Raw genomic sequence first — 113,321 nt, 5'->3', positions numbered from 1 at the left:
CTGCTGGTCCTCACCGACGAACGCGGGCACCTCGACGCCGGCGTCCTGGAAGGCCTCCACCGCTGCGACGGCGGTCGCGCCGGCGTCCATCCACACACCGTTGATCTCACCCTCGCGCTGGATGTAGTCGGCCACGATGCTCTTGGTCTTGGCCGCGTCCCCATCGGTGAACTCCACGCCGACCACGTCGAGCTCGCTGCCGACGAAGATCTCGTTGGCCGCCGCCCACCGCTGCTCAAGCACGTCGACACCGGGCAGGATGCGCAGGGCGAGGACCTTGCCGCCCGGCTTGACCTTCTCGGTCAGGAACTCCGCGCCGTTCGCCCCGAAGGCGAAGCCGCCGATGGGGTGGATGAAGGTGACCGGGCAGCTGGTGTTGACACCACGGTCGAACACGATCACCGGCACGCCGGTCGCGCACGCCTGCTCGACGGCCGGGGTCAGGGTGGCGGTGGTGTTGGGCGAGATGACGATCGCCGAGCAGTTCCGGCCGCTGAGCGACTGGATGTCACTGATCTGCTTGTCGTCCTTGGCCTCCGCGTCCAGCACGACGAAATCGCTGATCTCCGGGTGCAGCTTCACCTCCTGCTGCATGGTCTTGAGGCCCACCTGCCGCCACGGGTTGTCCACCGCGGCGTTGGAGAAGCAGAGGGTGTACTTCCCGCCGGTCTTGGCGAACTTCGTGGTGTCCACCATCTCCGGCTCGAGCATCTGCTCCCACGGCTTGCCCTCCGGGCCCTGCGGGGTGGCGTTGCGGAACGCGAGCTGCCGGTCGTACTCGGCCTGGTCGAAGAACTCCGACTTGCGGGTGTCGGAGCCGGACGACGCGGCGGCGCCGGGGTTGGTGTCCTCGGGCAGGTCACTGGAGCATCCGGCGAGCGCGAGCACGCTCGCCGCGGCCACCAGGGCCCATCTCTTGGTCATTATTCGTGTTCTCCTCACTGGCCAGGGGGACTTCAGGAGGGTGCGGGTTGCGCCGTGTTGCGCTGCTTCGGTCGTGACCGCAGCCGGTGCCGCAGCCCGCCGCCGAGCGAGGCGTAGGCGACCGCGGCGATGATGATCAGGCCTTGCACGGCCGATTCGAGCGCGCCGCTGACACCGAGCAGGTTCAGCAGCGTGAACAGTGCCTCCAGGGACAGCGCGCCGGCGGCGGCCGCGACCACCGAGCCGCGCCCGCCGCCGAGGAGGACGCCGCCCAGCACGACGGCGGTGATCGCCCGGAACTCCAGGCCGTTGCCGACCTGCGCGGATACGCCGGCGAACCCGCCGAGCAGGATCGAGGCGACGGCGGCTAGCAGTCCGGAGAGGACGAACCCGAGCAACCGGAGCCGGTCGACCTGACCTCCGGACAGGCGCACGGCGGCCTCGTTGTCGCCGACCGCGACCAGCGCCCGGCCGGTTCCGCTGCGCATGAACAGCGCCGCGGCCACCAGGATCGCCGACAGGATCAGCACCGACCACGGGACCTCGCCGAGCACCGGTACGTCCAGGGCGCCGCGCCCGAACGTCCGGAACCCGGCCGACAACGCGCCGCGGGGTGCGCCGTCGGTCCACAGGAAGGTCGCGCCGTCGAGCACGAGCAGCATGCCGAGGGTGACGATGAACGACGGCACCAGCAGTTTCGTCGTGATCAGCCCGTTGACCAGGCCGACCAGCAGCCCGAACCCGAGCACGAGCAGGATCACCCAGGTCGTCGCCGCCTCGTCTCCGTCGATGAGCCGGGCGGCGATGACCACCCCGGCGGTGACCAGGGCTCCCACCGACAGGTCGAAGCCGCCGGAGACGATGACGAAGTACTGCCCGATGGCGAGGATCATCAGCGGCGCGGCGCGCTTGAGCAGCGCCAGGTATCCGGACGGTTCGTCGTAGGCGGGGCCGGCGATCGCGAGGCCGACGAGCAGCAGGAGCAGGACGACCAGCACCGGTGCGGTGCCCTCGGCCAGGCGGGGACGCCAGGTCATGCCAACCTCCCCCGGTTGCGGTCGGCCATCATGCGGCGGGCGTAGAGCGCGACCGCGGTCACCAGGACGACGCCGCGTACCACGTCCTTGAAGAACGGGTCGACGGCGAGGTCGTCGAAGATCGTGTCGAGGGTGGCGAGGATGAGCACGCCGCCGATGGTGCCGACGACGCCGCCGCGACCGCCGGCGAGCAGGGTCCCGCCGAGCACGACGGCGGCGATGGACTCCAGGTCGTAGCCGGCGTCCGTGCCGACGTACGGCGCACCGGAGCCGAGCCGGCTCGCCAGGTAGATCCCGGTGAGGCCGGCGGCGACCGAGCACAGTACGTGTGCGGTGACCACGACCCGGCGGGTCGGTACGCCGGAGAGCCGGGCCACCTCGATGTCACCGCCGACGGCGTACATGTGGTAGCCGGGGCGGGTCCGCGACAGGTACCACCAGGCCAGTGCGGCGACGGCGAGCATGAGCAGTGCCGCGACGGGCAGCGGTCCGATCCGGTCGTAGCCGAGGTGCTGGAAGCTGCGTGGTACGTCGCCGGCCGGGCCGGTGTAGTTGTTCTCGAGGTAGCCGCGCAGGATCAGCGCCACGCCGAGGGTGGCGATGAACGCGTTGGCCCTGAGGACGGTGATGACCAGTCCGTTGACCAGTCCGACGGCGGCGGCCACGGCGAGCGCGAGCAGCACGCCGGGTACGACCATGCCGTCCTGCCCGGCCATCGTCTCGGCCGCGAGCAGCGACGTGAGGCCGATCAGGTATGCGACGGACAGATCGAGGGATCCGGTGAGGATCACCATGGTCTGGCCGATCGCGACGAGGCCGAGCGCGGTGGACCGGGTGAGGATGTTGAGGATGCCGGCCTGGTCGAGCAGGACCTCGCCGCGCATCCCGACGAGCACGCTGCCGACGACGAGCAGGGTGACCAGCGCGAGGTAGACGATGACGACCGGGGTGAGCCGCGAGCGCACTCCGGGCCGGATGGCCGTCCGGTCGGCCGGAGCGGCCTTCTCCTGCAGGATGCTCATGCCGCCGCGCCTGTCCGGTGCCCGGTGGCCAGTGCCATCACGTCCCCCTCGCTCGCACCGGCCGGCAGTTCACCGGCGAGCGCGCCGTCGTGCATGACGAGGATCCGGTCGCTCATTCCGATCAGCTCGGGAAGTTCCGAGGAGATCATCAGTACCGCGACGCCGCGCTTCGCGAGGTCGCGCAGCAACTCGTGCACGGCCCGCTTCGCGCCGACGTCGATGCCGCGCGTCGGTTCGTCGACGAGCAGCACCCTCGGTTCGACGGCCAGCCACTTGGCGAGGACGACTTTCTGCTGGTTGCCGCCGGACAGGAAGCGCACCTCCTGGTGCTCGCCGCGGGCCACCACGTTGACCAGGTCGAGCAACGCCGGCACGTCGGAGCGGGCGCGGGCGCGCGGACCGCGCAGCGCGGCGCGGCGTACCAGCAACGTGTTGTCGCGTACGGACTGGCGAAGCGCCAATCCGTCTCCCTTGCGGTCCTCGGTGACCATCGCGATGCCGAGGCGCACGGCGGTGCGGGGTCGGGTCACCCGCTGCGCCACCCCGTCCACCTCCAGCCGGCCCGTGGTGAACGGTTCGACGCCGAAGACCGCGCGGGCGAGTGCCGATCGGCCCGAGCCCTGCAGCCCGGCCAGCCCGACGATCTCCCCGGCGCGTACCTCGAGGTTCAGCTCGCGTACGCGGGCGTTGCCGGCGCCGTGCAGCGCGAGGCGGACGGGCCCGAGGTCGTCGGTGCGGGCCCGGTCCGGGTAGTACTCGCCCAGGTCGCGGCCCACCATGTGCCGGACGAGGTCGTCCGGGGTCAGGTCGCGAGTCGGGGCGCAGGTGACGAACCGGCCGTCCTTGAGCACGGTGATCCGGTCGGAGAGGTCGAACACCTCGCGCATGCGGTGCGAGACGTAGAGGATCGCGATGCCCCGCTCGCGGAGCCGGCGGACCAGGTCGTAGAGCAGCTCGACCTCGTGGTCGGCGAGCGCGGCGGTCGGCTCGTCCATGCCCAGCACCCGCGCGTCGGTCGACAGCGCCTTGACGATCTCCACGACCTGCCGCTGAGCGACCGACAGCGACGACACGACTGCGGTGGGGTCGATGCCGTCCTCGCCGAGCCAGTCCAGCAGCTTGCGGGTGTCGGCCACCATCCGCCGGCGGTCGACCTGCATCCGCCGTACGGGCTCACGACCGAGGTAGACGTTCTCGGCGACGCTGCGGTGCGGCAGCAGGGTGAACTCCTGGTGGATGATCGCGATGCCGGCGCGCTGCGCGTCGGTGGGGCCGGTGAAGGACACCTGGGCGCCGTCGACCTCGATGGTGCCGTTGTCGGGCCGGTGCACCCCGGCCAGCACCTTGAGCAGCGTGGACTTGCCCGCGCCGTTCTCACCCATCACCGCGTGGACCTCGCCGCCGCGCAGGTCCAGGTCCACACCGTGCAACACGGGTACGCCGAGGAAGGACTTGCTGATGCCGGTCAGCCGCACGCGTGGTGTCGCGCCGGGTGTCATGCCGGCACCTGCGTCCACGCGCCGTCCTCGGCCGCCGAGGCCAGCACCGCGTCCGTGATCCGGACGGCGCGCAGGCCGTCGGTGAAGGTGGGCAGTCCGTCCGGAACCTCGCCGCGCACCGCCCGGTAGGTGTCGGCGACGAACGCGTCGAAGCAGTCCTGGTAGCCCTGCGCGTGTCCGGCCGGCAGCCGGACGTAGCGCGCGGCGGAGGGGTGCAGCGTCGCCGGGTCGCGCAGCAGCGTCTGGCCGCCGTCCCGCCGGCCGATCCACAGCCGCTCCGGGTCCTCCTGATCGAAGCCGAAGCTCGCCTCGGTGCCGGAGATCTCGAGCTGCAGCCGGTTCTTGCGCCCGGCGGCCACCTGCGACACCACCAGCGTGCCGACCAGGCCGGCGGTGGTGGTGAAGTGCACGGCGGCCAGGTCCTCGGTGGGCGTCCGATTCCCGGGGGCGCGTTCGTGCACGACCGCGGTGCGGGCGGACAGGCGGCTGATCCGGTCGCCGGTGGCGAACTCGAACAGGTCGCACCAGTGCGAGCCGATGTCGGCGAAGGCACGTGACGGTCCGCCGAGCGCGGAGTCGACCCGCCAGTCGTCGTCGGACGGACGGGACAGCCAGTCCTGGAGGTAGCCACCGGTCACGCTGGAGAGGTGACCGGCCTCGCCGGCGGCCAGCCGGGCCCGAAGCTCGCGCACCATGGGGTGGAAGCGGTAGACGAAGGGGACGGCCGCCACTCGGCCGGCGGCCGCCTCGACGAGCGCCACCGCGTCGGCGCTCCCGGTTGCCAGCGGCTTCTCGCAGATGACGTGCACACCGGCGGCGAGCGCGGCGGCGACGACGGGGGCGTGCGACGTGTTGGGCGTGCACACGTGCAGCACGTCGATCTCGGCCTGGTCGAGCAGCGCGGCCAGGTCCCGGTAGCCCTCGTCCGCGCCGGTCGCGCGTGCGGCGGCGGCGGCGCGTTCGGGCCGGGAGGCCACCACTCCCACGACGCTCGCGCCGGCGCGCCGGGCCGCCTCCGCGTGGACCTGCCCCATGAACCCCGCGCCGACGAGCGCGACGCGTAGCGTCTGCTGCTCGGATTCGAGCCCATCGGAAGTCGTTGCCAGATCGGCCATAGACATGCGTCGACGGTAACGACCACTTATGCCATGGTCAACCAAAAGTCATGTCGATATCGCGGATAGTTAGAAGATCGGCGGCGAAAGTCTCGACGCTCGTCGACGTAACATTCCGTTTCGTTCTGGGATGAGGGAATGATCCACTGCCCCCTGCCGCAACGTCGTTCCGTCCGCGCTGCCTCGGCCGCTCCCGGAGCGACGACCAGGCAACTGACAACGTGTCTGTCCACTCTGTACGTAGCGGTACTCATCGCTCACGTGGACCTGTACCGTTTGGGGTACTCTGCCAGACCGCCCGGCACTCCCCCGGCCCCGGGCGCTTACATCTGACGTGAGGGCACACATGACGTCCGCCGACTTCGGCGTGGACCCGACCACCGCGAGCAGCCCCGAGCGGTACGTCATGCTGCTGCGCCGCGTCCGCGACCAGTCCGGCCTCGCCTACCGCGAGATCGCCCGCCGGGCACAGCGCACCGGGGACGTGTTGCCGGCGAGCACCCTCGCGACGATGCTCGGCCGCTCGACACTGCCCCGGCGTGATCTGGTGTCGGCCCTGTTACGCGCCTGCGGCGTGCCGGACGACCGCGTGACGGCGTGGTTGGCGGTATGGGGCCAACTCGCCGCCGCTCGTACCGCGACAAAACCCCTGGTGGCCACACCCCGGCGTTCACCGCGCCGGTCCGGGCAGACCATCGCCGGCCGGTCCGCCCGCATCGCCGCGGCGAGCGGCTCCGCAGCGCCGGGCGCCGAGGAGGTCGGACCGGCATCGCACACGGAGGGTTCCGCCGCCCTGCGCCTGGTTCCCGCCGGAGGCGACACGCCGCCCGCCGGCCCGCAGCGGAGGCGAGCCGACCGGCCCGGCGCAGCGCGGAACCGAGCCGTACTGCGTGGGTTGCCGCGGCCGACCGCCGACGAGGCACGGCCCATGGACGACGGGCCAGACGTACCCGTCCCGTACCAACTGCCCCCGGCGCCGCCGTTGATGGTCGGCCGCTCGGCGGAGATCGGCCGACTGCTCGCCTCGGCTGAGGCCGACGCGGCGGTGTGCCTGGTCGAAGGGGCCGGCGGGGTCGGCAAGTCCGCGCTCGCCCTGCACGTGGCGCACCGGCTCGCTCGGCGTTACGACGGTGGCTGCCTCTACACCGACCTGCGCGGAGCCGCCGGCGGCATCGCGGCGGCCGAGCCGGCTGACGTGTTGGGCCGGTTCCTGCGGGCGCTGGGCGTGTCCGCCGTCCCCGCCTCGCTCGACGAGGCGTCGGCGTTGCTACGCACCTTGACCGCCGAACGGGGCGTGCTCATGGTGCTCGACAATGCCGCGTCGGCGGCGCAGGTCCGTCCGCTGCTGGCCAGCGGCCCCGAATGCACCACGATCATCACGAGTCGGAGGATGCTCCCCGACCTCGACACGACGGCCCGGATCCATCTCGACCCGTTACCCGACGAGGCGGCGCTCGCCCTGTTCGCCGGGCTCACCGGCATCGAACGGGTGCAGGCCGAGCCGACCGCGGCCGCGACGGTGGTCCGCCGGTGCGGCGGGCTGCCGCTGGCGCTGCGGATCATCGGTGCCCGCGCCGCGGCCCGGCCGGACACCTCGCTCACCGGCCTCGCCGAGCGGGTGGACGACGAGGGCCTACGGCTGGACGTGCTGGAAGTCGGCGACCTGTCCGTGCGGGCCAGCCTGCACCTGGGATACCAGGCTTTCGCGGACGCGCCGCAGAGCGATCGCCGGCAAGCCGCCGGAATCTTCCGGCTCGCCGCGCTGCCGAACTGGACGCACTTCACCCCGTACGGCTGCGCCGCCCTGACCGATCTGCCGGTCACCGCCGTCGAGCGGGCACTGGACGCGTTGGCCGACGCGCACCTGGTCGAGTCGGCCGGCGGCGACCGGTACCGGTTCCATGACATCGTCCGGCTCTACGCCCGCGAGCAGGCGCAAACGGTGGACGACCCGGCCGACCGGGAGGAGGCGCTCCGCAAGCTGACCGGCTGGCTGCTCGCCGTAACCATCCACGCTGCCCGGCTGCTCTACTCGCAGGACACCTTCGGCTTCGGCGAGCCGCCCACCCCGGCGCGTCCCCGCCCGCCGCTCGGCGACACCACTGACGCTTGGGCCTGGTTCGAGCGCGAGCACACCAACCTGCTCCTGATAGCCCGCCAGCAGACGGCCGCCGGACGGACCCTCACCGAGGTCAGCGACCTGGCCCTCGTCGCAGCCAAGTTCCTCGACTACGCCGGACACATCGCCGAACAGCAGCAGTTCGGTCAACTCGCAGTCACCGCGGCGAGCCGAGTCGGCTACCGCTCGGGCGAGGCGTCCGGGCTCAACATCGTCGCCGTATCGCTGTTGCGGCAGGGGCGGCTCGACGAGGCCCTTCCGTTGCTGGAACGGTGCCTGACCGTCCAGCGCCAACTCGGTGATCGCAGCGGGGAAGCCGCCATCCTGAACAACCTCGGAAACGCCCTGCGTGACCGCGGCGACCTGACCGGCGCCCTGTACCACCTGCAGGCCGCGCTGCTCATCCGCCGGGAACTCGGTCAACGGCACCGAGAAGCGTCGGTGCTCGACAACCTGGCTCTGGTCCACCGTGCCCTCGGCGACTACGCGCGGGCCGTCACCTGCCACGAGGCGGGACTCGCCGTCGGCGACGGCGGCACCGATCCGTTACGTGAGGCCCAGGCGCTGGTCAACTTCGCCGAGACACTGCTGGCCTCCGGCGAGCATCAGACCGCGATCGTACGGGCGGGCGAGTCGCTGGAGATCTGCCGACGCTACGAGCACCAGCGCGGCACCGGTTTGGCGCTGCAGGTCCTGGGCGACGCCCACGCCGGCCTCGGGCACCGGGCCGCGGCCCGCCAGCACTGGCGGCAGGCGCTGGCCCGGCTCGACGGGCTGGACCCGCAGGCGTCCGCCCGGCTACGTGAGGCCCTGGCCACGACCGGGACACCGGCCCGTGAGACACCCGATGACGCGTAGCCATCGAGTTTGGTGAGCGCGCGTTGACCGGACCAGGCCGTTCGCGGCCGCTACCGCCAACCGGGGTGGTGAGCGGCCGCGGACCGTCGACGGTCGGTCAGGTCGGTGCGGACCGAAGAGCGTCCGCGACCGGGCGTCGGGTGGCGGCCAGCGCGGGGATGGCGGTGAGTACGGCGACGGCGAGCAGGACCGTGAGCGCCACGGCGAGCAGCCAGGAACCGGGTGGGTACGGGACCTCGTCGATGCTGAGGGACGCGACGAGCCCGATGCCGGTCAGGATCCCGACGGCGACGCCGGGAATGGCGGGAAGCAGTTGCGCTGCCGCCAGGCCCACGCCGGCCTGCGCGGGGGTGGCACCGAGCGTCCGCGCGACGGCCAGCGGCTGCCGGGCGTCGAGTACGGCGGTCCAGGTGCTCACGACGGCGTTGATGAGCGCGAGGATGCACAGCACGACGGTGAGCAGGAGCATGGCCTGCTCGCCCCGCTCCCACCGAGGATCGGCGAGTTGCGTGTAGCCGAGGTCGAAGTGCACTACCCGGCTGTTCTCCATGAGGATGGCGACGAGCGTGGTCGTGGTGATCAGTGTGTTCACCATGACGAGTCGGGCGCGGCGCGGCCGGCGCGCGTTGATGCGCACTCCGATCAGCAGGGCGGTGGGCAGCTGTCGTGACAGCCAGACGCGCCACCGTCGGCGCCGCGGCGGCGTTGCGGCGTCGGCCAGTGCGTGAACGGTGCTGGTGGCGGCAGCGCGCACCACCGGTGCCAGAGCCGCCGCCACAGCGATCGTGAGGGCGAGGGCCGTTACGGCGATCACTATGCGCAGCGCGGGGGGCTGGGAGTTGACGGAGCCGATCAGTCCGGCGCTGGGACGGATCAGCACCGGCGCGCCGAACCAGCCGGCGGCCAGGCCCGCAGCGGCGGCGACGAGCCCGATGACGAGGTATTCGGCGAGGTGGACGGCGGCGATCATGGCCGGTCCGGCGCCGACGGCCTTGAGCAGCCCTACCCGGCGGCGCTGGCCGATGATCCGGCCCGCCACGATGCCGGCGACGCCGGCCAGGGCAAGGCCGGTGAGCAGCCAGCTGCCGACGAGCAGCACCGTCCGCGCGTCGCTGTACAGCCGACCGTTGAGGTAGCTGATCCGCTGCCAGGTGGTGAGTTGTTCGCTGACGGTGTACGTGGTGCTGGCCGCCGGGTCGGCGAGCTTGAGGTTCAGGGTGTAGGACAGCGGCTGTTCGCCGGCGAGCGTGGCGATATCGCTGTGGTCGACCCAGACCAGGCCGCCGCGCTCGACCAGGATGCTGCCGGAGTAGTGCCACCCGGCATACGGGTACGTCGCTCTCGCGGCGGTGACCGCGGTCCCGGTCACGCGCAGTGGATGGCCGTCGATATCGACCGTGTCGCCGGTGCGGATGCCGAGGGCGTCGGCGAAGAAGCGCTCGACGACCACGCCGCCGGGGCGTACCCAGGTGCCGTCGGTCACGGCGGGTCGGTTGACCGATACGGGGGTCGTGTACCGCCCCTCGACGACGGCGTGCGCGGACTTGCCACCGGCCGTCATCGTCAGGTACGCGATCGGGAAGGGACCGCTGTGATCGGCGACACCGGCGGCGGCGGTCATCGGTGCGAGCTCGTCCAGGGCGGCCTGACCGGTGGCCCGGGGTGTCACGATCACGTCCGGGCCGGCGGTCGCGATCCGGGTCCGCTGGTACGGCCGGTCGGCGACTTCGTTGAGGGTGAGGCCGATTGTCAGCGTGCCGGCCGCGGCGCTGATGGCGACCAGCAACAGTACGGTCTCGGTGCGGCGCCGACGCAGGTCCCGCACCAGCAGCCGGCACACCAGCAACAGACGTCCGACCATGTCAGCGCCACCCGCCGTAGACCGTGCCGGTACCAGTGGTGGTGCCGATGAGCCGGCTGTCGTCGGCGAACGCGCCGTCCCGCATGGAGATCACCCGGTCGGCGACCGCGGCGATCCGCGCGTCGTGGGTGACCACCACCAGCGTCTGCCCCGCGAGGCGAAGCTCCTCGAACAGTCGCAGCACGTCCAGGGTAGCCGCGCTGTCCAGGTTGCCGGTGGGCTCGTCGGCCAACACGACCAGCGGCTCGTTGCTCAACGCGCGGGCGATGGCGACCCGCTGCCGCTGCCCGCCGGACAACGCCGACGGCAGGTGTTTGGCGCGGTCGGCGAGCCCGACCCGGTCCAGCAGAGTCATGGCCCGCTGGCGAGCCCGGCGCGGAGACTGTCCGGCCAGCAAGGCAGCCAGCTCGACGTTCTCCACCGCGGTCAGCTCGTCCATGAGGTGGAACGACTGGAAGATGACGCCGACGTGGTGGCGCCGCAGCCGAGCCAGCGCCCGTTCGCTCCTCCCGTCGATCCGGTGCTCGGCCAGCCAGATCTCGCCGTCGGTCGGGCGTTGCAGCCCGCCCAGCAGGTGCAACAGGGTCGACTTCCCGCAACCGCTGGGACCCATGATCGCGAGCGTCTGCCCGGCCGGCACGTCCAGGTCGATCTCGTCGACCGCGCGGACCAGGGCGCTTCCCCGGCCGTACCACCTGGTTACCCCTCGTGCCCGTAGCAGCGCCGACCCGCTCACGCGGCACCACCGCGCACGCCCTCGCTCCGCTCGGTCATGGTTCCACCTTTCGTGAGGTCCGGCCGCGCTCGGTCCACATGCGTTCGCACGCCTCCAGCCACTCCAGGTCGGCCCGCAGCCGCAGCACGACCCCCTCCAACAACAAGCCGACAACCGGATCCACCGACCGCTCCAACGCGGCCCGCTGGGCATCCCGCAGCCGGCGCAGCAGCTCGCGCCGCTGCGCATCGACCAGGGCCAGCGGATCGGCGAGCCGGGCAGCAGCGGCAGCCACCAGCTTGAGATGGAACTCACTGAGGTCCGGCTTCGGCCAGCTCACCTCGGTCAGCCACGCGGCGACCCGCTGCTGTCCGGCCGGAGTCAACGCGTACACCCGCCGGTCCGGCCGGTCCGGCAGCCCCTCCGCCCGCTCCGAGGTCACCAGCCCCGCCTTGGCCAGCCGGGCCAGCGTCACGTAGATCTGCCCGGCGTTCATCGCCTCGCCGAGCGGGCCGAGCGCGCCACGTATCCGGCTACGCAGCTCGTAGCCGTATGCCGGCTCCTTCGCCAGCATCGCCAGCACCACGTCCTGCACTCCGGCACCCCTCCGTCGACCGACAATAGATAACGGTTATCCATCACGCTGTCAATCCGAGGACTGGGGCGCAGCGGACCGAGCCGGTGACCGGCTCGTGACATGCGGCACGGGGATGGAGGTGATCGCACAACCGGAGGTCGGCGCTAGGCTCGCGGACATGCCGGACACCCAGTACGAAGACCTGCTCCGCCACGTCCTTGCCACGGGCGCCCGCAAGGAGGACCGCACCGGCACGGGCACTCGGTCGATCTTCGGCCACCAACTGCGCTACCGGCTCTCCGACGGCTTCCCCCTGATCACGACGAAGAAGGTCCACTTCCGCTCGATCGCGTACGAGCTGCTGTGGTTCCTACGCGGTGACGGAAACGTCACGTGGCTGCGGGACAACGGCGTCACGATCTGGGACGAGTGGGCGGCACCGGACGGTGATCTCGGCCCGATCTACGGCGTGCAGTGGCGCTCGTGGCCGACCCCGGACGGCGGACACATCGACCAGATCAGTGAGGTGCTGCGAACGCTGCGTGAGAACCCGGACTCTCGGCGGATCATCGTGTCCGCGTGGAACGTGGCCGACATCCCACGCATGGCGCTGCCGCCCTGCCACGCGTTCTTCCAGTTCTACGTCGCCGACGGCAAGCTCTCCTGCCAGCTGTACCAGCGCAGCGCCGACCTGTTCCTCGGTGTGCCGTTCAACATCGCGAGCTACGCGCTGCTCACGCACATGATCGCCGAGCAGGTGGGCCTCGAGGTCGGTGACTTCGTCTGGACCGGCGGCGACTGCCACATCTACGACAACCACGAGGAGCAGGTCCGCACGCAGCTCGCACGCGACGCGCGGCCGTTCCCCACGCTGAGCCTGAAGCCGGCCGACAGCCTCTTCGACTACACCTACGAGCACATCACGCTCGACGGCTACGACCCGCACCCCGGCATCAAGGCACCGGTGGCGGTGTGATCGGGGTCGAATGGGCGCAGTCGGCCAACGGTGTCATCGGCCGCGACGGCGCGCTGCCGTGGCACCTGCCGGAGGACATGAAGCACTTCCGCGAGCTGACCTCGGGTGCGACCGTGATCATGGGCCGGCGCACCTGGGAGTCGCTGCCGCCGCGGTTCCGGCCGCTGCCCGGCCGGCGCAACCTCGTGCTGTCACGGACGCCGCAGGAGGGCGTGGAGACGTTCCCCGACCTGCCGCAGGCGCTCGCCGCGGTCTCCGGGGACGTGTGGGTGATGGGTGGCGCGGCGGTGTACCGGGCGGCGCTGCCGCTCGCGGACCGGATCGTGGTCACCGAGATCCGGGAGCTCTTCGACGGGGACACGTACGCACCGAACGTCGGGCGCCCGGCGGACTCCGTCGGAGTCTGGCAGGAGTCGTCGACCGGCCTGCACTACCGGTTCCTGACCTGGGACCGAGGTCAGCGACCGGGCTGAGGAGCCGGGGGGGCGTCCCGGCACCGGAAGGTCGCCGACGCGGCAGCTGACGCGTCCCGGGCGGAGTCGTCGCCGAAGTCGGCACTCTCGCGGGTGCAGGGGCACGTCGTACACCGGCATGTCAGCGCTAGGTCCGGGAGAACCTCGCCGCCGGCGAGGTGGGGGGCATCGACGCCCAATTGCGACTCGTACCGCCCGTCGATGCGTGGATGATGACTGTTGTGAGCCACGTGCACTCCGTACCGGTGCGGGTTCATCCCGAGCCCTGCCAGACGAGCGCGAGTCTCCCCCATCCGCGGCTGCGACCGTATGTCGTGGGTTACGGGGTCTTCCGTTCCGGCTCGGGAGCGGCCGTGCGGCACCGGATCCTGCCGATGAACCTGGTCACGATGATCGTCGACTTCGCCGGGCCGAGCAGGGTGATCACCGGGCCCCGGAGCAGCCCCATCGTCGAACAGACTGCTTGGGGCGACGGTGTCTCGATCGGATTGACGCCGGCCGGAGCGACGGCGCTCCTCGGCGTACCGATGCGGGAAATCGTCGGCGGCACCCTCGGGCTGGCGGATGTCCTCGGCCATCGGGAGGTGGAATTGGCCGAGCGGCTTGGGGAGGCACCGGACCGGCCGACGTGGTTCGCGGTGCTGGACGAGTACCTGACCGCTCGGCTTGCCGCCGCCCAGCAGCCGGACGGGTTGACGATGCATTCCTGGTGGCGACTCCAGCGGTCCGTGAATCGGCCCCGGATCAGCGCGTTGGCCGACGAGCTAGGCGTCAGCAGACGCAACCTCGAGCTCCGGTTCCAGCGAGAGATCGGCCTGTCGCCCGGAACTGTCGCCAGGATCGCGCGCTTTCAAACCGCCGTGCACATGCTCACCAGGTCCGTCGGTCTGTCGCAGACGGCGGTCGACTGCGGATACGCCGACCAGCCGCACTTCAACCGTGAGATCCGCGCCATGTCCGGCCTGACGCCGACCGAGCTGTGCGCATTCTTTCAAGACCGGGAACTCGCCCCTCGGTAGCGTCCCCGGGCATGCAGCTCACCGGTAAGACAGCACTTGTGACCGGCGGTTCGCGCGGGATCGGCCGGGCGATCGTGCGTCGACTCGCCCGTGAAGGCGCAACGGTCGTGTTCACGTACAAGGAGAACAAGACGGCGGCCGACGACCTCGTCAGCCAACTCGCGGGCACGATCGCCGTCCGCGCCGATCAGGAAGAGCTCAGCAGCATCTCGGCGATGTTCCAGCCGGTTCGCGACGGCTTGGACATCCTCGTCAACAACGCCGCAGTCAATCCCCGAATGCTGATCGCCGACATCACCGAGGACGAGTTCGACCGGGTGTTGACGGTCAACACGAAATTCCCCGTGCTGGCCATGCGCGAGGCGACGCCGATGCTGCGCGACAACGGCCGCGTCATCAACATCTCCACCCTCAACACGGTGGTGCCCGCGCCCGGCCACTCCCTCTACTGCGCCAGCAAAGCCGCGCTCGAACAGTTCACCGCAGTCGCCGCACGAGAGTTCGGCGGCCGCGGCATCACTGTCAACACGATCTCGCCCGGCGCGACCGAGACCGACCTGCTGCGCGCCGTCAACCCCCCGGAGGCCCTGGCCCAAACCGCCGCCCTCACCGCGTTGCAACGGCTCGGCCAGCCCGACGACATCGCGGCCGTTGCCGCCTTCCTCGCCAGCCCCGACGCGCAGTGGATCACTGGTCAGAACATCCGCGCGACAGGGGGCCTGATCCTTTGAGAGAAGCCGGAGGTCGCTGCAACCGGCGAGGCGGGGTTGAGCTCGACGGTCCTTGCGTGCGCCTGTTCCGCGGAAGTGATCAATTGCCACCCGACAGTACCGTCGATCACCGATGCCACCTCCCGGCTCGTCACGGCGACGGCCGAGGACGCGCTGATGGCCCGACGCTGGTGCGGACACGGAAGGAACCATGCTCAGCTACGAGATCACCCCCGTAGGTACCGTCCAGAACGAGAGGACGGACATCCAAGACACGGACAACTGGGGAGCCGTCCGCAGCACGATCACCATTGACGAGCGCTTCGGCGATGCCTGCCTACAGGGTTTGGACGGCTTCTCCCACGTGGAGATCCTCTTCGTCTTCGACCAGTTCCCGGACCACGGCGACTACCGCGAGCCCCGTCCCAACCGTGGCCGTCCCGACCTCCCGCCCGTCGGCGTGTTCGCCGGCCGCGGCCCGCGCAGACCAAATCGCATCGGGGTGACGTGCTGCGCCATCGAATCCGTCCACGGCCGCGAACTGACGGTGGTGGGCCTCGACGCGGTCTCCGGCACCCCGGTCATCGACGTGAAGCCCGTGATGGTGGAGTTCCTACCGGCGAACGTCACGCAGCCGGAGTGGGTCAGCCGCCTGATGTCGGAGTACTTCCAGCCGTAAGGCGCTCCTCCCGGCCGAGATCCGCTGGTGGCGACGGGGATTCGAACCCCACCACCTGTCCTGTTCACGCGGCAGGCCGACGCCGGGAACGACGGGCCACGTTCCACCACCCGAACTGCTGCACGGCGAGAGTGAGCAGCCCGGCCAGCACGATCGCGCACACGTTGATGATCAGTTGGACGGCCGAGCCGCCCGCCTCGTCCCAGACGCCGTACGCCCCGGCGACCGCCACGTTCGCGGCCGCCGGGACCGTCGTGACCGAAATCAGCACACCGACGAGGCTGCCGGACTTCTTCGAGGTGAGCGAAAGCATGCCGGCGACTCCGGCCAGCAGACCCACCACCCAGGAGAGCGCATCCGGGCGCCAGATGAAATCGGTCAGCGGACGATCGGCCAGCAACATTCCCCGGTTGACCAGCCCCATGGCGGTCAGCGCCCAGGTGCTCAACACCGTCGCCACCATGGCGGCGAGGAAGCCCACCACAATGGCCTGAAGTGACCGCCACACAGTGTCGAACCGACGACGCAGCAACCCCACGCAGATCGCGGCGAGCGGCCCGAATTCCGGGCCGACCACCATCGCACCGACGATGAGGATCGGCTGGTCGAGCAGCACACCGATCCCAGCGATCATGGTGGCCACGATGATCAGCACCAGGTAGGTGCCGCTCAGTTCGGTCTGCTCACCGGTCTTCGCCGCGATCTCGTCCCAGACCACCGCGTCGGCGCCACTGCCGGGCGCCTCCCGCGCCGCCCGGTCGGCGGCCACCGAGATGGCCAACTCGACGTCGTCGGCCGCGATGCCGCCCTGCGCCTCCACGCCCAGCCGTCGCAGACCCTGCAACACGCTGTCCGCGCTCTCCCGGACCACATCGCAGGTGATGAGATCACCCGCGGGCTGGCGGGCCGCGCCCGGAAGCACCACCAGATGCGTCACGCCACGTTCGGCGGCCAGCAGATCGGTGACCGCCGCCGACTGATCCGGCGTCGCGATCACCCTCAGGTGCAGCACACTCTCCCCCTCGATCGGCCGGACGGTCCTCCCCTGCCCGTCCAGCCGTCGCGACTCTACCGGCCGATGTGCGGCAGGTACGGGCCGCAGGCCGGGGCGCGCGATTCGAACGAGCACGGTCGCGGTCCTGACTCCCGCGGAGACGGACGAAGGATGTTCAAGATCCGTTTATGCCGACAGGTGACCAGGGTCAGCAGCGGATCCTGGGTGCCAGCCGGACGTCGGTGGGACCGTTGCGGTCCAGGTAGGTCGACCCGGCGAAGGCCAGGAAGCGTTCGGCGTCGGCTGCGGTCGAGGCCAGCCCGAAGGACACGCGTACCGCCCCGCCGGTCGGCAGCCGCAGCGTGGCGAGGTGCTGGTCTATCGTTTCGGGACGGCTGCGCATCGAGTGGCGGAGCAGGTCCCGGTCGATGCCGAAAGCGGCCTCGGCTGCTCCGGGGTTGCAGAAGCACCCGGTACGCAGGGCGAAACCGGCCGCCGACGATTCGACTGCGACGAGCCGCTCGTCGACGAGCGAGCCGTCCGGGTGGTGGAAGTTGAACGCCACGGTGCCACCGCGGGCGGTTCCGGTCGTCGGCCCGTAGAGCCGCACCAGTGGTTGGCCGTTGCGGTGCCGCAACGCGGTCAGCTGTTCCAGCAGCCACCTGGTGAGCAGGTCGACCCGGGTGTGAATGAGGTCGACGCCGATCGAGCCGAGCCAGCTCAGCCCGAACTCCACGTCGGGGATGCTGAGGAAGTTGAGGGTGCCGTCCTCGAACCCCGACTCGTCGCCCATCGGCTGGTGCCAGTTGCCCTGGACGCTGACGGCGCGGATGGTGCCGCCGGCGAACCAGGGGCGGCGCAGCCGGGCCAGCGCGTCGCGCCGGGCGAGCAGCGCCCCCACTCCGGTGGGGTAGCCGAAGAGCTTGTACCAGCTGAGGCAGACGAAGTCCGGCCGGACGGCGCTCAGGTCCAGCCGGTTCGTCGGGGCGAACGCGGCGGCGTCGAGCAGCACGTCGTAGCCGTGCCGCTGGGCCAGGTCCACCCAGGTCAGCGGGTGCTGCACGCCCGGTGAAGTTGCTCTGTGCCGGGTACGCGAACAGCCCTGAACTGCCGGGGCCGCGCCGCCGGGGGCGGCCGGTGAGCCTGCCTCGAGCGGTGGTCAGTGCGGCGATCACGTCGGGTTCGGCCACCCGCAGCTCGGGCCCGGTCAGCGGTACGTAGCGCACCGGCGCGTGAGCTGTGCGGGCGTACTCCCGGATGCCGTTGACCGAGTTGTGGTTGTCCCAGGTCAGCACGAGTGGGCGGCCGCGCCCGAAGTCGTACGCCTCGCCGACCAGCCGGCAGGCGCCACTGGCGTTCGGGGTGAAGACGACCGCGTACTCGGCCGGGTCGGCGCGGAAGAAGCCGAGCACCGCGCGCCGGGCCGACTCGACGAGCGAGCCGGCGGCTTCGGAGGTGAGGTTCTCCGAGTGCGGGTTGCTGTACAGGTCGGTGAGCAGCCGGTCGTGGTGGGCGACGATCTGCACGCGTGCGGCCACCCCGGCCCCCGTGTAGTCGAGGTAGACCCGGCCGTCCCGGTCGAGGTGGCGATACTCGGTGGCGCGCAACTCGTCGATGCGGGTGGTGCGCGCGTACGCGGTGGTCGCCGTGATACCCGTGCCGGGAGGTACCGCGGATCCGTGTTCCTCGGTTGTCATGTACACAGCCGATACAGCGACGGCACCATCAGCGTGTGGGCGGGGGTGGGCCCGCGGCCAGCACCTCGTCGACCAGTTCGGCGATGGTCGGTTTGCGGAACAGCACCGCCGCGTCGACCTCGATGCCGAGCTGTTCGTACAGGTCCGTCAGCAGGTCGGCGGCGAGCAGCGAGTCGCCGCCGAGTGCGAAGAAGTTGTCCTCGACGCCGACCGACGTGATGTTCAGCTTCTCGCTCCACAGCCGGGTCAACACCGCCTCAAGTTCGGGTCGCGTGGGCATCGATCTCCTCCCATCGGTCGACGAATCGCCGTACCAACGCGCGCATCTCGGCGTCCCGGTACGAGCGGCGGTAGCGCAGGCAGACGGTGTACGCGCCGGCCGCGCCCGGTTCGAGCCAGAACGCCAGCCCGTTGACGGGCAGCACCGGCCCGCCCAGGCCGAGCCCGGCCGGGATCGTCAACGGTTCGACTCCGCCGCCGTCGGGCACCTGGACGACCTCGAACTGGGCCAGACTCGGTCCGCCGTCGGCGAACAAGGCGTCGGCCTGTGGCACCGCGTCGAGCAGCAGCGGAAACGGGATCTCGTTGGCGTACGCCTCGGCGAACGCGTGGTGCACCGCGCCCACGGTCGACGGGCCGAGCCGTACCGGCAGCACGTTCATGTACAGCCCCACGGTGTCCCAGTCGGATCTGCGTCGGCCGTGAGTCAGCACCGGGACGACGGTCTCGCCCTGGCAGAGCGGGCCGAGGGCCCGTGCGAACGCGGTGAACAGTACGACGAACGGCGTGCTGCGCACGGCCCGGGCGACCGCCCCCGCCCCACCCTGGGTGATGCCGCTCGGCGCCCGGAACTCCGCCGTGCCGAGCTGCCCGCCCGCACCCGGGGTGAGGGCCGGAACGTCGGTGAGCATCCGGTTCCAGAACGGCGTGAATCGGGTGACCCGGTGCGGCGGGTGGGTGGCGGCGCGGTGGTGGTAGTACGAGGGCGCCGGTCCGCTGCCCGGCTTCAGGACCTCGCGGACGAGCAGCCGCATCGACCACGGGTCGGTGACGTTGTGGTGCGCCACCAGCAGCAGTTCGGTACCGGCCAGGTACGCCCAGAGCAGGCATCGGGCGTCCGGCGGGTACCGCCGGGCGGCTGCCGCCGCCCACACGTCGTCGACCGTTCGCAGCGGAACCGGCCCCTCCCCCAGTACCGGGTGCCGGGCGACGACCGCGTCGAGGGTCTGCCGCAACGCGGCGAGGTCGGGCTCTGCCGGCAGCCGGATCCCGCCCAGCGCGACGAACCGGTCGACTTCCGCCGGTCCGCCCGCCCAGGACAGGATGCGCTGTCCGAACGGCTGGTCATGCACGTCGTCCTCCTCCCGTGGCCTTCCCGGCCATGTCGACGGACACCCGCTCGTGCGGTGCCGCATCCTGCTTCGCGGCGGCCTTGTGGCCGGCGTGCGGCGGTGGGCGGCCACCGCCAGGTGACCGCCCACCGTGGTTTCGGTGCTCTCTCCGCTGGCGCAGTCGCCCTTACCTGTCGCCGCACCTCCTCCCGTCAGCGCCGTCGATCTCCTCCGGCGATGAGGGTGGATCCGGAGGCACATCGCGGGATGATGCAGCTCTTCGGGGAGGCCAGCTGACGCCGCGCTTGCCGACGCTGCACACAGCGTTCCTCCCCTCTGACGGAGCGGCCCCGTGCCCGCCCGGTGAACTCAGCGTGGGCCGCCGCCGGCCTCCGCGACAGAGCTGCCAGCGATCGAGGTCGTTCGAACTTGTTCGACCGACGCCACGGTCGTCACCGGCACGGACGCAGCCGCCACAGCGGTACGAGAGCGAGGACTCACCGCACAGTCCGCTGAATCCGATGATCGTGGTGGCCGCCCACCGGTCCGCGGCCATACCCGCGATGACCATCGCCATCCCCTGGAACCCGCTCAGACCGGTGATGGCCACACCGAACGCGCGCCCCCGGTACCGCGCCGGCACGGCCCGGCCGAACAACGCGTTCAGCGGAATGGCGAAGGCGCTCGCCGCGCCGGCGGACACCAACAGCGACAGCACCACCCACAGCGGCGGAACGAGCCAGACCGCCGCCAGCACCCCGGCGGCCAGCACCGCCAGGGGCAGGATCAGTCGCGCCCGAGTCGCCGGTGGGCAGAGCCGGGTGAGGGCGATCCCGCCGACGGCCATCCCCGTCGGCGCCGCCGCCAGCAACAGTCCGACCGTTCCGGCGCCGCCACCGTACTGGCTGGGCAGCGGCGCGATCAAACCCTCCGCGGCGTAGGTGAAAGCACTGGCCGTCCAGAGAACGAGGACGTACGCCCGCAGCCGGGGATCACTCCAGAACACCCGGAGACCGGCAGCTCGACCGGGACGCGCCGGGCTCACCGCCGGGCGGGGCGCGGGGCGGCGACGAACCCCGATCATGATGAGAAGCGCGGAGAGCAGGAACGGGCCGGCGTCCACCAGCAGCGCGCCGCGCAGCGACAGCAACGCCACCAGACTTCCACCGACGGCGTAACCGACCACCTGCACGACCTGGGCGCAATTGTTGTCCACACCGTTGGCCACCGGATACCCGTCACCGCCGAGAACCTCGGGCATCAACGCCGCCCGCGCGGCGACGAACGGCGGCCGCAACAGGTTGACCGCGAAGAGCAACACCACCAGGGCGGACGCCGCGAGGGCCGGAAACCGCCGCTGAACCGGTGCCGGTGTAGACGAGGTACGCCACGGTCACCGCGGTGAGCTGGTCACCTGCCAAAGACAGCAGGTACGCGCCGACAGGTAGCTACTCGCGCACCGCGAAAACCTCTCCGTACTCGCGGCCGCTCGGTCACGCCGGCCGTCCCGCCCCACCACCGGCTGTCATCACGGCGGTCGGTGCAGACCGTATCCGCGCCACCGCCGCACCGGCCGAGTGCGAGCGTTCGGGCTCGTTCGGATCCGTTCGAGACTCCGGCGTCAGGTTGGGCAGCGACAGCCGCCGATCGGGACGAGCATTCGGCTGCGCACGAACTTGCGCCGGCGCTCGCAGGCTGGCCTGGACTCGTCACCCACGTCCTGAGACTGATCTGTCACGAACGTCCTGAGAACCGGCATCGCTGACAGCCGGACGGCCGTCGGCGCGATGCCGTGGAACACGCGTCAGCCGGGACGTACCTAGGCTCGCGGCGCGGCCGCCGGCCGCTCGCTGTGCGCGGCCGCGGCTCGGGCTCCGGCCCTCGCTCTGCCCCAGTCAGCGGGACGGGTGGATGCGAAACCCGGCCGTGCCGGCACTATCGGCGCGCTCCGTCCGGTGCCCCGGCGGCCGTCGCCGTCGCCGGGTCCCGAATCCTCGTGGTAGTCCTGCTCGACGTTGACCGACCAGACGTCGTGTGTGGTGCCGCAGGCGATGTTCTCGGCGGTCAGCATCGCCGTCAGCATCGAATGGTCCTGGTTGTTGTAGCGGTGCATGCCGTTGCGTCCGACGGGGTGCACGTTGGGCACCTCGCGCGCCAGCCAGTCCCGAATCACGGCGACGTTGTGCTGATAGCGCTCGTCGTAGACGGGGTACGCCTTGGGCATCCGCACCACATACCCGGCCTCGACGGCGCCGGGCCGTATAAGCCCGAGCCGTTCCAGTTCGTGAGTTCCGGCCGCGATCAGGTCGGGGTCCGGCGTACGCCAAGTCTGGTCGTCCTCGAAGACGAAGTACTCCAACCCCAGGCAGGTGCGGCCGTCCTTGACCAGGTGCGGCGACCAGGAACCGAAATTCTGGATCCGGCCCACCTTGACCGCTGGGTCGTGCACGTAGATCCAGTTGTCGGGAAACGAGAATTCCGCGGGCACCACGAGCGCGATGGTCAGGAAATCCCGATGACGCAGGCCGGCTGCGGCGGCCAGCACCTCCGGCGGGGCGGCGGGGCGCAGGGCGGCGACCAGTTCCGAGATCGGCATGGACGACACGACGTGCCCAACCGGATATGACCGCTGGCCCGCGCCGTTCACGGTGACGGCGACCGCTCGGCGGCGCGCCGGGTCACGGTGCACAGCGGTCACCCAGGTGCCGGTGTCGATCTGGCCACCCCGCCGCTGCACCTCCTCGGCGCAGCGCTCCCACATCATCCCCGGCCCGAGCTTCGGGTACTGGAACTCCTCGATCAGGCTGGTGACGTCCTTGCGGTTGCTTCGGGGCAGCAGCGCGTTGCGCACCGCCTTGGCCAGCGACAGGTTCTTGATGCGCTGAGCCGCCCAGTCGGCCTGCAACTGGTGGGCCGGCATGCCCCACACCTTCTCCGTGTAGGTCTTGAAGAACATCGAGTAGAGGCGCCAGCCGAACCGGGCCGACACCCATCCCTCGAAGTGCGACTGGTCCTTGGGCGGGCGCAGCCGAGCCCGGGCGTACGACGCCATGCAGAGCGCCGCTTCTCGGACGCCGAGGTTTCTCAGCGCGTTCACCGCACTCAGTGGGTAGTCGAAGAGGGCACCTCGGTAGTAGATCCGGCTCATCCTGGGGCGAAGCAGGAAGTCCTCCTCGGGAAGGATCTCGTGCCAGAACTCCTCGACCCGGGGCACCTTGGTGAAGAACCGGTGCCCGCCGATATCGAACCGCCAGCCGTCGCGCTCGACGGTGCGGCTGATTCCGCCGACGACCTCGTCGGCCTCGAACACCCGGACCGGGACACCCCGTGCGAGCAGCTCGTACGCCGCGGTCAACCCCGCCGGGCCCGCACCGATCACCACCGTACGGTGCTCTTCACCCATGCCCGCTGCTCCCCTGCTCCCGGCCGTTACGGAGCGCCCGCTTACCCGCTCTCCGGGCGATGTCACCCCGATCTCGCCACCCCGCCTGACCGCGACGTGTCAACCGGCGGGAAGCGGGGATGTGGCAGCAGGCCGAGGGGCCGGAGCCAGGTGAGACATGATCGGCAGCGGGCAGGGGGATGTCGCCGGGCGCGGCGCGCCGCCCCGGCGTGCCCGGCTGGCGGGAACCCCGCGCCGCCTGATCGGCGGCGCGGCCCGGATGGTGGACCGTGTGCCGGCCCCGTGGCCGTTCCTGGTCGCGGTCTTCATCGGTGCGAAGGTTGTGCTCACCCTGATCGGGGTGCTCGCACTGAACGTCCTGGACGCAATACCGTGGGCGCCGCCGCCGGACGAGATGCTCATGCGCGAGCAGCAGCGGGACATCTCCGGGCACCGCTGGTTGTCGCTGTGGTTCGCCTGGGACTCGTTCATCTACGACCGCCTTGCCCGGCTGCCGCTCACCGAGCCGTGGAGAGACTTCGGTTTTCCGTTGCTCTACCCGTTCCTGGCCCGGTCGCTGGCCCCGCTGCTGGGCGGGAACACCGCGCTGGCACTGCTCCTGATAGCCAACGTGGCGTTCCTGCTGATGCTCTACTACGCGTACCGATTGGCGGAGCGGCTCATCGGCGACGAGGCGGGCGCCCGCCGGTTCGTCCGCTACCTGGTGCTCCTGCCCGCGGCGTTCCTGTTCCAAGCGGCGCTGACCGAATCGCTCTTCCTCTGCCTCGCGCTGGCCGCCTTTCACTACGCCGAGCGGCGTCACATGCTGGTGGCCGGCGTCGTGGGCTACTTCCTGGCCATGAGCCGCTCGGTCGGGTTCCTCGTCGTGGTCCCGCTCGCACTGGTCCTGCTGCGCCAGCATGGTTACCGGCTGACCCCGCCGGCGCTGCGGGGGTACATACGCGCCGGCTGGCCGCTGCTGTTGGTGCCCGCTGGGTGGCTCACCTTCATGGCGTTCTGCCGCTGGCAGGGCGGGGACTGGTTCGCCTACAAGCGCGCCCAGGAGGAGGGCTGGGGAATCACGGTGCAGAACCCGCTCTGGGTCGTCTGGCACGGCCTGAACTCACCGCCCGACGCGCTGAGGGTGCTCCTGGCGGTAGCGGCGCTGGCCGTGCTGATCGCGGGCGCCCGCTCGATCGGCCTGCCGTACCTCGTCTACGGGCTGATCATCGTGCTGGTGCCGCTGTCGATGGGGCCGCCGGTGTACAAGAGCCTGCTGCGCTACCTCCTTGCCGCGTTCCCGGTCGCTCTGGTCCTGGCCCGCTCGGCCCGGCAGGTCAGCGTCGACGTCTGGCTGAGCGTCGCCCTCGCTCTGCTCCAGGTCGCGCTTTTCGTTACCTGGTTGGCCTACTGGGCCCACTTCATCATCTGATCGTGGACCTGTGCGCTCGGCGCTGCCCGGATCCGACGCCGCGAGCCGTTCTCATCACCGCGCTTCGCGCTGCTCCAGCCAGTAGCCGGCGAGAGCGAGCGCTATCAGGGCGTCCTGCGTGAGCAGCGAGGCCGGCAGCCCAAGCAGCCGAATCGGCGGGCGGCCCTCCTCGTACGGGGACGTTCCGGGCACGGCCAGGGTCAGGTTAAACGCGCCGTAGCGCAGCAGCGGCAGCAGCGCCGCCACACCCGTCGCCAGCCGCCGGTCTCCCCGCGCCCCGCGAACGAGCAACCACAGCATCACGAGACCGGAGCAGCTTGCCCCGATCACCTCCGCCGTGCCGTGCCAGCGAGCATGCGGCCCGTAACCCGGCCCGAAGGTGTGCCGCCGGTTCCAGTCGGCCAGCCACGGCACCACGGTCATCGCTGCGGCACTGGTAGTCAGCAGGTACCGGCCCCACCTTGATCGCATGGCTCTGTCCCATCCTCGCGGCTCCTCCGCCGAGAGCCCACCCCCGCCGACCATCGCGGCGAGCACCACGAAGGTCTGCAGGTCTGCCCGGCGCCGACCATGACAAACCCGGACGGGACGGTTGCGTAGCCGACGAGTCCCAATGAGCGCCGTACCCCGCCGCAGTGCTCGCGGGTTCGGCCAGTCCTGTCGGTGCCGGTCGGGTCGCGATGACCCTGCCTGCCGTGGCTCCATCCGTGTGGCTCGGAGTGTGAGTCATGGACTCTTCCGGGGTCCGCATTTCGGTGACCCATCGCTGAGCTGGGCTGCCACGAGTTCGCGGATCTGCTCGTCGGGGTCGTTCAGGAGATCGGTCAGGGTCCGGGTGATCAGCTCACGCTCGACGCCCGAGGCTTCCTCAATGAGCGCAACCAGGGCGTAGTAGCGGGTGTCGGCCTCGTCATCCCGGCTCAGCAGCTGCAACGCCTTCGCCGCGCGGGGCTCTATCCGTTCCTCATCCACCAGCGACGGCAGCGCCGTAGCGACGTGGAACCGAACCCGCCAGTGCGGGTGGTCGACAAAGCGCAGGACATCCCTCAGCGCTTCCCTGGCGCGGTTGTACCCGAGGGCGGAGATCACCCAGCCCAAGACACGCGGATCAGCCTCGCGGTCTAGCCGTTCGATCAGCAGCGGAATGCCCTCACGGCTGAAGGGCCTACGACCGGCGACGTCGTGGTCGCCGAGCTCACGCAGGATCCGCACCCCGAGTTCCCGCTCCGCCGGATTGTCGCAAGCCACGAGTCGTACGGCGACGTCGAACACCTCTCGTGTCGGCCGCGCATGTAGAGCGACCAGGTGAGGCACCGGCCCGTCAGGATCCACCACCGACACCTCGCGTAGCGCGCCCGCTAGCAGCTCCGCGGTCGACAGCCTCGAAGAGTCGACACGATCTCGCGAAGATCTCACTCCCTCAGTATTGGTCACGGGCATCTGCGACGATCCGGCTTACGAGCCGGCTCGTCCGTCGCTCACCGCTCGGCCGCCATCGCGAGGTGGTTGACCTACCGTTCCCCGCGAGGGCGGCGAGTCCCACCAGCGAGGCAGGTCCACATCCGGTGCTGTCGGGCTGGTGAAGTGGAAGGGCACCCCGAGCTTCTGAGCGATGGCCCGGCCTTGCTCGGTCGCCTGCAGCGCCTCTGGCCAGGGCGGCACCTCGCCGTTGAACAGACGTGAGTCGCCGCCGTGTCGAAGCCGGGTCAATGACACCTCGTCGTACTGGTCGTGGTGCCGCCCCACCCGTTGCACGATTACCACCAGGTCGACGAACCAGCCCTGAGTGTCACCGTCCCAGACCGCTTCCACAGCAGCAGCCGGCGCGGTGATGGCGGCTGCCAGTTCGATCAGTTGGGCGGTCGTGGGCTGCGGCGGTTCCGGCGTGACAAGGCCCTGGCTGTCAAGTTCGCGGCGGCGCTCCATCAGCATGTCCTGCGCCTCGTACAGCCCGGGCGATGGATGCAGTTGTCCCTCTCGACGCAAGAGCACGACAGCTTCGAGCAACCGGCGGGCGCACAACAACTCATCGATATGGTCCTGTAGCTGCGGACTCAAGGCAGACCACCAAGCTGCACGGGAAGGCATGGCGGGCATTGTCGCCGTCCCCCGCGTCGGCCTCAACCTGGTGGCTGCGTGGCTGCGTCGCCGGTCTGCTCCCGCCACTGCCCGGTGTCGGCCCGGACGAGACGTTGCACCATCGACCGGGCCTCGTCCTCGGTGTCGAACTCCCAGCGAAGCACCTTGCCGGTCTCGGAGTCGCCGGCCCTGGCCACGACGTGCCAACGGACCTCGCGGGCGAGCCACACGTCACGCCGGGTGAGTCGTCCCCACACTCCGTTCCACCAGCGCGCCACCAGCTCCTTCGCCACTCGGTCATCGTACATATGTTCGATTGCGGGTCGCCGGCTAGTCCTGGCCCGCCGACTTCCCTGATCTCCGCCGTCGACCGCGACGTAGGGTAACCGTGTGCGCGCCTGACGGACACCTGCCACCAGGCGCGCACACCCCGGTTCAGCAGCAGCGGGATGCGGCCCCGCTGACTGTCGGCTCCTTCTCCGCCTCGGCGTCGCTCGGTTCGCCGCAGCGGCATTCACCCTCGGTCGCCTTGGTGAGGGTGTCGGCGTCCGCCTTGACGGTGTAGACCTCCCAGGGCTCGTTGCCGGGGCCGCGTACCCAGACCTTGTCCTGCAGGGCGTAGCAGCACTCGGTGTCGTTCTCCTCCAGGGTGATCAGGCCGGAGTCGGCGAGGCGCTTGGTGGCGGCGTCGACGTCGTCGGTGCTGAAGACCTCGACGCCCAGGTGGTCCAGGACCGTGGGCCGGTCAGCCTCACCCTCGATGAGTACGAGCTTCAGGGGTGGGTTCTCGACGGCGAAGTTGGCATAGCCGGGCCGGCGCTTCGCCGGCTCGACGCCGAACAACGTCGAGTAGAAGGCGACCGAGCCTTCAAGGTCGGATACACGCAGGGCGAGCTGGACACGGGACATGGGTTCCTCCTGGTGGTGAGCGTCAGCGGACGAAGGCGTTGGTGAGCGCGGTGGTGCGGCCGCGCTCGCGGTGGGCGTCAGCGCGGCAGGCGGCGGTGCACACCTGGCCGCACGACTCGCACAGCGTCAGGCCCCGGACGTGGTCGGCACGACGACGGCGCATGAACTTGATCATCGCTTCACCTTCTGTCTAGATGGTTTTCGAATCAGCCCCCACTGTTGCAGCCTGTTTTGACGTCTGTCAAGCTAGAGAAATGTCGAAACAGAGCCTGCCGGTCGTGGACCTTCAAGCGATGGCCTGCTGCGCCCCGCTGGCGGTCCGCCCGATGGACGCCGAGCAGGCGGCGGGGATCGCACCGATGTTCAAGGCCCTCGGCGACCCGGTCCGGCTGCGACTGATGTCGATGATCGCCTCGGTGCCGGAGATGTGCGTGTGCGATCTGACCCCGGCGTTCGACCTGTCCGGGCCGACCATCTCGCACCACCTCAAGGTGCTGCGTGAAGCCGGCCTCGTCGACTCCGAGCGTCGTGGCACGTGGGTGTGGTACCGCGTCCGGCCGGAAGCGTTTCGCCGACTCGGCGCGCTGCTCGACCTGCCCGCCACGACCGCCCCCGCCGACGCGTGAGCCGCGCCCTCGCCCGCCACGCGTCAGCTGAGTTCGCCGGAACCGCGCTGCTGGTCGCTGCCGTCGTGGGGTCCGGAATCACCGCCGCTCGACTCTCCCCCGACGACGTCGGACTTCAACTACTCGAGAACGCGATCGCCACCGCCCTCGCACTGGGCGCGCTGATTCTGATGTTCGGGCCGGTGTCCGGCGCGCACTTCAACCCGGTCGTGTCCGCCGTCGACTGGTGGCTCGGCCGCCGTACCGGCACCGGGCTGACCGGCTCGGAACTCGGCGCCTACGCCACCGCACAGGTCGCCGGCGCGATCGCCGGATCAATACTGGCGAACCTCATGTTCGACCTGCCGGCCGTCGCATGGTCACAGACCGACCGCGCGGGCGGGAACCTCTGGCTCGCCGAGATCGTCGCCACCGCCGGCCTGGTCGTCCTGGTCTTCGCCCTCGCCCGCAGCGGCCGGACCGCCACAGCGCCTGCCGCGGTGGGCGCCTACATCGGTGCCGCCTACTGGTTCACGTCGTCCACCTCGTTCGCGAATCCCGCCGTCACCATCGGCCGCACCCTCACCGACACGTTCGCCGGCATCGCCCCCACCTCGGTGCCCGGCTTCGTGGTCGCCCAACTCGTCGGCGGCCTGGTCGCCGTCGCCGCGCTCGCCGCCTGGTACCCCCACGCCGGGCGCGCGGCCGACTCCGTTGTCGTACCCCACCTCGCCGAGGAGACCGAAGCGCGATGAGCGACAAGCCCAGCGTCCTGTTCGTCTGCGTCCACAACGCCGGCCGCTCCCAGATGGCCGCCGGCTGGCTACGCCACCTCGCCGGCGACACCATCGAGGTCCGCTCGGCCGGCAGCGAACCCGCTGAACAGATCAACCCGGTGGCCGTCGAGGCCATGCGCGAGGTCGGCATCGACATCACCGACCAGACCCCGGTGCGGCTCACCTGGGACACGGCCGAAGCCAGCGACGTCATCATCACCATGGGCTGCGGCGACGCCTGCCCCGTCTTCCCCGGCAAACGCTACGAGGACTGGAAACTCACCGACCCCGCCGGACAACCCATCGACATCGTCCGCGAGGTCCGCGACGACATCCGGAGTCGAGTCAGCGGCCTGCTCGCCGATCTTCGGCAGCAGCGGTGACCTCCGAGACCTGGTGAGCAGTTCAGCAGCTGGCGGCTGCGGGGCGGTGGCAGCGCAACCCACTGTCCGGCTGCCGGAGCGTGGTGATAGACGACCGGAGCGGAAGCCTTTGGAGTTCCCCGTTCTGCTGCGACTGATCGAGAAACAGTCGACCGCCCTCCGAGCCGCGGTCGCCGCGCCCAGCCTCGACGTGCAGGTGCCGACCTGCCCTGAGTGGACGCTGTTCGACCTGGCCCAGCACTGGGCGAGGTGCGCCGCAGTTGGGCCGCAACCGCTGCCGGGCGAGGTGGCACTCGACAGTGTCGAGAAGTTCCTGTCCACCTGCTGCACATCCGCTGCACCCCGAGGTCGACTGGAACAAGCTGCTCGGTCAGGGAGGTGTGACTCCGACCGACTGGGCAAACCGCTGGCATACTGCCCGCCGTGAAACTGGTCCCTCGTCATGGGCTCGCGGTAGGACTTCTGGTGGTCGCCGCAGACAGTTTCTGTGACGATCCTCGCGAACGCGGACGGGGTCGGAGGGTTCGCCTGGCGTTGCGCGGGTGGCGGAGAGCTGTGCTTCAGCCCCAAGCGCGGGGGCCACATCTACCTGCGGCCATTGGCCCATCCGTTCCTGGGCAGCGCACTCGCCGCCGGGCTCGTCGCGGCGGCTGCTCACCTCGCTGTTCGGCGCCGTGCTCCACGTATCGCCTTACAGACAGTCGCGGCGACCGTAGCGACCGCAGCCACCCTTGTCGGCCTGCTCGGTTCCGTGTTTCCCCTTCCCGAGGAGTCCAACGATGGGGTCGTCGCAAAATCCCCCACCTTCAGGCTCGTATCGTACCGATCTCCCCGCTTCTTCGGCTCCGGACGCGTACTGCTGAAACTGCAAAGCCGGGAGGGTATCGGAAGCCGCGAGGGAAGCAGAAGTTTGGCCTGTTTCATCGAGGAGAGCTCTGGCGCCGGTCCGGGATGGCTCTTCGGCCGCGCCGACTTCGTGGGCAATGACGAGATCGTGCTGTCCGCCAAGGACGGGACCACCTGGCGAGTTCGCTTCGACACGAAGACCCTTACGTCCGTGAGCCCTGTCGACCGATGCACCGACGCCCCAGATCTCACGGCTGACTGAAGGCACCGTTCTCGACCGGCTCCCCACGCGGCGTCGAACACGTCGAGGCGCTCGCCGGGCTGCGTACCCTCGTCGCTCGACCTAGCCAGTGCGGGGTCGGATTTCCGCCAGCGACGCGGCCATACACGAGAAAAGATCAACCTCGTGAAAACAAACCACTTGACGGCCGCCAACTTAGCACCGACCGTATCCCCGAGCGCACCATCCAGACCTTCGAATTCGACGACATCGACGATTTTGGGTGTGTTACTTGCAGGCCAGCTCATGGCGAACATTGATGTGAGTGTTGTCAATGTCGCCACACCGAGCATATCCGCCGAGTTGGGTGCCAGTGGAGCGATGCTCGAAGCGGTGATAGCGGGATACACCCTGGTGTACGCGGTGCTGCTGGTCACCGGCGCGCGGGCCGGCCAGTTGTTCGGCTATCGGCGCGTGTTCCTTAGCGGACTATCGGTGTTCGGACTCGCGTCGTTGTTGTGCGGGCTGGCGCCCTCACCAGCCGTGCTGGTTGGCGCGCGTTTGCTCCAAGGGCTCGGGGCGGCGGCGTTGGTGCCCCAGGTGCTCACCGGCATCCAACACCACTTCACGGGGCCGCGACGGGCCAAGGCCGTCAGTGCCTACGGCGCGGTGCTGGCCGGCAGCGCCGTAGTGGGGCAGATTCTCGGCGGCGTCCTGACCTCGGCCAATCTGTTCGGCACGGGATGGCGTCCGATCTTTTTGATCAACGTACCGATCGGGCTCATCAGCCTCCTCGTCGGTCGGCGGGTCCTGCCTGCCCCCGCGCCGGCCGTCACCCGCCCCGACCTTGATACGCGTGGCACGGTGACGCTGACCGCCGGGCTCACACTTGTTGTCGTGCCGCTGTTATTCGGCCGGGAAAGCGGTTGGCCCGCGTGGACCTGGGCGTCGCTCGTCGCGGGGCTCGCGGCGCTCGCCCTGTTCGGTAGGCTTCAACAGCGCACCACCCGCTCCGGCGGCTCCCCCGTGCTGCGCGTCGAACTGATGCAAAGGCGGTCGGTCGGGGCTGGCCTAGTCGCCCTGGCGGGAGCGTCGGGCACGTACTTCGCGTTGTTGTTCACCTTGGCGCAATACCTACAGGGCGGCCTTGGCCACGGCCCGATCTACTCCGGGCTTGTCCTGCTGCCCTGGGTGACGGCGTTCGGCCTGGCCGGCCGGGCCCTGCCACACCGGGGGCGGATCTCGCTGCCTACGGCTGCCGGTGTCGGTTGCCTGCTCCTCGCCGCCGCGTACGCGGCGCTCGCGGTCACGGTCTACGGCGATCGACCGTCCCTACCCGTGCTTCTGGTCGTGCTGGCCGGCGGCGGGTTCGGGCTGGGATTGAACTTCGCGGCGCTGATGGCAACGATTACCGGTTCCGTGCACAAAGACGAGGCATCGGACGCCAGCGGTCTAATCACCACCGCTTCCCAACTGGGCGGCGTGATCGTCGTGGCTGGCCTCGGCACTCTCTATTACGGCGTCGCGGGCAGCCACCCAGCGGGCCACGCGTACGCCGCCGTGAACGCGGTCAGCGCCGCCGTGGCCATTGTCGCCGCGATCGCGTCCATTTCGACGCGACCCCAACGCCGAACGAGCGACTGACCGACGAAGATCCCCGAAATACCGGGGTGGGGTGCGGGCCCGGCATCTGCCGAATCCCTGCCAAAATTACGCGCCCATCCTTTCGTCACTGAAGGTATCCTGAGGCCCGTTGCCGCCGGGTCTCCACTAGGTGGGTAAGACCGTCCCACGCGGTGCTCCCCGCCTCGGGACGCATTATTGGCAGCGGCGTCGAGTGCGTCACACATGCCAAGTCCACAGTGCGCGAAGTTGCAGCAAGCAGCGGTCAAGGCAGGAGAAACAACTGCGGCCCCAGACGGTGACCGGCGGCGTTGCCGTCTCGTCCGGATACAACACCGGTATCCGGACAACCCGGCGCCTTGCCGGATCACCGCCTGGACTCCGCTCCGACTCGACCGCGACTTTGACACGCGCCCTAGTTCGGTGGATGCCTTCGCTCAAAGAGTCCATCGACCAAATCACCGATGACTGGCCAGCCTTCGCCTTCCACATCATCCAGCCGGGCACCGGTGGCGTCGTGCTGAAGAACGTTCTCGTCTCCGCCGGCACCCCTTCGACCACACCACCAGGAGGAACCGGCCGGCGGCGGGCCGGGAATGCGCGGCCTGCCGCCGGTACCGGCGAACGAAGGGGAAGCGGCTCAGGCGCAGGTGATCACCGGGGTCGCCCAGTCCGCGTGGTCGTAGTTCTGCCCGTCGACCGGGTCCGTACGCAGCTCGACGACATCCACGCCGTCGACCGCGACGTCGAGCGGGACACCGGCGCCCGCCCCGGTGGCCTCGGCGGTGGCGAGGCCGACCCCGTCACCCCAGACCTCGAACCGGACCCGGCCCTGGTCGCCGACCTCGTCGTCGATCCCGACCGTCACGGTGAACCGGCTGCACCGCGAGTCGAGGAAGTATCCGATCCGGCTCGGCGCGTGGCTGCCGAGGCCCTTCTCGTGAACGGTGCCGGCGATCGTCAACGGCCTACCGTCCCCGGCCGCCGTCTCGCCGTTGCTCCGGTCCCGCTCGACCGGACCCCAACCGTTCTCCGCGTACAGCCAGGGCAGGTCGGACAGGTACGACGTACCGGCCGGCGCCGGGGGCGCCACGGTGAACCGGCCCGCCGCGGTGCCGGCGTACACCCGGTCACGCCAGACCCAGCTGGCGCTCGCCGTCAGGTCCACCGGACCGAGGTCGGGACCGTCCGCGGTCAGCCGCCAGGTCGCCGTGCCGGTCCGGCCGGGAGCGATCGAGCCGAGCTGCGTCGGTCCGGTGGCTGTCGCGGTCCAGTCCACCGGAGCGGTGAGCGCCAGCCGCGCCCTCGTCACGGCGGTCGTACCGTCGTTGTGGACCGTCACCGTGACCGTGTTCGCCTCGCTGCCCCCGACGTACGGCTGGGCCGGCGTCACGTCGACGGCGACCATCGGCGCCAGCCCGGCGGTGCCGCCGGCGCTGACCCGGAGCATGACCGCGCCGTGGCCGGGGACCTGGGCGCGCACCCGTCCCCCGGAGGCCGCCGTGGTGTTGGTCCACAAGTCCCGCACCCGGTATCCGGTGGCGGCTCGTGGCAGCCCGAGTTCGGTCGCCGTGGTGCCGATGGTGGCCGGCGCCGACGCCCGGTTGAGCAGGACGACGGCGACCGAACCGTCGGACATCCTCTTGGTCCAGACCTCGCTGTCGCCGTCGTCGCGCAGCTTCGCGCCCTGCCGCCCGCTCCAGTCCTGGTTGACCGCGAGCACGTCCGGATCGGTGAGCTGGTTACGCGCCCACGCCGGCATCGAGCGCACGTCGTTGCCCGCGATGAGCGGCGCGTTCAGCAGTGCCCACAGGCTCATGTGGGCACGGCTCTCGCCCTGCGTCAGACCGGGATTGCCGACCTCGAGCATGTCCGGGTCGTTCCAGGCGCTCGGGCCGGAGTACGCCTCCAGCCCGACCTGCTGGTCGAGGAGCGACATCACGCTTGACCAGGAGTCGGTGATGTCGCCGGTGGTGCGCCACAGGTCGCCGCCGACCGAGTCGCCCCACAGCCACGGGTCGTTCTCGCCCCATTCGCAGATGCTGTAGACGATCGGCCGGCCGGTCTTCGCCAGCGCGTCACCCATCGCCTTGTAGCGCTCCTGCGCGGGGACGCCCTGGTTGTTGCAGTTGTCGTACTTGAGGTAGTCGACACCCCAGTCGGCGAACGTCTGCGCGTCGAGGTCCTCGTGGCCGAGGCTGCCCGGCATGGTCCGCGCGCAGGTCTCGGTGCCGGCACTGGTGTAGATGCCGAGCTTGAGGCCCTTGACGTGCACGTAGTCGGCCAGTGCCTTGATGCCGCTCGGGAAGCGCTCGTGGTGGGGGACGTAGGTGCCGGTGACGGGGTCCCGCTCCTTCTCGGCCCAGCAGTCGTCGATGTTGACGTACTCGTAGCCGGCGGCCGCCATTCCGGAGGCGACGATCGCGTCCGCAGTGTCGCGGATCAGCTTCTCGTTGATGTCACAGCCGAACGTGTTCCAGCTGTTCCAGCCGAGGGGCGGTGTCTGCGCCAGCTCCGACCCGGTCGGTGCGGAGGCCGTCCGCGACGGCGGCACTCCAGGCGGTGGCGCTCCCTGCGACGGCGGCGCGGCGGCCACCGGGACGACGAGGGCGAGGGCGAGGGCGGTGACGACTGTTCGCATGGCGGCTCCATAAGGGCGGCGGGTGCGAGTCAGATCCATCCGCGACCATAGATGCCCCTGAGCGATTGGGTCAAGAAGTGTGCGATCGTGTTGAAAAGGAGGGGCCGTGCTCAACGCTGCCCGGGTCGAGCCGGTCTAAGGAGCACCAGCGTTGGCCGTTGTTTTTGGGCTGCTCATCCTCTCAGCAGCGCCACGCAGCGCTACAAGTCAGGTGTCAGCTACCCGTGCGGCAGACCTGGCCGGGGCCGGTGACCGTGCGTGGACAAGGAGGCTCAAAGGCACGAAGCCAGTCAGAGCAAGGGTCACACGCACGGCCACCAGACCACAGCCCGGCACAATCAGGCGGCGACAGCGATCCTCACAGTCAGCCCAGGATCGCGCGGATGACCGCGCTGTCCCCGTCCAGTTCCAGCAGGTGTACGACGTACCCTCCCGGTTCGGGCTCGGCTCCGGGTTGGTCGCATCCGACTCGCCCGCCGCCGTCGGCGTGTACCGCCACAGTGCACCCGGGCCCTGCCATGAAGCCGCCACCGCCGCCCATGCCATTGGCTTTGGTCAGTCGCACACTGACACCGCCATCCTCCACGTAGGCCGACACCGTCCACCTGGCGAGTGGGAATTCGACCGAACCGGAGAAGGACACTTTGCAGTCGCCGTCGGCACACTCGGTGTACTTGGTGCCGCCTCCGCTCGGCGCCTCCGTCTCCTGTGGCGCTTTAGGCTTCTGTGCGGCTTTGGACTCCTGTGCCGCTTTGGGCTCCTGTGCCGCCTCCACCTCCCGCGACTCGTCCACGGTGGGGGAGGAAGATGCGGAAGGTTCGGCGTCACGGGGACTTGGGGCGGAAGCAGCGCGGGAGGCGGTCGCGGTAGCGGCGGTGTCAGGGCTCGACGGCGTGGCATCGGCGGACGATTCCGCCTTGGAGTCGCAGCCGGCCACGGCCAAGACCAGCAGTAGCGCCCCGATCGCTGTGCGTTTTGTGGACGAAGGTCGGCAATGGTGCATGCGCGGAGTCTAGCGACCCGACTTTGCCGGAGCCCGGTCAGCGGCGGCTGATCCAGTCGGGACGAAACACTCCCCGCCACACAAGAAGCCATGATCTGGGCCGCCGCCACCTGGCAGCTCAGCAACCGCCCGCGGAGCCTCTGGCACGGTGGTGCGCGTCCTGGTCCACCTCGCTGGGGATGCAGGCTTTGATCCCCGCCGACGCAGGTGGACGCGTGGCCCGCGACCACATCGGTCAACGTCACCGTCCGGCCGTTCTCGAAACCGCAGGTTCCCGGGAGCGCCATCGACGTGCCGTCCGGCAGCACCACCGTCTCAGCTTCAGTACGACGGTCGCTGAACGCCGCGACCGCGCCGAAGAGGCCAACGGCGTCGCGTTGGTGCGCGTACACCTGGAAGCTGTAGCCGCGCCCAGGCGGAGCCTCTCCTCACCCTCGGCAGGTCAGGCGTTCTGGTATGCGACTCAGGATGGCTGGCGTGCGGCGTGGGTTCGGACGAGTCCCTCGACGCCGCGCAGGAACGTCTCGGAGATCAGCACAGGGTCGAACAGGCAGCCGGCAGCCATGGCGCCGTCGCGCAGCATGACGAAGTGCCGCGCCGCCGGCTCGGCCTCGCTCTCCTGGATGTCCGCCAGCAGGCTGTTGATCGTCTCGAGGAACCACTGCCGATGAGCGAGGACGGCCTGGTGCACGGGGTTGTCGGGATCGGGATACTCCGCGACGGCGTTCAGGAAGGCGCAGCCGCGAAAGCCCGCGGACTGGATGTCCCGGGCGATCGACTCCGCGATGGCCCGGAGGGCGTCGGACGCGGGCAGGCCGGCGGCGAGGGCCGCTTCCACGTGGTCGCGGATCGCTTGATCGGCCGCCTGCAGGTAAGCGACGACGAGATCCTCTTTGCCCGGGAAGTGACGGTAGAACGTGGCCCGGGTCACTTTCGCCTCGGCGATGATCCGGTCGACGCCGACCGAGTGGATTCCCTCCCCGTAGAAGATCCTGGTCGCCGTGGCGAGGAGTCGCTCTCGCGCCTCGGACGGCCGGGCTCCAGTCTCGCTACGCACCATGCCCCCATCTTAGCGAACAGAACGTTCGGTCACGACCTTCGGAACGCCGGGATCCCCACCCGCCGGCCACGATCACGCCCCGATGCACCAGCCCTTCAGCACCGCGCGGGCACGACGGCAGCGGCAGCGGAGCCGATCACAGGCAGGTGGGTAGAACGTTCGGTCTTGACAGGCCGACCCGCGGTCGCTACGTTCGATTAGACAGAACGTTCGTTCTACAGGGTGGTATTCCGGCCGCAGCCCGTGCTGGTGGCGGTCCCCCTCAGGAACCACACCGAAAGGATGACCATGACCACCGTTGCCGCACCCGGCATCTCGACGACGGCCTCCGCTCTGCGGCGGCTGTACTTCGTCCGCTTCGCGTTCGCCATCGTCTGGGCCGGCGTCACGTTCGCGGTCGCCAAAGACCTCAACCCTCTCGCCGTCACGCTCTTCGTGATCTATCCGCTGTTCGACGTCGCCGCCGCCATCGTCGACGCCCGCGCGTCGCGAGCCACCGGGTCACCGGCCCTGCTGTACGCGAACATCGCCGTCAGCCTGCTCGCCGCGATCGGCCTGGCCGTCGCCGGCATCTCCGGCATTCCGGCGATGCTTCAGGTGTGGGGTGCCTGGGCGATCGTGGCCGGGCTGATTCAGCTGGTCGTGGGTGCCACCCGCCGCAAGATGGGCGGCCAGTGGCCGATGATCATCAGTGGTGGCATCTCCGTGCTCGCCGGTGGGTCGTTCCTCGCGGCCGCCTCCGCGGACAACCCGGCGCTGACCAACGCGATCGGCTACGCCATCCCCGGCGCCATCTTCTTCCTCATCTCGGCCATCCGCCTCGGCCGGGCCGCGAAGGCGAACTGACATGGACAACGCCACCTATGACGTGGTCGTGATCGGTGCGGGGCCGGTCGGGGAGAACGTCGCCGACCGGGTCGTGCAGGGCGGCCTGACCGCCGCCATCATCGAGCGGGAGCTCGTCGGTGGTGAGTGCTCCTACTGGGCCTGCATGCCGACGAAGGCGCTGCTGCGCAGCGCGAGCGCGCTGCGGGCGGCACGCCGGCTGCCCGGCGCGCGAGAGACGATCACGGGTGACCTGGACGCGTCCGCCGTGCTGGGCCGCCGCGACGCCTTCGCCTCGAACTGGTCAGACGACGGGCAGGTGTCCTGGCTCGACTCCGCCGGGATCGCGCTGTACCGCGGCCAGGGACGGATCCGCTCCGACCGGGTCGTCGAGGTGACCGCGGCGGACGGTGCCTCTACCGCGCTCACCGCCCGGCATGCGGTAGTCGTCACGACCGGAAGCAGCGCGCTGATCCCGGACGTCACCGGGCTGCGCGAGGCGGCACCGTGGACCAGCCGGGAGGCGGCCGCCGCGAGCGAGGTTCCCGACCGACTCGCCATCATCGGTGGTGGCGTGGTGGCGACGGAGATGGCGACCGCGTACGCGAATCTCGGATCCATGGTGACGGTGCTGGCCCGGGACGGTGTGCTGCCGCGGGCGGAGCCGTTCGTCGGTGACCGGGTCACGCAGTCGCTGTGGGACGCCGGCGTGTCGGTACGCCTCGGCGCCGAGGCCGTGTCGGTGAGCCGCGCCGCGGACGGCACCATACGCGTCACGCTCGCCGACGGGGAGCAGGTCGAGGCCGACGAAATCCTGGTAGCGGTCGGCCGTACGCCGAACACGCAGGACCTCGGCCTCGACAGGATCGGCTTGAAGCCCGGCGCGTGGCTCACGGTCGACGACACGCTGCGGGTCGTCGACGACGACGGGGCGCTGATCGGCGACGGGTGGCTGTACGCGGCTGGTGACGTCAACCGACGGGTGCTGCTGACCCATCAGGGCAAGTATCAGGCGCGCGCCGTCGGTGACGTGATCGTGGCCCGGGCGAAGGGCGAGAGGGTCGACGACGGCCGGTGGGGCCGGCATGTGGCCGCAGCCGATGAGCGTGCGGTGCCGCAGGTGGTCTTCACCGATCCGGAGGTCGCGTCGGTGGGGCTGACCGCGTCCGCCGCCGAGGCGGCCGGGTTGCGGATCCGGGTGGTGGACTACGACCTGGGCGCCGTCGCGGGAGCCACCCTGCACGCCGACGGCTATCAGGGACATGCCCGGATGGTCGTCGACGAGGACCGGCGCGTGATCGTCGGTTTCACGCTCGTCGGTCCGGACGTCGCGGAACTGCTGCACGCCGCGACGATCGCCATCGTCGGTGAGGTACCGCTGGATCGCCTGTGGCACGCGGTTCCGTCGTATCCGACCGTCAGCGAGGTGTGGCTACGCCTGCTCGAAACGTACGGCCGTTGACCCGAGCCGTGCGGATCAGCGCCCCGGCTTCCCCAGCGGTACGGGCCGGCCTCCCGGTCGCGCCACCACCAACTCCCGTACCACTGTCGTGAAAGGACAGATTTGTCATGCGTCTGCGTTTCTCCCGTCGTGCGGCCGTCGTCGGCGCCGCCACGCTCACTCTGCTCGGTGCGGCGGCCGTCCCGGCGATGGCCATGAACGCCGGCAAGCCGGGCAAGTCGCCGAAGCCGACAGTCGTGCTCATCCACGGTGCCTGGGCCGACTCTTCGAGCTGGGCCCCGGTCATGCAGCGGCTGCGCCATGACGGCTATCCGGTGCGGGCCATCGCCAACCCGTTGCGAGGTCTGACCAGCGACACCGCGTACGTCACGAGTTACCTCGACACGATCGACGGCCCGAAGGTACTGGTCGGCCACTCCTACGGCGCTGCGATCATCACCAACGCCGCCACTGCCGTTCCTGACGTGAAGTCGCTGGTCTACATCGCCGGCTTCATTCCGGCCAAGGGCGAGACCATCGGCGAGCTCGCCGCGAAGTCCACCCCGGCGCTGCCGCTGATCTCGACCCCGGTTCCCGGCGGCACGGAGGTCGTCATCGATCCGGCCAGGTTCCGCGACGCGTTCGCCGGCGACGTGGACAAGACCACCGCCGCCAACCTCGCCACCACTCAGCGTCCGGCCAACACCGATGCTGTCACCGACGCCAGCGCGGTCGAGGGCTTCCGCACCATCCCGTCGTGGGCCCTCGTCACGCGCCAGGACCACGCCATCAACCCGGATCTCCAGCGGTTCATGACCGCCCGTGCCAACGCCCGCACCACTGAGGTGGACGCCTCGCACGCGGTCATGCTCAGCCGCCCCGACGCCGTGACCGAGGTCATCGAGCAGGCCGCACGGTGATCCCCGGCGGTTGGACGGGTCCCCGCAACACCACGTCCTGAGCCGGAGACTCTGGCGGCGGTCCGCTCGGCCTCAGTGAGCGGGCCGCCGCCCTTGCCCGTTGCGGGCGGAGAAGAGAGCACAGATGGCCGCGATCCGCGAGACGGTCGGCCTCGGGCGGGACTGCGCCGAGAAGCGCGGCGTGCTGATGCTCAGGACCGCCGACGACCAGGCGTACGAGGCACCGCAGGTTGGGGTGAGCGACATCCCGGTTGAGGAGTGCGACACGGGAGAGCTGACCTCGCTGGTCGCGTTGGCCACCGAACGGATCCTGCTCGCCGACAAGGTGGCGGCGGCGAAGTTCGGCACGAGCACTCCGATCGAGGATCCGGTCCGGGAGCAGCAGCTGCTGGATCAGGCGGCCGGGCTGGCCGTCGAGGCCGGTGTCGACCCCGAGGACACCGTCGAGTTCTTTCGAGCGCAGATCGAGGTGAGCAAGCTGGTGCAGCGCGGGCTGTACGACCTGTGGACCCGGCACCCGGAACTGGCACCCGCCGAGCGTCCCGACCTGGCCACGGAGGTACGCCCGCAGCTGGACCGCATCACCGCCGCGTTCATCGAGCAGCTGGCCGCCTCGGCGGGACTCCGGGGGCCGACGATGCGCTGTTTCGTCTCCCTGATCGGCGACGCCCTCACCAAGCTGTCGGACCGTGGCGCCTACGCACCCTGCCCCTGGTTCTGCATCAGGCCGCCATCCATGAAGTACGTCGACCCGGTGACATAGTCGGCGTCGTCGCTGGCCAGGAAGACGGCGAGCTTGGCGATCTCCTCCGGCTGTGCGGCCCGCTTCCAGGGAATCGACTGAACCTGTTCCTCCAGGAACTTCGGGTCGTCGATCGCCTGCTGGTTGAACGGGGTGAGCACCATCCCGGGGCCGATGTTGTTGACGTTCATGTGCATCGGGGCGACCTCCAGGGCGATGCTCTTCGCCAGTTCCAGCATGCCGCCCTTGCTCGCGTCGTAGTCGGAGCCGCCGGCCCGGGCCACCTCCTGATGGACGGAGGTGATGTTGATGATCTTCCCGTGTCCGCCCTGGTCGCGACGGTGCTGGATGAACCGCCGGCAACAGAAGAACATCCCGTAGAGGTTGGTGCGGATGGCCCGGTCCCAGGTCGCGGTGTCCAGGTCGGCGACCGGGATGCCGGAGGCGTCCACACCGGCGTCGTTCATCAGGATGTCCAGCCGGTCGAACTCCCCGAGGGCCTCGTCGAACATCGCCTCCACCTGGTGCTCGACGCTGATGTCGCCCTGCACCACGACGGCCCGCCGCCCGGTCTTCTCGATCTCGGCCTTCGTGTGGTTCGCGCCCGCGTGGTCGTGCAGGTAGTGCACCACCACGTCCGCGCCCTCCCGGCCGAACTCGATCGCCGTGGCCTGCCCGATGCCCGAGTCGGAGCCGGTGATCAGGGCGGTCCGGCCCGCCAGTCGTCCGACCATCAGCACGCTCCCCTCCGTGGCTGCCGCATCGCGCCGGGCGTACCCGCTCGCCGCACCTCTAACCGAGCGGGATCGGCCAGGTCTAGCGGGCATTCCGGCGGTGTGGCGACCAGTGTCCCCGCGCCGAGCCGCGCGGCTTGCCCGACCGGGGGCCGGATCACCGCCCAGGTGGCGCGGCAGGTCCGGTCGACGGGTCTGCGCCGGACTCGGACTGGCCGATGGCCCAGGCGGCGTTGATGAGGCCGATGTGGGACAACGCCTGGGGAAAGTTTCCGATCAGGCTGCCGTCGCGACGGTCGACCTCCTCGGACAGCAGGCCGAGGTCGTTTGCGCGGGCGGTGACACTCTCGAAGATCTGCTTGGCCGCGTCGATCTGCCCGGCCATGGCCAGCGCCTGGACCAGCCAGTACGAGCAGATGATGAAGGCGCCCTCCTCCCCCGCCCCCGTCCAGCGCTGCACGAGGTCGCCTCGCCCCAGTTCCCGTCTGATGGTGTCCACGGTGGCGACGATCCGGTCGTCGTCGCCAGGGAGGAACCCGATGATCGGCATGACGAGCACCCCGGCGTCGAGATGGTCGGATCCGAACGCTCCGGTGAACGCCCCGCGCGAGGCGCTCCAGCCGTCGGTGAGGATCGCCTCGCGGCACTGCTTCATGGCCTGCGACCACCGCGGGACCTGCGCCTCGGCGTCCAGGGCCGGCGCGAGCTTGACGGCCCGGTCCAGGGCCACCCAGCAAAGCAACTTCGACGTCAGGTAGTGCCGCTCGCCCTCGCGCCCCTCCCAGGTGCTGGCGTCGGGCTCCCGCCAACTTGCGGCGGCCCGGTCGGCCAGTGAGCGCAGCAGGCCCACGGCGGCGGGCGAGGGGTCCGCGAGTTCGTGCCGCAGGACCCAGGTGCACTCCAGGACCTCGCCGAGGACATCGAGCTGCTTCTGCTGCCAGGCGTTGTTGCCGACCCGCACCGGTCGGCTGCCCTGGTAACCCTCGAGGTGCTCCAGGGTGTGTTCAGTGAGGTCCCGCTCGCCACCCACGCCGAACATGATCGGCACGTGGTCCCCCTCGTCCAACGATCCGATGGAGGCGGCCATCCAGTCGAAGAAGCGGTGCGCCTCGTCGGGGCAGGCGGCGACCCACAGCGCCCTCAGGGTGACGCTGCCGTCGCGCAGCCAACCGAACCGGTAGTCCCAGTTCGCCGCTCCGCCGACCTTCTCCGGCAGCGAGGTGGTGGCCGCCGCGGCCACCGCACCGGTCGGTTGGTAGGTCAACGCCTGAAGGACCAGGGCGCTGCGCCGGACCTGTTCCCGGTAGGGCCCGCGGTAGTCGCGGTGGATGCGGTCCCAGGACTGCCAGGCGGCAACGGTGTCCCGCAGGGCGGCGCGTCCGTCGAGTGGCACGGTCGGCGGGTCGGCGGCCCGGCGGTGGTGCAGGGCGAACACGGCGCTGTCCCCCGCTGCCAGGGTGAACTGCCCGGTCACCAGCGAGCCGTCGACGGCGAGATCGCGATCAGCGGTCAGCATCAAGCGGTCGGCGGCTCCGGATATCTGAATCCCGACCGGCGTTCCGGCGACGATGGGATTCACCAATCCGTACTCCGGCCGGGCCGCGACCTCGACCGCCACGTCCACCGTGCCGTCGACGACCTCGACCTGCCGTAACAGGACGTGTGGAGATGTGTAGCCGATCCGGTGACCACGTTCCCCGACACCGAGGCTGAGGGCGTCCGTCAACCACAGCACGCCGCTGTCGGTGTGGAACTCCGTGCGCAGCACCATCGTCCCGTCGAGATAGTGACGGGAGGTCGTGTACGGTCCGAGCGGTCGTATCGACCAGGATCCGCCGGTAGGGCCGAGCAGGCGCGCGAAGACGCTCGGCGCGTCGAAGCGCGGCGGGCACCACCAGTCCACGGACCCGTCCGAGGAGACCAACGCCGCGCCGTGACTGTCGCCGAGAAGCGCGTAGTCACTGATCACAGCCACACCCGGCTCGTACCCGCAGTGACGCTCGTTAAGCCCCGGGGTTGCCTCGCCGACGGCCGACTCGGGCCCCACCTGCCCCGGCAGGCATTGCCGTTGTCGGCCGGACGCGTACCCGGACTCCAGGGTCGGCCCGCGCCGGCCTGGCGATCATTCCCCGTCCTTCCGGGCCTCCGGGATGCCGCCCCAACCACATGGTTATAGGTTTTTCCCTACCCTGAGTAGGATGGGGGCATGGCACGAGCGAACCTGACCTCAGCGGTCGTCATCGCAGCGGCGGCGGAACTGGCGGACCGAGAAGGGTTCGACGCGATCACCCTGTCGGCGCTGGCCCGCCGCTTCGGGGTGCAGACCGCGAGTCTCTACTCGCATGTCCGCGACCGGTCCTCGCTGCTCGACGGCGTGCACGAGCTGGCACTCGGCGAGCTCGCCGACCGGGTCGCGATAGCCATCGGCGGCCGGTCGGGCCGGGACGCGCTCATCGCTCTCTCCGACGCGCACCGTGACTACGCCCGCCAGTTCCCTGGCCGCTGGGCCGCTCTGCAACGCCCGGCCGCGTCATCGACCGTCAACTCGGAAGCGGCCGGTCACCTTGTCGCGCTGACTCTGGCGATGCTCCGCGGCTACCAGTTGCCCGAGGCCGAGCTCGTGCATGCCACCCGGCTGCTCGGCGCCACCATCAACGGTTTCCTGGCGCTCGAGGCGAGCGGCAGCCTCGGCCACCGCGAGCCCGCGACTGACGTCTCGTGGCGTCGCGCGCTGGATGCGCTCGACACCGTTTTCCGCTCCTGGCCGACCGATGGGCAATCCTGATGCAGATTCTCCCCGAACTCGTCCGCGGCGTCGCCGAGGTCGAGGTCACCCCCCGCGGCATCCGGCCGCACCGGCTACCCGCCTGGGTACGCGAGCAGTTCCCGGACGGTCAGCTGCTCTCGATGGAGGGCCAGCCGTCCGGCGTACGCATCGTGTTCCAGACGACGGCGAGCGCGTTCGAACTGGTGACCCACCCGACCTGGATCGCCTACACGGGCGCCGAGCGGCCACGCGGGCGCATCGACGTGTACGCCGACGGCGAGTTCATCGTCCGGGACGTGCTCGACGGCGGCGATCGGATCGAGATCGACCTCGCCAGCGGCCAGACCACGCCGCACGTCGGCGAGGCGCACACGACCAGGGTCTCCGGCCTGCCCGCGGGCCGTCACCGGATCGAGGTCTGGCTGCCACACAACGAGACCATCGAGCTGATCGAGCTGCGGGCCGATGCCCCGATCGAGCCGGACGACGCCAGGATGCCCCTGTGGGTGCATCACGGCAGCTCGATCAGTCACGGCTCGAACGCGTTGGCCCCCAGCGAGATCTGGCCGGCCGTCGCCGCCCGTCATGCCGGTGTCGAGCTGCGCAACCTCGGCCTGGGCGGCAGCGCGTTGGTCGATCCGTTCCTGGCCCGCGTGATCCGCGACGCTCCGGCCGACTACATCAGCGTCAAGCTCGGCATCAACGTCGTGAACCTCGACGCGATGCGGCTCCGTGCCTTCGTGCCCGCCGTCCACGGCTTCCTCGACACGATCCGCGACGGTCACCCGGAGGTCCCGCTGCTGCTGATCTCGCCCCTGTTCTGCGGTGTCCACGAGGACACTCCCGGCCCGGGCGCGATCGACCCCGGCTCGATCGGCACCGACCAGGTGCGTTTCGTCGCGACCGGCACACCTGGGGACGTCGCCCTGGGACGCCTGACGCTCCAGGTCATCCGGCGCGAGCTGCGTTCGCTGGCAGACCGCCGCGCGTCCGACAGGAACCTGCACTACCTCGACGGCACCTCCCTGTACGGCCCAGCTGATGCGGTCGAACTTCCGTTGCCCGACGGTCTGCACCCGAGCGCCGAGGCGCACCAGCGCATCGGCACCCGGTTCGCCGCGTACGCCTTCACCGGCACCGGCCCCTTCGCCCGCTGATCCCCGCTAACCGCCGGGCCGGCCCTGCCACCCAGAGTCTTGTTCGCAGGGCTCGCCCGAGCGAGCCGAGGCCCAGGCGACGGTCCGGCGAGGCGGAGGTGGGTGATCTCACGGCGCCTACGGTGCGACGCGGCGCAGGCCGTCGAAGAGGATCGCCGTGATCTGCTGCGCCTCCTCCTGCCAGCCGTCCGTGGCCCGCATCTCGCAGATGCCGCCCATCGCGCGCAACAGTGTGCGCCCGGTGACGTCGCCGCGGACGGTGGCCGCCGCCACTCCCGCGGCGAGCAACTGATCGAGTGATCCCGCCATCCGCGTGCGAGCGTCGTCGAAGATCGGGGAGTCCGTCAGCATGATGCTCTCCAACGCCTCGGCCATGCCCTTGCCGATGGCGGCATGGTCGACGAGGAGCAGCAGGAACCGGCGCAGGGCCTCCTCCGGAGCGTGCTGGGCGAGGAGTTCCGCGGGGGCGGCGCACAGCTCGTCGACCTCCTGGCGGTAGACCGCCTCGATGAGGGCCTCGCGTGTGTCGAAGTGACGGTAGAGCGTGCCCACCGAGACTCCGGCCTGCCGCGCGATCTCCTCCACTCCGGTGTCGGGCTCGCCGCTGAGGAACAGCTTCCGCGCCGCGGTCAGCAGCGCCTCCCGATTCCGGCGGGCGTCGGCCCGCAGCGGCCGTGACGTCGACAACAAAACCTCCAGAGCCTCGTAAGGTGAGTCGGACTCCGCTTAAGCTGAGCATTCCGGAGTCCGACTCACTTTAGCGTAGAGGTTGATCGTGACATTCTCAGAAGACGGTCTCAACGGCCTTCGAGTGCTGGTCACCGGCGGCAGCCGCGGCCTGGGCGAGGCAACCGTCCGTCGGTTCGCCGCTGCCGGAGCGACGGTCCTGTCCGCCTCACGCGGCGCACCTCCGGCGGACCTGCCAGCCACACACATCTCGGCGGACCTCGCGACCGAGGAAGGGGTGGCCGAACTCGGCCGGCAGGTCATCGACCGCGTCGGTGGAGTGGACGTACTGGTCAACAACGCGGCGGCCGGAAGCTCCCCCATACCGACCCTGGAACGGTCCGACAAGTCGTGGTACGAGGACCTGGAGATGAACCTGCTCAGCGCCGTCCGACTCGACCGGGCGCTGGTCCCGGGCATGGTCGAACGCGGTTCCGGAGTCGTCGTGCACGTCTCCTCGATCTCCATCCGGCTACCGCTGCACAACGAGGCGTCGTACACGGCGGCGAAGGCGGCGCTCAACGCCTACAGCCGCTCACTCGCCGAAGAGGTGGGCCGAAACGGTGTCCGCGTGGTGTGCGTCCTGCCGGGCTTCACCGCCACCGCTGGCGCCGTCGAGCACCTGACCCGCATCGCCGACAAGCAAGGCATCACCTTCGAAGAGATCAAACAGCAGATCGTGGACCAGCTGAACGTGCCGATGGGCCGGCCCGGCGACCCCGAGGACGTGGCCGAGATGATCGCGTTCCTAGCGTCCCGACGCGCGAAGTGGCTCACCGGCGCACAGTTCCGCGTCGACGGCGGAATCATCCCGGTGGTGTGACCATGACCCTCAGCCTCGCCGCCATCATCATCGACGCAGCCGACCTGGACGCCGAGAGCACCTTCTGGCACCGCCTGCTCGGCGGATCGATCACGAGAACCGAGAACCACCACTTCCTGCGCGCCGACGGGTTCCCCGCGATCGTGATCCAGCGAGCTCCCGGGCACGTCCCGCCGGCCTGGCCACAGGACGGCACCCAGCAGATGCACGTCGACATCACCACCGACGACCTCACATCAGCCGACAGAACCGCACTCGAATCCGGCGCGCGCCGGCTACGACCCGCCGACGACGCCGATCTCGCCCCACACCAGCGCGGCCGCATCTACGCCAGCCCCGCCGGACACCCCTTCTGCCTACGGCTCGCCTGACACCCCTCGCCGCGGCGGGTAGGAGGTTCGCACCGCTTACTCGCCGCGACGAGTAGGCGGTGCGAACCTCGCCGAACTCGGCGATTCCCACCGCGCGCAGGGCGTCGGGCGATCGGTGGTCACGGTAGGTTGCACAATCATGGCCACGACCGCCGACGTCCGTCGCGAACTCGCCAGCCTCGCCGACCCGGAACGCGCGAAGGGGTCGAGCCGGTTTCTGCAGATGGTCCCCGGCGGATACGGCGAGGGCGACACCGCCATCGGTGTGTCCGTGCCCGAGCAACGCAGGGTGGCTGGCCGGTACTGGCGCGAGCTCTCCCTGACCGAGACGGCGGAGTTGCTGACCAACGGGGTGCACGAGGAGAGGCTGACGGCGCTGTTCGTCCTGGTGCGGAAGTTCGCCGGGGGCGACGAGGCGGAGCGGGGCCGGATCTTCAGCATCGTTCTCGCGAACACCTGTCACATCAACAACTGGGACCTGGTGGACTCGTCCGCGCCGTACATCGTCGGTCCCTGGTTGATCGACAAGGACCGGAGCGTCCTGGATCGGTTGGCCGGCTCAGAACTGGTGTGGGACCGGCGCATCGCCATCATGGCCACCTTCGCCTTCATCAAGGCCGGTGACTTCCGTTGGACCTTCCGCCTGAGTGAGAAACTCCTACGCGATCCGCACGACCTCGTCCACAAGGCGGTGGGCTGGATGCTGCGCGAGGTTGGCAACCGGGACAGACCGGCGGAGGAAGACTTCCTGGCGCAACGGTATCGGGCCATGCCCCGGGTCATGCTGCGCTACGCGATCGAGAAGTTCGAGCCGCAGCGGCGGAGGGACTACCTGACCGGTGTCGTGTGACTCATACCGGGCGGTGGCAGCGAGCGCCTCGTTGAGCGCGTTGCTTCTCCGGTACAGGTTCCGGGCGCGGAGCAGGTCGCCGGGCATGCGCGCCACGGCGCCGGTCTTCCCGCGCCGGAAGCCCGCACCACTGAAGTTCGCGGTCGCCACAGGTGTGTCTTGACGCGGTTCAGGCAGGCGCGGTCCGTCACCTGGCTTCGAACATGATCCAGTTCTCGACGAGGCGGAAGCCCATCGACTCGTAGAGCGGCCGACCCATCGCACTGGCCTGCAGGTAGGCCGCGTCGGCGCCGGCTGCGATGCCGTCCAGCAGCACGGTCTCGGTGATCGAGCGGCCCAGGCCACGGCCCCTCGCGGACGGAACGACGGCGATGTTGAACACGCCGACCATACCGTTGGTCACGATTCCCAGACCGGTGCCAGCGGGCCGACCGGACTCCTCGGCCAGGTAGCCGGTGATGGGGTCGGCGTCGAGCACACCGCCGCCCATCAGTTCACCGAAGGTGCCTTCGGGAGCTTCGAAGCCCTGGGTGAGGATTTCGGTGTAGAGCTCGCTCTCGGCCGCGCCCACCCGGTGCACCACCTTCCGGTCCGCCGCGCCGGCCCGGAACACCAGGTCATCTGCGGCGCAGGCCAGCATCGGCAGCTCACTGCGTTCGGTCAGACCGTGCCGAGCCGCGAGCTCGGCGACCTCGTCGCCTGCCCATCGAACAATGATCGACCAGTGCTCTGCCTGCCTGCTGACCTCGATCGCCATCTCGTCGAGCGCGTCAAGGTCAGGTTCACTCGTCGTGTCGTAGGCCACGTTCAGCGTTGGCACACTGGCGCAGGTCACCGCCGCGCGGGCGGTGCCACGTTCGGCGTACCAACCCTTCGGGGTCACCCCGCAGAGAAACTCGATGGCATCGAAATATGTCGCCGCCATCCGATCTGCTGTGGTGTTCATGGCTGTCCCCCTCGTGATTCGTCGCCGGCCGTGACTCTAGGCTGGGCGACGTGACCTACTTCCGCCCTGGTCGTCGCCAGTGATCCACATCCCCTGGCAGCGGATCTCGAAAGTTCGGCAGACGGCTGTTTAAAGATTCAGGAATGCGGGAGTCAGCCCGGGTCCACCCCGGCCTGGGGTGACAGGCGGGTCGAGCTGGATACGGCCGGGAAGGAGACGTCGACGGATGAACACGATGTACGCCGTGAGAGCTCACACCAGGGGCGGACCGGAACAGCTCGTGTACGAACAGGCGCCACGACCCGAGCCGGGGCCCGGTGAGGTGCTGGTGGCCGTGAAGGCGGCTTCCATCACCCCCCACGAGCTCACCTGGGGGGCGACCTGGACGCACAACCCCGACGGGTCAGGACCGGAACGCACCCCGATCATCCCTTCGCACGAGTTCTCCGGAGTCGTCGCGGCGTGCGGTGCCGGGGTGGAGAGCGCCGCCGAAGGGGAGGCTGTCTACGGGTTGATTCCCTTCACCAGTGACGGCGCGGCCGCCGAGTACGTCACCCTGCCCGCGGCCGTCGTGGCGGCCAAACCGACCACCATCGACCACGATCACACCGCGGCGCTCCCGCTGGCCGCGCTGACCGCCTGGCAGGCGCTGGTGGACCACGCCGACCTGCAGGCCGGCCAGCAGGTGCTGGTGCAGGGCGGCGCCGGAGGGGTGGGGAACTTCGTGGTGCAGATCGCGGCCGGTCTCGGTGCTCGGGTGAGCGCCACAGCCTCCGCGGCCGACCTGGAATTCGTCAAGGGTCTGGGCGCCGAGCAGGTCATCGACTATGCGCATGACCGCTTCGAGGATCACGTTCGCGATGTGGACGTGGTCGTCGATCTCGTCGGGGGGTCGACGCTGTCGCGATCCTGGTCGGTCCTGAAGCCGGGCGGCATCCTCGTCGGCATCGCCGCGCCTCCCGACGAGCAGGAAGCCGCCCAGCACGGTGCCCGCGGGGTGTTCTTCGTCGTCGAGCCCGAGCAGAAGGCGTTGCGTTCCATCGCCGAACTCGTCGATGGCGGCAGGTTGCAGCCGGTGGTGGACCGCGTGCTGCCCCTCGCGGAGACCCGGTCAGGTTACGAGGCGCTCGAGACGGCCAAGCGCCGCGGCAAGATCGTCATTCACGTCGCCGACTAGGACGGCGCTCGCGGCCACCGCCGGGAGGGCTTCTGCCAGGTCGGGTATCCGGCCGCCGCCGACAGGAGCAGCTACACCCGGCCAAGCCCGGATTCGCCACCCGCGCAGCTTCGCGGGCCGCTGCCTCGCTCGGGTACGGCGGCCCTGCCGGTCAGCTGGGGCTGAACGGCAGGGCCGAGGGGGTTCGAGGCACTCCCCGAACGAGCGCCGCGCCGGGTTCGTGGTCCTACCCGATGCGGTACCGCTCGCGGGCCCTTTGCACGGTCTCGGTCTTGATCTCGCCGCGCCGGGCCAGGGCGGCGAGAGCCGAGACCACGATCGACTGCGGGTCGACTCCGAAGTGGCGGCGGACGGCCTCGCGGGTGTCGGAGAGGCCGAAGCCGTCCGTGCCGATCGAGTGCCAGTCCTGTGGCACCCACTGGCTGATCTGGTCCGGGACCGCGCGCATCCAGTCGCTGACGGCGAGTACCGGACCCGGAGCGCCGTCCAGCACCCGAGTGACGTACGGGATCCGTTCCTCGCCCTTGAGCTGCGCCGCGTCACAGTCCAGTGCGTCGCGGCGCAGCTCACTCCAGGAGGTGGCGGACCAGACGTCGGCCGCCACGCCCCAGTCGCCGGCGAGAAGCCGTTGGGCCTCCAGAGCCCAGTGAATGGCTGTGCCGGAGGCGAGCAGTTGCAGGCGCGGCGCGTCGGCCGGCAGGTCCTGCGCGTTGGCTTCCCGGAACCGGTAGAGGCCCTTGAGGATGCCCTCCTCGACGCCCGGGCCCGACGGCATGGGCGGCTGGATCTTCGGCTCGTTGTAGACGGTCAGGTAGTAGAAGACGTTCTCCGCGTCCGGCCCGTACATCCGGCGCAGGCCGTCGCGGACGATCACCGCGATCTCGTACGCGAAGGCGGGGTCGTAGGCGATGGCCGCGGGGTTGGTGGAAGCGATCAGGTGGGAATGGCCGTCCGCGTGCTGCAGACCCTCACCGGTCATGGTCGTGCGGCCGGCGGTCGCGCCGATGAGGAACCCGCGGCCGAGTTGGTCGGCGAGCGCCCAGATCTGGTCGGCCGTCCGTTGCCAACCGAACATGGCGTAGAAGATGTAGAAGGGGATCATCGGCTCGCCGTGCGTGGCGTAGGACGTGGCGGCAGCGGTGAAGTCGGCCATCGAACCCGCCTCGGTGATGCCCTCGTGGAGGATCTGGCCGCTGGTGGCTTCCCGGTAGTAGAGGAGCGTGTCGCGGTCGACCGGGTCGTAGGTCTGGCCGTGCGGCGAGTAGATCCCGGCGGTGGGGAAGAGCGACTCCATGCCGAAGGTGCGTGCCTCGTCGGGGACGATGGGCACCCACCGCTTGCCGGTCACCGGATCCCGCATCAGATCCTTGACCAGGCGGACGAGGGCCATCGTTGTCGCGATCTGCTGGCTACCGGATCCCTTGGCCAACGATTCGAAGGGCTTGGCGGGCGGCTCGGGCAACACCACCGGGTGGACCTTGCGGGCCGGTGCGGGCCCGCCCAGCGCGACCCGGCGCTCGTGCAGGTACCGGACCTCCGGCGAGTCGGCCCCGGGGTGGGCGTACGGCATCAGGTCGCCGTCCAGCCTGCTGTCGGGGATGGGAAGTTCGAGGAGGTCACGCAGCGCGCGGAACTCCTCGCCGGTCAGCTTCTTCATCTGGTGGTTGGCGTTGCGCGAGTGGAATCCCGGCCCGAGCGTGTGGCCCTTGATCGTCTGGGCGAGGATCACGGTCGGCGCGCCGCGATGCTCGACCGCGGCCCGGTAGGCGGCGTACACCTTGCGCGGTTCGTGGCCTGCCCGCGAGGTGTGGAAGCACTCGTCGATCTTCCCGTCGGTCAGCGCCTTCGCCATCTCGACGAGGGCGGGGTCGGTGCCGAAGAAGTGGTCGCGGATGTAGCTGACGTCCCGGGCCGCGTAGGTCTGGAACTGCCCGTCGGGGACTTCGCGGAGTCGGCGGACGAGCGCGCCCGTGGTGTCGAGGGAGAACAGGTCGTCCCAGGCCGAACCCCAGAGCGACTTGACGACGTTCCAGCCCGCAGCCCGGAACTGGGCCTCCAACTCCTGAACGATCTTGAGGTTGGAGCGCACCGGTCCGTCGAGCCGCTGGAGGTTGCAGTTGATGACGAAGGTCAGGTTGTCCAGGCCCTCACGGCCGGCGAGGGCGAGCGCGGCGGTCGACTCGGGCTCGTCCATCTCGCCGTCGCCGAGGAACGCCCACACCCGTGAGGCGGAGGTGTCCTTGATGCCACGGTGTTGCAGGTAGCGGTTGAACCGGGCCTGGTAGATCGCCGAGAGGGGGCCCAGGCCCATCGACACGGTCGGGAACTCCCAGAGCCACGGCAGCCGGCGCGGGTGCGGGTACGAGGGAAGACCGTCGCCGCCCGTCTCCTGCCGGAACCGGTCGAGGTGGCCCTCGGTGAGCCGCCCGTCCAGGAACGCTCGGGCGTAGATGCCCGGGGACGCGTGGCCCTGGATGTAGAGCTGGTCACCGGAACCGCCGGCCTCCTTGCCGCGGAAGAAGTGCTGGAAGCCGATTTCGTAGAGCCATGCGGCGGAGGCGAAGGTGGAGATGTGGCCGCCCAGGCCGTAGCGACTGCCGCGACTCACCATCGCGGCGGCGTTCCAGCGGTTCCAGGCGGTGATGCGCCGTTCCATCTCCTCGTCGCCGGGAAACTCCGGCTCGGCGGCGGTCGGGATGGTGTTGATGTGGTCGGTCTCCAGCAACGTCGGCAGCTCGAGGCCGGAGCGCTCGGCGTGTTCGAGGGTCCGGCGCAGGAGGTACGTGGCTCGGTGCGTCCCGGCCGCCGCGGTGACGGCGTCGAGGGAGGCGGCCCACTCGGCGGTCTCCTCGGGGTCGCGGTCCGGGATCTGGTCGAGCGCGCTCGGCTGCGTTCGCCCGATGTCGTCGGTCATGGTGAGCCGCCTTCCACACACCTCGGGGAGCCGCATGGGAGGTTGCGGGATCCCTGCGCCTTCCGGTTCCTCGGCGAACTGCCTCGCCGTGCACCAGGAGGACCAGGTGGCCCGGGGATTTGTGACATCCCCGCGGGCCTCCGGGTTGTCACGAACGGCGCGGCCGCTCGGTCCTTGCTGCAACTGAGCCACGGCCGGAGCAAGGGAGATGCCTCATGGGCCTCATCATCCGGATCTTCCTGCCGGCTCCGTTCGTGGAAGTGTCGCAGCCCTCGACAGCGGCCTTCCATGAGTGAGGAGCGGCGACCGCGGCTGCCGCCCGGACCGCCCGCGGACACCTTGCGTTCGATCGTCTTCGAACGACTGCTCCTGCGCACCGTCGCGCTCCATCTACTCGGCTGCACCGCGGACGCCGAAACCGCGGTACGGCGGACGTACGTCCGCTGGTACACGATGAATGACGAGCAACAGGGTCAGATCGACAACAAGATCGCCTGGCTCGTCCGCACTGTCGCGCGGACCTGCCTCGACGTTCTCGGGGTGCCACCCGACGGGACCGGCACAGCACCCTCCGACAGCAGCGGGACCGACACGAGGGGCCACGTGGAAGACCGCGTCGACCCGGTCGGTCTTGCCCTGCTCGTCGTCTTCGAGTCGATGACGGCCGCCGAGTGGGTGGATCTCGTCGTCCAGTCCCAGCTGACGCAGCCATCGTCTGGCTACCCCTGCGCGAGCGGTCCGGCGACGAAGTGCGGACGCCTCGCTGGCTGTCCCGACCGGCAGGGCCCGCCCGGGACCGCGCGGCCGACGCCATGACGCGCGGCCCGACGTCGTACTCCGGGGCTGGGCATCCTCTACCTCCTGCGTACCGGCGGTGAGCCGGGAACTCGGCGACCGGGGGCGTTTCGCTCCTGTATGACCGGGAATGGGCGGGACGGGCTATCCCGCCGTGGTCGCTCGCCGCGGCCGCCGACGCGTGCCAGGAGGGCGTACGAGATGAGCGAAGACGCCGGTCCGGACGGAGCGACACCGGCCGACGACAGCGCCAGGGCGACCTCCGCCCAGGGCGAGGTCACTGTCGTCCGCCTCGCCGATCTCCGGCGTACCGTCGCCGCCACCGCGGTCGGAAACATGATCGAGTGGTTCGACTTCGGGGTGTACAGCTTCACGGCCGTGACGATCGGGCGGGTGTTCTTTCCCGAGGCCAGCCAATCGGCGCAGCTGCTCTCCTCGTTGGCGACCTTTGCCGCCGCCTTCATCGTCCGGCCCCTGGGCGGCATCTTCTTCGGCCCGCTGAGCGACCGCATCGGGCGCAAGCGAGTGCTCGTGCTGACCGTGCTCACGATGTCGCTCGGTACGTTCGCCGTCGGCCTGCTCCCCGGGTACGCCCAGGTCGGCGTGTGGGCCCCGGTCCTGCTCCTGGCTGCCCGGCTCGTCCAGGGCTTCTCCACCGGCGGTGAGTACGGCTCGGCGATGACGTTCGTCACCGAGCACTCCCCCGACCGCGGGCGCGGCTTCGTGGCCAGCTGGCTCGAGTTCGGCACGCTGACCGGTTTCGTACTCGGCGCATCGCTGGTGACCCTGCTGACCGCGGTGCTGTCCAGCGCCGAGCTCGACTCCTGGGGCTGGCGTATCCCGTTCCTCGTCGCCGGCCCGCTCGGCCTCGTCGGGCTCTATCTGCGCCTGCGGCTGACCGAGACGCCCGCGTTCGAGCACCTGGAGAGCCGGGCGCCGGAGCGCTCCACCGGGCTGCGCAAGGAGGTGGGCGTGCTGGTCCGCACCCAGCGTCGCCCGCTGCTGGTCTGTCTCGGCCTCGTCCTCGTGCTGAACGTGCCCAGCTACATCATCACCGCGTACCTGCCCAGCTACCTGTCGGCACAGCTGGGCTTCTCCCAGAACGAGTCGCTGATCGTGGTGGTGGTCGTCCTGGTGGTCCTCATGGTGCTGCTCAATTTCGTGGGCCGGCTGTCCGACCGCATCGGGCGCCGGCCCGTCATGATGACCGGCTGTGTCCTGCTCGTCGTCCTCTCCGTGCCGGCTTTCCTGATCATCCAGCAGCGCACGCTGGTCGCCGTATTCCTGGGCACGTTGCTCGTCGGCCTCATGTACCTCTGCTTCGACAGCACCGAGCCCGGCACGCTACCGACGCTGTTCCCCACCCGGGTACGGGCTGGAGCCTTGTCCATCACGTACAACATCTCCACCTCGCTGTTCGGCGGCACGACGCCGCTGATCGCCGCGGCGCTGGTCGACACCACGCACAGCCTGATCGCCCCCGCGTTCCTGCTGCTGGCCGCCGGCCTGATCGGCGGCGTCGCGGTGTACTTCGCGCCGGAAACCGCCCGCCGGCCCATGCCGGACACGCCGCCGGTGGCCGCGAGCGAGCAGGAGGCGGCCGCGATCCGGCAGGCCTCGGCCGCGTCCTGACCGGTCCCGTGATACGGCCCGGCCGTATGCCAGCACCTTCGGTCAGCCGGTGGTCGATTCCGCAACCGACTTCGCCGGGAGCAGCCCCCGGAGGACCAGTTCCGTCAGGCAGTCGGTCAACTGCTCCCACTCGGCGGCGGACGGCTGTGGTGCGCGACCGAGACGACGGGCGATCTCGCTCTGAGTCAGCGCCAGCGCGGGACCACTGAGCGCGGTGAACAGGATGTCGAGCGGGACTTCCGGCATCCGCCCCGACTCCATCAGTCGCCTGGCTATCGGCTCGACACGCTCCAGCAGTGAAGCCGTGTACCTGCTGTAGATGTAGTCGACGCGCTCTGAGTTGAGCACACACTCCGCAGCCAGGATCCGGTTCATCTGAGGCACGTTCACGGCGACGGAGTAGAACGTCCTCACGACCATCTCGAGTTTCTCGGCGTCGTCCGCATCGACCTCGAAGGCGACGGCGAGTGGCGCCCGCAGGTCCTCCAAGGCATAGTCGACCACCGCTCGCCAGAAGTTGTGCTTCGAGCCGAAGCGATCGTTGATGAAGTTGTGGTTGACGCCGAGGCGCTTGGCGAACTCGCGCACTGACGCGCCCTCGTATCCCAGTTCCGAAAAGAAGTCCAGCCCGCGCCTGAGAACCTCGGAGTCAGTGAGATCGGCTTGCGGTGCCCTTGTCCGGACAGGTCGCCGCTGCTTTCGGTTCGGTTGACTCTCGATCACCCCGGCCCCGCCATTCTTCGCCGGGCGGGCCTCCCCACCCCCAGCCATCTGCCGACAATCATCTGTCGTGGGTCCAGGTCCCGGAGTTTCCCGCCAACCCAGGGTCGATCAGCATACGGGAGCCGAGACGCGATCGTGACGTGCTCAGCCCGACGTGCCGCGCTGACCCTGTCGGTTCGACAGCCGCCGCCCACCCAGCTCTCGGTGATGATCACCACGCACCCCCAACTCTCCCCTTACGGAAGGGTAGGGTCTGCTGAGGTCGTCGGGGCTGACCAGCCGGTCCCCCTGACGACCCTGCCGTGTCTGGGCGCTGCGGCCCAGGGTCCGGACCTGGATCCGGTGCGGCCGTCGCTGATCGTTCTTCAGTCGTCCACCCCGGCGGTGCCGGGATGGATGGCGTGTGCCCGACCGGGCACACCCGAGTGGAAATGGCTCAATGTCTCCTGCGTTGTCCGCGGTCGCCCGGCCGCGCCTGTCCCGCCCGTCCTGGCTGTCGCCGAAGGTGTTCCGCACCGAGGTCCTCGCCGGGTTGGTCGTCGCTCTCGCCCTGATTCCCGAGGCGATTTCCTTCTCCATCCTCGCCGGGGTCGACCCCCGCGTCGGCCTGTTCGCCTCGTTCACGATGGCGGTCACCATCGCGATCTGCGGCGGCCGACCGGCGATGATCTCCGCGGCCACCGGAGCGGTCGCCCTCGTCGTCGCGCCGCTGGCCAAGGAGCACGGCCTGAACTACCTCATTGCGGCGGTGATCCTCGGGGGCGCGATCCAGATCCTCCTCGCCGTGCTCGGCGTGGCGAAGCTGATGCGGTTCATCCCCCGCAGCGTCATGGTCGGTTTCGTCAACGCCCTCGCGATCCTGATCCTCACCGCGCAGATCCCGCACCTGATCGGCGTGCCATGGCTGGTGTATCCACTCGTCGCGGTCGCGCTGGCGATCATCGTGGGGCTGCCTCGACTCACCCGCGCCGTCCCCGCACCACTGGTCGCGATCATCGTGCTGACCGTCGTCACAGCGGTCGCCGGCGTGGCCGTACCGTCCGTCGGAGACGAGGGTGCCCTGCCGGACAGCCTTCCCACCCTCGCCGCGCCGCACGTGCCCTGGACCCTCGACACCCTCACCCTGATCGCCCCCTACGCCCTCGGGATCGCACTGGTCGGGCTGATGGAGTCGCTGATGACCGCCAAACTCGTCGACGACATCACCGACACGCACTCCAACAAGACCCGTGAGTCCTGGGGACAGGGCGTCGCCAACATCGTCACCGGGTTCTTCGGCGGGATGGGCGGCTGCGCGATGATCGGACAGACGATGATCAACGTGAAGGCCTCCGGCGCCCGTACCCGGCTGTCGACCTTCCTGGCGGGCGTGTTCCTCCTGGTCCTGGTCGTCGCGCTCGGTGACGTGGTGGCGGCCATCCCGATGGCGGCCCTGGTCGCCGTGATGATCATCGTTTCGGTTTCGACCTTCGACTGGCACTCCATCGCGCCCAGGACCTTGAAGAGAATGCCGGTCGGCGAGACCGTCGTCATGCTGGCCACCGTGGCGGTCACGCTGGCCACCCGCAACCTTGCCGCCGGGGTACTCGTCGGCGTGCTCACCGCCATGGTGGTCTTCGCTCGCCGCGTCGCCCGTGTCGTCGAGGTGACCAGCGTCCTCGACCCGGAGGGCACCACCCGGATCTACTCGGTGCATGGTGAGCTCTTCTTCGCCTCCAGCAACGACCTCGTCGGTCAGTTCGACTACGCCAACGACCCCGACAACGTCGTGATCGACATGGCCCACGCCCACGTCTGGGACGCCTCCTCCGTCGCCGCGCTGGACGCGATCACCACGAAGTACGCCACCCGCGGCAAGACCGTCGAGATCACCGGATTGAACAAGCCCAGCGCTCGCATCCACGACACCCTCGCGGGGCAGTTCGGAGTCGGCCACTGATGCCCGCCGGCGACGGGGCCGGGCCGGAGCATGGGGGCGGCCCGGCCCCCGGTCGGCTCGTTCAGATCGGGGAAGCCGCCGAGCGGGTGGGGCTGAGCATCCGGACCATCCGCCACTACGAGGAAGCCGGCCTCATCGTCCCCTCGGCGCGTAGCGAGGGCGGCTTCCGGCTCTACGACGAGGCCGACCTCGACCGTCTCACCGTGGTCAAGCGCATGAAGCCCCTCGGCTTCACCCTCGAAGAGATGCGGGATCTCCTCACCGTCCTCGACGCCCTCGATACGGCCGGCGGCTCCGACCGCGGCGAACTGCTCGGCCGGCTCGGCATGTTCCATGACACCGCAACCACCCGAGTCACCGCCCTGCGGCGCCAACTCGCCATGGCCGAGGAGTTCGCCGGCACGCTCCGCGCCAAACTCGACCATCACGGAGGCTGAGCACCTGGCGCCCTTCGACGCCGTCATCGGATGACCGGGCGCGACCTACGAGTTGCGGGCTTCGGTCACTCCACGCGGTGCAACTGGGGCTCGGGCCACGTGAGTGCGGTCCGTCCGGGGGCGCGCATCCCGTCGAGCAGGATGGTGACGACTCGACGCCACCCGTCGGGTCCCGCGTCGACGCCGAGGCAGTGGTCGGTGTCGAGCGCCGCACGCGAGCAGAGCAGGATGTCCGCCCAGGTCACGTCCTCACGCAGGGCACCGTCCGCGTGCGCCCGGTCGGTCAGCCGGATGACAGCATCCTGCAGTGCGGCGGTCCGCTGCGCGAGTTCGGGCGACGGCGGGCCATCGCATGCCGCGGTGACTTCGGCGAGCCCGCGGCTGTCTCGGTGTGCTCCGGCCAGTTCCATCACGAACTCGGCCAGTCCGTCCCAGGGATCCGGTCGTGTGAGGCACGCCTCTGCGGTATCCAACAACTCGTCATAGAGGCCGAGCACTACGTAGTCGAGTAGTGCCTCCTTGGTGCCGAAGCGCCGGTACAGCGTGCCCACCCCGACGCCCGCCGCTTTCGCGATGTCGAGAGAGGAGACGTCGAGCCCGCGGGCCGCGATGGCCTCGCGCGTCGCGACGATCAACTGGCGTCGGTTACGCTGCGCATCGGCCCGGGTGCCCGGCACGGGGTCCAGGTCAGGCATCCTCGAAGAATACCACAATCGGACGACCTCCGTCCGATTATCGTCCGACCTGGGCACGCCAAGACCGCCCACTCCGGCGGTACGCCCGGTCCGCTTCGGCCTGCGCACCTCGGTCGCCCGCGAGCGTCGGCTCCCGGCTCGCTCGAAAGCCGGGAGCCGACATCGTGCCGGTCGCCGTCCCCCTTAGCGGTGGGCTCGACAGTCGTTCAGCGGACCGACAGCAGGGTGGCGTCGAAGGCATCGTCGCCTTCCTGAGCCGGGGTGTGCTCGGGAGCGCCGGCGTTCACCATCATCGCGGAGACCAACGCCGCCGCCAGCACGAAGGCGGCGGCCAGCCAGTATGCGACCGAGTAGCCGTGCACCAGCGCCTGGTTCTGAGTGTGGGCCTGCGTCGGGCCGGCGTGGGACATCAGGTAGCTGGCGGCCGAACCGGTGGCGACCGTGTTGAGCAACGCGGTGCCGATCGAGCCGCCGACCTGCTGCGACGAGTTGATCATCGCGGAGGCGACACCGGCGTCTCTGGCTTCGATGCCGTGTGTGGCGATGCTCATCGCGGGCATGACGGCCGTGCCGATGCCGAGTCCGACGACGGCCTCGGCGATCGCGATCTCCAGGAAGCCGCTGTCGGCATCGAGTAGGGCAAGCAGCACGAGTCCCACCACGGTCACCAGGTAGCCGCCGACCATGATCGGTCGCGGGGCGATACGGTGCGCCAGCCGGGCGCCGATCTGCGTGGCTCCGATGGCCTGCGGCACCGCCATCGGCATGAACGCCAGGCCGGCCATGACCGGCGACCATCCCTTGACCTGCTGAAAGTAGTAGCTCAGCAGCAGAAACATGCCGAACATGCTGACGATTGCCAGTCCGACCGACAGATAGGCGGCGGCCCGGTTGCGTTCGGTCAGCACCCGCAGCGGCAGTAGCGGGGAGCTGACCCGGGCCTGCACCAGGATGAAGGCGGCCAGCAGCAACGCGCCGACGATGAACGATCCGACGGTCAGACCCGCTGCCCAACCGTGACTCTCGGCAGTGCTGAACCCGTAGACCACGGCGACCAGTCCGAGGCTGGCCAGGAGTACACCGGGGATGTCGAGCCGGGAGCGGTGCCGCTCGGCGGTGTCGTGCACGGTGCGGATCGCGCCCAGGATCCCGATGATCGCGATCGGGACGAGGACGAACATGGCGTAGCGCCAGTTCAGGTACTGGGTGAGCAGGCCGCCGGCAATCAGACCGATGGTGCCGCCGGCGATGGATACGGCGCTGAACACGCCGAATGCCTTTGCGCGCTCCCGTGGTTGGGTGAACGACAGAGAGATCAGGGAGAGCGCGGCCGGTGCGAGCAGGGCCGCGAAGACGCCCTGGGAGGCACGGGCGACGAGGAGCATCACCGCATTGACCGCAAAACCACCGATCGCCGAGGCGATCGCGAACCCGGCCAGGGCGAACAGGAAGACGCGCTTGCGTCCCACCATGTCGCCGATCCGGCCGCCGACGAGAAGGAGGCCGCCGAATGCCAGACCGTAAGCGGTGACCACCCACTGCCGGCCTCCGTCGGAGAAGTGCAGCTCCTGCTGGGCGGAGGGCAGGGCGATGTTCATCACCGCCCCGTCGAGAACGACCATCAGCTGTGCGATGGAGATGAACAGGAGCGCTCTCCACCGCTGTGAATCTGATGCGATATGACGAGTGGACATGAGTGTTGTTCCTTCAGGGAGTGATAACTGTCTTTCCTCGGGTTTGCCGAGAGGCTTCAGGCGGCGGTCGCGAGCCGGCCGCGGACGACGACGGTTTGCGGATCAGCGGCGTGTGCCGGCACCTCAACGACAGGCGGGCTTCAACCTGCGTGCAGACACGCGGCTAGGCGAAGCGGCAGATTTCTGTCGAACTTGCCTGCCCGACCGACGTTGTCGGGCACATCGACCGGCCGCGACAGGGTGACCCGCGACCGCCGTCGGAATGCTCGCTGCTCAGCCGCATCGCGGACGGCTTGCACGGCCGCGGCCGGCCACCTGAACCGAGAGCCGCCATGTGTTCCCACAGCTGGCGACGCAGTCGGGGCCGATCCTGGCTCGAGAGCGATGGTGGGTGTGAGGGCTACCGGGTGTTTCTCGTTGCGTACCAGCGGCACCGGGAGATCGGCACCGTGGCGATTGGGACTCGGTTCAGGCGTCCGGAGCCCAGTTCGCCATCGGGTCCATCCGGAAGCGGGTCAACTGCAGCGTGTCGATCAGCCATTGCCCGTCGATCTTCTTGTAGGTCTCGCGGTACTGCCCATAGCCGCGGTACCCCACCGGAACGTTCTCCCCGGCCTGGAAGGGCACGATGTCCTCCAGGGCCCAGATCCCGGACGCGGTGTCGGGCCCGGTGATCTCGATCTCCGGCATGTGGCCGTGGTGGACCGTCGGCGAGCTGCCGATGTAATCGCGCATCACGCTCGCCATCTCGCGCGGTGACTTCCACGCGGTCCCGTGCATCATGATTTTGGGGTCGGCGCTGAACAGCTTGACGAACTCGTCGTAGTTCTTCTCGTCCACGAAGCGCCAGTAGCGAGCCTTCAACTTCTTGATGCTCTCGACCGCCTCCAGTTCGTCGAGCCTTCTGACGATCTCGTCGACGTCACTCATGATCGAACCTCACTTGCTCTTGGCGCTCATCGGGCGCTCGCAAACGGACGACCGTCGTCCGCCCTGGAACGTACTCCAAGGGGACGACGATCGTCCGCTTTTCCCGGCCGCCGGCCGGGTGACCCTGGTTACCTGGCAATCGGGAACAAAGAGCCACCATGCCGGGAACCTTGATCGCCGAGCGCCAACCCGAAACACCCGCTGGCCGGCGTCAGCCCGCTCGCCGGACCCGGAGACTGCTACCGGACAGCGCTTCGGGGCTCACGGCTGCGCTCGTAGTGCCGTCGAGCCTTCATCCGGTTGCCGCAGATCGCCATCGAGCACCAGCGGGCGCTGTTGGACTTGCTGTGGTCGACGAGGAACCGCCGGCACTCCGGATTGGCGCAGGGGCGCAGCCGACCAGGGCTCGACACCCGTAGCGCATCCCAGGCGAGCACCGCCCGAGCGGCCGCCGACCGGCCGCGAGGCAGGTCGAGGGTCCACGCGATCCCGTCCTGGACGACCGACGGTCGGTAACTCACTCCGTCGACGAACCGTGCGACAGACCGCGGGGCTTCGTCGCCCCGGACGAGGCCCTGCAGCGCCCCGCGCGCGTCGAGCAGCGCGCGCCACTCGCCCTCCGTGGGCGGCTGCCCGTGCGCGGTGAGCCACTCCCGGCCGGCCTCGGCGTCGGCGAGGTCGTCGCGCGGCACCCCGTCCACCACGGGGGTGGTGTTGAGCAGATCGAGCAGCAAGGTCTCGTCTGCGTCGTCAGGCTTCGGCACGAGCATCATCCTAACCTCCAAAGGGCACTTGACAGGTTACAGCAGCCCATGCTTGGGTCTAACCGCCGAAATGCACTTTGGGGGTTAGAGATGATGTCTGTTCACCACCGCTACGCCACCGTCCGGGGCCAGCGGCTGTTCTACCGGGAGGCCGGCCCGGCCGACGGGCCGACCATCGTGCTCCTGCACGGCTTTCCAACCAGCTCCTTCATGTTCCGCAACCTGATCCCCGCACTGGCCGACCGGTACCGCGTGATCGCCCCGGACCACCTGGGGTTCGGGCTCTCCGCCGCACCGCCGGCCGACGAGTTCGACTACACCTTCGACGCCCTGGCCGACCTCACCGCCGGCCTGCTCGACCGACTCGAGGTGCGGCGCTACGCGATGTACGTCCAGGACTACGGCGCCCCGATCGGCTGGCGCCTCGCACTGGCCGACCCGGACGCGATCACCGCGATCATCAGCCAGAACGGCAACGGCTACGACGCCGGGTTCATCCCCGCTTTCTGGCAGACCGTGTGGAGCTACCACCGCGCGCAGACCCCCGAGACCGAGGCCGACGTTCGAGGCGCGTTGACGCTCGAGACGACCAGATGGCAGTACCTCACCGGCGTACCGGACGAGACGCTGATCAGTCCGGACACTTGGCAGCACGATTTCGCGCTGCTGTCCCGGCCCGGCAACGACGCGATCCAACTCGCGCTCTTCCGCGACTACGCGACCAACCCGCCCCTGTACCCGGCGCTGCACGAATACCTGCGCCACAACCGCCCGCCGGTACTCGCGGTGTGGGGCAGGAACGACCCGATCTTCGGCCCCGACGGCGCACGCGCCTTCGCCTCCGACGTGCCGGACGCGGAGATCCACCTGCTCGACGGGGGTCACTTCCTGCTCGAGAGCGCCGGCACCGAGGTCGCCGAACTGATCCGTGACTTCATGGCCCGCGCAACGATCCGGCGCTGAGGCCCCCGGTCCCCCGCTGGGCCAAGCTCGCCGCCCGATGCTCCGGCAGTCGGATCAGGCGCGGCTGGTGATGCCGTCCAGGACGGCGGTCAGGTTGTGGTGGAAGGTCGCCTCGGCGTCGAGGTGGGCACCGTCGATGACGAGCCGGGCGACGGTGGGATAGCGACCTGTCTCGAGCATGCGTGTCAGGTAGGGCCCGAGGGCAGTCTGCCAAGCGGTCACATCGGTGCCGGTTGAACGGGTGGTGCGGCGCTCGGTGATCTCCCTGCGGAGCGCGCCGACGATGAAGGCGTCGAGGGCGCTCACGACCCGCTGGAGATCGTCGACACTGCGCACGCCAGGGGCCTCGCTGAGGGCCGCCGCGGTCGATTCGCCCACGGCGAGCGCGTGCGGTCCCAGGTGTGGCCTTCCGCCGAGCAGGTCGACGAACCACTCGTGCTCAAGAGCGGCATCGCGGGTCCGGTGAACGATGGCCAGCACCGTCGCGCGCCACTCGGAGCGCCGGCCGGCCTCGGCGATCTGGGCGTAGACGGCATCGACCATCAGGTCGAGCAGCTCGGATCTGTTGAGCACGTAGTCGTAGAGCCGCATCGGGCCGACACCGAGCTCTTTGGCGAGCTTGCGTATCGATAGCCCATCGAGGCCGTGCGCGTCGGCGAGCCGGATCGCCGCGGTGGCGATCTTGGCGCGGCTCAGCGGCACCGGTGCCGCTCGTGGTTGAGGCTCGGGCCGTTCCCAGACGGGCAGCGATGCGCTACCGTACGCCGTATCCATAAGATACAGCGTACGGTAACGGAGTTGAGGATGCGAATCGCGATCGCCGGTGGTGGCCTTGGTGGCCTGACGCTGGCCCGAATCCTGCATCGGAACGGCATCGACGTGGTGGTGTACGAACGCGAGGCGAGCCGATCCGCCCGATCACAGGGCGGATCGCTCGACCTGCACCCGGAGTCCGGGCAGAAGGCCCTCGCTGAGGCGGGCCTCGCCGGCCGGTTCCGGTCCGAGGCGCGGCCGGAGGGCGAGGAACATCGCATCCTCGACCCGTCCGGACGCACCCTCGTGCACCACCGGCCACGACCCGGCTCCTTCTCCGGACGCCCCGAGATCGATCGGGGCGCACTGCGTGACCTTCTGCTCGATTCACTCCCCGGCGACGCGGTGGCCTGGCGGCACCGGCTCGTCGCGGCGACCCCACGACCCCACGGGGGCTTCAAGCTGACGTTCGACGACAGCCGCAGCGCCGACTGCGACGTCCTCATCGGGGCGGACGGCGCACGCTCGATCGTCCGGTCGCTGCTGACCGACGCGGCACTGTCGTCCGTGGCCACCTTGGTGGAGCTGAACATCAGCCACGCCGACCGGCACCACCCCGATCTCGCCGAACTGGTCGGCCCCGGGAACCTCTGGTGTGTCGGCGTGAACCAGATCCTGGCGGCGCAACGGCTCGGCGACGGCAGCATCCGCGTCGGGATCTCCCTACCCCCGGACGGCCACCACCTGGACGCCTACCGCAGCAAGCGGGCTCTGCTGGACCTGTTCGACGGCTGGGCCCCCAACGTCACCGCGCTCATCGAAGCCGCCGACAGCCCGCCGGTCCCACGCAGGATCGAGGCGATGCCCACCGGCTCGCGCTGGGCCCACCAGCCGCGCGTCACCCTCATCGGTGACGCCGCGCACCTCATGCCGCCGGTCGGCGAGGGCGCCAACCAGGCCATGCTCGACGCCGCCGAACTCGCCGCCGAACTCGTCACCAACCCCGCCGATCCCGACTCTGCGATACAGAGGTACGAGGAGGCGATGTTCACCAGGACTCATCCGATCGCCGAGATGTCCGCACGAGTCCAGGCGATGATGCTGTCGCCCACCGCAGCCGACGACATCGTCCGCTTCTTCACGCCGCGACCCACCGAGCCCGCATCCGCGGATTGACGACGCACGACCCGTCAGCGATGCCGACGAGCGTTGAGCCGGGCGGCCTGACGCGTCAGGTGGTCGCGCTCCGCGAGGTTGGGGGCCTTCCGAGCCGCCTCGGCGTACAGCCGTGCCGCCGCCGCCAGGTCACCGTCGCGCTCGTGGAGGTACGCCGCCACGGCAGTGTGGCGGGGCAGCGCGTCGTCCAGCGCCGCGAGCGCCGCCAGCCCGGCACGCGGTCCGTCGGCCTCACCGACGGCCACCGCGCGGTTGAGCCGAACGATCGGGCTGTCCGTCAGGCGTGCGAGCTCGTCGTACCACTCGACGATCTGCACCCAGTCGGTTTCCTCGGCGGTCGGCGCGTCGGCATGCAGTGCCGCGACGGCGGCCTGCGCCTGGAACTCGCCCAGCCGGTCGCGGGCGAGAGCCGCCTGCAGGATCTCGACTCCCTCGGCGATCGACGTGGTGTCCCATCGACTGCGGTCCTGCTCGGCGAGCGGCACCAGGCTGCCGTCGGGCGCGGTCCGGGTGGCACGTCGGGCGTGGTGCAGCAGCATGAGGGCGAGCAACCCCGCCACCTCTGGGTGGTCGATCGCGGCCGCGAGCTGCCGGGTGAGCCGGATGGCCTCGGCGGCGAGGTCGACGTCGCCGGAGTATCCCTCGTTGAAGACCAGGTAGAGGACACGCAGCACGGTGGCGATGTCGCCGGGCTGGTCGAACCGCACGCCGGAGACGGTGCGCTTGGCCCGGCTGATGCGCTGCGCCATGGTGGCCTCGGGCACCAGGTAGGCCTGGGCGATCTGGCGGGTGGTCAGCCCGCCGACGGCGCGCAGCGTGAGCGCGACCGCCGACGACGGCGTCAGCGACGGGTGGGCGCACAGGAAGTAGAGCTGGAGTGTGTCGTCCACGGCGCGCGCGGGCCCGGGAGCCGGCTCCTCGTCGACGAGGTCCTCACGGCGGCGGCGGGCAGCGTCCGCCCGTGCGGCATCGAGGAACCGGCGCCAGGACACGGTGACCAACCAGCCCTTCGGGTCCTGCGGTGGGTCCGCCGGCCAGACGCGAACCGCCTCGACCAAGGCGTCCTGCACGGCGTCCTCGGCCGCCGCGAAGTCGGCTCCGCGGCGGACGAGGATCCCGAGCACCTTCGGTGTGAGGCTTCGAAGCAGTGCCTCGTCCATGTCTGGGCTACTCAGTGATGGTGGGCGGCTCGGTCAGGAACGGACGCAGTTCGAGCCACTCGTGGATCGGCTTCCCACCCGCACCGGGGGCGGCCGACAGCTCCCCGGCCAGCTCGACGGCGCGCTCGTAGCTGTCGACGTCGATCACCATCCATCCGGCGATGAGGTCCTTGGTCTCGGCGAACGGGCCGTCGGTGACCGGCGGACGCCCCTCACCGTCGTACCGGACGAACGTCCCCTCGGGGGCGAGCGCCTGGGCGTCGACGAACTCGCCCGTTGCCTCGAGCCGGGCGGCGAAGTCGCGCATGTACTGCATGTGCGCCGAGATCTCCTCCGGCGTCCACTGGTCCATCCGCACGTCGTTGACGGCAGCCGGGGCGCCGCGGTAGTGCTTCAGCAGCAGGTACTTGGCCATCGTGGTTCTCCTCGGTGCTCGTGCGACCCATTCTGGTCACGTTCACCCCGGGGACGGAGCCGATCATGGCTTCTCGACATCGCCGCCGGAACTTTTTCGACGCCCATGGACGAGCCTGGTGAGCTCAAGCCTCGCACGGCGGCCATGGCTGGTCGGAGAAGGTGCACGGCTCGAATGGGCGACCGTTGGGACGTGCAGGTTCCACAGCTGCGGCAAGCGGCACTTGAGCCGACCGTTCTCAGTTCCGGAGGCCAAGTTGGCGGTACAACGCCACGGGCGCGGCCATCGCTCCTTGCAGGTCGGATGACCTCGACTGCTGTACGGAAGTCGCTGTAGCGCAGGGACGCGTCCGGAATGCCGGTGACGACTGCGTCGATGAGACGTGCCGAGCCGCCCGGGTCGTTCTTGCCCCGAGCAAAGCCGATGGCGAAGCCCGGCGGCACGCGGGTCGGGCCGAGGACCATCCACTGGTGGCCGACACCAGGAAGCTCGGCTTCGCTCTTCAGGTAGATCTCGTCGTCGATCAGCCGGATCTCGACAGCCTGACCGCCGCCGAGATCGTGATGGCGGCGCGCTCGCCGACGGTGTCGACGTGCGGCCGGGTCGTGACCTGGCCGGCTATGTCGGTATCGACGCGGAGGCTGGTTTCGCCGATGAACTCCGTGCCGGAGCGCAGCATCTCCATCGCCTCGGTCGTCGTGGCGGCGTCGGTGCTTTCAGGCGACCGGGAGGGCGAATCCTTCCCTGTGCTCGTGCCAACCGAGCAGCCCAGTATGAGCAGTATTCCTGCGACAACCCCGCCGAGCCCCGCTCGCGTCATGGCCGCATGCTGGGCGGCGTTCACAATCTGACGCAGCACGCACCGGGGCCTTCTCGGGGCACGGTTGTTGTCGGCCGCACGTACGCTGCCGCGGCCGCAGCGGCACTCCGGTGAAAGCCACGCGGTGTCCGTTGGGCCGTGATACCAAGTTCGGAAGAGGCAAACCGGATGAGAGGGCTGTGACGCAGACACGGTGGGGGTGGATTCTGCGTAGCCAGGAAGCCCCCCGCCGGATCTCCTACCTGGAACTGCTCTTCGACCTCGGTCTCATCGTCGCGCTCACCCGGTTGTCCGACCGCCTGACCGGCGCTCTCAGCTTGGACCATGCGGTGGAAACCGTGGTCCTGCTCGCCGCCATCTGGTGGGTCTGGACGGTCACGGCGTACACCACCGACTGGTACGACCCCCGCCTGCCGGTGGTCCAGTTGATCGTCCTCATCGTGTTGTTCGGCGGATTGCTGATGTCGCTGGCCATCAGCAGCGCATTCGAGGGAGTCAACGGGATCGCGTTCGCCGGGGCGTACGTGGGCCTGCACCTGTTTCGCGGGCTCGTTCTCATCGCTGCCCTGCGGGGTCACGCGCTGCGGAGGCGGTCGCTGCGGGTGCTCATCTGGTTCTGCCTGACCGGCGTGCTGTGGGTGGTCGGCGCCTTCCTGCCCAGCTCGATCCGGCTGGTGATCTGGGCGACGGCGGTCCTGATCGACTATGCGGTCAGCTTCTTCGGGTATCCGCTGCCTCGGCTGGGTCGTTTGAGCGCAGATGAACTGCGGGTAGCGGGCGAGCACCTGTCGGAGCGCTACCGGCAGATGTTCATCGTCGCCCTGGGCGAGATCATCTTGGTGGGAGTGCGACGTTACGGCGACCCCCCGTTCGTGTCGCCGCGCACGGCGGGCCTGGTCCTCCTCTTCGTCCTGACCGTGACCATGTGGCGGACCTACATCGTCTACGTCGCCGACCATCTCGCCACCGGAATCGACGAGGCCACCAGTCCCGGTCGCTTCGGCCTGGTCGTGGCGTACGCGCATCTGATCATGGTGTCCGGCGTGGTGCTGATCGCCGCCGGTGGTGACATCGTCACCAGGAACCCCGTCGGGGAAACGAACGCCACCGAGTTGGCGATCGTGGTTGCCGGTCCGACGGTGTTCCTCGCCGGCCGGACCGTGTACGCGCTGGCGGCGTTCCGGGCGTTGCTGTGGCGCATGCCTATCGGTGTGGTCGTCCTGTCTGTGACGGCGCCGATGATGGGAGGGCTGCCGCCACTCGCGGTCGTCGCCACCATTACCGCCGTGATGGCGGTGATCGCCTTCGTGCCGCACTACGGGCGGTCGGTGTACCGCACCCGCTGGCGTATCCGCACCCGCTGGTGACCCTTGACGTACCGGGGCCGGTGCCCGCGCCGGATGACGCGTGGCCGGATGCCGCGGCTCGCGCGACACGCAGCACGGACTTCCACACGGCCGGGAGCAACGCCCCGACACCCTCACCGGGACCTCCGTCACCAACCGTGGAACCTCCCGAGCAAGATCCGTAGAGTTACCGCAGCCACCCGGACCAGCGCGAGAGCCAGGAGCGTGACCAGCCATGAAGATCGGGTTCGTTGGGCTCGGGGCGATGGGCCAGGCGATGGTGGCCAACCTGCTCGCCGCCGGCCACCCCGTCCAGGTCTGGAACCGTTCGCCGGAGCCGGTGCGGGAGATGACCGAGCAAGGCGCCACCGCGGCCGCCGACCTGGCCGAGATCTTCACCTGCGACGTGGTACTCAGCGCGCTCAGCGACGACGACACGGTCACCGGACTCCTGCTCGACGAGGATCTGCTGGCCATCGCCCCTGCCGGCGCCGTGCACGTGAACACAGCGACCATCAGCAGCGAGCTGGCGGCCCGCGCTCATCAGCGCTACGCGGAGTTGGGCCTGCGCTACGTCGCCGCGCCGGTGCTGGGCAACAGTGAGGTGGCCCGCGCCGGAAACCTGACAGTGCTCGTGGCCGGCGAGGCCGAGGCGATCACGGTCGTCCAGCCCCTGATCGACGTGATCGGCCGCCGCACCTGGACGATCGGCGACCAACCATCGCAGGCCAACCTGCTCAAGATCATGGTCAACTACCTGATCGCCTGTTCGATCGGGGCGATGGCCGAGGCGACCACCGTCACCGAGGCCGCCGAACTCGACCCGAAGCTGCTCATCGACATCGTCAGCGAGCACCTGTTCACTGGTGTGGTCTTTCCGAACTACGGCCGGTTGATCGGCGCCCGCGAGTACGAGCCGGTCGCGTTCAAGCTGGCACTCGGGCACAAGGATGTGAACCTCGCGCTCGACACCGGGCAGGCGCACGGCGTGCCGTTGCCGCTCGGCGGAGTGCTGCGCGACGCGTTCATCGACGCCATGGCGCACGGGCAGGCCGAACAACACTGGGTCGCCGTCACCGAGGCCGTACGACGGCGGGCCGGTCTCGGGCGGGGATGAGGCCGTAGCCGTCCGCCGCGCCGAGGTCACCTTCCTGCTCCAAGGCGCTTAGGTCAGCGCGATGGCCGGAGCGCCTCGAACCGTACCCCGGTGGCCTGCTCGGACAGGGTCCAGAGACGGCGACCGTTCTCCGGATCGGTCGCGGCGGGCGACAGTTTCCCCGGCACGGGATAACCGCGTAGTTCGCCTGGCCCGTCGGGGACGACGAGTTGACCCGCGCGGGCCGAGGCGTCGGTGGCGGCGAACAGTTGGGGCAGGGCACCACGGTCGGCGGGCTGCGCCAGCAGCGGGTTGCCCAGCCGGCCCAGCACCAGTCGCCACCCTGCGGTGGTGGCGCTGAGCTGCAGGTTCGTGGCGGCGTAGCCGGGGTGGGCCAGGATGCTGCGAACGGGGCTGCCCGCGTCGCTGAGCCGACGGTGCAGCTCCCAGCCGAAGATGGCGTTGGCCAGCTTGGACGAGTTGTAGACGCCCATCGGCGAGTACCGCCGGGTGTCGTCGAAGGGCAGCCGGGCCCGTCGGTGGTTGACCGAGGTCACCGTGACCACGCGCGGGTCACGGCCGGCCAGCAGCAGGTCGAGCAGGAGGCCGGTGAGGGCGAAATGGCCGAGATGGTTCGTGGCCAGCTGCACCTCGTGACCCTGCGGGCTGAGGGCGTACGGCGTGGCCATCGTCCCGGCGTTGTTGATCAGGACGTCCACCCGGCGGTGTGACGCGTGCATCCGCTCGGCGAACTCCCGGACCGAGTCGAGGTCGGCCAGGTCGATCCGGAGCACCTCCCAGCTCGCGCCGGATGCCGCACCGAGCGAGGCGGCGGCTGCCCGACCTTTCTCCGCGTCGCGGACGGCCATCACCACGCGGGCGCCCCGTGCGACGAGCGCCCGCGTGGTGACCAGGCCAAGTCCGCAATTCGCTCCGGTGACGACGAAGGTGCGTCCGCTCAGGTCCGGGATCCGGTCCGCGGTCCAGCGATCAGCATTCATGCGCTCTACGGTGCTCTCGATGGCACCCAGTGTCAAGCAGTGCGCAGAATGCCGAAATGGGCATGGCATAGCATCGGTGCATGGCAACGAGGTCGGACGGCACGCTGGCCGAACGCAAACGGCAGCTCGTCGCCGAGGAGCTGCGCAACGCGGCCCTGATGCTGCTGGCCACCCGCGGCTTCGACGCCGTCACGGTCGACGACATCGTCGCGACCGCGGGCATGTCGCGGCGCACCTTCTTCCGCTACTTCGCCTCGAAGGAGGACGTCGTCGTCCGGTTCCTCGCCGACATGGGCACGGACGTCGTCACCGAGCTCGCCGCCCGGCCGAAGAACGAACCACCATCGGTCGCGCTGCGTCATGCCATCTGGCGACCGCTCTCGGGCTGCGCCGACCAGCCCGACCACGCCGAACGATCCCGGATCGTGGTCCGGCTCATCCTCGACACCCCCGCCCTGCACGCCCGCTGGCTGGAACGCCAGATCCAGTGGCGCAGCGGGCTGGCCGCCGAACTCGCCGCCCGCCACGACCTCGACCCGAGCACCGATCCCTACCCGCAGATGGCCGCGGGCATGGCCATGCTGGCCCTGGACGCGGTGCTCCAACAGTGGCGGCCCGGCGACGACGAACATCGCCTGGCCGAGCTGACCGACCGGGCCTTCGCCGTGGTGGCGCCGTCGTTGGACGCCGGCGCCGACCAGCGGTGACGGCCGCACCCACCCGCCGGCAGGTCAGCGCCGTTGCTGGCACGGTACGCAGTGGCGGGCCGCGGGCAGGATCTCCAGGCGGGCCGTCGGGATGTCTTGGCCGCATCCCTCGCAGACACCGTAGCTGCCCTCGGACATCCGCTTCAGCGCCTGGGTCACGTCGCCGACGCCTTTCCGCGCGCCTTCGATCAGCTCGCGCAGGGTGTCCGGGTCGTGGCCGCCCTGGTCTGGCTGCCGCGCACGCATCGTCCGCTCCGTGAGCTGGTTGGTGTGCTCTCCGAGCTGGCGGTCCAGCAGCTCACGCAAGAGAGCGGTGCGATCGTTCACGGTATGCGTCTTCGTCGATTGCTCCTTCCGGGCAGGATGTCGCGGTCAGTCGGCGGCCGGGTGCCGGGTCGCCGCGACGGCGGCCAGGCTTGCGCCGGTCAGGGCGGCGGTGCGTGGTGACGCGGCACGGTGCACCGATGCGCCCAGAGTGGCGACCAGGCGGGCGGTCAGATCTGGTCGGGTGGCTCCGTCGCCCACGACGATCAGGCCACGGGCCAGGGACGCGGAGATCAGCGGCCGCAGCGCCGGTTCCTGCCGCAGCTCACGGATCAACCCGGCAGTGGTGTCGGCGAGCATGGTCACGGTCACCGCATGGTTCAGGTCGCGGGTGCCGACGTCGGCGCGTCGGGCAGCCACCACCCGGCCTTCCTCGAGCACGGCGACCTCGGTGAGCTGGGCGCCGACGTCGGCGAGTAGCAGGGTGCCGGCGGCGGCACCGGCGCCGATGGCGCCCGCGCGGACGCTGTCGACGAAGAGCAGCCGGGACGGCGCGAACACCGCGGTGAGCACACGGCGGGTCGCTTCCTGGTCGGCCGCGGTGGCGAGCACCGGGCGGCAGGCCACGACCAGCGCTCCCACCGGCACCGGCGTGCGGTGCTCGCGCAGTAGCCGCCGAAGTTCGGCCGCGCAGGCGGAACCGTCGATGATCCGGCCGCGCCGCACGACCGGCGTCCGGAGGCCCTGGCCGACCGGGGCACTGAGCACCCCGCCGGGCCCCAGCCAGATCCGCAGGTGGGCGCTGCCGAGGTCCACGGCGATCGGCTCCGGGTCGACGGTCGCCACCGGGCGGGTCGTGTGGGAGTGGCCGACCACCATGCCGGTGGGCGGCCAGGGGTGGACGGAGGTGACGTTGCCGGTCATACCGACCTCTCTCACGGTGGGATACGGCTGCCCGGCCGTCCGACGGGACGGCATGGGACGAGAAACGGTGCGCGAGCGGCCGATGCGTGGATGGACCTCAGGTCACCGCGCCTCGCGCCGTCGCGTTGCCGGGTTCCTGAGCGTCAGACGTCGCTCCGGCAGGGCGGACGCGACCGGTCTCGGGAGCCGGGCCGACGCGGGCGGACCGGGACGCCGGGACGACCCGACCGGGGCAGCGGCGGACGGCCGGCGGACACGGGTGGCGACGCCACCAGCATGCGGACCATCATCACCGCCTCCTCGCTACCCGGGTATCGCGTCGGATCTCCAGCGTCGCCCCAAAAGCCGGGGCTGACATTGCCCGGCACCGGCCAATAACGGCCTACTCAGTTGCCGACCGCCGGAAGGACCTGTTCGGTAGCCGCGTGGCTGCCAGCACCGGAGACGGCGGCCCGAATCGTGTTATCGGCTACCTGAGCAAATCCTCGTACCGGGCCTCTGTTGGCGGCCGGTGGGCGACTATGGTGGGCCGCATGCGCAACCAACAGCACCCCATCGGCGTCGAGCGGCCGCTCGTGCTGTCGATGCTGGCCGTGCTGGCCGTTGTCGTCACTGCCGTCCGTACGGGTTGCGCGCTGGGCATGTGCATCGTGTTCCGGCTGACCCGCGCCGTCGCGGCTTGCGTACCCGCCTGGTCGGCCAACCGAGCTCCACCGGACGTCGCGGTATCCACCCGACCGTCCACTGCGTTGACCTGACGCCGAGCCGCTCCCGGCCGGCCTTGGGCAGCCATCCCAAATGGAGCTCTCGCGATGAACATCGAACGCACCAGCCTGCCCGGCATCGGAGTGCGGCAGACCTTCACCACCGATCAGGGCCGACGGATCGGAATTGTCGAGTATCAGGCCGGCGACCGCCGGGACGTCGTTCACGATGACCCGGACGACCCCGATCGCATGATCACCCTCGCCCTCACCCGCAGTGAGGCGACGGCCCTGGCCACCCTGCTCGGCTTCCCGGAAATGGTCACTCTCCCCCACTGACCTCCTAGGTGGGGAGCGGCTGACGCGGCCAGTCCAGTGCCCGCGCGCCGAGCACGGCGGCGTGCAGGGTGAACCGGTCCCGCGGATCGGCCGGGTCGTAGCCGCTCAGTACCCGGACCCGGTTCAGCCGGTAGGTGACGGTGCGGACCGACACGTGCAGGCGGCGGGCCGCCTCGGTGGCGACCTCGCCGCACGTGAAGTACTCGTTCAAGGTGTCCAGCAGCGGCTCGGCCCCGCCCCGGGCTCGGCTCAGCGGCGTCAGCACCGCCCGCACCAGATCCACCATGGCCGGCTGATCCCGCAGCAGAACACGGTAGATGAGCAGCTCGTGCGCATCGATCACGGCGGTGTCGGCGCGCAGCCGCCGCGCCGTGGTCAACGCCTCGCGGGCCTCCTCGTAGGAGCGGGCGATACCGTACAGCCCGGGGTGTGGGCGGCCCACCGCCACCTGCCAAGGCCGGCCTCGCGCCAGGCGGTCCAACTCGGCATGCATCAACCGGCCCAGGTCGCCTGGCGAACCACCGTCGCCAGCGCCCCTTTCGACTGTCACCGTGTCCGCCGGCGCGATCACCACGAGCAGGCCCTCCTTCGTGGCCACCAGCACGTCTCGATCGCCCAGCCGGTCGAAGATGACCCGCTCCAGAGCGCTGATCGCCGTGTCGGTGTCCGGCAGCCGCCGGCTCGGCGAGGCCAGCGCCACCTGGTGCACCCGCGCCAGATCGAGCCCGAACGGCTCGGCACGCTCGACCAGCCCCCCGAGGTCCGAGTCGCCTCGCAGCAGGTCGTCGATGAGTTCCCGGCGCAGCGTCTCCTCCCGGCGGACCAGATCCCGTCGGGCGGCCGCGTACCCCTCGGCGAGGGTGGCGACGGCGGTATCGACGACGTGGAGGACCGCGTCCGCCGCCGCGGTTACCGTGTCGCTGTCGGTGGAACGGGCCAGGTGCGGCAACTGCCGCCAGAGCCGCCGCGCCGCGGACAGGTAGAGGCGAACGACCCGCCCCGCCGACACGCCCTGCTCGGCGGCGCGCCGGCCGAGTGCGCCCACCGCGTCGAGTTCACCGCGGCGTGGCCGGCGGCCGGTCACCGCCGCGTCCGTCAGCAGCCGCAGATAGTCGCCGAGCAGTTCCACCGGCACCCCGCCGGCGTCGGCGCTGGCCTCGCGCGCGACCCGAGCCATCCATTCGTCGTCGGCGCCGCCCCCGTCGGGAGCCGCTCTACGAACGCTCTCGGTCATCGCGGCTCCCCGTGCGGGGCCGGCACCGGACGCCGACCCGATTGATCCAGGGTATGGCGGCAGGCATGGCCCCGGCCGAGCGAGGATCTCGTCCTCGCGCCCCTAGCGGGCCGGCCCGGCCTCGGCCGAACGCTCGGCGACGACCACCGCGATGCCGTCGAGCACCCGCCGGAGACCGAACTCGAAGGCGTATTCCGGTCCGTAGGCCGCACCGTGCGCCTGCCCGGCCGCGGTGCCGACCCGAGCGGCCGTCGGATAGCTACCCGCCTTCATGAACTTCTCCAGCCAGGGGGCGTGCAGCTGCCACCATTGGCCGTCTGTCATGCCGGTCTCGCGTTCGAGGTCGGAGACCTCCGAAGCGGCCCGCGCCGAGTTCTTGGCGTGCCCGAGGAGCAGGGTGAGTACGGCGTCCATCTCCACGTCGTTGAGCCCGATGCCGGCCACCGCGTTCAGCTCGTAGTCGTACTTGGCGAGCATGTTGGGGCCGAGCACGGGCCGGCTGGTCTCGGCGCGCAGCATCCAGGGGTGTGCGCGGTAGAGCGCCAGGTTGTCCCGCGCGATCCGCTCCAGCCTGCCCCGCCAGCCATCGGGTACGTCCGTCGGGCGTTCCATCTCGCCGTAGAGCGTGTCGATCATGACGTCGAGCAGTTCGGCCTTGCCGGGCACGTATGTGTAGACGGACATCGTTCCGACACCCAGCGCCTCGCCGACGCGGCGCATGGTGAGCGCGTCGATCCCCTCCGCGTCGGCGATCTCGATCGCCGCCCGGACGATCCGATCCACACTGAGCCCGGGCCCGGCGCTGCGGCTGGTCGGCTCCCGCGTCCGCCACAGAATGGCCAGGCTACGGGCGGGATCGGCCTTGGTCCTGCGCTCCCTCGACATGGTGCCGCCATCGTACCGGCCGATACCGTATGCCGTACGGCCGTGCCGTGGCGGCGTTGGTGGTCCAGGTCCGCGATGCGGTAGTGCTCCGCGGTCAGCACACCGCCGGTCCGCCGCACGCTGCCGCATCGGATCCAGAACGATCGGTCGGGATTCCGACGGCCGGTTGGCACTGCGCTGCGGGCGTGTCCACTGGTGCGCGTCCTACGGTCCCTGCATGCCCTTCGAACACCTCGGCGTGACCGCCGACCCGTCGTGCAAGCGGACGGCCCGGGAGATCCCGATCGGCGCTCGCGAGTCGCGAGGCCTGCTCACTGAGCCGAGGTCTCGACGGGTCAGGCGTGGAGGCCGGCGGGTTCCCGTACCAGGCAGCAGGCCGGAAGGGCCGAGTGGAACCCGGACTTTGCCGGGGACCTGACCCCAGCCCCTGGATGCCCCCCTGCCGAGCGCGACACCTGCAGGGCACATCGCCCACCGTCGACGTACCACCACCTCAGCGAACCCGGCTCACCCTCGGGAGGTCCGCCATGCCCACCACCAGCCGCCCCGACCACACCCCAACCCGTCCCGCCACGACAGCGCACGATTCGGTGCTGCCGGAGTTGCGGGAGATGTGGTGGGAGACCGGCGTACGGGCCAGGGCGCAGGCCCGCCTGTTCGCCGTCTTCACCGAGCTGCCCCGCCTCGTCTGGTCCGCCCTCGCGGTGAGCTGGCGCGCCGATCGGATGCGGACCTCGGTGGTCGCGGCCACGACGGTGGGCGCGGGGGTGATGTCCGCGTTCGGGCTCCTCGCCGCGCAGCGGGTACTGGTTGAGCTGTTCGCCGGCGGGCCGACCGCAGACAAGGTGGTCGCCGCACTGCCGGCCCTGATAGCGCTGGCGGCGGTGACCGCGCTGCGCGCCGGCATGGCCGCCGCAATGGGGTACGCGCAGAACGGCCTCACCCCGAAGGTGGACCGCGAGGTGGAACGTGGCCTGTTCGAGGTGACCACGGCAGTGCGGTTGGAGGCGTTCGACGCCGACGCGTTCGCCGACGACATGGAACGCGCTTCTCGCGGAGCGGACTCCACCACCGGCTTGGTTCAAGCGTCGATGAACCTGCTCGCCGGCCTCAGCGGCGTCCTCGCGGTCGCGGTCGCCGTCGTGGTGATCCACCCACTGCTGCTGCTCGCCCTGCTCGTGGCCACCGTCCCCAACGGGTGGGCGTCGCTGCGCGCCGGGCACCTGCGTTACCAGACCTACGCGGCCGGATCGGTGCGCCGTCGCCGGCTGTGGCTGCTGCACCGGCTGATGGCCGAGCGTGACTCTGCCCCCGAACTGCGCTCCTACGGCCTCCGCGGCTTCCTGCTCGACCAGTACGACCGGGTCATGAGCGTCGAGACCAACATCCAGCTGGCCCTGGCCCGCCGGGTGACCACGACCACCACGGTCGGCGCGATGATCGGTGGGGCGGCCACCGCCGTCGTCTACGTCCTGCTCGGTCTGCTGCTCATCGACGGCCAGATTCCCCTCGCCGCCGCCGCTACCTGCGTCATCGCCGTGCAATCCGCCCAACGCTCCCTCGCGGTGGTCACCTTCCAGGTCGACCGCGTCTACACCGAGGGGCAGCATTTCCGCGACTACACCGGCTTCATGGCCCGCGCTGCCGGCTACCTGCCACCGCAGACCAACCCAGCTCCCGAGATGCCGGCGCCGGGCCAGCTGCGGGAGATCACGGTGGATGCGGTGAGCCTTCGCTACCCCGACCGCGACGCCGCGGCCGTCGACCAGGTCACCCTGAACATCGAGGCGGGGCAGACCGTGGCGTTCGTCGGGGAGAACGGCTCCGGCAAGTCCACCCTCGCCACCATGATCGCCACCCTGCGCACTCCCACCTCCGGGACCATCCGCTACAACGGACGGCCCGCGACCGACTGGGACATCGACGCGCTACGGGCCCGGATCACGGTCGTCACACAGGAGTACCACAAGTGGCCGTTCACCGCCGCCACGAACGTCGCCATCGGAGACATCACCGCGGCACCCGCCCAGGACCGCATCCAGGCCGCTGCCGCCCTCGCCGTCGCCCACGACATGATCACCGAGCTACCCCACGGGTACGAGACGCTGCTCGACCGCACCTTCGCCGGCGGACAAGACCTCTCCGGCGGGCAGTGGCAGCGAATCACCGCCGCCCGCGGCTTCCTTCGCGACGCCGACCTACTCATCATGGATGAACCGTCCTCCGCCCTCGACCCGCGCGCCGAGGACGCCCTCTTCCAGGCCATCCGCGACCGGCACGGACAGGCCACCACCATCCTCATCACCCACCGGCTCGCCAACGTCCGGCACGCCGACCGCATCTACGTCCTGCATGACGGCCAACTCGTCGAATCCGGCAGACACGACGACCTCATGGCCGCAGGCGGACGGTACGCCGAACTGTTCAACCTCCAAGCTGCCGGGTACGACACCACCGCCCCTACCGCTCGGCTGCCCCGACAGACCACAACCCCCTGAGAGCGCGCGCCATGACACCGTCGGACCCTACGAGACGCCCCCCCACAACCGCGATCCGCGAGATGAGCGTCTCCGGGCAGACGGTGGCCACGATCCTGCATGCCAGCGGTCTCAGCAGCGCCACACCGCAAACGCTCTGTCCGCGGGGCTGCCAGCACTGCGGACCGATCCGACAGTGCGGCTCCGGCTGGGACCGGGCCTCGGGACGGCGACCACTCGGCGCTCCGGGTCTGACCGAAGCTGCGATTGACGCCCCTTCGCGGCCGTGGCCTGATAGGCGGAGGAGGTCGCCATGCCGGTCGAGGACGGGACGAAGGTACCGCGGCTTCCGCCGCGCTGGTTCATCCGTACGGCCTGGTCGGTCCACCGGGCCCTGTACCGAGCCTTCGGCGGCCGGATCGGGATCTGGCGGCCGCGCGCCGACCGCTGGGGCACATTGCGGTTGACCACCACGGGACGGCGGAGCGGCCAGCAGCGCAGCGTCATCGTCGCATACCTGGAGGACGGACCGAATCTGTTCACGCTGGCGATGAACGGATGGGGTGAGGGTGAGCCCGCCTGGTGGCTCAACCTGCAAACACATCCACACGCGACCGTCGACCTGGTCGGCGGTCGACGGCTGGTACGCGGTCACGCCGCGACAGGCGACGAGCGGTCGCGGCTCTGGGCCCGCTGGCGCGAGATAGACCCGAACATCGACGCCTTCGCGACACTGCGATCGTCGGAGACCGCGGTGGTGGTCCTGGCACCCCGTCCCGACGCCGGGTAGCTGACCCAGGCATCACCGCCGGGAGGCGCTCCCCCTCACCCACCACAGAGATAGCGTCAGTTGAGCGAGGGCTCCCTTTGCGCGCAACGATTGGTGACGTCGGGTAGTTGATCTGTAGTCGATCGTAAAGCCGGCCACGCGTCTAGCCGTGGACGCGGTTCGCGACCAGGGAAGCGGCCACGCACAGCATGCCGTCACGTTGGCCCACGCTGCCATCATCGCTCGGTGGTGCCGGGTACACGGCCCCTGCCAACACCCTTTCTGCCCGCCAGCCAACACGGGCATTATCGCTACCTGGGTTGCGTAATTGGGCGCCCTCGCCTAGCCTTTGTTCCGCTACCCAGGTATCGGAAAGGTGGTGGCCATGCCCGAACGTGGCCCCTCTCGGGGCCGTCCCCGAGACATCGACGTTGACCGACGGATCCTGATCGCCGCCCGGGATCTGTTGCTGGTCAATGGTTACGCCGCACTGTCCATCGACGAGGTCGCCGACCGTGCCGGCGTCGCCAAGACCACCCTCTACCGGCGTTGGCCGACCAAGGACCATTTGATCGTGGCCGTTGTCGCGCTGATGCAGGATGACGTGCCGATCCTGGATACCGGTGACATCCGGGCCGATCTGACCCACTACCTGCATCAAGTGGCCGACGGCCTGAACACCGTGCGCCGGGCCGGCTTGCCCGAAGGCGCGGACGACCGCTCGGCCGGCGTCGTCGCGGAAATCGCGGCGGCGGCGGCCCGGCACGCCGACCTCGGCACGCTGATTCGGGCCGTGTTCGCCCGCCGTAACGCGATGGCCATCGGACTGCTGGCCTCCGCAGTCCGACGCGGCGCACTGCGCACAGACCTCGATGTCGCCGTCCTGTTCGATCAGCTGGTCGGCCCGCTGTACTACCGGATCCTGGTTACCGGCGAGCCGGTCGACCATCCCTACCTGGACCTGATCATCGACGGCGCCCTTCGCGGTGCCCGACCATCCCACGCCCACCCGGCCTGAGCGCCACCCTGGAGGAAGCCATGTCCACGCCCGTCGCTACCGTACAGCAATCCACCGTCCACTCCTCGATTCCGCCCGGGCGACTACGCCTTGCCCGCATCCTGCTGATCATCGCCACAGTCAGTGCGGTTGGCGCCGCGGTGACCCAGGTCCAGGTCGTGTTCGATGCGGGCGGTGCGACCAAGGTGGTGGAGACCTGGCGGCTGTACGGGTTCGTGCTCTTCGCCGGCCTGTTCGCGCTCCTGACCGTCAGACCCCTGGGCAACCTCGCGGTGTGGCTGCTGGTCATCATGAACAAGCTGGCGTTGACCGTGACCGGCCTCGCATACCAGGGCCATGGCGGGATCGCGGACACCGGCACGATCATCACCTGGGACGGCGGCCTGACCGTACTGCTGCTGGCCGCGTTCGCGGTCAGCCGGCTCGGGGCCAGGCCCTCAGCCGGCTAGATGCTGGAACCCAACGCCGCCCGGATCGCCGACTTTCCGGCGACGAACAGCAGCTCGTCGCCGGACCTCAGCCCAGTCATGCCCGCTCTACAGCATCATTCGGCCGTCGCCCCCGGGATCGCGGCCATTCACTATGTGCAGTTGAGCTAATCCGCACAGTCATCGGTACCGGTCCGGTGGATGCGCCGTGGGGCGAAAGGTACGTCGAGTTCGAAGACCCGTACGGGTACGCGTGGAAGTTCTTCCAGCTGATTGACTCATCGGACGACGGCTTGCATGCCGTCCACGATGCGTGGTTCGGGCAGCCGGGTTCGCACATGGCCGCCGACCACCCATAGGTCAACTCGACCATTCAACCTCTGCAGCGCATACCCCAAATGCGCCTGCCGGCAGTAGGGGCGCGTGCCGGTCGGCCGATGCCGGGGACCGACCGGCCGACCGCCGGGGCACGGGCTTCGGAAGCCCCTGCCCGACGGCGGACGGCCGGACGTTCATGGTCGCCGGTGTCGTGCCGCGTTGGCCGCCGGGAGTCCGGAACCCGTCACCGGGTCTGCACGCGGATGTCGTCCGGCCAGTGCATCTGGACGCCCAGGTCGGCCAGGGTCGCCTGGAATTCGGCGCACAGCTCGGGCTTCGACCGCACCGCACGGGGCGGTACGCCACGTTTGATGCTGAACGCCGCGAGCGCTCCGGCGGCCTCGCCGACGTTCCATTCGACCGGGTGCAGCCGGTAGCAGCCGTTGGTGATGTGTGTGACGCCGAGGGACTTGCCGGCTGCGACGAGGTTCTCCAGCCGGACCGGCACCAGGGCGCCGAGCGGCACCTGGAAGGGGTAGGTCGCAATGTCGAGGTAGCCGCGCCCTGAGGTGCTCGGGTGCAGGTCGATGCGGTAGCAGCCCACACCGACACTGTCGTCGAAGGTCTCCGCGCTGCTTGCTCCTGGTCGAGCTAGGACGCCGACATGCTGCTCGAGGACAGTGAATTCGGCCCGGATGCGTCGTGCCTCCCGGATGTACGGGGCGGCGGCCAGACCGTCCGTCGTACCCAGCACGTCGCCGTTGGGACGCAGCATCGGGTAGCCCGCCCCGCCGTCCGGGCGTGGCGCCTCGGTCTGCAGCCAGTGGACGAAGGAGAGGGTGAGCTGCCGGGCACGCTCGAGACCCGCGGCGCGTTCCGGTGCGGAAACTCCGGTGATCGGGGTGAGCCAGTAGTCGATCTGCGGCCAGTTCACGAGGGTGATGTCGGGAACGGCCGGGTTCACGTGCTGTCCGTAGCGGATTCGGCGGAACGTCCAGAGGTCGCGTTCGCCGGGCGCGCCGAAGAGCGGCCGTTGCAGCGGCTTACCGGTCTCCGGCTCCTCGGTCACCCAGCCGAGTTGGGGGCCGGGCCAGTGTGCCGCCCGGTAGCTCTTCCAGAAGTCGTACTCCTTCGGCCGGTCGATCGTGTGGTCCTCGCCGGGACGGAGTTCGAGCGCGACGCACCAGGTGATGGCCTGCTGGTCGTGCGGGTCGGCCGGACCTGCCAGCGCGTGCAGTTCGCCGGTCTCCGCCGTGCTCTCCGCTCCGATGACGTGCTCGCATCCGGTGAGCGGCAGCAGGTCACCCTCTTCGGTGGCATCGAGGACGTAGCGGGCGGTGATCCGGACCGTCGCGCCTTCCCTGGTTTCGGTGAAGGTGACGGCGTCGACCCGGTCGAAGGTGACCTCCGCCGAGATCGGCTCGTGCCGGGTGAGTAGGCGCACCTGACCCATGCTGAGCCAGGGTTGCAGCATGTCGCGAAGGACGTCGTGCACGACCGTCGGCTCGGCGGCCAGGTTGCTGACCCAGGCCTCGCCGGGGTTGAGGTGTGCCGCGGCCAGGGCGGCCGGGGTCAGCGGACGGTTGCGGCGGTACGCCTCGCGTACCGCGTCGCGCATCTGACGGTACGTCGCGGTTACGCCGGTGTGTTCCACCCAGGGATGCTCGTCGGGCGGGACCGCCTGGGCGGTGAGCTGCCCACCGATCCAGTCGGTCGAGTCGGTCAGGATGACGGTCTGTCCCAGCCGGGCTGCCGACTGGGCGGCGGCCACGCCGCCACAGCCCGCGCCGACGACGAGGACGTCGCAGTCGAGTTCCATGTGAATCTTTCGGTCGGGGGGTCTAACGGGAGTTGGCGTGCGCGAGGCTGTCGGTGATCTGGCGCCGCGCCAGCACGTACGCCAGAAGCACCGGCAGCGTGCTGATTGCGGTCGCCGCCATCTGCACGTTCCACAGCGGATGCCCTGTCGCGTCGGTGTACGCGGTGATCGCGACCGGCACGGTGAACAGCTCCACCCGGTTGAGGAAGACCAGCGGTTCCAGGTAGGAGTTCCAGCTCGCGAGGAACGCGATGATCGCGACGGCGCCGAGCATGGGCCGGGCGAGCGGCATCGCGATGTGCCAGATGATGCCGAGCCGGCCCAGCCCGTCGAGCTGGGCCGCCTCTTCCACCTCGGGCGGCAGGGATTGGAAGAACTGCCGGATGAGGAAGGTCGCCATCACGCCGGTGGCGCCGAACACCGGCAAGATGATCAGCGGCACGTGGGTGTCGACCAGATTGGCCAGGCGCAGCATCTTGAACAGCGGGATGAGGGTGACCTCCGCCGGCAGCATCAGGGCGCTGAGCAGCAGGAAGAACAGCAGGTTTCGGCCGGGGAACCGCAGCCGCGCGAACGCGTACCCGGACAGCAGCGACAACGCGCAGGTCAACGCCGTGACGGCCGCCGCGATGTAGACGCTGTTCCAGATCTGACGGGCGAACGGCTGGAGGCGGAACACCTCACTGAGGTTCTCCCACGCCACGTGCTGCGGGATCAGGCGTGGCGGGTACGAGAAGATCTCGGCCGGCGGCTTCAGCGCGCTGGAGGCCATCCACAGGAACGGGAAGACCAGCGGCGCGACGGCGAGGACGAGCAGGACGTACAGCAGCACGCGCAGCGCCACGGGCCGAAGGCGCGCCGCCCGGCCGGATGTTTGATCACTCACTGTGCACCCACTCCTTACGGGCCCACCACTGCACGGCCACGAGGCCCAGCGTGATGACGAACAGCACCACGGCGAGCGCGCTGGCGTAGCCGGTCCGCATCAGTTCGAAGCCCTGCTGGTAGATGGCGAAGGCGAGCACCGTGGTGGCGTGGGACGGGCCACCGTTCGTCATCAACATGATGTAGTCGAAGACCTGGAACGAGCCGATGAGCGTGATGATGACGACCACGAGGGTGGTGGGGGCGAGCAGTGGCAGGATCACCCGCCGGTGGACCTGCCATTCGCCGGCTCCGTCGAGACGGGCCGCTTCGATCGCCTCTTTCGGGATGCTGCGCAGTGCTGCCAGGAAGATGACGGCTTTCAGTCCGACGGTCTTCAAGGCGGCTACCACGGTCACCGCGGCCAGCGCCGGCTTCGCCTCGAACAGCCAGTTCGGCCCGCTGATCGAGAAGACGCTGAGCAGGCTGTTGACGGTGCCGCCCTCACCTTGCAGCAGGAACCTCCACACGATGGCCCATGCCGCCTGGGACGTCACCACGGGCAGGAAGGCGAGCGCCAGGAACAGCTGCGCGCCGCGCAGCTTGCGGTGCAGCACCAGTGCCAGGAACAGCGACATAGCAACATTGATCACGACCAGGCCGGCCGCGAAGATTCCGGTGGTGACGACGGATCGCCAGAACGCCGGGTCCTCGGTGACCATCGTCTGGTAGTTGTCGAGCCCCACGGGCCGAGCATCCGGGGCGAGCAGGTTGCTGTCGGTGAAGCTGAGCACCAGCACCGCGATCAGCGGGATCAGGACGACGACGATGAAGCCCAACATCTGCGGGCTGATCAGCAGGTACGCGGTGAGCGTCTCGCGCATGCGCCTCGTACGCCTCGCCGAGCGTCCGGCCTGCGTGGCCCGGCTTTGTGTCGCGCGCCCAGATACGGGCTGGTATGGCGACGGCGGCGCCGTCGCGGACTTTGTGGTCATGGCGTCAGGACCCCGCGACGTCGCGCTTCAGCAGCGGGTCGAGCTGCTGGCACAGGTCGTTCATGACGTCCTGCGCGTTCGCGTTCTGTGCCCAGAGCTTGTCGAAGACGGGAGCCGAGGTCTGCAGCACCTCGGGCCACGCGGACGGGTAACGGAACGGGTAACCCTTCTCGATGCCGGACACCAGCACCGAGTTGATCGCGTCCTTCGGCAGCGGGCCTTGGGCGTAGATCTGCTCTGCCTCGGCGAGCACCGACTTGCGGGCCGGCGGGAAGAAGGACGCCAGCTTCTGGGTGCCTTCCTTGCCGCTGATGTACTTGATCAGTTCGGTGGCGAGCTTCTCGTGCTTGCCGCCCTTGAAGGCGACCAGGCCGGCCTGCCCGGTGAAGTTGACCACACCACCCGGCCCGGCGGGCAGCGGGGCGACTCCCCAGTCGAAGCCCGCGCCCTTGAGCTGGCTCAGCCGTGAGGTCTGGGTGAAGGTGACGGCGGCCTTGCCGGCGAAGAAGTCGGCCTCGTTGCCCGGTGGCACCGCGGTCTTGTCCGTGAACGCCATCGCCCGGTACGCCTGGACCGCCGCTACGGACTCTGGGGAGTTGAGCTGGCACTGGCCGGTGTCGGGGTCGAAGACCTTGCCACCGTAGGCGCGGATCAGCGGTTCCAGGGTGGTCCAGACGAGCTTGCCGTAGATGCCGCCGTCGTTGCTCTGGAAGGCGTAGCTTCCGGTGGGCAGGGTCGGCTGCACCTTGCGGCCGAGGTCGCTCAGGGCCTGCCAGGTCCAGTCGCCGGTGGCAGCGAGCTTCGCGGGATCCTGCGCGCCGGACTTGGCGAGCAGGTCCTTGTTGTAGATGGTGAAGAACGGGCTGGTCGAGAACGGTACGCCCCACACCTGGTCGCCGGTTTGCCAGTTGGTGAACGAGGCCGGCACGAAGTCGTCGAACTGGTACGCGGCGTCCGCCTTCAGCTGCGGCCCGAGGTCTACGAGCTGGCCGTTCTTCGCCATTCCGACCGCGTCCGGGGCGCCCATCCACCCGAGGTCGGGTGGGGTGCCCCCGGACAGCCGGATGGAGATCTTGGTGAGGTAGTCCGCCTGGGGGATCGACTGGATCTCGACCTTGCCACCGCCGTGCGTCTTGGAGAACTCGGCGGTGAGGTCGTTGAGCAGCTTCAGTTGGTCGGGGTTGGTGGTCCAGACAGTCATGGTCATGTTGTCTGAGCTGCCGCCGCTGTCGCCACTGCCGACACCGCAACCGGTGACGGCGAGGGTGGCCGCCACCGCGGCGCCGAGCAGGGGGGCTCGGAGTCGTCGCATGCTGATGGTCCTCCTGGTGCGAGGGGATAAGGATCTTCAGGAATGTCGGATGGGTGTGGTTGTCGGGGGCGCCGTCTCTAGCGGGGGACGGCGGTGAGGGTTCGGCCGGGCGCCTCAGGGCAGGGCACCAGCCGGCAGCCCGGCGGGGTGCCCTCCAGCTGGGCGAGGAGGTCCTCCACCGCGAGGTGGCCGATGCGATAGCCGGGGACGGTGAAGCCGGACCAGGGGGTGTCTGCGCTGTCTTCCTCCGTCAGACCCGCCACGGCGAGCGACAGGTGCGCGTTTCTCTCCGCGCCCACCTTGGTGGCTAGTCCGCCGACCAGTTCGGCGTACTCGCTGTTCTCCAGCATCAGACCGGTCACCCCGGCGTCGAGCAGCCGGTGGAGCAGCGCCTCGTCGACCTCGGAGACGGGTGCGAAGTGCAGTTGTGCGTCCAGCCCGCTGGCGGTGATCGCGGAGAGCCTGTCGATCGAGGCGGGCAGGCTCTGGTCCGCGCCCAGGTACGCGATCTTCCGGTGGCCGAGGGCGGCGAAGCGCTGCGTCAGCGCGCGGGTGGCCGCGGCGTAGTCGGGGGCGACGCTCGGGACCTCGCGGCCGTCGGCGAGGAAGCGGCGGCCGATGAAGACGAACGGGTACTGGTCGGCGGAGAGCTGCTCCAGTTCGGCAGGGATCTCGTCCCGGCCGAGCAGCACGGCCGCGTCGGCCAGCCGCAGCTTGTTCTCTCCGGAGGCGTAGATGGTGCGCACTCCCCCGCTGTTGCCGTCGCGTCGCCCGGCGGCGCTCGTGAACAGCAGAAGGTCCTGGTCGTGTGCCTCCGCCGCCTCCTCGATGCCGAGGAGGAACCGGTGGTAGAAGGTGCGGTGCGCGACGGGGAACACCTTCTCGTAGGTGAACACGCCGATGATCTGGCTACGGCCGTTGGCGAGCCGACGTGCGAGTGGGTCCGCGCGGTAGCCGAGCTCCCGCGCGATCGCGAGGACCCGCTGGCGGGTGGCCTCGGGGATGCCGTCGGCCCGGTCTCGCAGAATCATCGACACGGCCGCCTGCGTGACGCCGGCCTGCCGTGCGATGTCCGCCTGTGAGACCCGCGACCGGCCGCTCCGCCCCGATCCGCTTATGCGCATAAGCGGACGCTACGCACGGACATTCGAGCGGTCAACCCGTAGGCAGAAAATTTTTCCGGGCTGCCCGAGCCACCCGGCGTCGCCGCGATCGGAGATCAACATCCCCTTCGCGGCGTGGATCTTCGCAGGCCGCGTCACTGGTGAGGCGCCGTCATCCGGGCAGCGGCTCGAGCTCGGGGTCCTCGACATCGGCGGTCGCGGCGACTGGCAGTCCAGGGCCGTGGTCCGGGTGCACTGCCTGACCTAACGCGGTAGTTACCAAAGGGAGATCGTTGTCGGGTGGCCCGCGCACCGGTGGCGCTCTTGGATGGAGAGAGACAAGTCCATCGATCGAGTGAAGGAACTTGCAGACTCGGACCACCCGCGCAGAAAGGGATCACTCGTGATCGACGCCCATCCGTTCCGATGGAAGCACCGACTGTTGACCGCCACCGCCGCGCTCACGCTCAGCCTCGGGGCTGTGGTCGCACCCGCCACCGGCGCCGCCGCCGCGGAGTCCACCCTGCCCAGTGGCAACACCGCGTACCGGACGCTGGCCGATTACGAGAACGACATGGCCGAGCTGGCCGCCCAGCACCCGACCCTGGTCAAGCCGATCACGCTGCCCTACAAGACGACCTCCGGCCGGACCGTACGCGGCATCGAGATCAGTAACAACGTCCAGGCGAACGACGGCAAGCCGGTCTTCGTGGATGTCGGCATGCACCACGGCAACGAGTGGCCCAGCGGTGAACTGACCCTGGAGTTCGCCATCGACCTGGTCGAGAACGCCCGCGACCCGTACATCGCGGACCTGCTGGACCGGGCCCGCGTCGTGGTCGTGCCGGTGGTGAACGTGGACGGGTTCGTCCGCAACCGCCGGCAGAACGACACCAACACGGACATGAACCGCAACTACGGTCTGGGTTGGCTACCGCTGTCGTCGGCCGGTGCCGCCCCCTGGTCCGAGCCGGAGAGCAGGAACATCGCGTGGTTGCTCTCCACCAGGCAGGCGACGGTCTTCAACACCCAGCACACCTGCATCCAGGTGGTGCTCTACCCGCCGCTGCAGCTCGCCGCCGGACCGGCGCAGGACACACCGCGCCTGCACCGACTCGCCTCCGCCGTCGCCGCGCAGTACGGGCCCACGTACCGGGCACTGCCCTCCGCCGAGGACTACGAGACGACCGGTGAGGCCATCGACTGGGCGTACTACGCGACCCGCGGCCTCTCCATCACCAGCGAGACCTGCCCGAACGCGGGTGTGGCCCGGACCTTCCAGACGCAGGTCCTCGACACGTACGCCGCACACCGCGGGGCGATGCTCGAGGCGCTCGAGACGACCGCGGACTCCGCCGAGCACGCGATCATCGAGGGTAAGGCGCCGAAGGACGCGGTGCTGCGGCTCACCAAGTCCTTCGACATGTACACCAGCCCGTACGCACAGCCCGACGGCAGCGTCCGGCCGACGTCGTTCACCACGACGCTGACCTCGGATCTGGACGTCGTGCGGCCGAACGGCAAGTTCCGCTGGGCGGTCAACCCGTCGTACCGGCCCGTTCCGGCCTACCAGGCCGACGGCGTACGCGGAAACCAGACCGGCTTCTACACCGAACCATGGATTCTCACCTGTGAGCGTCCGGACGGCACCGTGCTGCAGACCACCCGGGTCAACGTGGACCTGGGCGAGCGCGTCGAGGTCGACCTGAAGCAGTGCAAGCGCGACTTCCACCGCAAGGACCTCCGTTGAGGTCCGACAACTGACACACCGAAGACACACGGGGCGGCAGGATCCTTCTGCCGCCCCGTGTCGTTCCGACGATGAACGACGGCAGGACCTGCTACCGGATGGGGTGGGTCCGTGGTGCTACGCATCGACCCTCACCAAGGTCCATCGATTCTCGGTGAAGCGGGCTCGACACGCAGGGAGCGGCAGTGGCGGACAGGTCGGGTGGTCCTTCTGTCGTCCTCGTCCGGCCGGGGCGTCCCTGGCGGATGTCCCCGTCGTGGCTGGGAGTTTTCGTGGCGGTCGCCCTCGTCGCGATCGTCGCGGCAGCGTTGGCACCGATCAACAGCGACTACTACCACGTGTGGATCTACAACGACCCGCAGACCAACGAGGAGCTGTACGAGGAAGTCGTGATCGACGTGTTCATGGCGCACACGTCGGGCTTCTTCTGGGGTCAGGTCATCGCGCTTGTCCTCGGGGCGTTTCTGGCGGCAAAGGTACGCGGGATGCCGCGAGCGTTGGCGTCGGCCGTCTGCGCCGGCCTGCTCCTCGCGGCAGTCGACTTCGCGGTGGCGTGGCAGTCGGCCGCGGGCATCCGGCAGCGGATCGCGTGGTGGAACGAGAACCACCCCGGGTTCCTGCCCACCGATCCGCTCTCCGATGACGGGTTTCACCATGTCCTGGCCGTCGGGCTGACCTCGTTCCCGCTCGCGGCGGTCGCCGGAGTCGGCCTCGGTGCCCTGATCACACCGCTGCTACGCCTACCCGCCGTGGTCGTGGCGATCCTGACGGTCCTCGCCGCGGTGCCGTACGGTGCGTTCGCCGCGGTAGTCGGTTGGATCGCCGCGGCCGCCGACGGGGAGCCTGTGGCACTCTTCGTACTGCTCGCGCTCCTGCCGCCGGCGGCGGTCACACCTTCCGCGGTCCGCACCGCCATCGGTGACCACGGCGACGCCTTCACCAACACGATGCTCATCAGTGGCGTGGCTTGGGCGCTGCTCCTGCTCGTCGCCGGCCGGCTCGCTCAACGCCGCCGATCGCGATCGGGGCGTTGACCGGCGGAGGGCCCGCCGGCTCCGGGCCCAGCGAGGGCCTGCCAGCTGGTCGAGCCGGCTGCACGGCCGGTGGCCCGCCGGTGCTTCGGCGTGGGACTCATCGGAGATCGTCTCGGCAGATGCCTATGCGACGCGCCGCGGACTTCGTGCATCTGCCTGATGACGATCAATTGATCTTTCCGTAGCGTGCGGTGGTGGTCGCGCCGGCGCGCCAGGAGAGCGATGCCCGCAGGCCGGACGAGGAGGCAAGTCTTGAGGACGATTATTCCGGTCGGCGCGGTGATGGCGATGCTGGCCGTGACGACGCCGGCGATCGCCGCCGAGCGGGTGGAGACGCCGACAGTCACCGTGGCGGACGGGGTCACCCAGCCAGTGTTCGGATATGCCGATGCGATCCGCGAGCGGGTCTGGGTCGACACCGACTTCGACAGCGACCGGGACGGCATCAAGGACGTCGTCCGCGTCGACCTCATCCGGCCGGCCGCGACAGAGCATGGCCTGAAGGCGCCGGTCATCATCGACAACAGTCCGTACTACACCACGTTGGGGCGCGGCAACGAGTCCGAGCTCAAGGCGGACACCGATGGTGACGGCCTTCTCGACCGCTGGCCGCTGTTCTACGACAACTACTTCGTGCCCCGTGGCTACGCGATCGCGCTCGTCGACATGGTCGGCACGGCCGGCTCGACCGGCTGCCCGACCATCCAGGGCGCGAACGAGAACGCCACCGGACCGGCGGTGGTCGACTGGCTCAACGGCCGCCGGACCGCGCACGACTCCAACGGCGATCCGGTGGTGGTCGACTGGCACAACGGCAAGTCGGGAATGATCGGGAAGTCGTACGACGGATCGCTGGCGATGGCCACGGCGGCGTCTGGTGTTGACGGCCTGTCCACTGTCGTGCCCATCTCCGGCCCGTACAACTACTACGACTACACCCGTGGCAACGGCATCGTCACGCGGGGCAACAACTATCTCGGATCGCTCGCCCGGACCATCACGGCTGACGACCCGGTCCGTCAGGCGAAGTGCGCGCCGGTCTGGAACGAGATCGCGGCCGACGACGGCGACGAGCACGGCGACTACACGCCGTTCTGGCACGAGCGGAACTACCTGGACGACGCCGCGAAGATCAAGGCCAGCGTGTTCCTCGTGCACGGCATCCAGGACGACAACGTCCGGGCTGATCACTTCAGCAAGTTCTGGCAGGCCCTGAAGACGTACGACGTGCCGCGCAAGCTGTGGGTCGGCCGCGTCGGTCACATCGATCCGTTCGATTTCCGCCGGGAGGAATGGGTCGACACGCTGCACCAATGGTTCGACTACTGGCTCCAGGGCATCGACAACGGGGTCATGAGTGAGCCACAGGTCGATGTGGAACCATCCGTCGGCGTCTGGGAACAGCACGCGGACTGGCCTATCCCCGGCACCGGAAACGTCAACGTGTGGCTGCGCCCCGGAGCCGACAGCGCCGGGGACCTCGCGCTCACCCCGGCCAAGGGTGCTCCGACGACCCGTTCGTTCATCGACAACCCGAGCCAGACCGAAGCCACGATGATCAGCAACCCGGATCAGCTGAACGGCAACCGGCTGGCGTTCCTGTCCCCGCCGCTAGCCGAGGACCTACGTATCTCCGGCACCCCCGTGGTCAACGTCGTCGCGTCGTCGAGTCTCGATCAGGCCTACTTCGGTGCGATCCTCGTCGAGTACGGGCCGAGTACCCAGAACAACCGATCCGGCGACGGCATCCTCCAGACGACGCTGCCCGAGCAGTGCTACGGCGAGTCGAGCCCATCCGACGACGGCTGCTATCGGCCCGTCGCGTACCGGCCGACCGATGTCACGCAGTGGCGGGTGACCAAGGGGATCCGCGACGGGCAGAACCGGGACTCGGTCGCGGCTCCCGAGCCCATGACGCCCGGCAAGATGTACGACATCAGCATCCCCCTGCTGCCGGAGGACTACGTCTTCTCCGCCGGCAACCGGATCGGCGTCATCATCGTCGGCAGCTACCGCAGCTACTCCGCCGAGACGCTTTCCTCTCGACCGGCGATCACCGTGAACACCAAGGTCAGTCACCTCTCCCTGCCCGTGCTCGGCGGTCAGCAGGCCGCCCGCCGAGCCGGGATCCCGCTCCGCTGACTCCGGCGACAGGCAGCAAGGGGCACCCTCGACCGAGGGTGCCCCTCCCTTCTGCGCTCCCAATCTTGACGGACTTCGGGACCCGTCCCTGCAGCTCAGGGGTGCGATCGCACGGTTTACCCATGCCTACCTTCCCTGGCGCCAGCTCTGACTGGCCCCTTCGGGGTTGCCGACGGGCCGGGTGGTCCCTCCGGGGCCGCTGACGGGCCGAACCCCGCCGGCATGGCCGGCCTGGCTGAGGTCACCTGCCGTCCCGGCTCCGGCGCGCCCGCCGCTTTTGTGACGCCGCGCCGCCGCAGCTCCGGCGGCCGCTCCCGCCGCGAGCAGCGCCGCCATCAGTGGCCATGGAGCATGCCGGGTCGGGGCCGGTTGTTTCTTCGGAGTACGACGCCGGGCAGCGGCTTCTTGTGCCTTCTGCAGGTACCTCTGCACACTCATTTCCTCATTGTCGGCACCCGCGCCGATCCAGGTGACGAAATCGACGATCGGAAATGTTCTGGCCGGCCCTGCCCGGCAGATTGACGGACCACGCGCTCCGGTCCATGCTCGTGAACCCGGCCTTCCGCCGGCTTGCGGTTGGTGGCCGACCTTCCCGTCGAGGCCCGGCTCTCGTCGGCTCGCGGCGACGGCGCCAACCGTCACCGCCGCAGTTCGCCCGGTCCGGGCGGTCAAGGGCGCGTGGGGTACCGCAGCACGGTCAGCAACTCGCTGTGCAGGTTGGCGTTGGAGTACAAGCCACCGCCTTGATCGCCCGCATGTCCTCCGGTGCGATCGGTGAAGCGGCCGCCTGCTTCCTCGACCAGGAGAATCCACGGCGCGTGATCCCAAACGTGATAGCGCTCGACCAGGAAGGCATCAATCTGGCCGCGAACGAGCTCGACGAGCGGGAGGGGGCTCGCCGGTGCGCGGGCCACACCCGGTGGGAGACCGGCGGCGGACACGTCGTCGAGAGCTTCGAGCCGAGCATCGGTCAACACCGACGTGGCGCTGACCTCGAGGCGCTTCGTTCCAGCCTCCTCGCGGGGCCAGGACGACTCGAAGGAACCGCCGCCTCGGGTCGCCCACCAGCAGCGTCGCAGCGCAGGAGCGGTCACGACCGCGAGTTCGGTGTTCCCGGCGACCTGCAACACGATGTGAATCCGCCAGTTCGGGTCACACCGGCTGAAGAACGATGTGCCGTCGATCGGGTCGATGATCCAGACCCGATCGGACTCTCCGAGTCGACCGAACTCCTCGCCGAGGAGTGCATCGTCCGGCCTCGCCGCTGACAGCGTCTCCCGGAACAACCGCTCGACCGCCCGGTCGGTTTCGGTGACCGGGGTGCCGTCGGCCTTCAGCGTTGCCGCAACGCCGGACTCGAAGTGAGCGAGTGCGAGGTCTGCCGCCAGATCCGATGTGTCGAACGCGAGTTGCAAGTCCTCGGTGCGATCCACGGCCGCCGACGCTATCAGTCGGCCGCGCGCTCTCGAAGTGCCGTTTGAGAGCGGGGGGCAAGCGTCGTGGCACCAGCTCGTGAGCCTGCGGAGCCACTTCGGCCGCGCGAAGGCGGCCACCAGCCGCCGGTCATCAATGCTCGATCGCGTCGATGTCGTGCGCGACGAAGCTGGCGCGTGCGCGGCGGAGGAGCGACATCGTCATGGCCGGCGAACGCTGGGCCCTTACTCGACGTGATTGAACTGATGTGCTCGCTGGATTATGGCCGAGAGGAAGGAGGTCAGAGCAGGAGCGGGCGGGATGTCTCGGGTGACGGCCACCAGGCGGCGCTTGAGCGTGGTTTCGGCGATGTCACGGATGGCGAGAGCGCGATCTTCAGCCGGCAGCGTCAGTGCGGGCAACAGGGCGACCGCTGCCTCGGCGCGGACGAGTTCGAGCTGGACGTCGGCGTCGCTGGAGCGGTGCCGTAGGTCGGGTTCGTACCCGCCGAGGGCTCGGCAGGTGCCGATGACCATGGCATGGTGTCCGGTGCCTTCCGCGGAGGCGGCCCAGATGTCGGATCGCAGCTGTGTGAGCGCGACGGGTCCTCCCGACCTGGCGAGTGGATGTCCGGCAGGTAGGACGACCTTGAGCGGTTCTTCGAGCAGAAGGGTGAAACGCAGCCCGGACGGGCGAGGACGGGGATGGCCGTCGTACTCGTCGCCGATCACCAGGTCGACCGCGCCCAACCGCAATCCGGGCAACGCCTGCTCCAGTTCCAGTTCGAAGACTTCCAGGCGGACCTGTGGATGGTCGACCATCATGCGGGCTACGGCCGGCACCAGCAGGCGTCGAGCCGCCGACTGCAAACCGCCGGCGCGAACGGTGCCGCGGATGTCTCCGCTCAGTGCGGCCAGGTCCGCTTCGGCCGCCTCGGCCGCCGACAGCAAGACGCGCGCATGGTGGGCGAGCAAATGTCCGGCGTCGTTGAGCCGCACGCCGCGGCCGGCTTTCTCGAACAACCGGGTGCCGGCGTCTCTTTCCAGCAGGGCCATCTGCTGAGAGACGGTCGAGGGGCTGTACCCCAACGCTGCGGCAACCTCGCCGAGGGTGCCCCGTTCCTCGAACTCCCGAAGGAAGCGTAGACGCCGGAAATCCAACGCGACCATGCGGAAATCCTAACGAGTCATCTCCAGGAATCATCGCTGGACCTGATCGGTCGGGATAGCTGATGCTCGAGGCATGGGTCCGGTGCTCTGCCTTGTCTCCGCGGCGTGCTTCGGTGCCATGCCGATCTTCGGCAAGCTCGCCTACGACGCGGGTGTCACGCCGCAGGCGCTGCTGCTGGTGCGCTTCACCCTGGCCGCCATGCTGCTGGGGATGGCCCTGTTGCTGCGGCCCGGTCTACGCCGAGCGGAACCGGACCCACACCTGCCAGAACCGTCCAGCCGGGCGGCGGCGGGCCGGAGCCGGTTGGTGGCGACCGCCGTCGGGTTGGGCGCGGTCGGGTACGTGGCGCAGGCGAGTCTTTTCTTCTCGGCCCTGCAGGTGATGGATGCCTCGCTGCTGTCGCTGATGTTCTACAGCTACCCGGTGCTGGTGACCGTGGTGGCGGTGCTGCTCGGCCGGGACCGGCTCACCCGCGGGCGGGCGGCCGCGCTGGTGGCCGTGTCGGGCGGAACGCTGCTGGTTCTGCTCGGTGCCGGTGGCGTGAGCTTCCACCTGCTCGGGGCGCTGCTGGCGTTCGGGGCCGCGCTCACCTACACGGTCTACATAGTGGTCGCGGACACCGTCGTACACCGGCTGCCGCCCGTGGTGCTGTCCATGCTGGTGATGGGCGGCGCCGCCGGCACCCTCTGCGTCGGCGCCTTGTTCGCCGGCGGCGTCGACCTCGACTTCGCGGTGTCGGGATGGTTCTGGCTGGCCTGCATCGCCGTCGTCTCCACCGTCATGGCGATGCTGACCTTCTTCGCCGGATTGAAGCGGACCGGCCCGTCGAGCGCTGCCATCCTGTCCACCTTCGAACCCGTGGTCACGACCGCACTGGCCGCCCTCACCCTCAACGAGTCCCTGACCTCGGTTCAGCTCACCGGCGGCGTCCTGGTGCTGTCCGGCGTCGTCGCCCTACAAGCACGGCCGACCCGACCGCCGCGCCGGGCGCAGAACCTCCCGCCGCCCGACCAGTCACGCGTTGTCCGTGAGGCTCTGGGACCGGCACGCCGAGACCCCGGCGACCTGTCGGCTGGTCGCTCGGGACTTCGACGATGAGATGGCTGGTCCCCGGCACGGAATGAATGCCGGGGACCAGCGCGTCAGGCGACGCGGCGACTCCGGGCGCCGACGCGCCGGATCTTCTACCTCCCAATGACGTAGAAGCTGCGGGACAGGTAGGCGCCCGCCGTCGACGGAAGCATGATTCGCCCTTTCCCCGTGCAGTCGCAGCTGGTCGGCCTCGTACGCGCCGGGCAGGCCGACGCCGAAGCCCATGCCGATCTTGATCGTTGGCCGAACGCCCACGCCAGGGGTACCCTCCTGAACATGTTTGGACAGGTTCTGAGGCTCAAGCACGAGCGGGTCGCCGAGCAGCTCGCCCGGGAGATCCGCGGTGGCCGACTGACCCTCGGCAGCCAGCTGCCCGGCGAGCACGCTCTCGCGACCCGGTTCGACGTGAGCCGGAACACTGTCCGCCAGGCCCTCGCCGACCTGATCCGCCAGGGGTTGATCGAGACCCGCTCCGGCAAGGGATCGTTCGTGACCTTCGACGGTCGGACGATCGACGACCGGTTGGGCTGGTCCCGGGCCCTGGCCGAGCAGGGCGTCCCCACAACCGTACGCATCCTGCGTCTCGAGTTGGTCCGCGAGCCCGAGCTGGCCGAGCGGTTCGATCTGCTGTCAGCCGAGTGCGTCGCCGTCGACCGGCTCAGGTCGCTCGACGAAGGCCCCGTGATCTCGATCGAGCGGAGCCTGATTCCTGCCATCGGCCCGCTGCGCGACCTGCCCGAACAGGGCCTCACCGGCTCGCTGTACGCGGCGCTGCGCTCGGCCGGGCTCACCCCGGCGCAGGGCGAGGAATGGGTGGATCTGTCCCGGGTGACGCAATCGGATGCCGAGCTGCTCGGTTGCGCTACCGGTGATCTCTACCTGCGCACCCAACGGCTGAGTCGGGACGCGCGGGGTGAATTCGTCGAGTACGTGGAGAGCTTGTTGAACCCCGACCGGTTCCGGCTGCACCTGCGCTTCGGGGAGGCGTCGGAATGAGCACCTCATACCCTGCTGTGCCGATCGAATCGCGAGCCGTCGGGGCCCTGACCGGGCTCGCCGTCGGCGACGCGCTCGGCATGCCGACCCAGTCCATGCCGCGGGAACGGATCCTCGCCCGCCACCGCCGGCTGGCCGGCTTCGAGCCGGGCCCCGCGGACCAGCCGATCGCGCCCGGAATGCCCGCCGGCACGGTGACCGACGACACCGAGCAGGCGCTGCTACTCGGGCGGCTGCTCCTCGACGGCCGGGGGCACATCGACGGGCACCGCCTCGCCCGGGCGCTGCTCGCCTGGGAAGACGACATGCGCCGGCGCGGATCGCTGGACCTGCTCGGCCCGTCGACCCGCGCCGCGGTCGCCGCCGTGGCCGCCGGCCGTCCCCTCGAGGAGGCCGGCCGGTTCGGCACCACGAACGGGGCAGCGATGCGAATCGCGCCGGTGGGGATCGCCGTACCCGCAACCGACCTGGACCTGCTCGTCGATCGTGTCGTCGAGGCGAGCTGGGTCACCCACAACACCGGCGTCGCCCTGGCCGGCGCCGCCGCGGTCGCCGCCGCGGTCAGCGCCGGCCTGGACGGTGCGGACACCGCGACCGCGACGGCGACCGCCGTACGGGCGGCGCAGCTGGCCGCCGGACGCGGCAACTGGATCGCGGCCGCGGACATCGCCACCCGGATCGCCTGGGCGGCCGACCTGGTCGCCGGCCGGACACCGGAGGAGGCGGCCGACCTGATCTACCGCCTTGTCGGGACGAGCGTGGCGACGCAGGAGTCGGTCCCGGCGGCCTTCGCGGTGCTCGCCGTCCACCCCGACGACCCGTGGCAGGCCTGCCTGCTTGCGGCGGGCCTCGGAGGTGACACCGACACGATCGCCGCCATGGTGGGCGCCATCGCCGGCGCCGGCCACGGAGTCGAGTCCTTCCCGGACACCGCACGGGCAACGATCGCAACAGCCAACCATCTTCCACTGGCAGAAATGGCGACCCAACTGCTCGCCCTTCGTCAGCCCCGCTGACGGCCGGCACCGCAGGGAAAGGCAGGACGACGATGTCCACGACGGACCTGGCCGGCACGATTCCGGCCGACACCAACCGGGTCGGCGCCATCGAGACCCGAGGCATCGAACCGGTGCCCTCCACCGAACGCACGGGCGGGCCGGGCCAGCTCTTCTGGGTCTGGTTCGCGGCCAACATCTCGATCCTGGGGCTGCCGCTCGGCGCCACCCTGGTCGCGCTGCGCGGCATGAACATCTGGCAGGCGCTGCTGGTGGCCGCGATCGGTTCCTTCGGTTCGTTCGCCCTCGTCGGCCTGATCAGCGTGGCCGGGAAGTGGGGCGGCGCGCCCAGCATGACACTGTCCCGGGCGATCTTCGGACCGCGCGGCAACCACGGGCCGACGGTGATCTCGTGGCTGTCCCGGGTCGGCTGGGAGACGGTCAACACGACGACCGCCGCGTACGCGCTGCTGGCTTTGCTGGACATCGCATTCGGGCTCACGGCGAACCCCGTGCTCACGGTGATCAGCCTGCTGGCCTTCGTGGCGCTCACCCTGGTCGTCTCCGGCCTGGGGCACGCCACGCTGGTCTGGATCCAGCAGTGGGCGACGTACGTCTTCGGCGCGTTGAACATCGTCGTCGCCGCGTTCCTGATCACCCGGGTGGACTGGCACGCCGTGCTCGACGCCCCGGCCGCGCCGCTGAGCGTCGTCATCGCCGGAATCGGTGTGATCGCCGCCGGCACCGGCATCGGGTGGGCGAACGCCGGCGCGGACATGGCCCGCTACCAGCACCGCAACGTGCCGGGCGGGCGGATCGTGGCGGCGGCCTCGGCCGGCGCCGGAATCCCGCTGTTCCTGCTCATCGGGTTGGGTGGTCTGCTCTCCGCCGGCGACGGCACCCTCGCCTCCGCCAGCGACCCCGTCTCGGCGATCCAGGTGATGCTTCCGTCGTGGATGGCGGTGCCGTACCTGCTCGCCGCCTTCGGCGGCCTGCTGCTGTCCAACAACCTGTCGGTCTACTCCGCCGGACTGACCATGATCACCCTCGGCATCCGAACCCGCCGGGTGATCGCGGTGGGCCTGGACATCGTGCTCACCCTGGCCGGTGGCATCTACTTCATGCTGATCGCCGGGAACTTCTACGGGCCGTTCATCACCTTCATCTCGCTGCTCGCCGTACCGATCACCGCCTGGGTGGCGGTGTTCCTCGCCGACATGCTCTTCCGGCGCGACTACGACCCGCGCGGGCTGATGGACACCACCCGAACCAGCGCCTACTGGTACCACGGCGGGTTCCGCTGGTCGGCCGTGCTGCCGTGGCTGGCCGGTACCGTCGTCGGTCTGCTCTTCCTGACGGCCTCGACCTCGGCGGACGACGTCTGGTTCAGCGGACCGCTCGCGGACTCGTGGCTGGGCACCAACGGCCTCGGTTGGGTCGCGGCGTTCATCGTCGCCGGCGCCCTGTACCTGCTGTTCGGCGTCAAGAGCGCCCGGCATGGCAGCACCGCTGGGCGACGCGGGGACGCCCGGCCCGAGGCGGACGCCGACGACCGGACCGCGGGGGCACGGCGATGACCGCGCCGTCGCCGCGGCTGGTGCACACCGGCAACGTCGTCATCGACGTGGTCATGTACCTGCCGCGGCTGCCCGAGGTCGGCGGAGACGTCCTCGCCTCCGACAGCCGGATCACCGCCGGCGGCGGACTCAACGTCATGGTCAGCGCGGCACGCCAGGGTCTGTCCGTGGCGTACGCCGGGATGCACGGCACCGGACCCTTCGCGGACCTGGCCCGCGAGCAGCTGGCCCAGGCCGGCATCGAGCTGGTCCAGCCGGCGCTGCCGGACGTCGACACCGGGTTCAGCGTCGCGCTGGTCGACCCGACCGGAGAACGTACGTTCGCCACGAGCGTCGGCGCGGAGGCGCGGCTCGGACCGGCGGACCTGGCGCGGGTCGACCTACGATCCGGCGACGTGGTGTACGTCTCCGGCTACAGCCTGGCCTACCCGTCCAACGGCCCGGCGCTTGCGGCCTGGCTACCGACGATTCCCCCGGAGGTCACCGTCGTCATCGACCCGGGTCCGCTGGTCGGCGAGATACCGGCAGCGGTCCTCGCCTCGGCGTGGGAACGCGCCGACTGGTGGAGCTGCAACGAACGGGAGGCCCGGATCCTCACCGACCAGGCCGACCCGCAGACGGCCGCCGCGTCCCTGGCGGCGCGCAGCGCGCGGGCCCGAGTGGTAGTCCGTACCGGGCCGGCGGGAGCCGTCCTCGCCACCGGCGACCGAACCCTGTCGGTGCCGGCCTTCCCGGTGACCGTCGTGGACACCAACGGCGCCGGGGACGCCCACGTGGGCGCGTTCGCCGCGGCCCTCGTGAACGGTCTCGACCCGGTCCAGGCCGTCCGTCGTGCCAACGCCGCCGCGGCGCTCGCCGTCACGCGGCAGGGGCCCGCGACCGCTCCCACCGCCGTGGAGGTCGACGAGTTGCTGACGGCGCATCCGCGCCGGTGACTGGCGTGCCGGGGCGCGACCCGCTGTGGCGCCCCGGCGTGCCGCGCTGCGTACGGCACCGGGTACCCCACGGGCGCCGCGCCCTGAATCCGCAGCCCGGACCCGATTGGGCCTGTGGCCTGTGTCGTCAGACCAGGCGTTTACGACCCCAAAGGAAGACGAACACGATGATCGCGGCCGTCAGGACCAGCAGGATCGCGCTGCCGAGCCACTGCATGCCCTGCATCTGGGAGTAGGGCAGGTAGTCCATCGACCAGCCGTCGACGTGCTTGGCCGCCAGACAGGCGAGGTGCGCCTTGGCCGTCTCAGACTGCTCGACACAGGTCTGCCAGGGAAGGACCTGACCGGAGTCGGTCAGGAACGACGGGCCCTGGCCCAGCTGGTGAGCTCCCGCCGGCAGCCCCGGCGGTCCGTCGGCGACCCCGTTGTGGCTGGTGAAGGTGACGGGTGTGCCGAGGTTCAACCGGAACCTGCTCCAGATGACCTGGACGAGGACGGCGAAGCCGAAGGTGGCCACCATGGCGATCAGCGTGCGGCGCAGCAGCATCCCGATGGCCACACCGCCAACCACGGTCAGTAGGGCCAGCGCCACGGGCACGGCACCCGTGACGTCAAAAAGCTTGCCCGAGGTCCAGTCCAGGCTGCCGTCCTGTTGCGAGACAGGCGACCACCAGTACCAGAAGGTCAGCGACAGCGCCCCAGTGGACACCACCACGACCAGGCCGGCGATGGTGAGCTTCGCGGCCAGCCACCTCGTACGGCTCACGGAATGCCCGAGGACCAGCTGGGTGGTGCCGGCCTCCAGATCGCCCGCGATCAGGGGCGCACCGAGAAATACTCCGAGCAGGATGGGCAGGAAACCGAGGTAGTAGCCGACGTCGAAGAGCCTCTTGGAGAAGGGTTCGAAGCCGGACTGCCACTCGTCGGGGGCGAGATGCGGGTAGCCGTATCCGACGAGGTAGTCCACCATCCCCGCACGCCAGTACGCCATCAGACCGATGCCGATGGCGGTGACCGCCAGGATGGTCCAGAAGCCCGTCCGGTGTTGCCGCCAGACCAGCCAGCTCAGGCCGCTCAGGTGCGGACGCCGCTTGGGCGCACCTGACTTTCGGGTGTCGGCGCGGCCGGTCAGCGCGGTCATGCGGCCACTCCTGGTACGTCGGATCCTGCTCGGGCGCTCGGGGTCAGCAGGGCGGGGCTGTCCGGGGACCGCAGATACGCCATCATCAGCTCCTCCGGGCCGGGTGCCGTGGTGTTCCAGTGCGGGGGCATCGTTCCGGTCCTGCGGGCGATCGCCCTGACGGTGTCGCCCTGGACGCTCTGCTCGATCACGATGTGGCGCGCGAGCTCCGCCGCGTGCCCCGGGTCGGTCCTCGGACCGGTGATCACGGTGTGCGCGGCGATCAGTTCGTCCACCTCGCCGGCGAGCCGCAGCCGGCCCTCCGCGATGACGACCAGGTAGTCGCAGACGCTCTCCAGCTCGGAGAGCAGGTGGGAGGACATCAGTACGGTGGTGCCGTTCGCCGCGACGTCGTCAGCGATTGTCTGGGTCATTTCCTGCCGTACCAGCGGATCGAGATCGGCCATCGGCTCGTCGAGGATCAGTAGGTCGGGCCGCTTGCCCAGGGCCAGTGCGGCGGCGACTCGGGTGCGCTGCCCACCCGAGAGGTTGTTGATCCTCTCAGTGAAGGGCACCCTGCCGGCAATGATGATGTCCTCGGCGGTCCGCTGGTTCCAGCCAGGGTTCAGCTCCCGGCCCATGCGCAGGATCTCGTGGACGGTGAAGCGGCGAAAGAGCGGTTTGTGCTGGGCGAGGAAGGACGTACGCCGGGCCGCGGCAGCAGTCCTTGAGTCGTCCCCGAAGATCCGCAGGCTGCCCGCTGTCGGTTGCAGGAGGTTGGCCGCCATCCCCATCAGTGTGGATTTGCCGGCTCCGTTGGGGCCGACGAGACCGCAGATGCGTCCGGCCGGCACTCGGAACGAGCAGTCCTTGAGCGCCCAGCCGTTTCGGTACCTTTTGCCGAGGCCGTCGGCCTCGATCGCAGGTCCTTCCGCGTGGTTTCCGACGCGTGTTCCGTCAGCCATCTACAACCCGTTCCCTTGTCGCCGATTACCTGCGGGATCGCTCCCGCGGGCGGTCACCCGTGCGCTGGTCCCGCCGTCTGCGACCGGACCGGAAGCGACTCTGCGACCGTTGACACGAGCCTGCCCGGGAGGCGCCGCTCTCCGCTTCTGCCCGGGGACGGACTCCTGTCCGTCTTTCGGCCGACACGGCGGCTGTCCTTGGGTAGACGCCGCTCCGGCAAGGCCGCTGGCGTACGGAAACCGTCGTCGGTGACGATCACCAACAGGCACATTCCGCTCACCGGCCCCGGATGGGCCGTAGACACCGATAGACCGTGCGGGTAGCCGCGGTGAGGTGACGCCCTTGCGACCACATCGTGCGCAAGGCGTCACCTCACCGGGGCGGGCTCAGCGCAGCCGGTACGCGTCGATGATCGTGATCTCGACGGTGTTGCCGCCGCGCTCCGTCGCCTTGGCCCGCAGGGACACCGTGCCGGTGCCACGCGGGTGTTTCAGCAGCGCGCGCTGACCGCCGACGACGATGGCCCGGTGCCACGTCTTTCCGTGGTCGTAGGAGGCCTCGACGGTGAGGCTCTCCGGTGTGACGGCGCCGGCGCCGGCCTGAGGCACGACGGTGACCGGCACGGTGAACGCCCGCCCGGCCGGGCCGGTGTTGTCCGCGTCAAGCCGCGGCGTGAACCGGATGGTCGAGATCGGCAGCCGGGCTGGACCGGCGCCGTCGACGTGGGCCGAGCGGAAGGTCCACGCCGCGCTCACTGTGGTGCTCACGTCGGCCACATCGCGGGTGCCTGTAGTGGTCACGCGGTAGCCGGCGGGCTCGGCGGGAAGTGTGAAGAGACCCGCGCCGGGGTAGGCGGTCTCGTCGAGCTTGCGACCGTTGCGATAGATGGTGGTGTTCGCCGAGGTCACCAGGGAGTCTCCCGAGTTCCCGGCGGCGTCGCCGAACAGCGGCGTATTGAAGCGCAAGACGTCCCCGGTTCGGCTCACCCAGTCCCTGTCGTCGGTGGTCGCGGGCAGCGCCGGCCCGAAGACGCCGTATCCGATGCGTTGCTGGTACGTGCGACTTGCGCGGTAGACCTCCTCCGGGGTGACGAGTCTGGTTTCGAGGTTGCCGTCGCCGTCGGCCTGGCGCAGCGTGCCGTGCCAGGTGACGTTCTCGGTGGTGAGGTACTCGTTCCGCTCGCCCGGCAGGGACACCGGCAGGAGCACGGCGATCACGAACATGTCCTGGGTGGCGCGGGTCGGGGTGCCGGAGAGGGAGCGCAGACCGGTCCGACCGGGTAGCGCGGGGCCGAACCGGGTCCGTACGTGAGCGAGTTCGGACTTCCTGACGGTGCGGGTGAACCCGGTGGGCCAGGTGTGTTCGGGGAACCAGGCGAGTCCGTAGTAGTCGCCGTTGGCGGCGAGCCACTGGGTGTCGACCTGGGTGGTCAGGGTTTCGGGCGCGCCGACCTCGGGACCGAGGTGTGCGGTGGCCAGTCCGGCGAATCCGGCGGGGTCGTCGAAGATCCAGCCGGTGCCGTAGTAGGTCCGGCTGGTGTCGAGCACGTAGCTCACGGACGCGAACCGCAGTGCGGCGGTGGGGTCCGGCGGGGTGATCCGCATCGGTTCGGCCCGGCGGAAGTCCATTGTGATCGTGGTGTCGTGGGTGATGGTCAGGGCGGGGTAGAGGAGCCAGTCGAGGCGGTCGCCGGTGCTCTCGCTGTCGATGAGGTACCGCCCCTTGGGTACCCGGATGCTGATGGTGCCGTCGTCGTCGTGGGGGGCCTGCACGCGGCGTGAATCCATACCGGCGACGATGGTTCGGTAATCGGGGGTGGGTTTGCCGTCCCGGCCGATGTGCTCGATGGTGAGCTGGTAGCTCTCCGGTTCCTGGTCGAAGCTCAGCAGGGTGCGCAGTCCGCCGGTACCGCTGCCGTCGGTGGCGGCGACCACGCCGGTGTAGCGGCCTTCGGGGGCGGTGGTGCTGGGGGCGCCGGTGAGGGTCGCCTTGGCGTCGCCACCGGCGGGCACGGTGACCCGGGTGGGGTTGACGGTGAACAGACCGGCGGGCGCCGGCTGGTTCCCGGGACCGGTCGCCTCGGCGGTGAGGGTGAGCGTAAGGTCCTCGCTGCCGCTGTTGTGGTAGGTGATGGTGCTGGTCAGCGGCGTGTCGTCGGTGTGGGGCCAGCTCTGTCGGCCGAGGTTGACGACGGCGGGTGCGGCGGTGAGTTGCTGGTGGATGGCCCGGGCGATGTCGACCCGACCCGCGCCCTGCTGGTCGGCGCTGAGTCGGGGGTTGGGTTCGGCCGCGGCGACGAGGCTCTCCTTGATCTGCTCGCCGGTCCAGTCCGGGTGTTGCTGGGCGAGGATGGCGGCTGCACCGGCGACGTGCGGGGTCGCCATCGAGGTGCCGTCCATGGCGACGTAGCCGTCGGCGACGGGCTCGCCGAGCTGTCCCTGGGCTGCCCTGGCGGCGACGATGCCGACGCCGGGCGCGGTGATCTCCGGTTTGATGGCACCGTCACCGATGCGGGGGCCGCGACCAGAGAAGTCGGCGAGGTTGTCGTCACGGTCGACGGCGCCCACGGTCAGTGCCGCATCGGCGCTGCCAGGGGTGTCGACCGTCTCCGCTGCGGGACCGTAGTTGCCGGCGGCGATGACGAAGAGGACACCGGTGCGGGCGGACAGGTCGTTGACGAACTGTTCGGCGGGGCTGACTCCGGGATCATCGGTGCCGCCACCGCTGTAGTTGATGATTCTGGCGCCGTTGTCGGCGGCCCACTGGGCCCCGGCGATGAAGGCGGACTCACTGCCGTAGCCGTCGTCGTCGAAGACCTTGGCATCGAGGATCTGGGCTCCGTCGGCGACACCCCGGTAGCGGCCGCCGGACCTGGCGCCGGTGCCGGCGATGGTCGAGGCGACGTGGGTGCCGTGTCCGAGGCGGTCGACGCTGTCCGGGGAGTTGGTGAAGTTGCGTTGCGCGACTTCCCGGCCGGCCAGGTCGGGGTGGGTCTCGTCGACGCCGCTGTCGAGAACGGCGACCTTGACGCCCGCGCCGGTGTAGCCGGCCTGCCACGCCTCGGGTGCGCCGATCTGGGCGGTGCTGCGATCGAGGCTGACTCTCATGCGGGCGTCGAGCCAGATCCTGCGAACGCCACTGTGCAGGAGGGCCGGCCACGCCGAGCCGGTCTTGTCGACGCGCAGCGCGGCGCCGTCGATGCTGGGCAGGGCGCGGGTCGTGGTGGCGCCGGCGGGTGCCGCGATGCGACTCCGCGCGCCGCTCGGGTAGGTGACGATGAGCGGGATGTTGGCTCGCTGGGTGTCGGCGTAGCCGGAGGCGACCAGGGTGGTGATGTCGAAGAGTCGTTCGTCGAGCGTGCCGTCGGCGATGGCGCTGAGGGCGTCGCCAGGTACGACATAGCGGTGGCCCTCGCGCTGGTAGGTACGGAAGGCGGTCCCGGCGCGACCCTCCGCGGCTCGGATCTCGCGGGGCCGGCCGGCGGGGTCGAGCAGCACGGCGTCGCCGGTGAGGAGGGTGACGCGGTTCTCCGCGACCGGGGTCGGGAGGTCAGGTCCGCCGGTGGGTGGTGCGGCGGCCGCTGGGTTGCCGGCGGTTGTCGCTGTGGTGATGGTGACGGCGAGCATGGCGAACAGACCTGCTCGCCGTAACTTTCTCGGTAGGTGCACCGGGGGCCTCCCTGTGAGACGTAGAGCGGAGTAGATGACCCCGCTTGATCGCGCTGAACAAGCGCCTCTGCGACCGTGGGCACGAGCCTGCCCGGGGGACGCCGCTGCCCGCTTCTGCCCGCGGACGGACTCTCTGTCCAACTTTCGGCCGACAGTCCCGCTGTACCTGGGCGGACTCCGCTCCGGTAAACCGCTGACCCGCGCGAGGTGGCTATCCTCGGCCGAATGAGGGACCTGCGAGTGATCGCGTGGTGCAGTGCCGTGGTGGTATCGGCCGGTCTGGGGCTGTTGGACCTCCGACTGGGTACGTTCACCCACTGGTCCCAGGGCCTGTTCGGGCTCGTTACGGCGTTGGTGGCCGTGGCCGCGGCGCTGACCGCGCCCTGGCTCGGGCCCAGGGCGCTGCCCGGTGTGGCAGGCGCTGTGGGCGGTGCCGTGCTGGGCTCGACGGCCGCTCAGGGCCAGCACCCCGACGGCACGGTCTTCGCGGCCACCGCCACCGGTGCCCTGCTAGGGCTGCTCGCGATGGTGGCGTGGCGGGGCCTGCGCTGGTATGCGGTCGTGGTGAGTCCGCTGCTAATGGCCGTCGTCATCAGCCAGCCCTTGGTCCCGCACCGGAACGACACCCGTCTGATCTTGGCGCTCGCACTCGCGCTCGCGGCGTTCTTTGTGGCTGCGGGCGGGCTCGCCGCGCGACTGGTCGGGATCAGTCGGCAGCGCCAGGAGATCGCGGTACGCCTCGCGCAGCGGGCGGAGTTCGCCCGGGATCTGCACGACTACGTCGCCCACCATGTGACCGGGATCGTGCTGCTCGCGCAGGGCGCGCGAGCCATCTCCGGCAAGCAGCCGCAGCTCGTGCCTCCCGCGCTGGAGAGAATCGAGGAGGCCGGCGCCGAGGCGATCAACACGATGCGGCGCATGGTCGGGCTGCTGCGGGACACCGACTCGGAGGCCCCGCTCGCGCCCAGCCCCACAGTGGCCGACATCGAGAGGCTGGTCGGGGAGTTCGCGACCGGCGTGGGGCCGTCGGCCCGCCTCGCCCTCGAAGGCACTTTCGACGATGTGGCGATCGAGACTCAGTCGACGGTGCACCGCGTGGTCATGGAAGGGCTGACGAACATCCGAAAGCATGCCGGAGGCGCGACCGACGTGGAGGTGCTGGTACGACGGTCCAGCGACTGGATCACAACCAGGGTTTCCGACGATGGCAGGGCGCGGCTCAGCACAGGAGGTGGATTCGGTTTGCGCGGCCTCACCGAACGGGTGGACGCGCTGGGCGGCACCATTCAGGCCGGCCCGGCGCCGACGGGCGGCTGGGTCGTGGAGGCACGGCTGCCGGCCAGGGGGAAGCAGTGACGATTCGAGTGCTCATCGCCGACGACCAGGCCATGGTCCGTACCGGAATCTCGATGATCCTGGCGGCGGAGGACGACATCGAGGTTGTCGGGGAGGCCGTCGACGGAGAGCACGCGGTGCGCTTGGCCGGGGTGCACCGCCCCGACGTGGTGCTCATGGACATCCGGATGCCCAGAATGGACGGCCTGCATGCGCTGCAGCAGCTGACGCGTCCGGGGCCGGAACGGCCGCCGAGGGTGGTCATGGTGACGACGTTCGACGACGACGAGTACGTGTATTCCGCGCTCAACGGCGGCGCGTACGGTTTCCTGCTCAAGGACTCGGGGCCGGCGCTGCTCGTCGAGGCTGTGCGGGCGGCGGCCTCGGGCGAGGCGCTGGTGAGTCCGGCCATCACCGTGAAGCTGCTGCGCCGGCTGAACCCACTGCCCGCCGAGTCCGCCCCACCGCTGACCGTGCTGTCCGCGCGGGAACTGGACGTGGTGCGGCTGGTGGCCAACGGACTGACGAACGCGGAGATCGCCAGCCAGTTGTACATCTCGGTGGGAACGGTAAAGACTCACCTGAGCCGGGTGCAGACCAAATTGCCAGCGCGCAACCGCGTCGCGATCGCTCTATGGGCATGGCAGAAGGGCCTCGTAGGAGGGCGGTAACCGTCAGCCGGCGTCCATGATCGGCAGGGCAGTCCTAGCCCCGTGGCACTGCGGTCCCTCCCGCTGTCGGCTCCTCCGCCGTCGGGTCATCGGTCGGGTCCACCGTCGGGTCATCGGTCGGGTCATCGGTTGGGTCCGCCGTTGGCTCCTCAGTCGGCTCCACGGTCGGGGTTGCCGTAGTTCCGCCGGTCGGCGCTGCCGTCGGTTCCCGGGTAGCGCTTCCGGACGTGGTGGGGTGTGGTGCCTCCGAACTGCTCTCCGGTGAAGGCGTAGGGCTGTCCCCTGTCCCCTCGCCTGCCGAACCGGTGGCAGTCGGGGCAACGGATTCAGGCGCTCGAACGGGCATGCCGGCGGGACTGCGTGTGGCCGGTTCGCCGCCACCGGCGCCAGGGCCAGGTTCCTCCTCCGGTGGCGGCGCCGGTGTCGGTGCCGCCGGTGGCACGGACGGTCCGCCGGTCGGGCCTGACATCATCCCGGTGGGGTCAGCGAACACCAGGACGGCAGCCGCGGCGGCCAGTGCTCCGAGAAGCACCGCGAGCGTCGTGTTTCCGCGTCCGGCGGCCCTGCTCGACGTACCGGCGAGGGTCGGCTGCGGCGCGGCCAGCTGCACGGTGTGCGGCCCGGCCGGGACCACCCCGGTAGTGGCCCGCCGCTCGGGCGAGTCCGCGAGAGTCTGCGCCGCGGTGGCCATGGCCGCCACCGTCGGGAATCGGTGAGCCGGTTCCTTGGCCATCGCGGTGGCCACCAGCTGCCGGACCGCCGCCGGGACGTCCTCGGGCAGCGGCGGCGGTTCGTCTTCGAGGTGCCGAAGTGCCACCGCGAGGGCGTTGTCACCCTGGTACGGCGGCCGACCAGCCAGGCAGTGGTAGACGACGGCACCCAGGGCGTAGATGTCGATCGCCGTTGTGGTCTCGTTCTTGGCCACCTGCTCGGGCGCCATGTACAGGGCCGTGCCGAGGATCTCGTTCGTTCCGGTCAGACTCGCCGTGTCCTGCGTGACGGCCACCCCGAAGTCAACGAGTACGACGTGCCCATCGCGCTCGATCATCAGATTGCTGGGCTTGACGTCACGGTGGACGACCCCGGCGTCATGCGCGGCCTGCAGGGCGCGGGCGGTCTGCGCCGCGACCGACATCGCCTCGGCGACGCTCAGCCGGCCGGCCTCGGCTATCCACTCCGACAAGGGCCGCCCCTGCACACATTCCATCACCAGGTAGGCGACCGGCGCTCCCGACCGGGACGTTTCGCCGTAGTCGTAGACCTGGGCGACACCCGGATGGCGCAGGGCCGCCATGGCGCGCGCCTCGCGGCGGAACCGTTCGCTGAAACCAACGTCGGCGACCAGGCGGGGATGCAGCATCTTGACGGCCACGCAGCGGTCCAAGGTCTCGTCTACGGCCCGCCAGACGTCGCCCATCCCGCCGCTGGCGATCGTTTCGACCAGGCGGTAACGGTCTCCGACAAGTTGCCCCACAGTCGGCATAACCATCCCCTACCCCGGACTCGCCGACCTCAAGCACCGCAGCAACGCCTCCACCCGAGATTGCCGCGCTCCGAGCGGCTGCCGCCAGTACGGGAGTTCCCGCCGCTCTCTCCCGACGACGAAATCCTCGAGACCGCCGACATGGTGCACGACGGTCAGGGGCAGAAGAACACGTAGCCGTACGTCCGGTCGAAGCGTCGCGCCGCCGCGTCCTGCCGGCTGATCGACCAGTAGAAGATCGCGTCTTCCCAACCGGGGATGTCAGCGTGCAGTTCGGCGAGAAGCACCCAGTCCTCAGGGCGTGTCGGCTCCGCGGACCTCGGTAGTTGACCCTTCTCTGTCCAATGCTCTGCCTGCCTCGCAGAGGATGTGACGGGGTCGAACTCGCCGGAGTAGTCAGAGGCGTATCCGCCGATGTGCAGTGTGTGGCTGAGGTCGTCCGCGCCTTCGCCTCCTACCTCTGCCCACACCTCGCGTAGCTGGGCGGCACAGGGGTGCTTGGCCGCGTCGATGATGTCGTCATCATCGGGCAGGGAGATGTCGTAGCGAAGGTGCAGCGCTCCCTGCAGCTCGGCGACGTCTTCGTAGCTCCCCGGGTCCCCGAGGTCGCTGAAGTCCAACCAGCGTTCCTCGACGGTCGTGCCGGCAGGGATGTACAGCGCGGCACCGAGGGGGCATTCGCTGCCCCACGCGCCGGCTTCGAAGCAGCCGAACAGCAGAAGCCGGCCGTCGGGCGGCAGCGGGAGGTTCGTCGCGTCCTGCGGCAACGTGGCGAGATCAAGCGACGCGAAGAGGGGAAACTCAGGATCGGGGACGTCGGGTGGAAGCATCAGCGGACCGCCGAGGCGGCCCACGACCGGCCCATTCGACCGCGGCGACAACGTGGCGCGCCGGCGTGCGGTGCCCAACCACCGCTCCACGTCCACGGATGGGATATCGCGTGCGGCCGCCTCCTCACGAAACCGGTTCAGCTTCTCGATCGCCTCGCGGGCCATGCGAGGAACTGTAGTGGCGCGGTCCGACACGCTCCGGTCGAAGCCCCGGGCGACGTCACCGCTCAGGGGTTCCAGCCAATGATCAACCGCTACGAGATCGGCAGGACGCGCACCAGGCGAACTGACTCGTTGGCACGGGGTTCGGGCTGTCGCGGCAGGCCGGTGGTCGGGGAAGCCGGCCCGCCACGGCCGCGGATCGGCGGCTCAGGCGTTCCAGGTGGTCGTGACGTGGGTCCTGTCGAAGCGCCCGGCCGTCAGGTCGTCGTGGTCGATCGTCCAATAGACGTGACGGTTGTAGAAGTCCGGGTTCCCCGTGGTGTTCCACTGGGCGAGGAGGACGCGGTTGTCGGGGTCGGTCGGCTGTGGCGCGGTGAGAGCCGCGTCCCGGACCGGTTCCACGTTCTGGTGCCCCCAGCCGTACCCGCCGAGCTGTAGGTGCGCCCCCCGGGGGTGGCTGTTGATGAGCTCGCTCCACGACTCCGGGACGTCGTTGGCGAATCCAGCGGGCGCGTCGGCGGTGTGGATTCGCGGTGAGACGTGGTACGCCGTCGGCAGGGACACACCCCGCCGAAGACGCAGGTCACCAATCTTGACGATGCTATTGGCGATCTCGCCGGGCCAGTCGTTCAGCCTCCGGAGCTGACGGCGCTCGACCGGGGTCCCTGCCGCGACGTGCACGGCGCACCCGATCGGGGCGCTGTAACCCTCGTCATGGCCCCCGTACGCGACCGCCTCAAGGCTGGCGAACAGCAGCAGAGTCCCGTCCGACGGCAGCGGCAGGTCGGTTACGCCCGCGGGCAGCGCAGCGAGGTCGATCGTGGCGACCAGGTCGCCGGCCGGATCCGGGAGCGCCGGTGGCAGCATCACCGTGCTGCCACCGATGCGGCCGACCACCGGCTCGTCCGCATCGGGGTCCAGGAATGCGCTGGGGCGGGCCTGTCCCAGCCACCACTCGGCGTCGTCCGCCGGGATGGCAAGCTCGTCCGCGCGCTCGCGGAGGCGGTCCATTGTGCTCTGCAACTGGGGCGTCACGGCATGCCTCTCGGTCGGGTCGCGCTACCGACGGAGAGCGTACAGGTGTTCGACACGGCCGCGCGGGCGCAGGGCAATGCGCGGCGGATGTTGGCCGCCGCGTTGGAGGCCGAGGTGGACCTACCTGGCGGAAGTTGGCAGCCGATCGCGACGAGCGGGGCTGGCGGCCGGTCGTGCGCAACGGTCGGCGCAGCCTCGGCAGGGCCGAGGCGAGTCGTGCTGCGGGGCGAACGGCTAGGCGGCCGGACCGGCGTTCGAGGAGATGTAGGCATGGAACGCTGCAACTTCCTCGTCTGTCGCTACGGGCGCGAAGTCGAGGTGCTCGCTGGGGTGGACGCTGGTGCCGGAGCCGGTCACCGTCACGAACCAGGCGGCTTCATGACTGGACCAATACGCTTGCGCCAGGACGCCCATCTCGTCGGCCTCCGAAGGGTCGCTAGGATTCTCCGCCGCGATGATGCGGACCCACTGTCCGTCCTCCCCGTACGGCGGTTGCGGGAAGGTGAGAGCGATGTCGTCCGGCTGGACGCTTTCGTCCGGCACGCCCAGCATTCGCGCGGCACCCACACGAGCCAGGGTCAGCACGTCCCTGGTCCTGGAGGTACGACCGACCTCCACCTCACCGTCGGGCCCGTCAACCGTTACGAGGTAGGAACGGTCCGGCTGGTGGAGTACCCGCGCCCGCACTCTGATCGGCCCATCGTTCATCCGTCGATGATGCCGCATCTACGCGGCATGGTCATCCGGCATCTGACGCGCGCTGATGCCACCCTCGGCGCGTTGGTAGCGCCTGCCGCCGTGCGCTCTCATTGCGGGATCAGTGCGCCGCTGTCGCGGGACGTTGGACCGCGCGCCTGAGCGACGACGACCAGCGTGGGTCGGTCGAGGCTATCCGCGCCGCTCAGGACGGGTACTTGTTACCAGGCGTCGTTGCGATCAGTACATCGGCCACCGGCTTCCAGCCAAGCGTCCTGTACAGACGTTGACCGTCCTCGCTGGCGATGAGAATGCCGCGTTCGACGCCTTCTTCGATCGCGGAACCGGCCAGTGCGCTCATGACCGCGCTGGCCAGACCCTTGCGGCGATGAGCCGGCATCGTTTCGATCCGGTCTGCGACCGCATCCGCACCGGCCAGTCCCATCGTCCCGCGCGCACCAACCTCCCCCGACTTGTGCCGTATGGTGGCCGTGACGACGCTGTCGCCAGCATGTGCGTCGACCTGAGTCAGCAGCCGGTACGGTGCCACCGGCATATTCTGCGGATGCCCGCGAAGATCGGCCGTCATCAGCAGTTCCGAGTGCTTGAGCACGATCAGGCCTGCGGCCACCAGAGCCGAGGCCGCCCTCGCCGAGTCGGTGGTGGGCACGGTCAGCCATGTGACGGTGTCCTCGCCAGCGACTAGGGCGTGTCCTGTCGATCATGGCAGCCAGATGACAGTGGCGATGAGGACCAGGCTGGCCCGGTATAGGGATGCCCGTTTGGCGTAGCGG

105 protein-coding genes and 4 pseudogenes (1 of these 109 running past the window's edge) are annotated in these 113,321 nt (G+C 69.8%); 50 read left to right on the top strand and 59 right to left on the bottom strand.

What is annotated here, in order from left to right:
- The 5 genes in view from AB0F98_RS25825 to AB0F98_RS25805 are tightly spaced (at most 32 nt apart) and all read right to left on the bottom strand, a layout consistent with a single transcriptional unit that may run on beyond the window.
- Positions 1-924: the 5' portion of a substrate-binding domain-containing protein gene (locus AB0F98_RS25825; protein WP_357740120.1), read on the bottom strand. The gene continues 255 nt to the left of window position 1, outside the view; 924 of the gene's 1,179 nt are visible here — the first part of the coding sequence; its start codon is at positions 922-924; its stop codon lies off the left edge, out of view.
- 32 nt (positions 925-956) lie between these two features.
- A complete protein-coding gene (locus AB0F98_RS25820; RefSeq protein WP_357740117.1) occupies positions 957-1,961 on the bottom strand; it encodes an ABC transporter permease in 1,005 nt (334 codons plus the stop codon).
- The gene (locus tag AB0F98_RS25815) at positions 1,958-2,983 is read right to left on the bottom strand and encodes an ABC transporter permease (RefSeq protein ID WP_357740114.1); all 1,026 of its coding nucleotides are present in this window, start codon (positions 2,981-2,983) and stop codon (positions 1,958-1,960) included. Before AB0F98_RS25815 ends, AB0F98_RS25820 begins: the two co-directional genes overlap by 4 nt.
- On the bottom strand, positions 2,980-4,500 hold the full coding sequence (locus AB0F98_RS25810; protein WP_357740111.1) for a sugar ABC transporter ATP-binding protein: 1,521 nt from the start codon (positions 4,498-4,500) through the stop codon (positions 2,980-2,982). Before AB0F98_RS25810 ends, AB0F98_RS25815 begins: the two co-directional genes overlap by 4 nt.
- Positions 4,479-5,603: a Gfo/Idh/MocA family oxidoreductase gene (locus AB0F98_RS25805; RefSeq protein ID WP_357740108.1), complete on the bottom strand. Its 1,125-nt coding sequence runs from the start codon at positions 5,601-5,603 to the stop codon at positions 4,479-4,481. Before AB0F98_RS25805 ends, AB0F98_RS25810 begins: the two co-directional genes overlap by 22 nt.
- A gap of 340 nt (positions 5,604-5,943) precedes the next feature.
- On the opposite strand from AB0F98_RS25805, the gene AB0F98_RS25800 reads away from it, so the two are divergent.
- Entirely contained in the window at positions 5,944-8,574 is a 2,631-nt protein-coding gene (locus AB0F98_RS25800) for a tetratricopeptide repeat protein (protein WP_357740105.1), read from the top strand.
- 97 nt (positions 8,575-8,671) lie between these two features.
- On the opposite strand, the gene AB0F98_RS25795 is transcribed toward AB0F98_RS25800, so the two are convergent.
- Genes AB0F98_RS25795 through AB0F98_RS25785 form a run of 3 tightly spaced genes read right to left on the bottom strand, consistent with a single transcriptional unit; the run spans position 8,672 to position 11,745 of the window.
- On the bottom strand, positions 8,672-10,435 hold the full coding sequence (locus AB0F98_RS25795) for an FtsX-like permease family protein (RefSeq protein ID WP_357740102.1): 1,764 nt from the start codon (positions 10,433-10,435) through the stop codon (positions 8,672-8,674).
- A gap of 1 nt (position 10,436) precedes the next feature.
- A complete protein-coding gene (locus tag AB0F98_RS25790) occupies positions 10,437-11,171 on the bottom strand; it encodes an ABC transporter ATP-binding protein (RefSeq protein ID WP_357740099.1) in 735 nt (244 codons plus the stop codon).
- 34 nt (positions 11,172-11,205) lie between these two features.
- Positions 11,206-11,745: a PadR family transcriptional regulator gene (locus AB0F98_RS25785; RefSeq protein ID WP_357740096.1), complete on the bottom strand. Its 540-nt coding sequence runs from the start codon at positions 11,743-11,745 to the stop codon at positions 11,206-11,208.
- A gap of 160 nt (positions 11,746-11,905) precedes the next feature.
- Between AB0F98_RS25785 and AB0F98_RS25780 the strand changes: the two genes are divergently transcribed.
- From AB0F98_RS25780 to AB0F98_RS25760, 5 genes are all read left to right on the top strand, one after another.
- Entirely contained in the window at positions 11,906-12,703 is a 798-nt protein-coding gene (locus AB0F98_RS25780; protein WP_357740093.1) for a thymidylate synthase, read from the top strand.
- Entirely contained in the window at positions 12,700-13,176 is a 477-nt protein-coding gene (locus AB0F98_RS25775) for a dihydrofolate reductase (RefSeq protein WP_357740090.1), read from the top strand. The genes AB0F98_RS25780 and AB0F98_RS25775 overlap by 4 nt, the downstream gene beginning before the upstream one ends.
- 209 nt (positions 13,177-13,385) lie before the next feature.
- Positions 13,386-14,195: a helix-turn-helix domain-containing protein gene (locus AB0F98_RS25770; protein WP_357740087.1), complete on the top strand. Its 810-nt coding sequence runs from the start codon at positions 13,386-13,388 to the stop codon at positions 14,193-14,195.
- Positions 14,196-14,206: 11 nt separating this feature from the next.
- On the top strand, positions 14,207-14,926 hold the full coding sequence (locus tag AB0F98_RS25765) for an SDR family oxidoreductase (protein WP_357740084.1): 720 nt from the start codon (positions 14,207-14,209) through the stop codon (positions 14,924-14,926).
- Between the two features lie 190 nt (positions 14,927-15,116).
- Positions 15,117-15,584, top strand: a complete 468-nt coding sequence (locus AB0F98_RS25760) for an SAM-dependent methyltransferase (RefSeq protein ID WP_357740081.1) — start codon at positions 15,117-15,119, stop codon at positions 15,582-15,584.
- Between the two features lie 64 nt (positions 15,585-15,648).
- Here AB0F98_RS25760 and AB0F98_RS25755 read toward each other — a convergent pair whose 3' ends face one another.
- The 7 genes and pseudogenes from AB0F98_RS25755 to AB0F98_RS25725 form a co-directional block, all read right to left on the bottom strand.
- Positions 15,649-16,596, bottom strand: coding sequence for a DUF389 domain-containing protein (locus tag AB0F98_RS25755; RefSeq protein ID WP_357740079.1), 948 nt, complete (start codon positions 16,594-16,596; stop codon positions 15,649-15,651).
- A gap of 190 nt (positions 16,597-16,786) precedes the next feature.
- The gene (locus AB0F98_RS25750) at positions 16,787-17,641 is read right to left on the bottom strand and encodes an aminotransferase class V-fold PLP-dependent enzyme (RefSeq protein ID WP_357740077.1); all 855 of its coding nucleotides are present in this window, start codon (positions 17,639-17,641) and stop codon (positions 16,787-16,789) included.
- A 202-nt stretch (positions 17,642-17,843) separates the two neighbouring features.
- Positions 17,844-18,275, bottom strand: a pseudogene (locus AB0F98_RS25745) (aminotransferase class V-fold PLP-dependent enzyme); the annotation flags it as partial.
- 28 nt (positions 18,276-18,303) lie between these two features.
- A complete protein-coding gene (locus AB0F98_RS25740) occupies positions 18,304-18,555 on the bottom strand; it encodes a phosphopantetheine-binding protein (protein WP_357740074.1) in 252 nt (83 codons plus the stop codon).
- Entirely contained in the window at positions 18,533-19,627 is a 1,095-nt protein-coding gene (locus AB0F98_RS25735) for a hypothetical protein (RefSeq protein WP_357740071.1), read from the bottom strand. The genes AB0F98_RS25740 and AB0F98_RS25735 overlap by 23 nt, the downstream gene beginning before the upstream one ends.
- A gap of 166 nt (positions 19,628-19,793) precedes the next feature.
- Positions 19,794-20,930 (bottom strand): MFS transporter, encoded by a 1,137-nt coding sequence (locus AB0F98_RS25730; RefSeq protein WP_357740068.1) that lies wholly within the window; start codon positions 20,928-20,930, stop codon positions 19,794-19,796.
- Positions 20,931-21,425: 495 nt separating this feature from the next.
- Entirely contained in the window at positions 21,426-23,009 is a 1,584-nt protein-coding gene (locus AB0F98_RS25725) for an NAD(P)/FAD-dependent oxidoreductase (RefSeq protein WP_357740065.1), read from the bottom strand.
- Between the two features lie 157 nt (positions 23,010-23,166).
- On the opposite strand from AB0F98_RS25725, the gene AB0F98_RS25720 reads away from it, so the two are divergent.
- Positions 23,167-24,420, top strand: a complete 1,254-nt coding sequence (locus tag AB0F98_RS25720) for a hypothetical protein (RefSeq protein WP_357740062.1) — start codon at positions 23,167-23,169, stop codon at positions 24,418-24,420.
- Positions 24,421-24,474: 54 nt separating this feature from the next.
- Here the strand turns inward: AB0F98_RS25720 and AB0F98_RS25715 are convergent, their stop codons facing one another.
- The 6 genes from AB0F98_RS25715 to AB0F98_RS25690 all read right to left on the bottom strand — a co-directional run bounded on the left by AB0F98_RS25715 (position 24,475) and on the right by AB0F98_RS25690 (position 27,583).
- On the bottom strand, positions 24,475-24,891 hold the full coding sequence (locus AB0F98_RS25715) for a hypothetical protein (protein WP_357740059.1): 417 nt from the start codon (positions 24,889-24,891) through the stop codon (positions 24,475-24,477).
- A 255-nt stretch (positions 24,892-25,146) separates the two neighbouring features.
- Complete coding sequence (locus AB0F98_RS25710; RefSeq protein ID WP_357740056.1) at positions 25,147-25,860, bottom strand: HEAT repeat domain-containing protein; 714 nt, start codon at positions 25,858-25,860, stop codon at positions 25,147-25,149.
- A gap of 15 nt (positions 25,861-25,875) precedes the next feature.
- Complete coding sequence (locus AB0F98_RS25705) at positions 25,876-26,508, bottom strand: hypothetical protein (protein ID WP_357740044.1); 633 nt, start codon at positions 26,506-26,508, stop codon at positions 25,876-25,878.
- Positions 26,509-26,540: 32 nt separating this feature from the next.
- Positions 26,541-26,792: a hypothetical protein gene (locus AB0F98_RS25700; protein ID WP_357740042.1), complete on the bottom strand. Its 252-nt coding sequence runs from the start codon at positions 26,790-26,792 to the stop codon at positions 26,541-26,543.
- Between the two features lie 142 nt (positions 26,793-26,934).
- Entirely contained in the window at positions 26,935-27,408 is a 474-nt protein-coding gene (locus AB0F98_RS25695; RefSeq protein ID WP_357740039.1) for an ArsI/CadI family heavy metal resistance metalloenzyme, read from the bottom strand.
- A gap of 22 nt (positions 27,409-27,430) precedes the next feature.
- Positions 27,431-27,583, bottom strand: a complete 153-nt coding sequence (locus tag AB0F98_RS25690) for a hypothetical protein (RefSeq protein ID WP_357740036.1) — start codon at positions 27,581-27,583, stop codon at positions 27,431-27,433.
- Between the two features lie 79 nt (positions 27,584-27,662).
- Here AB0F98_RS25690 and AB0F98_RS25685 point away from each other — a divergent pair, with 79 nt between their 5' ends.
- The 6 genes from AB0F98_RS25685 to AB0F98_RS25660 all read left to right on the top strand — a co-directional run bounded on the left by AB0F98_RS25685 (position 27,663) and on the right by AB0F98_RS25660 (position 31,882).
- Positions 27,663-28,034 (top strand): metalloregulator ArsR/SmtB family transcription factor, encoded by a 372-nt coding sequence (locus AB0F98_RS25685; RefSeq protein WP_357740033.1) that lies wholly within the window; start codon positions 27,663-27,665, stop codon positions 28,032-28,034.
- Positions 28,031-28,768, top strand: coding sequence for an MIP/aquaporin family protein (locus tag AB0F98_RS25680; protein WP_357740030.1), 738 nt, complete (start codon positions 28,031-28,033; stop codon positions 28,766-28,768). The genes AB0F98_RS25685 and AB0F98_RS25680 overlap by 4 nt, the downstream gene beginning before the upstream one ends.
- Complete coding sequence (locus AB0F98_RS25675; protein WP_357740027.1) at positions 28,765-29,172, top strand: arsenate reductase ArsC; 408 nt, start codon at positions 28,765-28,767, stop codon at positions 29,170-29,172. The genes AB0F98_RS25680 and AB0F98_RS25675 overlap by 4 nt, the downstream gene beginning before the upstream one ends.
- Before the next feature lie 13 nt (positions 29,173-29,185).
- Complete coding sequence (locus AB0F98_RS25670) at positions 29,186-29,599, top strand: maleylpyruvate isomerase N-terminal domain-containing protein (protein ID WP_357740025.1); 414 nt, start codon at positions 29,186-29,188, stop codon at positions 29,597-29,599.
- A 60-nt stretch (positions 29,600-29,659) separates the two neighbouring features.
- The gene (locus tag AB0F98_RS25665) at positions 29,660-30,280 is read left to right on the top strand and encodes a hypothetical protein (RefSeq protein WP_357740022.1); all 621 of its coding nucleotides are present in this window, start codon (positions 29,660-29,662) and stop codon (positions 30,278-30,280) included.
- Between the two features lie 243 nt (positions 30,281-30,523).
- Complete coding sequence (locus AB0F98_RS25660) at positions 30,524-31,882, top strand: MFS transporter (RefSeq protein ID WP_357740019.1); 1,359 nt, start codon at positions 30,524-30,526, stop codon at positions 31,880-31,882.
- 619 nt (positions 31,883-32,501) lie between these two features.
- On the opposite strand, the gene AB0F98_RS25655 is transcribed toward AB0F98_RS25660, so the two are convergent.
- From AB0F98_RS25655 to AB0F98_RS25640, 4 genes and pseudogenes are all read right to left on the bottom strand, one after another.
- The gene (locus AB0F98_RS25655; protein ID WP_357740016.1) at positions 32,502-34,502 is read right to left on the bottom strand and encodes an NPCBM/NEW2 domain-containing protein; all 2,001 of its coding nucleotides are present in this window, start codon (positions 34,500-34,502) and stop codon (positions 32,502-32,504) included.
- A 364-nt stretch (positions 34,503-34,866) separates the two neighbouring features.
- Positions 34,867-35,295: a hypothetical protein gene (locus tag AB0F98_RS25650; protein ID WP_357740014.1), complete on the bottom strand. Its 429-nt coding sequence runs from the start codon at positions 35,293-35,295 to the stop codon at positions 34,867-34,869.
- A gap of 334 nt (positions 35,296-35,629) precedes the next feature.
- A pseudogene (locus AB0F98_RS25645) lies at positions 35,630-35,727 on the bottom strand (IS5/IS1182 family transposase); the annotation flags it as partial.
- A gap of 241 nt (positions 35,728-35,968) precedes the next feature.
- A complete protein-coding gene (locus AB0F98_RS25640; protein ID WP_357740011.1) occupies positions 35,969-36,565 on the bottom strand; it encodes a TetR/AcrR family transcriptional regulator in 597 nt (198 codons plus the stop codon).
- Between the two features lie 288 nt (positions 36,566-36,853).
- Between AB0F98_RS25640 and AB0F98_RS25635 the strand changes: the two genes are divergently transcribed.
- The 4 genes from AB0F98_RS25635 (at position 36,854) to aroQ (ending at position 40,514) form a co-directional block, all read left to right on the top strand.
- Positions 36,854-37,411, top strand: a complete 558-nt coding sequence (locus tag AB0F98_RS25635) for a hypothetical protein (protein ID WP_357740006.1) — start codon at positions 36,854-36,856, stop codon at positions 37,409-37,411.
- A 1-nt stretch (position 37,412) separates the two neighbouring features.
- On the top strand, positions 37,413-38,852 hold the full coding sequence (locus AB0F98_RS25630; protein WP_357740003.1) for an NAD(P)/FAD-dependent oxidoreductase: 1,440 nt from the start codon (positions 37,413-37,415) through the stop codon (positions 38,850-38,852).
- Between the two features lie 107 nt (positions 38,853-38,959).
- Positions 38,960-39,751 carry an alpha/beta hydrolase gene (locus AB0F98_RS25625; protein WP_357740000.1) on the top strand — a complete coding sequence of 264 codons (792 nt, stop codon included), beginning with the start codon at positions 38,960-38,962 and terminating at the stop codon, positions 39,749-39,751.
- Between the two features lie 124 nt (positions 39,752-39,875).
- The gene (gene aroQ, locus AB0F98_RS25620) at positions 39,876-40,514 is read left to right on the top strand and encodes a gamma subclass chorismate mutase AroQ (RefSeq protein WP_357739997.1); all 639 of its coding nucleotides are present in this window, start codon (positions 39,876-39,878) and stop codon (positions 40,512-40,514) included.
- Here aroQ and AB0F98_RS25615 read toward each other — a convergent pair.
- Positions 40,448-41,227 (bottom strand): SDR family oxidoreductase, encoded by a 780-nt coding sequence (locus AB0F98_RS25615; RefSeq protein ID WP_357739994.1) that lies wholly within the window; start codon positions 41,225-41,227, stop codon positions 40,448-40,450. The two genes, aroQ and AB0F98_RS25615, sit on opposite strands and share 67 nt — an antisense overlap.
- A gap of 157 nt (positions 41,228-41,384) precedes the next feature.
- On the bottom strand, positions 41,385-43,202 hold the full coding sequence (locus AB0F98_RS25610) for a glycoside hydrolase family 15 protein (RefSeq protein ID WP_357739991.1): 1,818 nt from the start codon (positions 43,200-43,202) through the stop codon (positions 41,385-41,387).
- A 231-nt stretch (positions 43,203-43,433) separates the two neighbouring features.
- On the opposite strand from AB0F98_RS25610, the gene AB0F98_RS25605 reads away from it, so the two are divergent.
- Together AB0F98_RS25605 and AB0F98_RS25600 are read left to right on the top strand one after the other, a co-directional pair.
- Positions 43,434-44,012: a WHG domain-containing protein gene (locus tag AB0F98_RS25605; protein ID WP_357739988.1), complete on the top strand. Its 579-nt coding sequence runs from the start codon at positions 43,434-43,436 to the stop codon at positions 44,010-44,012.
- Complete coding sequence (locus tag AB0F98_RS25600; RefSeq protein ID WP_357739984.1) at positions 44,012-45,151, top strand: GDSL-type esterase/lipase family protein; 1,140 nt, start codon at positions 44,012-44,014, stop codon at positions 45,149-45,151. The genes AB0F98_RS25605 and AB0F98_RS25600 overlap by 1 nt, the downstream gene beginning before the upstream one ends.
- A 117-nt stretch (positions 45,152-45,268) precedes the next feature.
- Here AB0F98_RS25600 and AB0F98_RS25595 read toward each other — a convergent pair whose 3' ends face one another.
- Positions 45,269-45,838, bottom strand: coding sequence for a TetR/AcrR family transcriptional regulator (locus AB0F98_RS25595; protein ID WP_357739981.1), 570 nt, complete (start codon positions 45,836-45,838; stop codon positions 45,269-45,271).
- 88 nt (positions 45,839-45,926) lie between these two features.
- On the opposite strand from AB0F98_RS25595, the gene AB0F98_RS25590 reads away from it, so the two are divergent.
- From AB0F98_RS25590 to AB0F98_RS25580, 3 genes are all read left to right on the top strand, one after another.
- Positions 45,927-46,700, top strand: a complete 774-nt coding sequence (locus tag AB0F98_RS25590) for an SDR family oxidoreductase (protein WP_357739977.1) — start codon at positions 45,927-45,929, stop codon at positions 46,698-46,700.
- A gap of 2 nt (positions 46,701-46,702) precedes the next feature.
- A complete protein-coding gene (locus tag AB0F98_RS25585) occupies positions 46,703-47,071 on the top strand; it encodes a VOC family protein (protein ID WP_357739974.1) in 369 nt (122 codons plus the stop codon).
- A 139-nt stretch (positions 47,072-47,210) separates the two neighbouring features.
- The gene (locus tag AB0F98_RS25580) at positions 47,211-47,921 is read left to right on the top strand and encodes a DNA alkylation repair protein (protein WP_357739971.1); all 711 of its coding nucleotides are present in this window, start codon (positions 47,211-47,213) and stop codon (positions 47,919-47,921) included.
- Between the two features lie 187 nt (positions 47,922-48,108).
- On the opposite strand, the gene AB0F98_RS25575 is transcribed toward AB0F98_RS25580, so the two are convergent.
- On the bottom strand, positions 48,109-48,867 hold the full coding sequence (locus AB0F98_RS25575) for a GNAT family N-acetyltransferase (protein ID WP_357739968.1): 759 nt from the start codon (positions 48,865-48,867) through the stop codon (positions 48,109-48,111).
- Positions 48,868-49,093: 226 nt separating this feature from the next.
- Here AB0F98_RS25575 and AB0F98_RS25570 point away from each other — a divergent pair, with 226 nt between their 5' ends.
- A complete protein-coding gene (locus tag AB0F98_RS25570) occupies positions 49,094-50,044 on the top strand; it encodes an NADP-dependent oxidoreductase (protein WP_357739965.1) in 951 nt (316 codons plus the stop codon).
- Positions 50,045-50,270: 226 nt separating this feature from the next.
- Here AB0F98_RS25570 and aceE read toward each other — a convergent pair whose 3' ends face one another.
- Positions 50,271-52,958, bottom strand: a complete 2,688-nt coding sequence (gene aceE / locus AB0F98_RS25565; RefSeq protein ID WP_357739962.1) for a pyruvate dehydrogenase (acetyl-transferring), homodimeric type — start codon at positions 52,956-52,958, stop codon at positions 50,271-50,273.
- Between the two features lie 288 nt (positions 52,959-53,246).
- On the opposite strand from aceE, the gene AB0F98_RS25560 reads away from it, so the two are divergent.
- Both AB0F98_RS25560 and AB0F98_RS25555 read left to right on the top strand, forming a co-directional pair.
- Positions 53,247-53,774, top strand: a complete 528-nt coding sequence (locus tag AB0F98_RS25560) for a hypothetical protein (RefSeq protein ID WP_357739959.1) — start codon at positions 53,247-53,249, stop codon at positions 53,772-53,774.
- A gap of 180 nt (positions 53,775-53,954) precedes the next feature.
- A complete protein-coding gene (locus tag AB0F98_RS25555; RefSeq protein WP_357739956.1) occupies positions 53,955-55,385 on the top strand; it encodes an MFS transporter in 1,431 nt (476 codons plus the stop codon).
- A 42-nt stretch (positions 55,386-55,427) separates the two neighbouring features.
- Here AB0F98_RS25555 and AB0F98_RS25550 read toward each other — a convergent pair whose 3' ends face one another.
- Positions 55,428-56,156 carry a TetR/AcrR family transcriptional regulator gene (locus AB0F98_RS25550; protein ID WP_357739953.1) on the bottom strand — a complete coding sequence of 243 codons (729 nt, stop codon included), beginning with the start codon at positions 56,154-56,156 and terminating at the stop codon, positions 55,428-55,430.
- 391 nt (positions 56,157-56,547) lie between these two features.
- Here AB0F98_RS25550 and AB0F98_RS25545 point away from each other — a divergent pair, with 391 nt between their 5' ends.
- Together AB0F98_RS25545 and AB0F98_RS25540 are read left to right on the top strand one after the other, a co-directional pair.
- On the top strand, positions 56,548-58,047 hold the full coding sequence (locus AB0F98_RS25545; protein ID WP_357739950.1) for a SulP family inorganic anion transporter: 1,500 nt from the start codon (positions 56,548-56,550) through the stop codon (positions 58,045-58,047).
- The gene (locus AB0F98_RS25540; RefSeq protein ID WP_357739947.1) at positions 58,047-58,484 is read left to right on the top strand and encodes a MerR family transcriptional regulator; all 438 of its coding nucleotides are present in this window, start codon (positions 58,047-58,049) and stop codon (positions 58,482-58,484) included. Before AB0F98_RS25545 ends, AB0F98_RS25540 begins: the two co-directional genes overlap by 1 nt.
- A gap of 65 nt (positions 58,485-58,549) precedes the next feature.
- On the opposite strand, the gene AB0F98_RS25535 is transcribed toward AB0F98_RS25540, so the two are convergent.
- From AB0F98_RS25535 to AB0F98_RS25520, 4 genes are all read right to left on the bottom strand, one after another.
- Positions 58,550-59,179, bottom strand: a complete 630-nt coding sequence (locus AB0F98_RS25535) for a TetR/AcrR family transcriptional regulator (RefSeq protein WP_357739944.1) — start codon at positions 59,177-59,179, stop codon at positions 58,550-58,552.
- Positions 59,180-59,385: 206 nt separating this feature from the next.
- On the bottom strand, positions 59,386-60,873 hold the full coding sequence (locus AB0F98_RS25530) for an MFS transporter (protein WP_357739941.1): 1,488 nt from the start codon (positions 60,871-60,873) through the stop codon (positions 59,386-59,388).
- Between the two features lie 468 nt (positions 60,874-61,341).
- The gene (locus tag AB0F98_RS25525; protein ID WP_357739938.1) at positions 61,342-61,803 is read right to left on the bottom strand and encodes a nuclear transport factor 2 family protein; all 462 of its coding nucleotides are present in this window, start codon (positions 61,801-61,803) and stop codon (positions 61,342-61,344) included.
- 239 nt (positions 61,804-62,042) lie between these two features.
- The gene (locus AB0F98_RS25520; RefSeq protein WP_357739935.1) at positions 62,043-62,567 is read right to left on the bottom strand and encodes a CGNR zinc finger domain-containing protein; all 525 of its coding nucleotides are present in this window, start codon (positions 62,565-62,567) and stop codon (positions 62,043-62,045) included.
- Positions 62,568-62,660: 93 nt separating this feature from the next.
- On the opposite strand from AB0F98_RS25520, the gene AB0F98_RS25515 reads away from it, so the two are divergent.
- Positions 62,661-63,530, top strand: a complete 870-nt coding sequence (locus AB0F98_RS25515) for an alpha/beta fold hydrolase (protein ID WP_357739933.1) — start codon at positions 62,661-62,663, stop codon at positions 63,528-63,530.
- A 54-nt stretch (positions 63,531-63,584) separates the two neighbouring features.
- Here the strand turns inward: AB0F98_RS25515 and AB0F98_RS25510 are convergent, their stop codons facing one another.
- Complete coding sequence (locus tag AB0F98_RS25510; RefSeq protein WP_357739930.1) at positions 63,585-64,304, bottom strand: TetR/AcrR family transcriptional regulator; 720 nt, start codon at positions 64,302-64,304, stop codon at positions 63,585-63,587.
- A gap of 30 nt (positions 64,305-64,334) precedes the next feature.
- Between AB0F98_RS25510 and AB0F98_RS25505 the strand changes: the two genes are divergently transcribed.
- Positions 64,335-65,459, top strand: a complete 1,125-nt coding sequence (locus AB0F98_RS25505; RefSeq protein ID WP_357739927.1) for an NAD(P)/FAD-dependent oxidoreductase — start codon at positions 64,335-64,337, stop codon at positions 65,457-65,459.
- A 14-nt stretch (positions 65,460-65,473) separates the two neighbouring features.
- On the opposite strand, the gene AB0F98_RS25500 is transcribed toward AB0F98_RS25505, so the two are convergent.
- Together AB0F98_RS25500 and AB0F98_RS25495 are read right to left on the bottom strand one after the other, a co-directional pair.
- Entirely contained in the window at positions 65,474-66,619 is a 1,146-nt protein-coding gene (locus AB0F98_RS25500; protein ID WP_357739924.1) for a DUF6596 domain-containing protein, read from the bottom strand.
- A gap of 7 nt (positions 66,620-66,626) precedes the next feature.
- Positions 66,627-67,034 carry a YciI family protein gene (locus tag AB0F98_RS25495; RefSeq protein WP_357739921.1) on the bottom strand — a complete coding sequence of 136 codons (408 nt, stop codon included), beginning with the start codon at positions 67,032-67,034 and terminating at the stop codon, positions 66,627-66,629.
- A gap of 470 nt (positions 67,035-67,504) precedes the next feature.
- Between AB0F98_RS25495 and AB0F98_RS25490 the strand changes: the two genes are divergently transcribed.
- From AB0F98_RS25490 to AB0F98_RS25480, 3 genes are all read left to right on the top strand, one after another.
- The gene (locus tag AB0F98_RS25490; protein ID WP_357739917.1) at positions 67,505-67,885 is read left to right on the top strand and encodes a hypothetical protein; all 381 of its coding nucleotides are present in this window, start codon (positions 67,505-67,507) and stop codon (positions 67,883-67,885) included.
- Positions 67,886-68,033: 148 nt separating this feature from the next.
- The gene (locus AB0F98_RS25485; RefSeq protein WP_357739914.1) at positions 68,034-69,221 is read left to right on the top strand and encodes a low temperature requirement protein A; all 1,188 of its coding nucleotides are present in this window, start codon (positions 68,034-68,036) and stop codon (positions 69,219-69,221) included.
- A gap of 214 nt (positions 69,222-69,435) precedes the next feature.
- A complete protein-coding gene (locus AB0F98_RS25480) occupies positions 69,436-70,317 on the top strand; it encodes an NAD(P)-dependent oxidoreductase (protein ID WP_357739911.1) in 882 nt (293 codons plus the stop codon).
- 53 nt (positions 70,318-70,370) lie between these two features.
- Here the strand turns inward: AB0F98_RS25480 and AB0F98_RS25475 are convergent, their stop codons facing one another.
- Entirely contained in the window at positions 70,371-71,297 is a 927-nt protein-coding gene (locus tag AB0F98_RS25475; protein ID WP_357739908.1) for an oxidoreductase, read from the bottom strand.
- 80 nt (positions 71,298-71,377) lie between these two features.
- Here AB0F98_RS25475 and AB0F98_RS25470 point away from each other — a divergent pair, with 80 nt between their 5' ends.
- Positions 71,378-72,004 carry a TetR family transcriptional regulator gene (locus AB0F98_RS25470; RefSeq protein WP_357739905.1) on the top strand — a complete coding sequence of 209 codons (627 nt, stop codon included), beginning with the start codon at positions 71,378-71,380 and terminating at the stop codon, positions 72,002-72,004.
- 24 nt (positions 72,005-72,028) lie between these two features.
- Here the strand turns inward: AB0F98_RS25470 and AB0F98_RS25465 are convergent, their stop codons facing one another.
- Positions 72,029-72,331 (bottom strand): TraR/DksA C4-type zinc finger protein, encoded by a 303-nt coding sequence (locus AB0F98_RS25465; protein WP_357739896.1) that lies wholly within the window; start codon positions 72,329-72,331, stop codon positions 72,029-72,031.
- Between the two features lie 45 nt (positions 72,332-72,376).
- Complete coding sequence (locus tag AB0F98_RS25460; RefSeq protein ID WP_357739893.1) at positions 72,377-73,207, bottom strand: rod shape-determining protein; 831 nt, start codon at positions 73,205-73,207, stop codon at positions 72,377-72,379.
- Between the two features lie 518 nt (positions 73,208-73,725).
- Between AB0F98_RS25460 and AB0F98_RS25455 the strand changes: the two genes are divergently transcribed.
- Together AB0F98_RS25455 and AB0F98_RS25450 are read left to right on the top strand one after the other, a co-directional pair.
- Positions 73,726-73,950 (top strand): hypothetical protein, encoded by a 225-nt coding sequence (locus tag AB0F98_RS25455; protein ID WP_357739891.1) that lies wholly within the window; start codon positions 73,726-73,728, stop codon positions 73,948-73,950.
- Positions 73,951-74,004: 54 nt separating this feature from the next.
- Positions 74,005-74,235, top strand: a complete 231-nt coding sequence (locus tag AB0F98_RS25450) for a potassium transporter TrkA (protein ID WP_357739889.1) — start codon at positions 74,005-74,007, stop codon at positions 74,233-74,235.
- A 4-nt stretch (positions 74,236-74,239) separates the two neighbouring features.
- On the opposite strand, the gene AB0F98_RS25445 is transcribed toward AB0F98_RS25450, so the two are convergent.
- From AB0F98_RS25445 to AB0F98_RS25435, 3 genes and pseudogenes are all read right to left on the bottom strand, one after another.
- Positions 74,240-75,469 (bottom strand): helix-turn-helix domain-containing protein, encoded by a 1,230-nt coding sequence (locus AB0F98_RS25445; RefSeq protein ID WP_357739886.1) that lies wholly within the window; start codon positions 75,467-75,469, stop codon positions 74,240-74,242.
- Between the two features lie 102 nt (positions 75,470-75,571).
- Positions 75,572-76,354: a TetR/AcrR family transcriptional regulator gene (locus tag AB0F98_RS25440; protein ID WP_357739883.1), complete on the bottom strand. Its 783-nt coding sequence runs from the start codon at positions 76,352-76,354 to the stop codon at positions 75,572-75,574.
- A gap of 59 nt (positions 76,355-76,413) precedes the next feature.
- Positions 76,414-76,542 (bottom strand): annotated as a pseudogene (locus tag AB0F98_RS25435) (XRE family transcriptional regulator); the annotation flags it as partial.
- 339 nt (positions 76,543-76,881) lie between these two features.
- On the opposite strand from AB0F98_RS25435, the gene AB0F98_RS25430 reads away from it, so the two are divergent.
- The 5 genes and pseudogenes from AB0F98_RS25430 to AB0F98_RS25410 all read left to right on the top strand — a co-directional run bounded on the left by AB0F98_RS25430 (position 76,882) and on the right by AB0F98_RS25410 (position 81,067).
- Positions 76,882-78,852, top strand: a complete 1,971-nt coding sequence (locus AB0F98_RS25430; protein WP_357739880.1) for an ATP-binding cassette domain-containing protein — start codon at positions 76,882-76,884, stop codon at positions 78,850-78,852.
- Positions 78,853-79,144: 292 nt separating this feature from the next.
- The gene (locus tag AB0F98_RS25425) at positions 79,145-79,621 is read left to right on the top strand and encodes a nitroreductase/quinone reductase family protein (RefSeq protein ID WP_357739877.1); all 477 of its coding nucleotides are present in this window, start codon (positions 79,145-79,147) and stop codon (positions 79,619-79,621) included.
- Positions 79,622-79,985: 364 nt separating this feature from the next.
- Positions 79,986-80,171, top strand: a pseudogene (locus tag AB0F98_RS25420) (helix-turn-helix domain-containing protein); the annotation flags it as partial.
- A gap of 3 nt (positions 80,172-80,174) precedes the next feature.
- Positions 80,175-80,618, top strand: a complete 444-nt coding sequence (locus tag AB0F98_RS25415; protein ID WP_357740184.1) for a TetR-like C-terminal domain-containing protein — start codon at positions 80,175-80,177, stop codon at positions 80,616-80,618.
- Positions 80,619-80,638: 20 nt separating this feature from the next.
- Positions 80,639-81,067, top strand: coding sequence for a hypothetical protein (locus tag AB0F98_RS25410; protein WP_357739874.1), 429 nt, complete (start codon positions 80,639-80,641; stop codon positions 81,065-81,067).
- A gap of 541 nt (positions 81,068-81,608) precedes the next feature.
- On the opposite strand, the gene AB0F98_RS25405 is transcribed toward AB0F98_RS25410, so the two are convergent.
- The 5 genes from AB0F98_RS25405 to AB0F98_RS25385 all read right to left on the bottom strand — a co-directional run bounded on the left by AB0F98_RS25405 (position 81,609) and on the right by AB0F98_RS25385 (position 87,478).
- Positions 81,609-83,183, bottom strand: coding sequence for an FAD-dependent oxidoreductase (locus tag AB0F98_RS25405; protein ID WP_357739871.1), 1,575 nt, complete (start codon positions 83,181-83,183; stop codon positions 81,609-81,611).
- 22 nt (positions 83,184-83,205) lie between these two features.
- Complete coding sequence (locus tag AB0F98_RS25400) at positions 83,206-84,069, bottom strand: carbohydrate ABC transporter permease (RefSeq protein WP_350792234.1); 864 nt, start codon at positions 84,067-84,069, stop codon at positions 83,206-83,208.
- Complete coding sequence (locus AB0F98_RS25395) at positions 84,062-84,931, bottom strand: sugar ABC transporter permease (RefSeq protein ID WP_357739867.1); 870 nt, start codon at positions 84,929-84,931, stop codon at positions 84,062-84,064. The genes AB0F98_RS25400 and AB0F98_RS25395 overlap by 8 nt, the downstream gene beginning before the upstream one ends.
- 115 nt (positions 84,932-85,046) lie before the next feature.
- Positions 85,047-86,354 carry a sugar ABC transporter substrate-binding protein gene (locus tag AB0F98_RS25390; RefSeq protein ID WP_357739864.1) on the bottom strand — a complete coding sequence of 436 codons (1,308 nt, stop codon included), beginning with the start codon at positions 86,352-86,354 and terminating at the stop codon, positions 85,047-85,049.
- A gap of 77 nt (positions 86,355-86,431) precedes the next feature.
- Positions 86,432-87,478: a LacI family DNA-binding transcriptional regulator gene (locus AB0F98_RS25385; RefSeq protein ID WP_357739861.1), complete on the bottom strand. Its 1,047-nt coding sequence runs from the start codon at positions 87,476-87,478 to the stop codon at positions 86,432-86,434.
- A 382-nt stretch (positions 87,479-87,860) separates the two neighbouring features.
- Here AB0F98_RS25385 and AB0F98_RS25380 point away from each other — a divergent pair, with 382 nt between their 5' ends.
- The 3 genes from AB0F98_RS25380 to AB0F98_RS25370 all read left to right on the top strand — a co-directional run bounded on the left by AB0F98_RS25380 (position 87,861) and on the right by AB0F98_RS25370 (position 92,383).
- Positions 87,861-89,207, top strand: a complete 1,347-nt coding sequence (locus tag AB0F98_RS25380) for a M14 family zinc carboxypeptidase (RefSeq protein ID WP_357739858.1) — start codon at positions 87,861-87,863, stop codon at positions 89,205-89,207.
- A 272-nt stretch (positions 89,208-89,479) separates the two neighbouring features.
- The gene (locus tag AB0F98_RS25375) at positions 89,480-90,241 is read left to right on the top strand and encodes a hypothetical protein (protein WP_357739855.1); all 762 of its coding nucleotides are present in this window, start codon (positions 89,480-89,482) and stop codon (positions 90,239-90,241) included.
- Positions 90,242-90,493: 252 nt separating this feature from the next.
- Complete coding sequence (locus AB0F98_RS25370; RefSeq protein WP_357739852.1) at positions 90,494-92,383, top strand: CocE/NonD family hydrolase; 1,890 nt, start codon at positions 90,494-90,496, stop codon at positions 92,381-92,383.
- 668 nt (positions 92,384-93,051) lie between these two features.
- Here AB0F98_RS25370 and AB0F98_RS25365 read toward each other — a convergent pair.
- Together AB0F98_RS25365 and AB0F98_RS25360 are read right to left on the bottom strand one after the other, a co-directional pair.
- Positions 93,052-93,816, bottom strand: a complete 765-nt coding sequence (locus AB0F98_RS25365) for an inositol monophosphatase (protein WP_357739849.1) — start codon at positions 93,814-93,816, stop codon at positions 93,052-93,054.
- A gap of 225 nt (positions 93,817-94,041) precedes the next feature.
- Entirely contained in the window at positions 94,042-94,965 is a 924-nt protein-coding gene (locus tag AB0F98_RS25360) for a LysR family transcriptional regulator (RefSeq protein ID WP_357739846.1), read from the bottom strand.
- 73 nt (positions 94,966-95,038) lie between these two features.
- Here AB0F98_RS25360 and AB0F98_RS25355 point away from each other — a divergent pair, with 73 nt between their 5' ends.
- The 5 genes from AB0F98_RS25355 (at position 95,039) to AB0F98_RS25335 (ending at position 100,561) form a co-directional block, all read left to right on the top strand.
- Complete coding sequence (locus tag AB0F98_RS25355) at positions 95,039-96,064, top strand: DMT family transporter (RefSeq protein WP_357739843.1); 1,026 nt, start codon at positions 95,039-95,041, stop codon at positions 96,062-96,064.
- Between the two features lie 270 nt (positions 96,065-96,334).
- Positions 96,335-97,054 (top strand): GntR family transcriptional regulator, encoded by a 720-nt coding sequence (locus tag AB0F98_RS25350; protein ID WP_357739840.1) that lies wholly within the window; start codon positions 96,335-96,337, stop codon positions 97,052-97,054.
- Positions 97,051-98,070 (top strand): ADP-ribosylglycohydrolase family protein, encoded by a 1,020-nt coding sequence (locus AB0F98_RS25345; protein ID WP_357739836.1) that lies wholly within the window; start codon positions 97,051-97,053, stop codon positions 98,068-98,070. The genes AB0F98_RS25350 and AB0F98_RS25345 overlap by 4 nt, the downstream gene beginning before the upstream one ends.
- A 32-nt stretch (positions 98,071-98,102) precedes the next feature.
- Entirely contained in the window at positions 98,103-99,626 is a 1,524-nt protein-coding gene (locus tag AB0F98_RS25340; protein WP_357739833.1) for a cytosine permease, read from the top strand.
- Positions 99,623-100,561, top strand: a complete 939-nt coding sequence (locus tag AB0F98_RS25335) for a PfkB family carbohydrate kinase (protein WP_357739830.1) — start codon at positions 99,623-99,625, stop codon at positions 100,559-100,561. The genes AB0F98_RS25340 and AB0F98_RS25335 overlap by 4 nt, the downstream gene beginning before the upstream one ends.
- A 127-nt stretch (positions 100,562-100,688) precedes the next feature.
- Here AB0F98_RS25335 and AB0F98_RS25330 read toward each other — a convergent pair whose 3' ends face one another.
- From AB0F98_RS25330 to AB0F98_RS25320, 3 genes are all read right to left on the bottom strand, one after another.
- On the bottom strand, positions 100,689-101,702 hold the full coding sequence (locus AB0F98_RS25330) for an ABC transporter permease (protein ID WP_357739827.1): 1,014 nt from the start codon (positions 101,700-101,702) through the stop codon (positions 100,689-100,691).
- The gene (locus tag AB0F98_RS25325) at positions 101,699-102,646 is read right to left on the bottom strand and encodes an ABC transporter ATP-binding protein (protein ID WP_357739824.1); all 948 of its coding nucleotides are present in this window, start codon (positions 102,644-102,646) and stop codon (positions 101,699-101,701) included. The genes AB0F98_RS25330 and AB0F98_RS25325 overlap by 4 nt, the downstream gene beginning before the upstream one ends.
- A 387-nt stretch (positions 102,647-103,033) precedes the next feature.
- A complete protein-coding gene (locus AB0F98_RS25320) occupies positions 103,034-106,315 on the bottom strand; it encodes a S8 family peptidase (protein ID WP_357739821.1) in 3,282 nt (1,093 codons plus the stop codon).
- Positions 106,316-106,540: 225 nt separating this feature from the next.
- Between AB0F98_RS25320 and AB0F98_RS25315 the strand changes: the two genes are divergently transcribed.
- The gene (locus tag AB0F98_RS25315; RefSeq protein ID WP_357739817.1) at positions 106,541-107,671 is read left to right on the top strand and encodes a histidine kinase; all 1,131 of its coding nucleotides are present in this window, start codon (positions 106,541-106,543) and stop codon (positions 107,669-107,671) included.
- A gap of 2 nt (positions 107,672-107,673) precedes the next feature.
- The gene (locus tag AB0F98_RS25310) at positions 107,674-108,321 is read left to right on the top strand and encodes a response regulator transcription factor (RefSeq protein ID WP_357740181.1); all 648 of its coding nucleotides are present in this window, start codon (positions 107,674-107,676) and stop codon (positions 108,319-108,321) included.
- 34 nt (positions 108,322-108,355) lie between these two features.
- Here AB0F98_RS25310 and AB0F98_RS25305 read toward each other — a convergent pair whose 3' ends face one another.
- The 5 genes from AB0F98_RS25305 to AB0F98_RS25285 all read right to left on the bottom strand — a co-directional run bounded on the left by AB0F98_RS25305 (position 108,356) and on the right by AB0F98_RS25285 (position 113,197).
- Positions 108,356-109,804: a serine/threonine-protein kinase gene (locus AB0F98_RS25305; protein WP_357739814.1), complete on the bottom strand. Its 1,449-nt coding sequence runs from the start codon at positions 109,802-109,804 to the stop codon at positions 108,356-108,358.
- A 155-nt stretch (positions 109,805-109,959) separates the two neighbouring features.
- On the bottom strand, positions 109,960-110,799 hold the full coding sequence (locus AB0F98_RS25300) for a hypothetical protein (protein WP_357739812.1): 840 nt from the start codon (positions 110,797-110,799) through the stop codon (positions 109,960-109,962).
- A gap of 204 nt (positions 110,800-111,003) precedes the next feature.
- The gene (locus AB0F98_RS25295; protein WP_357739809.1) at positions 111,004-111,807 is read right to left on the bottom strand and encodes a DUF1963 domain-containing protein; all 804 of its coding nucleotides are present in this window, start codon (positions 111,805-111,807) and stop codon (positions 111,004-111,006) included.
- Between the two features lie 258 nt (positions 111,808-112,065).
- Positions 112,066-112,416, bottom strand: a complete 351-nt coding sequence (locus AB0F98_RS25290; protein ID WP_357739806.1) for a hypothetical protein — start codon at positions 112,414-112,416, stop codon at positions 112,066-112,068.
- A 316-nt stretch (positions 112,417-112,732) separates the two neighbouring features.
- Positions 112,733-113,197, bottom strand: a complete 465-nt coding sequence (locus tag AB0F98_RS25285; protein ID WP_357739803.1) for a GNAT family N-acetyltransferase — start codon at positions 113,195-113,197, stop codon at positions 112,733-112,735.
- Between the last annotated feature and the right edge of the window lie 124 nt (positions 113,198-113,321).

This window comes from Micromonospora sp. NPDC023737 (assembly GCF_040639715.1).
GTDB lineage: Bacteria > Actinomycetota > Actinomycetes > Mycobacteriales > Micromonosporaceae > Micromonospora.
This window is presented reverse-complemented; position numbering and strand designations above follow the sequence as displayed.

Excerpts from the sequence above, each read along its gene's own strand:
- AB0F98_RS25405 (WP_357739871.1), bottom strand. The coding sequence starts at position 83,183 with ATGGAACTCGACTGCGACGTCCTCGTCGTCGGCGCGGGCTGTGGCGGC.
- aroQ (WP_357739997.1), top strand. The coding sequence starts at position 39,876 with ATGGCCGCGATCCGCGAGACGGTCGGCCTCGGGCGGGACTGCGCCGAG.
- AB0F98_RS25795 (WP_357740102.1), bottom strand. The coding sequence starts at position 10,435 with ATGGTCGGACGTCTGTTGCTGGTGTGCCGGCTGCTGGTGCGGGACCTG.
- AB0F98_RS25315 (WP_357739817.1), top strand. The coding sequence starts at position 106,541 with ATGAGGGACCTGCGAGTGATCGCGTGGTGCAGTGCCGTGGTGGTATCG.
- AB0F98_RS25515 (WP_357739933.1), top strand. The coding sequence starts at position 62,661 with ATGTCTGTTCACCACCGCTACGCCACCGTCCGGGGCCAGCGGCTGTTC.
- AB0F98_RS25335 (WP_357739830.1), top strand. The coding sequence starts at position 99,623 with ATGACCGCGCCGTCGCCGCGGCTGGTGCACACCGGCAACGTCGTCATC.
- AB0F98_RS25430 (WP_357739880.1), top strand. The coding sequence starts at position 76,882 with ATGCCCACCACCAGCCGCCCCGACCACACCCCAACCCGTCCCGCCACG.
- AB0F98_RS25690 (WP_357740036.1), bottom strand. The coding sequence starts at position 27,583 with ATGATCAAGTTCATGCGCCGTCGTCGTGCCGACCACGTCCGGGGCCTG.
- AB0F98_RS25805 (WP_357740108.1), bottom strand. The coding sequence starts at position 5,603 with ATGTCTATGGCCGATCTGGCAACGACTTCCGATGGGCTCGAATCCGAG.
- AB0F98_RS25630 (WP_357740003.1), top strand. The coding sequence starts at position 37,413 with ATGGACAACGCCACCTATGACGTGGTCGTGATCGGTGCGGGGCCGGTC.
- AB0F98_RS25545 (WP_357739950.1), top strand. The coding sequence starts at position 56,548 with ATGTCTCCTGCGTTGTCCGCGGTCGCCCGGCCGCGCCTGTCCCGCCCG.
- AB0F98_RS25725 (WP_357740065.1), bottom strand. The coding sequence starts at position 23,009 with ATGGGTGAAGAGCACCGTACGGTGGTGATCGGTGCGGGCCCGGCGGGG.
- AB0F98_RS25385 (WP_357739861.1), bottom strand. The coding sequence starts at position 87,478 with ATGCGCATAAGCGGATCGGGGCGGAGCGGCCGGTCGCGGGTCTCACAG.
- AB0F98_RS25535 (WP_357739944.1), bottom strand. The coding sequence starts at position 59,179 with ATGCCTGACCTGGACCCCGTGCCGGGCACCCGGGCCGATGCGCAGCGT.
- AB0F98_RS25475 (WP_357739908.1), bottom strand. The coding sequence starts at position 71,297 with ATGAATGCTGATCGCTGGACCGCGGACCGGATCCCGGACCTGAGCGGA.
- AB0F98_RS25640 (WP_357740011.1), bottom strand. The coding sequence starts at position 36,565 with ATGGTGCGTAGCGAGACTGGAGCCCGGCCGTCCGAGGCGCGAGAGCGA.
- AB0F98_RS25575 (WP_357739968.1), bottom strand. The coding sequence starts at position 48,867 with ATGAACACCACAGCAGATCGGATGGCGGCGACATATTTCGATGCCATC.
- AB0F98_RS25740 (WP_357740074.1), bottom strand. The coding sequence starts at position 18,555 with ATGCCCACGCGACCCGAACTTGAGGCGGTGTTGACCCGGCTGTGGAGC.
- AB0F98_RS25425 (WP_357739877.1), top strand. The coding sequence starts at position 79,145 with ATGCCGGTCGAGGACGGGACGAAGGTACCGCGGCTTCCGCCGCGCTGG.
- AB0F98_RS25720 (WP_357740062.1), top strand. The coding sequence starts at position 23,167 with ATGATCGGCAGCGGGCAGGGGGATGTCGCCGGGCGCGGCGCGCCGCCC.
- AB0F98_RS25615 (WP_357739994.1), bottom strand. The coding sequence starts at position 41,227 with ATGGTCGGACGACTGGCGGGCCGGACCGCCCTGATCACCGGCTCCGAC.
- AB0F98_RS25360 (WP_357739846.1), bottom strand. The coding sequence starts at position 94,965 with ATGGTCGCGTTGGATTTCCGGCGTCTACGCTTCCTTCGGGAGTTCGAG.
- AB0F98_RS25770 (WP_357740087.1), top strand. The coding sequence starts at position 13,386 with ATGATGACTGTTGTGAGCCACGTGCACTCCGTACCGGTGCGGGTTCAT.
- AB0F98_RS25780 (WP_357740093.1), top strand. The coding sequence starts at position 11,906 with ATGCCGGACACCCAGTACGAAGACCTGCTCCGCCACGTCCTTGCCACG.
- AB0F98_RS25580 (WP_357739971.1), top strand. The coding sequence starts at position 47,211 with ATGGCCACGACCGCCGACGTCCGTCGCGAACTCGCCAGCCTCGCCGAC.
- AB0F98_RS25710 (WP_357740056.1), bottom strand. The coding sequence starts at position 25,860 with ATGCCCGTGACCAATACTGAGGGAGTGAGATCTTCGCGAGATCGTGTC.
- AB0F98_RS25325 (WP_357739824.1), bottom strand. The coding sequence starts at position 102,646 with ATGGCTGACGGAACACGCGTCGGAAACCACGCGGAAGGACCTGCGATC.
- AB0F98_RS25505 (WP_357739927.1), top strand. The coding sequence starts at position 64,335 with ATGCGAATCGCGATCGCCGGTGGTGGCCTTGGTGGCCTGACGCTGGCC.
- AB0F98_RS25765 (WP_357740084.1), top strand. The coding sequence starts at position 14,207 with ATGCAGCTCACCGGTAAGACAGCACTTGTGACCGGCGGTTCGCGCGGG.
- AB0F98_RS25530 (WP_357739941.1), bottom strand. The coding sequence starts at position 60,873 with ATGTCCACTCGTCATATCGCATCAGATTCACAGCGGTGGAGAGCGCTC.
- AB0F98_RS25695 (WP_357740039.1), bottom strand. The coding sequence starts at position 27,408 with ATGTCCCGTGTCCAGCTCGCCCTGCGTGTATCCGACCTTGAAGGCTCG.
- AB0F98_RS25685 (WP_357740033.1), top strand. The coding sequence starts at position 27,663 with ATGTCGAAACAGAGCCTGCCGGTCGTGGACCTTCAAGCGATGGCCTGC.
- AB0F98_RS25395 (WP_357739867.1), bottom strand. The coding sequence starts at position 84,931 with ATGCGCGAGACGCTCACCGCGTACCTGCTGATCAGCCCGCAGATGTTG.
- AB0F98_RS25440 (WP_357739883.1), bottom strand. The coding sequence starts at position 76,354 with ATGTCGAGGGAGCGCAGGACCAAGGCCGATCCCGCCCGTAGCCTGGCC.
- AB0F98_RS25450 (WP_357739889.1), top strand. The coding sequence starts at position 74,005 with ATGAACATCGAACGCACCAGCCTGCCCGGCATCGGAGTGCGGCAGACC.
- AB0F98_RS25300 (WP_357739812.1), bottom strand. The coding sequence starts at position 110,799 with ATGGCCCGCGAGGCGATCGAGAAGCTGAACCGGTTTCGTGAGGAGGCG.
- AB0F98_RS25760 (WP_357740081.1), top strand. The coding sequence starts at position 15,117 with ATGCTCAGCTACGAGATCACCCCCGTAGGTACCGTCCAGAACGAGAGG.
- AB0F98_RS25715 (WP_357740059.1), bottom strand. The coding sequence starts at position 24,891 with ATGCGATCAAGGTGGGGCCGGTACCTGCTGACTACCAGTGCCGCAGCG.
- AB0F98_RS25500 (WP_357739924.1), bottom strand. The coding sequence starts at position 66,619 with ATGGACGAGGCACTGCTTCGAAGCCTCACACCGAAGGTGCTCGGGATC.
- AB0F98_RS25470 (WP_357739905.1), top strand. The coding sequence starts at position 71,378 with ATGGCAACGAGGTCGGACGGCACGCTGGCCGAACGCAAACGGCAGCTC.
- AB0F98_RS25550 (WP_357739953.1), bottom strand. The coding sequence starts at position 56,156 with ATGGCTGGGGGTGGGGAGGCCCGCCCGGCGAAGAATGGCGGGGCCGGG.
- AB0F98_RS25820 (WP_357740117.1), bottom strand. The coding sequence starts at position 1,961 with ATGACCTGGCGTCCCCGCCTGGCCGAGGGCACCGCACCGGTGCTGGTC.
- AB0F98_RS25410 (WP_357739874.1), top strand. The coding sequence starts at position 80,639 with ATGTCCACGCCCGTCGCTACCGTACAGCAATCCACCGTCCACTCCTCG.
- AB0F98_RS25510 (WP_357739930.1), bottom strand. The coding sequence starts at position 64,304 with ATGGATACGGCGTACGGTAGCGCATCGCTGCCCGTCTGGGAACGGCCC.
- AB0F98_RS25815 (WP_357740114.1), bottom strand. The coding sequence starts at position 2,983 with ATGAGCATCCTGCAGGAGAAGGCCGCTCCGGCCGACCGGACGGCCATC.
- AB0F98_RS25625 (WP_357740000.1), top strand. The coding sequence starts at position 38,960 with ATGCGTCTGCGTTTCTCCCGTCGTGCGGCCGTCGTCGGCGCCGCCACG.
- AB0F98_RS25605 (WP_357739988.1), top strand. The coding sequence starts at position 43,434 with ATGGCACGAGCGAACCTGACCTCAGCGGTCGTCATCGCAGCGGCGGCG.
- AB0F98_RS25570 (WP_357739965.1), top strand. The coding sequence starts at position 49,094 with ATGAACACGATGTACGCCGTGAGAGCTCACACCAGGGGCGGACCGGAA.
- AB0F98_RS25600 (WP_357739984.1), top strand. The coding sequence starts at position 44,012 with ATGCAGATTCTCCCCGAACTCGTCCGCGGCGTCGCCGAGGTCGAGGTC.
- AB0F98_RS25540 (WP_357739947.1), top strand. The coding sequence starts at position 58,047 with ATGCCCGCCGGCGACGGGGCCGGGCCGGAGCATGGGGGCGGCCCGGCC.
- AB0F98_RS25800 (WP_357740105.1), top strand. The coding sequence starts at position 5,944 with ATGACGTCCGCCGACTTCGGCGTGGACCCGACCACCGCGAGCAGCCCC.
- AB0F98_RS25345 (WP_357739836.1), top strand. The coding sequence starts at position 97,051 with ATGAGCACCTCATACCCTGCTGTGCCGATCGAATCGCGAGCCGTCGGG.
- AB0F98_RS25350 (WP_357739840.1), top strand. The coding sequence starts at position 96,335 with ATGTTTGGACAGGTTCTGAGGCTCAAGCACGAGCGGGTCGCCGAGCAG.
- AB0F98_RS25655 (WP_357740016.1), bottom strand. The coding sequence starts at position 34,502 with ATGCGAACAGTCGTCACCGCCCTCGCCCTCGCCCTCGTCGTCCCGGTG.
- AB0F98_RS25635 (WP_357740006.1), top strand. The coding sequence starts at position 36,854 with ATGACCACCGTTGCCGCACCCGGCATCTCGACGACGGCCTCCGCTCTG.
- AB0F98_RS25455 (WP_357739891.1), top strand. The coding sequence starts at position 73,726 with ATGCGCAACCAACAGCACCCCATCGGCGTCGAGCGGCCGCTCGTGCTG.
- AB0F98_RS25305 (WP_357739814.1), bottom strand. The coding sequence starts at position 109,804 with ATGCCGACTGTGGGGCAACTTGTCGGAGACCGTTACCGCCTGGTCGAA.
- AB0F98_RS25675 (WP_357740027.1), top strand. The coding sequence starts at position 28,765 with ATGAGCGACAAGCCCAGCGTCCTGTTCGTCTGCGTCCACAACGCCGGC.
- AB0F98_RS25555 (WP_357739956.1), top strand. The coding sequence starts at position 53,955 with ATGAGCGAAGACGCCGGTCCGGACGGAGCGACACCGGCCGACGACAGC.
- AB0F98_RS25495 (WP_357739921.1), bottom strand. The coding sequence starts at position 67,034 with ATGGCCAAGTACCTGCTGCTGAAGCACTACCGCGGCGCCCCGGCTGCC.
- AB0F98_RS25355 (WP_357739843.1), top strand. The coding sequence starts at position 95,039 with ATGGGTCCGGTGCTCTGCCTTGTCTCCGCGGCGTGCTTCGGTGCCATG.
- AB0F98_RS25330 (WP_357739827.1), bottom strand. The coding sequence starts at position 101,702 with ATGACCGCGCTGACCGGCCGCGCCGACACCCGAAAGTCAGGTGCGCCC.
- AB0F98_RS25390 (WP_357739864.1), bottom strand. The coding sequence starts at position 86,354 with ATGCGACGACTCCGAGCCCCCCTGCTCGGCGCCGCGGTGGCGGCCACC.
- AB0F98_RS25560 (WP_357739959.1), top strand. The coding sequence starts at position 53,247 with ATGAGTGAGGAGCGGCGACCGCGGCTGCCGCCCGGACCGCCCGCGGAC.
- AB0F98_RS25525 (WP_357739938.1), bottom strand. The coding sequence starts at position 61,803 with ATGAGTGACGTCGACGAGATCGTCAGAAGGCTCGACGAACTGGAGGCG.
- AB0F98_RS25585 (WP_357739974.1), top strand. The coding sequence starts at position 46,703 with ATGACCCTCAGCCTCGCCGCCATCATCATCGACGCAGCCGACCTGGAC.
- AB0F98_RS25705 (WP_357740044.1), bottom strand. The coding sequence starts at position 26,508 with ATGCCTTCCCGTGCAGCTTGGTGGTCTGCCTTGAGTCCGCAGCTACAG.
- AB0F98_RS25295 (WP_357739809.1), bottom strand. The coding sequence starts at position 111,807 with ATGGACCGCCTCCGCGAGCGCGCGGACGAGCTTGCCATCCCGGCGGAC.
- aceE (WP_357739962.1), bottom strand. The coding sequence starts at position 52,958 with ATGACCGACGACATCGGGCGAACGCAGCCGAGCGCGCTCGACCAGATC.
- AB0F98_RS25480 (WP_357739911.1), top strand. The coding sequence starts at position 69,436 with ATGAAGATCGGGTTCGTTGGGCTCGGGGCGATGGGCCAGGCGATGGTG.
- AB0F98_RS25340 (WP_357739833.1), top strand. The coding sequence starts at position 98,103 with ATGTCCACGACGGACCTGGCCGGCACGATTCCGGCCGACACCAACCGG.
- AB0F98_RS25445 (WP_357739886.1), bottom strand. The coding sequence starts at position 75,469 with ATGACCGAGAGCGTTCGTAGAGCGGCTCCCGACGGGGGCGGCGCCGAC.